Below are 114,003 nucleotides of genomic sequence, written 5' to 3' on the forward strand. Positions count from 1 at the left end.
TCGGCGGAGCCGGACGCGCATCGTGCGGGCTATGTCGGCATCCTCGACTGGGACGCCTTCGACGCGTTGCTGGTCAGGCTGAATGGGGCTGAGCTGACGGCCTTCGACACCGAAACCACCAGCCTCGATCCGATGGCGGCGCGCCTGGTCGGGATGTCGTTCTCCACCGAGAAGGGCGAGGGCGCCTACCTGCCGCTTGCCCATCGCGGTGCGGATGCGCCCGATCAGCTGGCAATGGACGAGGTGCTGAAGAAGCTCAAGGCCTGGCTGGAATCGAACGCGCACGCCAAGGTGGGGCAGAACCTGAAGTACGACGCGCATGTGCTGCTCAACCACGACATTCGCCTTGGCGGCATTACCCACGACACCCTGCTCGAATCCTATGTGCTCGAGAGCGACCGCACGCACGACATGGATTCGCTGGCCAAGCGTCATCTCGGCCTGACCACGATTCCGTACACCGACGTATGCGGCAAGGGGGCGAAGCAGATCGGATTCGACGAGGTCGCGGTCGATCGTGCCATCGAATACGCTGCCGAGGATGCCGACATCACCATGCGCCTGCACCGCAAGCTGTGGCCGCAGGTCGAGGCTGCGCCATCACTGGCTGCACTGTATCGGGAGATCGAGCTGCCTACGCTTGAGGTGCTGCTCGACATGGAGCGTACGGGCGTTCTCATCGACCCCTTCCTGCTCGCTCAGCATGGCGAGGAGCTCGGCCGCAGGCTGATGGTGCTCGAAGGCGAAGCGCACGCGCTCGCCGGTCAGCCCTTCAATCTGGGCTCGCCAAAGCAACTGGGTGAAATCCTGTTCGGCAAGCTCGGTCTGCCTGTGGTCAAGAAGACTGCCACCGGCCAGCCCTCGACCGACGAGGATGTGCTCACCCAGCTCGCTGAAGACTACCCGCTGCCCAAGCTGCTGCTCGAGCATCGCAGTCTGGCCAAGCTCAAGAGCACCTACGCCGACAAGCTGCCGCGGATGGTCAATCCGAAAACCGGCCGCGTGCATACCAGCTTCTCGCAGGCGACTGCCGTCACCGGCCGCCTTGCCAGCTCGGAACCGAACCTGCAGAACATTCCGATCCGCAGCGCCGAGGGGCGCCGCATCCGCGCGGCTTTCATCGCGCCGCGTGATCACCTGATTGTCTCGGCCGACTACTCGCAGATCGAGCTGCGCATCATGGCCCACCTGTCGTCGGATGCCCGTCTGCTCGAAGCCTTCGCCCAGGGCGAAGACGTCCACCGCGCGACGGCTGCCGAGGTCTTCGGCGTGACGCCCGACGAGGTCAGCAGCGAGCAGCGCCGCTACGCGAAGGTGATCAACTTCGGCCTCATCTACGGCATGAGCGCCCACGGACTGGCAAAGAACCTCGGTATCGAACGCGCCGCCGCGCAAACCTGGATCGACCGCTACTTTGCCCGCTACCCGGGCGTTGCGGATTACATGGAGCGCATCAAGGCCGAGGCCAAGGACAAAGGCTACGTCGAGACCGTCTTCGGCCGACGGCTCTATCTTCCTGATATCCGCGCCAGTCAGGCCGGGCGCCGGCAGGCTGCCGAGCGCGCTGCGATCAACGCGCCGATGCAGGGCACAGCGGCAGACCTGATCAAGAAGTCGATGATCGCGGTGCACGCCTGGCTGGCTGGCTCGACCCTCAAGTCACGCCTGGTGCTGCAAGTGCATGACGAACTGGTGCTGGAGGTTCCCGCAGATGAACTCGATGTCATCCGTGCCGAGCTGCCGAAGCTGATGGGCGGCGTGGCCGATCTCGCCGTGCCGCTGCTGGTGGAGGTGGGCGCGGGGGATAACTGGGATGAGGCGCATTGATTTGCTCCGGCTTTCGGTGTGCGTCCGGTAGCCGCTCCTGTCGAGATGCTGGCAGTGGACGGCTGATACAATTCGCCGCAACTCGTGATCGCGCCTGAATTTCTTGCTACTTGACGACCTGGGCGATGTGTGTGGCGGGCTTTGCGGAATGCTGAGGGGCTCGCGTCGCGTCCCTATGAACAGGTGAACTGATTTGAAGACAATACTTGTTACCGGTGCCGATGGCTTTATCGGTTCGCACCTCACTGAGACCCTTGTGCGTCGGGGGTTCAATGTGCGGCCATTCGTGCTTTATAACTCGTTCAACTCGTGGGGCTGGCTCGACCATGCAGCGCCCGAGATTCGGGACGAGCTTGACGTTTTTGCTGGCGACATTCGCGATCCAAACGGTGTTCGCACTGCCATGAAAGGATGTGATGCGGTCCTGCATCTTGCTGCGCTCATCGCCATTCCGTACTCGTATCACTCCCCTGACACCTATGTCGATACCAATATCAAGGGCACCTTGAACGTACTCCAGGCTGCCCGCGAACTGGAGCTTTCACGTGTGGTGCACACCTCGACAAGCGAGGTCTATGGGACTGCGCGTTTTGTTCCGATTACTGAAGAGCATCCGCTACAAGGGCAGTCGCCATACTCCGCGTCCAAGATTGGTGCGGATCAGCTGGCCTATTCTTTCCATGCGTCGTTTGGCTTGCCCGTGGTGATCGCGAGACCCTTCAATACCTATGGTCCAAGACAGTCTGCGCGGGCTGTCATCCCAACAGTGATCGCCCAGATTGCAAGCGGTATGCGACGTTTGAAGCTGGGTGCTGTGCACCCCACTCGCGATTTCAACTATGTGGCAGACACAGTCAATGCGTTCATTGCAGCGCTTCAGAGTGATAAGGGTGTAGGCGAGGTTGTGAATTTCGGTTCGAACTATGAGATATCCATAGGTGATACGGTCAAGCTGATTGCCGATGTGATGGGTGTCGAGGTTGAAATCGAGACTGATGATGTCCGTCTGCGTCCGGCAAAGAGCGAAGTGGAGCGACTTTGGGCGGATAACGCCAAGGCGCAGAGTCTCTTCGGTTGGTCTCCGGCGTACGGCGGCATTGAGGGTTTGCGTCGCGGTCTTGCGGAAACTGCCGAGTGGTTCTCTGATCCATCCAATCTTTCCGGCTATAAGCCCGGCACTTACAACATCTGACGCGCAGGGTGATGATGAGCGTGACATCTCCCGTGAAAGATTTCGTCGAACGTGTGACCGCAGTGCTCGGGGTCACGGAGACGCCGCTGGCGCTGCATGAACCCGCTTTTTCCGGGAATGAACTGGCCTACGTCAGGGAATGTCTGGACACAGGTTGGGTGTCGACCGCCGGGAAGTTCGTCGATGAGTTCGAATCAAGGCTTGCAGAGCTGAGCGGCGCGAGACATGCGATTGCCGTGGTGAATGGCACCGCTGGATTGCATGCTGCATTACACGTTTCGGGCGTGCTCGCCGGCGATGAGGTGCTGGTGCCGACGGTGAGTTTCGTTGCGACGGCAAATGCCGTTTCTCAATGTGGAGCAGTTCCGCATTTCGTGGATTGTGCTCCCGACACCTATGGAATGAGTCCTGCGGCCCTGGCGGAGCATCTGCGACAGGTTGCAGAACCAGCTGGCGGCGGTTTCCGCAACAGGCATACCGGGCGCAGGCTCGCAGCAATCGTACCGATGCACGTTTTCGGTCATCCGGTGGACATCGAGCCTCTTCTCGACCTCGCTGCCCGCTACCGGATGCCCGTTGTGGAAGACGCGGCCGAAGCGCTTGGCGCCAGGATCGGCGATCGAAGTGCGGGGACGTTTGGTGTAGCCGGGGTGCTCAGCTTCAATGGCAACAAGATCATCACGACCGGCGGTGGAGGTGCGGTGTTGACGAACGATGCCGGTGTCGCGCGTCGTCTCAAGCATCTGACGACCACTGCAAAGGCGTCGCATCGATGGGATTTCGTACACGATGAGGTTGCTTTCAACTACCGGATGCCGAATCTCAACGCGGCCTTGGGCTGCGCGCAGCTTGAGCGTCTGCCCGAGATTCTGCGCAGAAAGAAGGGACTGGCAGATGCTTATGCCCATGCGTTTGCGGACGCACCGGATTTCCGGTTCGTCGACGAAGTGCGAGGCCGCTCGAGCAACAACTGGCTCAATGCGATTGAGCTGTCGGCCTCGATGAGCGGTCGGCGTGACGAGTTTCTGGAGGCTGCTCGCGAAGCCGGCTATCAGTGTCGTCCGGTCTGGAGGTTGCTGCACCGGCTGAAGCCCTACGCAGCTTGTCCACGAATGGATCTGTCGGTAGCCGAGTCCCTTGAGCAACGCATCATCAATCTGCCGAGCAGTCCGCAACTGTTTCGCGAGGTGGCGTAGAGATGTCCTCGCAGGAAACGATTCTGCTCCTGGGGGCGGGCGGCCACGCAAGGGCATGTATTGACGTGATCGAACAAGAGGGCCGTTTCCAGGTTGCTGGCCTCGTTGGTTTGCCCGAGGAGGTTGGCAGGGAGGTCCTTGGCTATCCCGTGCTTGGTTCGGATGATGATTTGCCGGCGTTGCTCGGTCAGTATTCAGCTGGCATCGTGGTGATCGGTCAGATCAAGACGCCAGTGCCGAGAATGACTCAATTCGCGCATCTCAGGGCATATGGGCTATGCGTGCCTGTCATGGTCTCGCCGCGTGCATACGTTTCCCGTCACGCGAGCGTGGGAGATGGCTCTTTCGTTTTGCACGGTGCGGTGATTAACGCGTCGGCGTCAGTGGGCGAGAACTGCATTGTGAACAGCCTCTCGCTGATCGAACACGACGTCGTGGTCGAGGACCACTGCCACATCGCAACCGGAGCCAGAATAAACAGCGGTGTCCGGATTGGCGAAGGAAGCTTCATTGGCAGCGGAAGCCTGATCAGGCAGGGTGTAGTCATCGGGCGCAATTGCATCATTGGCATGGGACAGGTCGTGTTGAAAGACTGCCCCGACGGCACTCAGTTGCCTCAGAGGAGGATAAGTTGAAAACCCTGATCATTGCCGAGGCCGGCGTGAACCATAACGGTGATCTGAACATGGCACGGGCGCTTGTCGATGCAGCCGCCGAAGCGGGTGCAGACTTGGTGAAGTTCCAGACCTTCAGCGCAGATCGTCTTGTGACGACTTCGGCGCGTAAGGCCGACTACCAGATCAAGGCGACGGAGGCCGATGAGTCGCAGTACGAAATGATCCGTCGGCTCGAACTGTCACCGGCAATGCATGCGGATCTGATCGGACACTGCCAGCAGCGAGGGATCGAGTTCTTCTCCACCGCCTTTGATCTTGACAGTCTCGATTACCTGAACGGCCTTGGCATGCCCCGCATCAAGGTGCCGTCCGGCGAAATTACCAATCTGCCCTACCTGCGAAAGGTCGGCGCTTTTGGCAAGCACGTCATTCTGTCGACCGGAATGTCGACGCTGGGTGAGATCGAGTCTGCGGTCGATGTGCTTGAGCGGGCTGGAACATCCCGCGACCGTATTACGGTACTCCATTGCAACACCGAGTATCCGGTACCGATGGCAGAAGTGAACCTCCGAGCGATGATCTCGATTCGCGAGGCGTTTGGCGTTGAGGTTGGCTTCTCTGACCATACCGAAGGTATCGAGGTCGCGGTCGCTGCCGTTGCGCTCGGTGCGTGCGTCATCGAAAAACACTTCACGCTCGATCGAAGCCTGCCAGGTCCTGATCACCGGGCAAGCATCGAGCCGCAGGAGCTTGCGCACCTGATTCGTTCGATTCGGAACATCGAACTCGCAATGGGCGACGGGGTGAAACGCCCCGGTTTGAGGGAGAGTCAGAATATCCCGGTAGTCCGGAAGTCGCTGGTGGCAGTCAAGCAAATTCACGCGGGCGAGCTATTCTCGGCTGAGAATGTCGGCGTCAAACGGCCCGGCACGGGCCTTAATCCCATGCGATGGGATGAGGTCATCGGTCGCCGCTCCGCACGAGACTTTTCCGTCAATGAGTTGATTGAGTTATGAGGCGGAAGGTTTGCGTCGTCACCGGTACGCGCGCGGAATATGGACTGCTTCACTGGTTGATGAGGGCCATCAAGGCGGAGCCGTCTCTTCAGTTACAGATCATCGCCACAGGCATGCATTTGTCACCGGAGTTCGGGCTGACGTTTCGTGAGATTGAGCAGGATGGCTTTGAAATAGATCGAAAAGTCGAGATGCTGACAAGCTCGGACTCCTCCGTCGGCATCGCCAAGTCGATGGGTTTGGGGATGATCGGGTTTGCGGATGCCTTGAGCGAGTTGCGTCCGGATCTGATGGTCGTTCTGGGTGATCGATACGAGATTTTCTCAGCCGTTGCGGCTGCAATGGTTGCACGAATACCCGTGGCGCACCTCCATGGGGGTGAGGCGACGGAGGGGCTTGTCGACGAGGCGATCAGGCACTCGATTACAAAGATGTCTCACTTGCACTTTGTTGCCGCGCAAGAGTACCGGGATCGAGTGATTCAACTCGGTGAGCAACCGGACTCCGTCCATCTTGTCGGCGGACTGGGCGTGGAGAACATTCGGCGGCTGGAATTGATGTCGCGTGACGAACTGGAGTCGTCCCTGGGCTTGAGATTCGGGCAGCGCAACCTGCTTGTCACTTTTCACCCCGTTACCCTGGAGGAATCGACGGCCGAGGCTCAAATGACGGCACTTCTTCAGGCTTTGGAGACGCTCGACGACACCCGGCTCATTTTTACGCTGCCGAATGCCGATTCGGGCGGGAGAGTCTTGATCGAGATGATCAATGACTATGTGGAGCATCACCCCGAGGCGTATGCCTTCACCTCACTCGGTTATCGCAGATATTTGTCATGTCTGGCCTATGTGGATGGTGTCATCGGTAATTCGTCGAGTGGACTGACGGAGGTTCCCAGCTTCCGAAAAGCAACAATCAATATCGGTGATCGACAACGGGGGCGTTTGCAGTCTGCGAGTGTGATTAATTGTGTCCCCGTGAGGATCGAGATCGAACAGGCCATCCGGAGGCTCTATTCCGACGAGTTCGCACAGGTCTTGAAGGGGGCCGTCAACCCCTATGGCGATGGCTGGGTAAGCGACAAGGTAGTCGAGGTTCTGAAGTCGGTCCCTCTCGACGGGCTCTTGAAGAAAAAATTTTTCGATGTGTGCGTCCCATGAGAATCGTATTCATCGGAACCGTCAGCTTTTCGCTGCGCGCACTTGAGCGGCTTTTCGCCATCGGCGCAGATGTGGTCGGTGTCTGCACGTCCGTCGATACCGGCGAGAATTCGGATTATGCGGATCTGGGCGAAATCAGCCGTGTCAATCAGGTTCCTTGTCTCCATGTCAGCAATGTGAACTCAGCCGAGACGCTGGAGTGGATTCGTGCGAAGCGGCCGGACGTAATCTTCTGCCTCGGATGGTCCCGGTTGCTGAAACGCGAGTTGCTTGAGTTGGCGCCAATGGGAGTTGTCGGATTTCATCCGGCCTTGCTGCCGGCAAACCGCGGCCGTCACCCGATTATCTGGGCGCTGGTCCTGGGGCTTGAGGAGACTGGATCGTCTTTCTTCTTCATGAATGAAGGCGCTGACAGCGGACCACTGATATCCCGTCGAAGTGTCCCGATTCATTATGAGGATGATGCGGGAAGTCTGTACGAACGGATCACGACATGCGCATTGAATCAACTGGAAGAATTCGTGCCGCGTCTGGCAGACCCCGACTTCCCCTTGATGTCTCAAGATGATGCTCTGTCGAACACCTGGCGGAAGCGTGGCGCTGCGGACGGCAGGATCGATTGGCGCATGCCTGCCGAGGGCATCTACAATCTGATAAGGGGGCTGAGCAGGCCGTATGTCGGCGCCCATTTCGATGTTGATGGCCGGCAGGTGAAAGTCTGGAAGTCAGAGGTTGTGCGTGGCATGCCGAAGAATATTGAGCCTGGAAAAATTGTAGTCAATCCAGCAGCGCCGGGCGTGGTCGTTAAATGCGGCGTAGATGCGATTAGAATAATCGAGATGGAGAACGGTGTGGACCTTGCCGCGGGGCGCTACCTATGAGGACGCTCGTGGTCGCTCCTCATCCTGACGACGAGATCCTGGGGTGTGGTGGAACCTTGCTGCGGAGAAAGGCCGAGGGCGGCACGCTGGGCTGGCTGATCGTGACGGGAATGACTGCCGAGGCCGGTTGGCCCATCGACCGCATTCAGCAGCGCAACGACGAGATCAAGACCGTCGCTGGGATGATCGGGTTCGACGAGGTGTTCAATCTCGGCCTTCCTCCCGCCGGTCTGGACGCGCTCCCGCTTGGCGATCTTGTGTCTTCCTTCTCGGAGGTATTCAAGTCGTTTGCGCCGGAGGAGGTCTTCGTTCCGCATCATGGCGATGTTCATTCTGACCATCGGGTTACGTTTGATGCCGTGGCTGCATGCGCGAAATGGTTTCGCTACCCTTCGGTGCGGCGAGTCCTTGCTTATGAAACGGTATCGGAGACTGAGTTCGGGCTGTGCAGAGAAGACGCTTTTCATCCCAATTACTTCGTGGATATTGAGCCCTATCACGAACGCAAGCTGGAGATCATGGGTGTTTACCGCTCGGAGCTTGGCGTATTTCCCTTTCCACGTAGTGTCCGGGCGATGCGGGCCCTGGCGGAATGGCGCGGAGCCTCCGCGGGGTACATGGCTGCTGAGGCCTTTCAACTCCTGAGAGAGCGCCAGTGATGCGCGCCAACAGGGTATCTGAAGACTGACAACCATGACCAGATCAAATCCTTCTGAACAACAATGGCGCAAGGCCTTGCTGGCGAGCGATGCGAGCTTGCAGCAGGCGATTACTTGCTTGAACGAGTCGACGTCGCAGATCGTACTGGTGGTGTCACCCAATGAGCGCTTGATTGGTACCCTCACCGATGGTGACATCCGTCGCGGGTTGCTTCGTGGTCTGGGCCTGGACAGCCCGGTTGATTCGCTGATCAATCAGGACCCACTGGTCGTGCCACCGCAGTTGGGGCGTGACGCCGTGCTGCAATTGATGCGGGCAAATCGCGTTCATCAGTTGCCGGTAGTCGATACAGACAGGCGTGTCGTGGGGCTGCACCTGCTCGATGAACTGATGGCCCCAAGAAGGCGGCACAATCTGATGGTGATCATGGCGGGAGGGCAGGGCACTCGGTTGCGTCCGCACACCGAGAATTGCCCGAAGCCGCTCTTGCCCGTGGGCGGCAAGCCCATGCTGGAGCACATCATAGAGCGGGCCAAGAGCGACGGGTTCGGCCATTTTGTGCTGTCGATTCACTACCTTGGCCACATGATCGAAGAGTACTTCGGGGATGGGAGTCGCTGGGGCGTCAGTATCGAGTATCTCCGCGAGGACTCGCCTCTGGGAACGGCTGGTGCGATCAGTTTGCTGAACCCCCGTCCTGAGTTGCCGTTCGTTGTATCCAATGGCGATGTTCTGACCGATATCCACTATGGCGAATTGCTCGATTTCCATTGCCGCCACGCTGCGAGTGCGACAATGGCCGTTCGGCTTCATGAATGGCAACACCCGTTCGGCGTCGTGCGCACGGAAGGGGTGGATATCGTCGGTTTCGAAGAGAAGCCTGTTTCCCGAAGTCATATCAATGCTGGTGTCTATGTCCTTGAGCCTGCAGCGCTTGGATTGCTGAAGCGGGCGGAGCACTGTGACATGCCAACGCTTTTTGCTCGACTCAAGGAAGAGGCTGCGCGAACGATCGTTTATCCAATGCATGAGCCTTGGCTTGACGTCGGGCGCGACGATGACCTGAAGCGCGCCCGTGCCGCGCATCCAAGAGCGGAGGGTAAGTGAGAGCGCTCGTCATCGGCTATGGCTCCATCGGGCAGCGACATACCAGGCTGCTCCGCGGACTCTGCTGCGACGTAGCCGTCCTCAGCCGGCGGGAGCTGGGTTTTCCGTCCTGCTATACAGACCTGCTGCAGGCGTTGGCAGAGCATCGCCCCGAGTATGTTGTGGTGGCGAATCCGACCAGTCTGCATCACGAAACCATCGAGGCAATGGCCGCTGCGGGATTCGCGGGAAAGGTGCTGGTCGAGAAACCCCTGTTCGATCACTGTCGTGCATTGATCGACGCCCCTTTCAGTCATCTCGCCGTCGCCTACAATTTAAGATTCCATCCGGTCATTCAGCGTCTTCGCGAATTGGTCCTCGGGGAAACAGTCATCTCCGTGCAGGCCTACATGGGGCAGTACCTGCCGGATTGGCGGCCAGCATCCGACTATCGACAGTCATATTCGGCGAGTGCCGCGCAGGGTGGCGGCGCACTTCGAGACCTGAGCCATGAACTTGACTATCTGGCCTGGATCTTCGGTGGCTGGCGGTCAGTGACGGCGCTCGGCGGTCATCTTAGCGCGCTGGAAATTGACAGCGATGACCTGTTTGTACTCCTGATGCAGATGAGCAGGTGTCCGGTCGTTTCCGTTCAGGTGAGTTACCTCGATAGAGTTGCCCGCAGACGTATTGTGGTCAATACGGAACGTCTGACGATAGAGGCGGACTTGATCGACGGAACGATTTCCTGGGGCGATCAGTTTGAAACTTTATCGGTAGGGCGCGACTTCACCTACGAGGCGATGCATCGGGCCATGCTTGGCGATGAGCGCGCAACACTATGCTCGCTCGACGAAGGTCTGGCGACGCTGCAACTGATTGATGCTGCCGAGCAGGCCAACAGAAACAGGGAGTGGGTCATTCGATGAAGCGACTGTGTACGATTTGTGCCCGGGGAGGCTCAAAGGGAGTCAAGGGGAAGAACCTCAAGGTTCTTCTTGGCAAACCTCTTATTGCCCATAGCATTAATCAGGCACGAGTGTCGGGTCTGTTTGACCTGATTGCGGTAAGCAGCGATTCGGACGAGATTCTCGCAGTTGCTCAGGATTGTGGCGCAGACCTTCTTGTCAAGCGCCCGGACGAACTCGCGACAGACCAGGCCGCGAAGTTGCCGGTCATCCGTCATTGCGTCGCTGAGGTTGAACGGCTTACCGGCGACTCGTTCGAAACCCTGGTCGATCTGGACGCAACCTCACCATTGCGAATACCTGAAGATATTCGCGATGCGGTCGAATTGCTTGAGCGAAGTGGTGCGGGAAATGTCATCACAGCGATGCCGGCGCGTCGATCCCCATACTTCAACCTCGTCGAACTCGATCAGGACGGGATTGTTCATCTGTCAAAGCCACCCCATAACGCAATCGTCAGGCGTCAGGATGCGCCCAAGTGTTATGACATGAACGCCTCGATCTACGTTTGGCGGAAGCCGGCGTTGTTCGCCAATGAATCCCTGTTCAATCCAGATACCCGACTGCATGTAATGCCTGAAGAGCGGTCGATCGATATCGATTCGGAGCTTGATTTTCGTTTCGTCGAGTTCCTGATGGCTGAGCGTGAAGAGGGTCTCGGAAAACCCTAAATGGATGAAATATTTTGCAGGATACTGGATCAAGCATGAGTAACGAACTAATACTGGCAGTGCATTCCGGACACAATGCGTCCGCAGCGCTGATGCGAGATGGTGAGATCGTAACCGCGGCGCTTGAAGAGCGGTTCGCTCGCAAGAAGAACTATGTCGGCTATCCGTGGCAGGCGATTGAGTACTGCCTTAAAAAGGAAGGAGTTGCCGGTCAGGATCTTTCCCGTATCGCATATACGACAATTGCGTTCGGCGGTTCAGTATTCCTGAAAGCGAAAACGTCAACGCAGTTCAGCTTGCGTGATTATTTCGATTATTACGGCGATCGTTACTACCGTCGGAGACTGAAGGGAGAGAAATGTATTGACTATCTCCAGTGGCTGAAAACGGCTGACAAGTTCAATGAGGACAAGCAGTACTACGACTTTTCTTACCTTGCCGACGACGTCATGCTCAATTCAGAGGAGGACGCTGAACTCTTTCGCAATGAACAGCGTCGGCTTCTGAGTAGTCACCTTGGAGTTTCCCCCGAAAAAATCGAGTTCATCGATCATCATACGTGCCACGCGTACTACGCCTATTACGGATCGCCATTTCGTAACGAGGACTGTGTCGTTATTACGCTCGATGGCTTTGGTGATGGGAGAAATCAGACCGTCTGGAAGGTCAGCGGTGGAGAGTTCTCGTTGATCGCTGAGTCAGATCAGAACGATATCGGCCGGATTTACAAGATGGCGACACTGCTTCTTGCCATGCGGCCCGATGAGCACGAATTCAAAGTGATGGGACTGGCTCCCTACGCGAAGATGTCACATGTGAAACGTGCGATGCAGGCCCTTGATGGGCTCTGCAAAGTAGATGGCATGCGTATCGTCTCCGGAGAAAGGCCAAAAGACCTCCTCGCCTACCTGGACGAGGCTTGGAAGGACCATCGTTTTGACAACATTGCGGGCGCAGTGCAGACGTACACTGAAAACCTTGCGTGTGAGCTCGTACGCAGCATTGCCCAACTGACCGGGATTCGCCGCTTCGTCATCGGGGGTGGCATTGCCATGAACATCAAGATGAACAAGGCGATCTCGGAGTTGGAGGAGGTTGATTCCCTGTTCGTCTGCGGGTCGTCCGGTGATGAAAGTCTCAGTATCGGGGGATGCTATTACTTGAATTCAGATCACCAGCGAAATCAGCCTGTACGGCATCTCTATCTCGGTCACGATATAGGTGACGAGCTGCCGACCTTTGATTTTGGCCAATTCAGGGATCGGTTCGTACTAAACGAATCCGCTAGTAGCGACCTGATTGCTGAGCTTCTCGCCGATGGCGATATCGTTGCAGTTGCAAGGGGGCGGGCCGAGTTTGGAGCCCGAGCCCTCGGAAATCGCAGCATTCTTGCTGATCCTCGTCGTCGGGAAACTGTCCAGAAGATCAACGAGGCCATCAAGAATCGCGATTTCTGGATGCCTTTCGCATTGTCGATTCTTGAGGACAGGCACGATGAGTATATTTTGAATCCGAAGCGCCTTCAGTCACCGTTTATGGCTGTCAGCCTTGATGTGCGTCCCGAAAAGCACGCCGAGATTGAAGCGGGAACACACCCCTACGACCGGACTGTCCGCCCTCAGTTCGTCTCATCGAATGAAGCGCCAGCTTACTATGAGCTAATCAGCGCTTTTGATCGCGTTGCCGGTGTGCCTGCCTTGCTGAACACCAGCTTCAACCTGCACGGTGAACCCATCGTCGACACCATTGACGATGCGGTCCGCACGTTCGAGCGCTCGGGGATCGATCATCTTCTCATCGGCGATCGCATTCTACTGTCCAAACGTAAAGGCTGAGTCATGACCGGCGAAGAAGTACTCGGCGAGCGGCATGAACGCAAGGTCGTAGTCGTTACGGGTGGTGCGGGGGTAATAGGGTCGCGATTCGTGCGCGCGATTGCTGATAGCGGGGACATTCCCGTTGTGGCTGATATCGATATGAAAGCCGCAGCGCATGTTGTGTCCTCATTGGCGCCGGCGCACGCTGGCCGCGCTTTCGCCGCACATCTCGATATCACGAGCAAGGATTCGGTTGCCGCACTGATCTTGGAAGTGACTAATCGCTACGGGCGTATCGATGCAGTCGTCAACAATGCGTACCCGAGGAACCGGAACTACGGGCGGAAGCTCGAGGATGTGACCTATACTGATTTCTGTGAGAACGTCGACTCGCATCTTGGGGGCTACTTTCTTGTTGCCCAGCAATTCTGTCTGGCATTCCGGGCACAAGGTGGTGGGAATGTGGTCAATATGTCGTCGATCTATGGGGTGATGGCGCCACGGTTCGAGGTCTATGCCGGGACAGAGATGACCATGCCCGTAGAGTATGCAGCGATAAAGTCTGGTGTGATTCATTTAACCCGCTATTTTGCTCAATATTTCAAGGGCGCGGGCATTCGAGTAAATTGCCTGAGTCCCGGGGGGATTCTCGCAGGACAGCCTTCAGGCTTTCTCGATGCTTACAAAGGGAAATGTGCGTCGAAAGGAATGCTCGACCCGGGTGACGTCGTCGGCGCGTTACTCTTTCTTTTGTCTGATGCCTCACGCTACATCACCGGACAGAATCTCATAGTTGACGACGGTTTTTCACTTTGAGCGTGGTTGAGCGGGGGGGGGGCGTCCTGTCGGTCAAGCACCGGCTTCTGTTCTCGGTCGGCGCCAATATGGCGCGCGCTGCAATAAGTCTAATCGCGGGACTGCTGGTTGCGCGCGGGCTTGGGCCATCGGATTACGGTAACCTGGCGTATCTCCTCGGGAGTTTCTGGGCTATTCGTGCCTTGCTCGACATGGGGTCCGGTAGCGCCTTCTATACCTTTATCGCGCAGCGCCATCGGGGGCGTCTCTACTACCTCGTGTACTTTGGATGGCTTGGATTTCAGTTCGTTTTTTCAACTGCGCTCGTTATCCAATTGCTCCCGCAGTCGCTCGTCGACCGGTTCTGGCTTGGGCAGTCACGTGACCTTGTGGTGCTCGCCCTGTTGGCCACTTTTCTTCAGAATCAGGTCTGGCAAACCGTTGTGCAGATTCACGAAGCGGCCCGAATGACTGTCCGGATTCAGGTGTCGGGGCTCTTGATCATTTCAACGCATGTCATTTTGGTTTCGGCCATGCTGCTGGGCGACTGGTTGTCAGTCCGCTCGGTCTTGTCGGCCATCATCGTCGAGTACCTGGTTGCTGCCGCGTGGCTTTCCGGCGCACTACGTAAGGGGGTGGTTCGCAATGCTGACGACGGTGGTGCTGCGTCACTGGGTGGAGTCGTTTCGGAGTATCTCGCGTACTGCAGGCCGATGATGATCATCGCAGTGTTTACGTTCTGCTATGAGATCACAGACCGGTGGTTGTTGCAGCGTTTCGGCGGATCCAGTCAGCAAGGTTTCTATCAGGTCGCGGCTCAACTTTCCACCATAAGCCTGCTGGCGACCAGTTCGGTGCTCAATATTCTTTGGAAGGAGGTTGCCGAGGCGTGTGCGCGCGGTGACAACTCGCGTGTGATTGTTCTGCATCAGAAGGCGACCCGGTTTCTGATGCTTTTGGCGTCAGGCGTATCCTGCTTCCTTGCTCCTTGGGCTGAAAACCTTGTCGTTGCCCTGCTTGGTGAGGCCTATCATGCCGGATGGCCGGTGTTGTTTCTGATGCTCTTTTACCCTGTTCATCAGACAATGGGACAGATTAACGGGACATTGTTCATGGCAACCGGAAGGACCCATAGCTACATGAAGGTGGCCGTTTCCGGTTTGGTTGTGAGCGTTCCTGTTTCGTACCTGCTGATTGGACCGACCGATGGTGTGTGGGTTTCGGGTATGGGTTTAGGGGCTTTGGGGCTTGCGATCAAGATGGTCTGTCTGAATATTCTGTTCGTCAATGTTCAGTCGTGGATGATTTGCAGACAGTATCTGGCTGCTTTCCGTTGGTACTATCAGTTGCTACCCATCGCGACCCTTCTGTGTGTGGGTTACGGTTCGATGTTCGCCGTTCGGGTTCTTGCTCCAGGTCTGGCTGCTGCTGGTACGGACAAGTCGGAGTTGTTTTTCGGAATGCTGGGAAGTGGATTTTTGTACGCTTTCATATTTGTTACGTTATTGATTTACGTGCCCTCCGTCGTTGGCTTGCGCAAGGATGAAATGGCGCCAGTCATAGAGAAAGTGAAGCATGGTGTGCGTGATATCTTGAGAAAGTTGAAATGAACGACAACTGGATTGTTAAGCAAGCTCTGTCTGGTGTATCGCAATTTGATCAGTCAATGGTTAATTCGTACCCTGACTCGAACGAATATTTGCAGAACGCCAGGGCGTATCTGAATACAGTCGGTGAGGTCTGCAACTATGTCGACGCGTCGAAAAAGCTAGATTGGGCGGCCCTGCTGCCGCAGGGCGCTGACGTGCTCGATCTTGGCTGCGGTGGTGGGTGGTTGACCGCCATGCTGTCGCGCGTTGACTCAGTGAAGACCGTCTATGCCCTCGATTCGAGTCAGCATTTCCTCCATAAGTTGCTGCCTGAAGTCATGACTTTAATGGAGGGTAATGCTGAGAAGGTCGTTACGCTTGAGGCCTTGTTTCAACCTCTTCTTTTTGATGGGGCGTGTCTGGATGCGATTGTGGCGTCTTCTGCGCTGCATCACGCCGATAACCTTGAGTCCGTGCTCAAGGAGACCCGCCGCGCACTGAAGCCTGGTGGTCTGCTTGTCATCCTTAACGAAACGCCACGTACGGGTTTGAGATTTCTCGTGTCTGTGTTTGTGGCAAGTCTTCGAATCCTTCGTAATCTGGCCACTCGACGCTATATGCCGGTTTCTCCCTCGATTTCATCTTCGGGCTATCTTTACGACCCAGATCTCGGTGACCGGGATTATCCGAATTGGTATTGGCTTGAGGCTGTGAAGCGTGCAGGGTTTGCAGTTGAGACGGTGATGGACACCGGTATGCCAACTGTGAAGGGGAGCAAGGGGCGGCCATTGATTCATTTTGTGTGCAGAGCTGTCTGAGGTGTCATTCTTGGACAGAAGGCAGGAGTTCGAATTGGGCTGTGATGAAAACGTAATCGTTCCTGGATCATCATTCCGGAACGTGTTCATCGTAGATTCCAGAGCCGATTGGTCGTCGGTAGTGCCCAACTTCGAGCCAGCGCTTGACTTGATTCTGACCTATGACTTTGGCCTGCGGCGGGATGTTCTGGCGCTTGGTGGTGTCGCGTACTACGTGGATCACCTGTGCTCCCAGTCCGTCATGCAGGAAAACAATTTCCTCATGTACAGGTTTTTCCAGGACTGGCACCTGGATGAGGAGGGTAATGACATATTTCGGCACAATGGGGTTGATTTCGGGTTCAGTTTTCGAATTCTGATCTGGAATGACTTTACATTTTACGTGCGCAGTCGCCTGTGTCTTGAGCAGTTGAGATGCATTTCCTATCAGAAGCTTCTTGTATGCACGAATAACAACGTTATTGAGTCTGTCTTGCAGGACATGGCGCTGACTTGGTCGCGTCTTGCAACTGGTGGGCGGTCGTCGCTGGATGGGTATTTCTTTCCAGTTCACCGATGGATGAACGAGCGTGTGCATGTCAGGCGTATCCGGCACCGCGTCCGGGATGCCGTGATTACCGTGCAGGGCATTTTGATGAGTGCCTGGGATAGCGTCGGGGGACGTTTCAGGCAGAGGGTCAGGGTATTCGTTCAGGAGTACCATCCGACGCGCAAGTTGATGCAATGCCTTAGCAAGACGCCGGGCGTCCAGGTCCTCCAGGGACATTTTTCTGCCTCGCGAGGGGCGATGAAGTTTCTGCGGGAGCGACCCATCCCTGTGTACGGGGATGTGGAGCGGTATCGTGGGACAGCTTCGGCGCTGATGGGCGTCTACCGTGCGAAACGTGCGGCCCGTCTTGTACTCACGACTGGTGTGGATGTGACTGATGCGGTCAGCCGCGCGATTGAAACCCGGATTTCGTCGAGCTTGCCCGAAACATTGCGTGCGCTTGACTGCGTGATTCGCTATCTCGATCGCCACCCCATCCGACTTGTGGTATTGATCGCAAACCTTGGGCAGGTTGCAATGCTGGTTGACTGCGTGGCCAAGGCTCGAGGAGTCCCCAGCTATCTGATCATTAATGGGCTTCTGTGCAGCGCGTTTCTCGATGAAGGAAAGTATGCGGATGTGATCAATTCGTATTCGGAGAGTGTTCGGGATCACTATTTCCGTGGAATGAAGAACGTGATTTGTCTGGGTGATCCCCGAATGGACGATTACGCCATGGTGCCGCGGCGGAGTATCAACCGCGAGAATCCTGTCATCACGATTGGCGCATCCGGCTTCAGTAATACAGACCTTAATTCATACCTCGCGGTAGAGTTTGAATTCCTCAACGACGTGCTTGAGGCGATCCTCAGGCTCAGGTCACGGGGAGCGTGTGTCCGTGTGGTGTTGAAGGTGCGCGCCAATGGGTACAAGGAACTGTATCGCCGGTTCTGCGATGAGTATTTCGGAGGGGTGGTTGATACCATCCTTGATCAGGTCCCGATGCGGGCTGTGTTGGATGAGACCGATTTCTATGTTTCGATCTACTCGCAGACCTTGTTCGAGGCGTCCTGTCTGGGTATCCCCTGCGTCTACCACAAGAACGACAGGCAGGTTCTGGACGCGCCGTTCGATGGCAAGTCCGAGTTGATCACGACCCATTCCGCAGACGACCTTGAGGTGGCGATTTCGGACTTCATGCGGGGCGATGACCGGTATGACGCGTTTCTTGATAGAGGAACGATGGAAAGGTACATCGGACCGCTGGATGGTGAGAACCTGAAGCGCAATCTGAAGTTTATCGAAGGTCTGTTGAACGGAGATCGTAAGGAGCAATCCGCATGAACCGCATCTCGACGTCGCTTCGTCGCACCCTTTACGAATTTCGGCTTCGCCGCAGATTTTCGCGAAGTGTCATCCACGGCGGTGCGACGGTGGATGGGGACAGTAGCCTGGGTGATTACGCGGTCCTTTTCCGGAACGCGAGATTGATTTGTTCCACGCTTGGCTCCTACAGCTATGTGCAGGAGAACACACTGCTGCTTGGGGCTGAAGTGGGGCCTTTCTGTTCGATTGCTGCGAATGTGACGATTGGGCTTGTTAATCATCCAACCTCGCTCGTGAGTACAAGTCCCGTGTTCTATGACCGGTCGCAGCCGCTCCCCAGATTTTTCGCGAGCCAGAATGCTGCTCAGGAGTCGATCCCGAGGACGGTCGTGGGAGCGGATGTCTGGATAGGAGAGCGGGCGATGATTCGGGCGGGGGTCAGTATTGGCGTGGGCGCGGTAATCGGTGCAGGGGCGATGGTGACCCGGGATGTGCCACCCTATACAATCGCGGCCGGTGTTCCCTGCCGCCCGTTGCGGCAACGTTTTGACGCAACGCTGTGCGGGGGGCTGGCAGACTCTGAGTGGTGGACATTGAGCGAACAGAGGCTCTCAGAGCTTGCACCGTATTTTGCGAGTCCTGAGGTGTTCTTGACGATGCTTCGGAAGCAAGAGTGATGATTGGTCTTGTGCAGCGAATCCTGGCGAAACTGCGTAGTCTCTGGTTCGCATGTGTTCATGCTCCCCGCTTCGGCCGTTGTGGAAGGAATGTGTTGTTGTACGCGCCATTTCGTGTCGATGGTGGAGAACACATTGGCCTTGGTGATCGCACGGTCATGCAGCGTGGCGCCTGGTTGTACTGTGAGCCTCCAGAAGGTCAGTCGGGGCGTCTGCTCGTCGGCTCAGGGTGCGTCCTCGGTTACAACAACCACATTACTGCCGTGCGTGACGTCGTCATCGAGGACCATGTGCTTACGGCGAACAACGTTTACATCTCCGATAACCTTCATTCCTATGAGGACGTTGGCGTACCGATAATGCATCAACCCGTTCGTTTCAAGAACGCCGTGGTGATCGGAGAAGGAAGCTGGATCGGCGAAAATGTGTGCATCATTGGTGCGAGCGTCGGCAAGAACTGCGTTGTCGGCGCGAATTCGGTAGTGACGCATGACATTCCGGACTTTTCTGTAGCGGTCGGAAGCCCTGCGGTGGTCATTCGGTACTACGATCGATCTGCGGGACGTTGGGAGAGCAAGGGCGTTTTGAGACAGGGCAAGGGATGAGCGGAAGAAAGATACTTGTAACGGGCGGGGCCGGGTTTATCGGATCGGCACTCGTACTTGCGCTGAGCGAACGTGGGCACGAGGTGACGGTTCTCGACAATCTCGCACCTCAGATCCACGGCGCGGATCCCGAGCAGTCACCGCTTTTCAAGCGACTTGAAGGCAAGGCTCGCTTTGTTCGTGGTGATGTAACTGTCCGGGCTGACTTGATGAAAGTTCTTCCGGGCGTGGATACGGTTGTACACCTGGCAGCTGAGACTGGCACAGGGCAGTCCATGTATGCAATCCAGCATTATTCCGAAGTGAATGTTGGGGGTACGGCACTGCTGCTGGACGTGATTGCGAATGATGGCTTCCCGGTAAAGCGACTGGTTGTGGCCTCTTCACGGGCAGTCTACGGTGAAGGTTGTTATCGCTGCCCGGTGCATGGCACCCTCCATCCCGAGGCTCGAAGCGCCGAGGAGATGGTCAAGGGGCAGTTCGAGCATCTCTGTCCCGTTTGTTCCTTGCCGTTGGAGGTGGTGCCGACAGATGAAGGGGCTGCTTTGCATCCCTCTTCCGTCTATGGGGTAACGAAGCTTACACAGGAACAGTTGGTGCTGACGGTGGGGAGGGCTCTGGGGATTTCGGCCCTGGCGTTCCGCTATCAGAATGTCTATGGCCCTGGGCAGTCGCTGTCGAATCCCTATACGGGCATCCTCTCGATCTTCTCCACCCGCATTCGGAACGGTAGCCCGATCAATATATTCGAAGATGGTCGCGAGAGCCGCGATTTTGTCTTCATCGGCGATGTGGTTGATGCGACCGTCAAGGGGATCGAGCACCCGGAGCCTCTGGTCGACGTCTTCAACGTCGGCTCTGGTGCAGCTACGGATGTGATGACGATTGCGCAAACCCTGCTCCGGCATCTGGGTGGGTGTTCTTCAATCAGCGTATCCGGCCAGTTCAGGATTGGCGACATTCGGCACAACGTTGCGAATCTTGAGAAAGTGAAACGTACCCTGGGATTTGAGCCAAAAGTTGGAATCGACGACGGCTTGAGTGCATTTGTTAACTGGGTGAAGGGCGAACAGATCAGTGGTGACCGCTATGAGGAGAGCCTGAACGAACTGCGTGCAAAAGGCCTGTTCAAATGAAGCAGGAATCGGGCGTCGGGGTGGTTAGTGTCGTCGTTGCCAGCTATAACCATGCGGGATTCCTCCCCCGCAGAATGGATAGTCTTCTCGGGCAGACCTACCCGAACACAGAGATTCTGGTGATCGACGACTGTTCTCCGGACAATAGCGTCGACGTTCTCCGCTCGTATGAAGGGCAACCGAGCGTCCGCCTTCTCGTTCGCGAAAAAAATGGCGGGTGGGTGGCCGTAAGCAACCAAGGCGTCGAGTTGACGTCGGGCGAGTTTGTGCTGTTCGCAAACTGCGACGATGATTGTGATGCGCGCATGATTGAGCGCCTTGTCGATGCGATGAGGCAGCATCCATCTGCTGGCATTGCATTCTGTCGCAGCCTGATGGTTGATGAGGACGGAACTGTGCTGGGTGACGACTTTTCGATTCGTGAAGATGCGTTCAGGGCCCGGTGTTCCGGCGACGTGTTGCTCCCCGGTTCCGAGGCGTCTCGCTTTCTGATGCACTCATGCGTTATTCCAAACCTTAGCGCAGCGCTTATTCGAAGAGATTGCTTTGACACCGTTGGCTATTTGTCTTCGGAGTACAAGGTTTGTTGCGACTGGGATCTCTTCTTCAGGATTGCCGCTCGCTACGATGTTGCATACGTTGCAGAGCCCCTGAACTATTTTCGTCAGCATCGCAGCACAATTCGAAGCGTCACTAAGGACAGGGTCGTCTTCGAAGAGTATTTCAGGTTGTTGCTGGGGCAGGTACGGACGCTTGAGCTGACTTCCTTTGAGAGAATGCGGTATCGAACCCATGTGATGTACCTGTGGGCTGTGCACGTGCTTTCTCCCTCAGCGAACGGCGTGTCCAATATCCCATACCACCTGAAGCGGATCGTCCAGCTGGATCCTCTGGCCCTGTTTTTTGCGATCCCTGGAGGTGTCCTCAGGCTCGCTGAGTTGATGTTCAAGGCCCCCCGAAAACTGATTGGCTTACTTGGGACACGATAAAGACGATGACTAAAAAGATATTGGTGACTGGCGGGGCCGGCTTTCTCGGCTCTCACTTGTGTGAACGCCTTCTCGAAGCGGGGCACGATGTACTATGCGTGGATAATTTCTTCACGGGTAGCAAGGATAATATTGCCCATCTGATGGGCAATCCCTACTTCGAGGTCATGCGGCATGACGTGACTTTTCCGCTCTACGTCGAAGTAGACCAGATCTACAATCTGGCTTGCCCAGCGTCTCCCGTTCACTATCAGCACGATCCGGTTCAGACGACGAAGACGAGTGTTCATGGTGCGATCAACATGCTTGGACTGGCAAAGCGAGTAAAGGCGCGAATCCTGCAGGCGTCGACAAGCGAGGTTTACGGAGACCCCGAGGTGCACCCGCAGGTCGAGTCGTACTGGGGCAAGGTCAATCCTATTGGTATCCGGAGTTGTTACGACGAAGGAAAGCGTTGCGCTGAAACGCTCTTTTTCGATTACTGGCGCCAGCATCAACTGCAGATCAAGGTCGTACGGATTTTCAATACCTATGGTCCGCGCATGCACCCCAACGACGGTAGAGTGGTCAGTAATTTCATCGTTCAGGCGCTGAAGGGTGAGGACATCACGATCTACGGGGATGGCCAGCAGACCAGAAGCTTCTGTTATGTCGACGACCTGGTAGAAGTCATGATTCGCATGATGGACTCGGCTCAGGATTTTGTCGGACCGGTGAATATTGGGAATCCCTGTGAGTTCACGATGCTGGAGCTGGCGGAGCAGGTTGTTCGGCTGACGGGCTCGAAGAGCCGGCTGATCTTCAAACCGCTGCCAGCCGATGATCCAAAGCAACGGCAGCCGGATATTTCCTTGGCTAAGCAGGTGCTTGACTGGGAGCCGAAAGTCGATCTGGCAGATGGGCTGAAGGAAACGATCGCCTATTTTTCGACGCGTCTGAAGGTCGCCTGAGTGGTGAGTAAGGTATGCGCCAATCCGCGGGTGACCGTCGTCATTCCCACATACAACCGCGCGGATGACCTCAGGCGGTGCCTCGACTCGCTGGCGCTGCAGACTCTGGACAACTTCGAGGTACTGGTCTGTGATGACGGGTCAACGGATCATAGCGCAAGCGTTGCGGATGAGTTTTCGGGGCGACTGAGTCTCCGCTTCGATACCGCGGACAACTTTGGCGGGCCGGCGCGGCCGCGCAATCGTGGTGTGTCCGGGGCCAGGGCTCCATATATTGCCTTTCTTGACTCTGACGACTGGTGGACGCCTGCCAAGCTGGAGAAGAGTGTGGCCGCGCTCGACGCAGGTGCAGATCTTGTTTACCACGATCTGTTTATCGTTCGCGATACCGCTCAAACGGTTTTCAGCGAACGGATCGTATCGACGGAGCCCAAGCACCCCATGTTCAAGGCCTTGCTATGCACCGGCATGTCTGTGCCCAATTCCAGTGTTGTCGTGCGCAGAGCGCTTATCGAACAGTTGGGCGGAATCACGGAAAACCGGGAACTCATTTCCGTGGAAGATTACGATACGTGGGTTCGGATTTCGAGACTGACTGAGCGCTTTGTCCGACTGCCCGAATGCCTCGGTTATTACTGGCTTGGTGGTGGGAACATATCGGCTGCTTCACCAAAGCAGATATCGCGCATTCGCACCTTGTATGCGCAGTATATTGATGAATTGCCGTTGGCTGACCGCCGCCGCGCAGAGGGATTTCTGGCCTACCGGAGCGGGCGGATTGCTCAGATGCATGGTGATGTCACGGGAGCACGTCGCAGTCTTCTGCGCGCACTTGTCCAACCACTCGACCTGAGCTATCGACTCAAGGCCGCCTATTTTCTGGCGCGCAGCATCTTGCCATGAGTGCAGTTCCACACCGAGTCAGCGTAGTCATCCCCTGTTACCGGGATGCTGCAACCTTGGGCCTCGCGATTGCTTCGCTTCATGGGCAGACACGCCAGGTCGAAGAGATCATCGTGGTCAATGACTGCTCGCCCGAGACAGACCGTATTGAAGCCGTTCTGCAACGCTATCCTCAGGTTATTTACATCAGGAATGAGCGCAATCTGGGTCTGGCCGCGTCGCGAAATGTTGGCCTGAACGCTGCCACGGGAGATGTGATTTCGTTTCTTGACGCCGATGACGAACTGCATCCGCAGAAAATCGAGTTTCAGCTTCGGGTTTTTCGACCGGAAATTGCCGTGACATGTCAGGTCAGGCGCATAGGTGACAGCTGTGAGCTTGCCGAGACCGCGCACTGTGAAAACGAATTCAAGGTGCGTGAGGTAGCGGAAAGCGGCTCAATAGTCATGCGCAACAGTCTCACTGGCGCAGCGCTCATGATCTCCAGAGAGCTGTTGGCAGGGGTTGGCGGCTATGACGAAAGTCTGCGTTCTTGCGAAGACTTTGATCTGTGGCTTCGACTCCTCGATGGAGGGGTTACTGTTGTCGATATCCAATTACCACTATATCTCTACCGTTACAACGAGTCCGGTTTGTCGCGCAACAACCTCAATGTGTCGCGCTGGGAGCTCCAGGTGCTCAGAAAGTACTTCGAGCGGCATGGGCAGCCTTTTCTTGGTACGCGTGCGGATGCACATATTTGGGCATTCTGGCTGCTCAAGCATCTCTTACGATTTGAGCGCTGCAGGGAAAGCGCCTTAAGGATGGAGGTGAGGAGCAATATCCGGTTGCTGTCGAAATACCCCTTTCTCGCGGCGCTGCTTGCATGCACTGAGCGCTTTCGCCTGCTACGGCCTGTTGTCGCAGTTGCTGATTTGCGCAGAGTGCTCTCGCGCGGACTTGCCTTCAATCGCCACCCGGTTTGAGATCATGAGCTCTAGATCGGATATGAAGTCTGAACTCGTTGAGTCACGCCTTCGCCGCGGATTGTCATCAACGCGAATCCTCTTTGGGCTTCCGCATGAGCGCTGCTGATAACCGAAAGAAGGTGGCGCTGGTCGCGGCGTCGGATATGACGGTGATCGCTTTTCTCCGTGCGCACATCGTGGCGCTTGCCGCAGACAACGACGTGACCGTGATTACCAATACGGCTGACCCTGAACGTATTTCTGCGGATGTTCGCGGCGTGCGGGTGATCTCAATCCCGTTTGCACGTCCAATCGCGCCGATGTTGGATCTTCAATGCCTGGCCCGCCTGACGCGTGTTTTCCATCGTGAGCGATTTGATCTTGTCTTTTCCGTGACCCCCAAAGGGGGGCTAATGGCGATGGTGTCGGGTTGCCTCGCGCGCGTGCCGTCTCGGATACATATGTTCACCGGGCAGGTATGGGCCACCCGGACCGGACTTGGGCGCACGTTGCTGAAAATGGCTGACCGGCTTATTGCAAGGTGTGCAACGCATGTTCTCGCTGACAGTGCGTCCCAGCGACAATTTCTGATTGATCAGGGCATTACAAACGATAGGCACTCGGCGGTTTTGGCGAGTGGGTCGATCTCGGGAGTTGATGCCGTCCGTTTCAGGCCTTCGGTGGAAGCAAGGCAGGCGGTGCGCCGCTCTTTGGGCGTTGCAGAGGATGCGGTGGTTCTGCTGTTTGTTGGCCGTTTGAACCGCGACAAGGGCGTGCTCGATCTGGCCGCTGCGTTTTCTGCGCTGTCTGCGTCAATACCGGATTGTGTGTTGCTTGTCGTGGGGCCCGACGAGGCCGGATTGCGGCACGAGGTCGAAGTGCTTGTTGGCGCCGCGGCTCAGCTCCATTTTGTGGATTTTACCGATCATCCCGAGCACTTCATGGCGGCTGCAGATGTGTTTTGCCTGCCCAGCTATCGCGAGGGGTTTGGCACCGTCATCATTGAAGCTGGCGCCTGTGGTCTGCCGGTTGTGGCGTCCCGGATCTACGGATTGACGGACGCCGTCGTGGAGGGGGAGACCGGCTTGATGCATGAGGCAGGAGATGTAGGCGGGCTGGTTGATGTGCTTGCACAATTGGTTCGTGACGCAGACCTTCGAGCACGTATGGGCAGTGCAGGGAGGGGTCGTGCGACAAACGAGTTCTCGGCAATGGTTGTAACGGGGGCGCTAACAGCTTTTATTGGAAGCCTGTTGCGCTCGGGTGCGGAGGGTCAGCATGAAACGCGCGTTTGATCTGACCATGGCCCTTCTCGCTATCATGCTGCTTTGGCCAGTGATGCTGCTGCTTGCGCTGATTATCTGGCGCTGTCTCGGAGCGCCGGTTCTTTTTCGACAGCTCAGACCAGGCTTGCATGGGCGGCCTTTCACTTTGTACAAGTTCCGGTCGATGTCGGATAAACGTGATGCCTCCGGCCGCTTGCTGCCCGACGAGGCGCGGCTGGGGGCCGTTGGACGGACGATTCGCAAGCTCAGCCTGGATGAGCTTCCTCAGTTGTTCAATGTCCTGAAGGGCGACATGAGTCTGGTCGGACCGCGCCCGCTATTGATGGAGTACATGGCACTGTATTCCCCGGAGCAGGGGAGGCGGCATGACGTTCGGCCCGGGATTACCGGTTGGGCCCAGGTCAACGGGCGAAATGCGCTATCGTGGGACGAGCGCTTTCGCCTCGATGTCTGGTACGTAGATCACCGTTCATTTGCGCTTGACTTGAGAATTCTGTTGATGACGATTGGGAAGGTGCTTGGCCGTCATGGCGTCAGCGAGCCCGGGCGGGAAACGATGACTCCGTTTACCGGTAGCCAGCAGAAGGGGCGCAACGGTGAGTAGAAGGCTTGTCATTTTCGGGGCAGGAGGTCACGCAAAAGTCGTGGTGGACGCGATCGTGCAGCAGGGCGATTCGGTCGCGGGTGTTTTTGATGGTGATGCTGGGCGCCGCGGTCAGGAATGGTGTGGATATACCGTACTCGGCGGTCTGGATGCGATGATTGATTTTGCTGCAAGTGAAGGCGTTGATGCGGTTGTCGTCGCGATTGGCGACAATCGAATCCGGTCAATGATGGGCGCTCGTATTGCCGAACGTGGTCTCCGCTTCGATTCTGTCGTGCACCCACGCGCCGTCGTATCTCCTTCGGCCCGGATCGGTGCAGGCTGCGTGGTGATGGCGGGGGCTGTTATCAACGCTGATGCGGTGATCGGAGAGCACGCGATCATCAATACCTGCGCCTCGGTTGACCATGACTGCTGGGTCGCAGAGGGTGCCCATATCGGACCAGGAGCAAGGCTATGCGGCGGCGTCAAGGTCGGACGGCGAGTGTTGTTCGGTGCTGGCGCGGTCGCGATTCCAGGGTTTTCAGTCGGCGATGATGCGATTGTTCCGGCCGGGGGCGTCGTGAGGGGAGATGTCCCCGCGCGACCCCGTCACCCCGACAAGATCAGGTCGTCGCAAAGCAATGAAGGTGAGTGAGTCAATGAGACGGTGTTCCGAGAAGGCCGGAGAGGGTGATGGTGTCATCGAGTTCGCCCCGTGGCCGCATTTTTCCGAGGACGAGATCGCTGCGGTCGGCAAGGTTTTGCGCTCCGGGCAGGTGAACTACTGGACTGGAAACGAGGGGCGCCAGTTCGAGGACGAGTTCGCCCGATGGGCTGAGTGTCAGTATGCGGTTGCGCTGGCTAACGGTACTGTCGCTCTTGATCTTGCGCTCAAGGCGCTGGGTGTCGGGCCGGGTGATGAGGTCGTCGTGACCGCTCGTACTTTTCTGGCTTCGGTTTCCTGCATCATCACAGCAGGTGCGACGCCGGTTTTTGCCGATGTTGACCGTGACAGCCAGAACCTTACCGCCGATACGGTGCGAAGGGTGCTCACCGCTCGCACTCGAGCAGTCATCTGCGTGCATCTTGCAGGTTGGCCGTGTGACATGGACCCGATCATGGCCCTGGCTCGTGAGCATGACCTTGCCGTGATCGAAGACTGTGCCCAGGCTCACGGTGCCCGCTACAAGGGGCGCCCCGTTGGGAGCATCGGCCACATCGGTGCGTGGTCTTTCTGCCAGGACAAGATCATGACGACGGGTGGAGAAGGTGGCATGGTTACGACCAACGACCATGATCTGTGGTTGCGGATGTGGTCTTACAAGGACCATGGAAAGTCCTGGGCCGCAGTCTACGAACGCGAACACGAACCCGGGTTTCGTTGGCTTCACGAGCAGTTCGGTACCAATTGGCGTATGACTGAAATGCAGGCGACACTCGGGCGGATTCAGTTGCGCAGGATGGCAGAGTGGTCGAGGCTGCGAAATTCTCATGCGCAAACGATCTGGAATTGTGCGAAGACAATTGACGGCCTCAGAGTGCCGGTGGCCCCGGAAGACTGTCGCCATGCGGCATACAAGTGCTATGTCTTTGTTGAGCCGGCTCGTCTTGGTGCTGGATGGGATCGTGACAGGGTGATCGCTGAGATCAATGCGCTTGGAGTGCCCTGTCTGGTCGGGTCCTGTCCCGAGGTCTATCTTGAGCGTGCCTTTGATGCTACCGGATGGCGGCCATCCCACCGTTTGCCTGTTGCAAAGGAGTTGGGTGAAACGAGTTTGATGTTCCTTGTACATCCGACGCTTGATGAGGCCTCGGTCGAACATACCTGCAATGCGCTCCGATCTGTAATGCTGGCGGCTACCCACGAGGTCTGAATCGGCTGACGCCGAAAAGAGGCGTAATCCTTTCCTGCCCTGAATAGAAAGTGTTAAAGCCGTTGCCGGAGGGTGCTTGTCAATCTCAGGCCGGTTCGCTCATAAAAATATGATTCGATTCTTGCGCTCTGCGCTCGTGTTTCTCTTCGACCTGTTTGCCGTCGCCATTGCGTGGTGCGGCGGCCTGCTGCTGCGGTTCAATTTCGATCTCCCTTCCGAGTATGTCAGATTGGCCTTCCTCGGTTTGGGCGGCTTGCTTGTCGTACACGCCGTGGCTTGCCGCTGGGCCGGACTTTATCGCGGCATGTGGGTATTTGCCAGCCTTCCCGACTTGAAGCGTGTTCTGAAGGCGGTCGCGGTCTCTGGCGTGGCACTGGTAATGTGGATTGCGCTGGACAGGGGGACTACCGCGATTCCCCGATCAATGATCGTTCTTTATCCGGTGTTGCTGCTCCTTGTGATGGGTGGGGGGCGTGCGGCATGGCGGATGTGGAAGGAGCATCGGCTGTATGGTGGATTGATAGCGCAAGGTAAGCCCGTAGTCATCGTCGGTGCAGGGCGCGGTGGCGCCATGTTGATGCGTGAACTCGAACGCAGTCCGGACTGGCGTGTGGTGGCTCTGGTCGACGACGATTCGGGTAAATGGGGTATGGAGTTGTTCGGTATACCCATCGTGGGCGGATTGGGTGCGCTGCCCGAGGTGTTGCGCGAATTCAAGGCCAGTCATGTGATTCTTGCAATGCCCTCAGCTGCGACTGAAACGCTGCGGCGGGCAACGGATATCGGCGTGCGTGCCGGCGCGCATGTATTCACCGTTCCGGGACTCGAAGAGCTCATGAATGGCCGCGTCTCGATCAGCGCTATGCGGCCGGTCGAAATCGAGGATCTGCTCGGACGTGAGCCGGTCAATATCGATACCGAGAATGTTCAGGCAATGCTTGCGGGCCGGACCGTCCTTGTCACAGGGGCCGGGGGTTCCATCGGGAGCGAACTGTGCAGGCAACTCTCCCGGTTCGAGCCAGGCACGCTGGTCCTTCTGGAGTCGAGTGAATTTGCCCTTTATTCGGTGGAACAGTGGTTTGCCAGGAACCGTCCCGATGTGCGGGTTGTGTCCCTGGCTGGAGACGTAAAGGATAGCGTTCGTCTGGATGAGGTGTTTGCGGTTTGGGCTCCACAGATTGTGTTCCATGCGGCGGCCTATAAACATGTTCCGTTGATGGAGGTGGGTAACGCATGGCAGGCGGTGCGCAATAATGTCCTGGGGACCCTGCAGGTCGCTGTACATGCCGAGCGCTATAAAGCCGAGCGTTTCGTCTTTATCTCCACGGATAAGGCCGTAAATCCGACCAACGTCATGGGGGCAACGAAGCGATTGGCTGAGATGGTGTGCGAGGCATTGCACAGTTTTGGCACGAAAGCGACGCAATTCGAGATTGTCCGGTTTGGAAATGTCCTCGGCAGCACAGGGAGCGTCATTCCGAAGTTTGCCGAACAGATCGCTCATGGAGGGCCTGTGACGGTGACTCACCCGGAGATCAACCGCTACTTCATGTCTATTCCGGAGGCGGCGCAGTTGGTGTTGCAGGCTTCGGCAATGGGGCATGGAGGCGAGGTATTCGTGCTCGATATGGGTGAGCCAGTCAAGATTGTCGACCTCGCGCGCAATATGATTCGATTGTCTGGCTACTCGGATGAAGAGATTCGGATCGAATTTACCGGTCTCCGGCCTGGTGAGAAGCTGTATGAAGAGTTGCTTGCCGATGCTGAGGCAACGAGGGAAACGCCTCACCCGAAACTGAGAATTGCGCGATCCAGATCGGTTCCGGAAGGGTTCCTGAACGAACTTCAGGGCTGGCTGGGGCAGCCTGGTCCCGTCTCTGACGACGCTGTTCGGGCAGGGCTGAAGCGCTGGGTGCCGGAATATGTGCCGGCAAGCCATGGCGTGACGAGTGCCGCGTCGGAAGAGACGCAGGTGCGTGAGCAGGTATAATCCGGCGCTTCTGATCGGCCCTTGCTTCGAGGCCTTTCTCCGTATTCGAGGTTCTATACGTGGCGCTTACCATTCTCGGCCTTTCCGGCTCCCTGACGCACGACCCTTCCGCGGCGCTCTACATCGACGGCAAGCTTATCGCTGCCGCAGAGGAAGAGCGCTTTGTCCGCGACAAGCATGCCAAGAACCGCATGCCCTACGAGGCTGCGAAGTTCTGTCTCGAATTTGCCGGGCTCAAGCCTGCGGACGTGCAGGTGGTGGCGATTCCGTTTGCGCCGATCAGCATCACCGAGAAGGCGCGGTGGCATTATGCCAAGCGTTACTGGTATGCGCCGGATCGCGGTCTTGATGCGATCCTGATGGGCAACCGCCGCTACTACCGTTACAAGCGGCGCATCGAATGGACCTTGCTGCAGCTTGGCTTCGATCTGAAAAAGGTCGAGATCGTGCCGGTGGAGCACCACCTTTCGCATGCGTCGAGTGCCTATCACTGCTCGGGCTTCAGCGAAAAGACGGCGATCATGGGGATCGACGGCAAGGGCGAGTACGCCACGACCTTCTTCGGTTACGGCGAGAACGGCAAGATCCACAAGATCAAGGAATTCTACGATCCCGATTCGCTCGGCGGTCTGTACGGTGCGATCACCGAATACCTCGGTTTCGAGATGCTCGATGGTGAATACAAGGTCATGGGCATGGCGCCCTATGGCGATCCGGACAAGTACGATTTTTCGCGCTTGGCGAAGTTCGAGAACGGCGAGCTGGTCATCAATACCGACTACGCCAATGTGATCGGTTTCCGGCGCTACAAGGAAAAGGGCAAGGGCTACTACTTCTCGCCCAAACTGATCGACTGGCTTGGCCCGATGCGCGCGGGCGATGTGGCGGACGAGCCCTACATCCATTACGCGGCGAGCATGCAGAAGCTGTTCGAGGATCTGTCGCTGCAGATGATGGACTACTACCTGGGCGACATCCTGCGCGAAACCGGAAAGCTGGCATTTGCCGGCGGCGGCGCGCTCAACGTCAAGCTCAACCAGAAGATCATCGCGCGCCCCGAGGTGAAGGAACTCTTCGTGCAGCCGGCGTCAGGCGACTCGGGAACGGCTGTGGGTGCGGCGTCCTATGTGTCCGCTGCGCGCGGCGTGCCGGTCGAGAAGATGGAGCATGTCTATCTCGGACCGTCTTACACCAATGAGGATGTGATCGCGGCCTGCGCCCGCCACCCGTCCAGGCCGGAGTGGGTGCAGATCGATGACGTGCCGCAGCGTATCGCGCAGATTCTTGTCGACGGCAATCCGGTGGCCTGGTTTCAGGGGCGCATGGAGTTCGGACCGCGGGCGCTTGGCGGGCGTTCCATTCTGGGGTGCCCGAGTGCCGAGGGCGTGGCGGATCGAATCAACGAGCAGATCAAGTTCCGCGAGCGCTGGCGCCCGTTCTGCCCGAGCATGATCGACACGGTCGGGCCGCAGATGCTGCAGACGGATCACCCCGCGCCCTTCATGACCTTCACCTTCGAAGTGTCCGAGGAATGGAAGTCGCGCGTGCCCGAGGTCGTGCACGAAGACGGCACCTCGCGGGCGCAGGTGCTCAGGCGCGAGTTCAATCCGCGTTATTACGATCTGATGCTCGAGCTTGAGAAGCTCACCGGGAACGGCGTGGCACTGAACACTTCACTCAACCGTCGCGGCGAGCCAATGATCTGCTCGCCGACCGATGCGCTGAACATGTTCTTCGGTTCGGATCTCGAGTACCTGATCATGGAAGACGTGCTGGTGGTGAAGAAGGGCGTCTGAACCGGCTTTGCCCGTTACCCCGGCGGGGAGGCTGCGCCGTGATGGCGCAGTCTTCTGCCGGGCAGATGCTCTTCAGACGCCCCAGACGACCGGCACTTTTTCCTTCTGTGCCTGCTGCAGCATGTCGAGCAGCGGCCATGCGCGCTGGGCGAGGCTGACGGGTGCGGCCATGCCGGTGCGGCCTTCCTCGCGGTCGGCGGCTTCCTCCGCTTCGGTGCGTTCGGTCTGACGGGCGCGATCCTCTTCGATTGCAGCCTGCAGGCTCGCGATGGCTGCGGGCAACTGCTCCACGGTGACGATGCCCTTGGCGTCCGCGGGGTCCTTGCCCATCGCCGCGATGACTTGCTTGCCTGCGTCGCCAAGCATGATGACATCGGCGCTGGCGTCGGATTTGAAGATGATCAGCATGGTGTCGCTCCTCAGAGTCCCTTCACGGCGTAGATGCCCGGGGCATTGCGCCAGTATCCCTTGTAATCCATTCCGCATCCGAACAGGAAGCGGTCGGCGATGTCGAGGCCGCTGAAGTCGGCGCGCATGCCGGGATAGGCCTTGCGGTCATGTTCCTTGTGCACCAGCACGGCCGACAGCACCTCGCTTGCGCCTTCGGCCTTGAGGTATTCGATGATGGCGTTGAGCGTATGGCCTTCGTCGAGGATGTCGTCGAGGACGAGTACCGTTCGGTTGCGCAGGTCCTGCGTCGGGCGCACGCGCCAGTCGAGCAGGGTGCCCTGCGTGGCATGGCCGTAGCGGGTCGCATGAAGGTATGCGACTTCGAGCGGGAAGGGCAGGCGCGTCAGGATGCGCCCGGCCAGGATCAGGCCGCCATTCATGACGGTGTAGACCAGCGGGTTGCGGTCGGCGAGCCTTGCCGTGATCTCGGATGCCATGCGATCGAGTGCGCCTTCGACCGCCTCCTCATTGGCCAGACAGTCGGCTTCCTCACGGGCGCGTCGGATTTCATCCATGTTCATGGCGGTCTGCTTCTCTCTTGTTTGTGATGGCCGCGGGCGGCAATAGCAGGGGATTTTATCGCACTGGGGCCGCATCGCCCGACTGATGGACAAACTTGAAGGTAAACTGTCGCCTACTCCCTTCGTCTCAGGATTCTTCATGCCCGTCCACCAGATCAATCACCCCCTGGTCCGCCACAAGATCGGACTGATGCGGGAAGGTGACATCAGCACCAAGAAGTTTCGCGAACTCACGGCCGAACTGGCCCGATTGCTTGCCTACGAGGCGTGCAAGGACTTTCCGCTCGAATCGGTGACCATCGATGGCTGGGCCGGACCAGTGGAAGTCGAGCAGATCAAGGGCAAGAAAGTGACGGTCGTGCCCATCCTGCGTGCAGGGCTGGGGATGCTCGATGGGGTGCTGGACATGATCCCCAGCGCAAAGGTCAGCGTCGTAGGGATCGCACGTAATGAGGAAACCCTGCAGCCGGCGCCGTACTTCGAGAAATTCGTCGGACATCTCGGCGAACGCATGTCCCTGATCATCGATCCGATGCTCGCCACCGGTGGGTCGCTTGCAGCGACCGTGGACATGCTCAAGCGCAACGGTTGTGGCCAGGTACGTGCTTTGGTGCTGGTGGCCGCGCCCGAGGGTATTGCGCTGATGCAGGAGCGTCATCCAGACGTCGAGATCTATACCGCGAGCATCGACAGTCACCTAAACGAGCACGGATACATCATTCCGGGGCTTGGTGACGCGGGCGACAAGATCTTCGGTACCAAGCACAACTGATCAGGCGCGCATTGTCCGCAGCCATGCCGGCGTCAGACCGGCGCTGTGTGACGATGTCGCGGCAAATACTAGGGTAGTGACCGCAGCCGGTCTGCATGGCTGGCGCGCAAGGAGAATGGTAATGCGTGAAGTTCCCATCGAGTCTGCCGACCCATTGTGGCGGCAGGCGGTTTCTGGTGCCCAGATTCTTTTCGTGGCGTTTGGCGCGCTGGTGCTGGTGCCGCTGCTGACCGGCCTCAACCCCAGCATGGCGCTGCTTGGTGCGGGTGTCGGGACGCTCCTGTTTCAGTTCGTCACCGGGCGGCAGGTGCCGATTTTCCTTGGCTCCAGTTTCGCCTTCATCGCGCCGATCATCTACAGCATGCAGACCTGGGGCCTGCCCGCCACCATGGGTGCGCTGGCCTGTGTGTCGCTGGTGTATTTCGTTTTCTCCGGGCTGGTGTGGCGGCACGGGGCAGAGATCGTGCATCGATTCATGCCGCCGGTGGTGATCGGTCCGATCATCATGATCATCGGCCTGTCGCTTGCTGCTGTCGCGGTGAACATGGCGATGGGGCGGACGGGAGACGGCAAGGTCGAACTCGTGCCGTATGGCACGGCGATGATCGTGGCGACGGTCTCCTTCGGGGCGACCGTGGTCGCGGCCGTTTTCGGGCGGGGCCTCCTGCGCCTGGTACCGATTCTGGTCGGTGTTGGCACGGGCTATGTGCTCGCTGCAGTGCTGGGGCTGGTTGATTTCGGCAAGATCGCCGCTGCGCCATGGGTGGCGATGCCCGATTTCGTTGCGCCGACCTTCGAATGGGCTGCAATCCTGTTCATGATCCCGGTTGCGCTGGCGCCGGCCATCGAGCACGTCGGTGACGTGGTTGCAATCGGCGGGGTGACGGGCAAGGACTACACCGACAAGCCGGGCCTGCATCGCACCCTCGCCGGCGACGGACTGGGCGTGCTGTTTGCCGGTCTGATCGGCGGGCCGCCGGTGACGACCTATTCTGAGGTGACGGGCGCTGTCACGCTGACCAGAAGCTTCAACCCCAAGGTGATGACCTGGGCTGCGGTGTTCGCGATCGTGATGGCCTTTTTCGGGAAGTTCAACGCCTTGCTGCAGTCGATCCCGGTCCCGGTGATGGGCGGCATCATGATGCTGCTCTTCGGCTCGGTTGCAAGTATCGGCCTCAAGACCCTGATCGCCGACCGCACCAACCTCGACGAGCCGCGCAATCTCGTGATCGTTTCTGCGGTGCTGGTGTTCGGTATCGGCGGACTGGCGCTCAATCTCGACGGATTCAGCCTGCAAGGTGTGAGTCTGTGCGGCGTCGCTGCGATTCTGCTCAACCTGCTGCTGCCCAAGACCCGCGCGCAGTCCTGATATTCCAGCTTCGTCGGTGGCCGTGTCAGGCGCGGCTGCCGGCGAAGCGGCGCAACATGCGTTCGAGCAGGCGGCGAGCCAGCGGAAGTGCAAGCAGGCTGGCCCGTGCGCCGGGCCCGCCCTGCACGCGCCGGTACATCAGCCAGGCGATTCCGACCCGCTTGGCCAGTCGCCAGGCCTGGCGTGGTCTGGTCGCGATCAGCAGCAGCGCTGCGCCAGACAGGATCGGTGCCTGCTTGCGCGCCCAGCCTACGCCGTCGCGAACTTCGTCGATGGTATCGAGAATGGATTCGACGCCTTCGAGATGTCGCACCATATCGTCGCGCTGGCGCTCCGCATTGATCTGCAGCCGTTGCTTGCGTAGCGCAAATTCGATCAGCCGCGGGTTCATTCGTCGTCGCGGCGCAAGGCCGCTCGGTCGCGGGCCAGTTCGGCCAGGCTCGATGCAAAAAGCCGCGAGCCGCGCCTGATCTCGCGGGCGGCATTGCTCGCCGTCAGCAGCGCAGCACCGATGCAGACGGCGGTGGCAATGCCCAGTGCGAGCAAGCGGTGCTCCTCCCAGAACAGCACGGTGAGAAACACCAGCAGGAAAACGATTCCAAAGGCCAGCAGCAGCGCAGAAACCACGATATTGAGCAAAAGACCGCTGAGGCGAAGCTTTTCCTCCTGCACCTCAAGCGCGAGCAGCTCAAGTCGCGTCTGCGCCGTCTCCAGCCCGTGATCCAGAAAGCCGCGCAGGCTGTCTGCCAGGCGCGGTCTTCGTTTCTCGCTCACTGCGCCGGCTTACCTGCGGCCAGCCAGCAGGCCGAGCAGGAAGGCGACGCCCGCAGCGACACCAACGGATTCCCAAGGGTGGGCATGCACGTAGTCGTCGGTCGCGTGTGCAGCCTTCTTCGTCTTGTCGAGAATGGCTGCTTCTGCATCGGCGATTCTGCCCTTGGCGTCGGACAGACGGTCAGTGAGGCGACTGCGCACATCGCCAATCTTGTCACCCGCCTGGCCCGCCGTTAGCTTCAGCAACTCCTCGGCGTCGGATACCACCAGCTTCAGGTCGGAAACGAGTTTGTCCCGTGAGGGATGCGTCGTGTCGGTCATTCTTGGCCTCCTTGCGAACTATGACGAATGCGCGGTTGCGCGGTGATGAGTCCACGCTATTCCGTTTCCGGCGAGATGGCAAATCGATTGGAAACGGAGAGTGTGCGGGGCGTCACACGACATGCCGTCCGGCGCCCGCCGAAGCCTGATCGCCGTTTGTCGGCGCTTCGCGGCGACGGGCGAGGCGTGTCCCGAAATCGAATTCCGGGGCCGTGCGGAGTCGCCAGGCGGGGGCTCTTCGCTGAGCCGCCCGGCATGACCGGCGTCAGAGTATCCAGTCGTAGTCGACGGTGAGTGGTGCGTGATCGCTGAAGCGTGCCTCCTTGTATACCGCGGCGGATCTGGCCTTTTCCGCAATGCCGGTGGTAGCGATCTGATAGTCGAGTCGCCAGCCCACGTTCTTGGTCCAGGCCTGTCCGCGGTTCGACCACCACGTGTAGCAGGTCTCTCCGGCGTCCGGATACAGCGCGCGATAGACATCGACCCAGCCCTGTTCGTCGAACAGCCGGCTCAGCCAGGCGCGTTCTTCCGGGAGAAAGCCGGAATTCTTCTGGTTACTCTTCCAGTTCTTCAGATCGATCTCCCTGTGGGCGATGTTCCAGTCACCGCAGATCACGACTTCGCGACCGCTTGCGCGCAGGGCGGCGAGGTGGGGCAGGAAGCGCTCCATGAACGAGAACTTGATCTGGAGGCGATCTTCCGAACTGGAACCCGATGGGAGGTACAGGGAGATGACCGAAAGGGCGCCGAAGTCGAGTTGCAGGTAGCGGCCTTCGGCATCAATGTCGGCAATGCCGAGGCCCTCCACGACGCGGTCCGGTGTGTGGCGGCTGTAGATGCCGACCCCGCTGTAGCCTTTCTTTTCAGCGTAGTGAAACCATCCACTGAGTGGGGCTGGATTCCGCATCTGATCGCTCAGGTCTGGCCCCTGGGCCTTCAGTTCCTGCAGACAGACGATGTCAGCGTCCTGATTTGCGAGCCAGTCGAGAAAACCTTTGCTGGTTGCAGAGCGGATGCCGTTGAGGTTGGCAGAGATGATGCGTAACATGGGCAGACTTCCAGTCATGTTGCAATGCAGGATTCGAATCGTGGATTTTAGCCGGGAATTCATTGCCCTCGCCTGTGAAAAGGGCGTGCTGCGTTTTGGGTCATTCGTGACCAAGGCGGGGCGTAACTCGCCCTATTTTTTCAATGCCGGCCTGTTTGACGATGGCGTGTCGTTTCGTGCCCTGTGCGGATACTACGCACATGCGATTCGTAACGCCGGCGTCGCGTGCGACATGTTGTTCGGTCCCGCGTACAAGGGTATCCCGCTGGTGGCGGGTACGGCGATCCGGCTCGCGGAAGAAGGCGTCGGCCTGCCGTTCGCATTCAATCGCAAGGAAGCCAAGGATCACGGCGAGGGGGGCACGCTCATCGGCGCGCCGCTGGTCGGCCGCGTGCTGATCCTCGACGATGTGATCTCGGCGGGTACGTCGGTGCGTGAATCGGTCGAGATCATTCGTGCGGCCGGCGCCACGCCGGCCGGGGTCGTGATCGCGCTTGACCGCATGGAACGCGGCAAGGGCGCGCTGTCTGCAGTGCAGGAAGTGCAGGAGACATTCGGCATCCCCGTGATTGCGGTAGCGACGCTCGATGACCTCATCGGCTATCTGGCCGACAGCCCCGACCTCGCTGCCAATCTTGATGCGGTCAAGGCCTACCGGGAAGCGTATGGCGTCGGCTCGACTCGTTGAACTCGTGCTTCTGACCGCGCTTGCCGTGCCTTTGGCTGCGGCGGCGCAGGGACGGAGCATCTACTGCTGTGACGTGGGCGGTAGCCCCGTGTGCGGGGATATCCTCCCGGCTGCATGTTACGGACGAGGCTATCGTGAGCTCAGCACGAGCGGCACGCTGCGGCGTTACGTACCTCCGCCGCTGACGGCAGAGGAGATCGCCGAGCGTGACGAGGACGCGCGTCGTCGCAAGGAGGCCGAGGCCGTTGCGCTCAAGCAGCGACGGCTGGATCAGGCATTGCTGGAGACCTACCCCAGCGTCAAGGCGATCGCCGATCGTCGAGATCGCGCGCTGGCCGACATGGATCGCACGATTGCAGACTTGCGCGTGCGGGAGAAGGCGCTGATCGCGCGCAAGGCGCGCTTTGCGCAGGAGGCCGAGTCCTATCGCGGCCAGAACGTGCCGCAAAACCTCGCGGAAGATCAGCACAACGTCGATGGAGAGATCGCCGCCCAGCGCTCGATCATCGACGCCAAACTGCGCGAACGAGAGTCTCTCCGCCTGCGCTTCGAGGAAGATCGCCGTCGCTATCTTGAACTGACGGCCCCTGCATCCCGCCCGCGCTGACATAGCGCGGATTGCGCCCACGGAGATCCACATGAGCGCCATCGATTCCAGGGTGGTGAAAGCCGCCTGTCCACATGATTGCCCGGATACCTGTGCGATGGAGATCACCGTCGAACAGGGCAGGGCTGTGCGCGTTCGTGGTGCTGAGAGGATGCCGTTCACCAATGGCTCGCTGTGCACCAAGGTGTCGCACTATCTGGAACGGGTGTATTCCGACCAGCGCCTGCTGTATCCGATGAAACGCATCGGGCGCAAGGGTGAGGGGCGTTTTGAGCGCATCACCTGGGATGAAGCCCTGGACACCATTGCGGCGAAGTTCCGCGAGATCGCCGCCGACGATCCGCGCGCGATCCTGCCCTACAGTTACGCCGGCACCATGGGGCTGGTGCAGGGCGAGAGCATGGACCGTCGCTTCTTCCACCGTCTTGGCGCCTCGCTGCTCGATCGCACCATCTGCGCCTCGGCCGGCGCGGCCGGCTGGAAGGCGACGGTCGGTGCGGCCGTAGGGGCCGATCCCGAAGCACTGGTCGATGCCAGGCTGATCCTGATCTGGGGTGGCAACCCGGTGGTGTCGAACCTCCATGGCTGGCGTTACATGCAGGAGGCCAAGCGGCGTGGTGCGCGTTTGATCTGCATCGACCCCCGGCGCACCGATACCGCGAAAAAGTGTCATCAGCATATCGCGCCCCTGCCCGGGACGGACGGCGCACTGGCACTGGCAATGATGCAGGTCCTGATCGCCGAGGACCTGCTCGACCACGACTACATTGCGCAGCACACGATCGGCTTTGATGCGCTGGCCGAGCGTGTTCGTGAACATACGCCCGAATGGGCGGCGTCCGTCACCGGTCTGGATGCCGAGGTGATCCGCAGCCTTGCGCGCGAGTATGGGCGCGCGCAACCGTCCATGATTCGTCTCAACTATGGCCTGAACCGCTGTGCGGGGGCTGGCATGGCGGTGCGCAACATCGCCTGTCTTCCCGCCCTGACCGGCGCCTGGCGACATGCTGCGGGCGGGGCGCTGCTCTCCGTTTCCGGAAATTTTCCCAAGGATGTGCGCGCCCTGGCGCGGCCTGACCTGTATCCGGATGCAGAGCGCTTTCCGCCGCGCACGATCAATATGTCGAATATTGGCGAGGCCTTGCTCAAGGCCGGCGAGCCGCCGCTGCGGGCCATCTACGTCTACAACTCGAACCCGGTGGCGGTTGCGCCCAACAGCAATGAAGTACGGGCGGGTTTCGCGCGTGAGGATTTGTTCTGTGTGGTGCACGAGCTGTTCCAGACCGACACCGCCGACTACGCCGATATCCTGCTGCCCGCCACCAGCCAGCTCGAACACCGTGATGTGCATGGCAGCTACGGACACGCTTACGCAGTGTCCAACGAGCCTGCGATCGCGCCGCTGGGTGAGGCGAAGCCGAACACCGAGGTGTTTCGCCTGCTGGCGGCGCGGATGGGGTTCTCCGAAGCGCTGTTTTCCGAAACCGACGACGAGCTTGCGTCCCTGGCCTTTAATCGCGACGATCCGCGCGCATTCGGGGTGACGCCGGAAGCCCTGAAAGCACAAGGCTGGGTCAGGCTGAACCTGCCGCGCCCCAGTGTGCCGTATGCCCAGGGCGCCTTCAGGACGCCATCGGGCAAGTGCGAGTTTTACGCCGAGGCGCTCGCTGTGCAGGGGCATGACCCGCTGCCGGCCTGGACGCCGCCGGCCGAGTCCGTGTCGAGCAATCCTGCGCTCGCCCAACGCTACCCGCTGGCATTGATTACGCCGCCGGCCCGCAATTTCCTGAATACCAGTTTTGCCAATCTGCCCCGCTTCGTGCAGCAGGAAGGCTCGCCGAAGCTCGAGATTCATCCGCAGGATGCCGCGAAGCGCGCTATCAGCGATGGGGACCGGGTGCGCATCAGCAATGATCGTGGTGCCTTTCACGCCCGCGCAGTGGTCACCGAGGACATCCGTGCCGGTGTCGTCGTGAGTCCGTCAGTGTGGTGGCAGAAGCTCTCTGGCGATGGAGAGAACGCAAATGCGGTGACCTCGTCGGCACTGACCGACATGGGGGGCGGGCCGATTTTTTACGATTGTCTGGTTGAGGTCTTGCCTGTATGACGGTTTCGTCAAGCACGAATGCTGATATTGATGCGGTTGCAGCGCTGCTGAAGCGCGCCGAGCGCGTGTTGTTCATTACCGGGGCGGGCATTTCCGCCGATTCCGGACTCCCTACTTATCGTGGCATCGGCGGCTTGTATCATGAGCGCCTGACGGCCGAAGGGCTGACGATCGAAGAGGCGCTTTCGGGCGAGATGATGGCGCAACGGCCTGACATCTCGTGGCGTTACATCGGGGAGATCGAATCCAATTGCAGGGGCGCGAAGCCGAGTGCGGCGCACTTGCGTATCGCCGACCTGGAGGCGGAAAAGCCGGGGGTCTGGGTGCTGACGCAGAACGTCGACGGCTTGCACCGCATGGCCGGATCGGAGAAGGTGATCCAGATCCACGGCACGGTGCATCACCTGCGCTGCACCGAGTGTCCGCATCAGCGCAGCGTGCACGATTTTGCCGGGCTTGATCTGCCGCCCGCGTGTCCGGTGTGCGGCGGCGTGCTGCGTCCGGATATCGTGCTGTTCGGCGAGATGTTGCCGCAAAAGGGGCTGGATCAGCTTACCCATGTGCTCGAGTCGGGGGTCGATCTGATCGTATCCATCGGCACCACAAGCGTCTTTCCGTACATTTCCGGGCCGGTGTGGTGGGCACAGCAGAACGGGATTCCATCGGTTGAAATCAATCCGGGTGACACCGAGGTCAGCGATATTGTCGACTATCGCCTGCGCATGGGCGCAGCGGACGCTATGACGCAGTTGTGGGCGCGCATGCACGAACTGCCCTGATCGCGACGCGACAGGCCACAGAGAAAAGGGCGCCAGTGGCGCCCTTTTCCGTTGCTGATGCCGCTGCTTACAGCAGCACGCGTTCAATGCCGCCGTTGTTGGCCTTGGCGACGTAATCGGGCAGCCAGTTCTCTCCCAGCAGGTGCTTTGCGAGTTCGACCACGATGTAGTCGGGCTCAATGCCGCCGGCGTCGTCTGCGTAACGGCTCAGCCCCTGCAGGCAGCTGGGGCAGGAGGTGAGGATCTTGGTCTGGGCGTTGGGGCTGGCTTCCTGCATCACCGCCACACCCTTTTCGATCTCCTCCTGCTTGCGGAAGCGCACCTGGGTGGAAATGTCCGGACGTGCAACCGCCAGGGTGCCCGACTCGCCGCAGCAGCGGTCCGAAAGGTCCACTCGTGTCCCCATCAGCTCGTTGGCCACCTTGATGCCGGAATGCACCTTCATCGGGGTGTGGCAGGGCTCGTGATACATGTAGTTCACGCCCTGCACGCCTTCGAGCTTCACGCCCTTTTCCATCAGGTACTCATGGATGTCGAGCAGGCGGCAGCCGGGGAAGATCTTCTCGAACTCGTACTTCTGCAGCTGATCCATGCAGGTGCCGCAGGACACGATCACCGTCTTGATGTCGAGATAGTTCAGGGTGTTGGCAACGCGGTGGAAGAGCACCCGGTTGTCAGTGGTGATCTTCTGTCCCTTGTCTTCCTCGCCGGCGGCCGTCTGCGGATAGCCGCAGCACAGGTAGCCCGGCGGCAGCACTGTCTGTGTGCCGACGTGGTAGAGCATGGCCTGGGTGGCCAGGCCGACCTGGCTGAACAGGCGCTCCGAACCACAGCCCGGGAAGTAGAATACGGCGTCGGTGTCGTGGCTGCCCTTCTGCGGGTCGCGAATGACCGGGATGACCTTGTCGTCCTCGATGTCGAGCAGGGCGCGGGAGGTCTTCTTTGGCAGATTGCCCGGCATCGGCTTGTTGATGAAGTGAATCACCTGAGCCTTGATCGGTGCCTTGTGCAGCGTGGCTGGCGGCGCCTTCACCTGGGACTGGATGAGGCCGAAGCGCTTGCCCATGGTGTAGGCGAAACGCTGCGCCTTGTAGCCCCACTCGATCATGCCGGTGCGGATCACCTTGATCGTGGCCGGGTCCTTGACGGTAAGGAAAGCCATCGCCGCGGCCTTGCCCGGATTGAAGGATTTCTTGCCCTGCTTGCGCAGCAGGTTGCGCATCTTGATCGAGACGTCGCCGAAGTCGATGTCGACCGGGCACGGCTTCTCGCACTTGTGGCATACGGTGCAATGGTCGGCCACATCCTCGAACTCGGCCCAGTGTGCCAGCGATACGCCGCGCCGTGTCTGCTCTTCATAGAGCATGGCCTCGATCAGCAGCGAGGTGCTGAGCACCTTATTGCGCGGGCTGTAGAGCAGGTTGGCGCGCGGGACATGGGTCGAGCACACCGGTTTGCACTTGCCGCAACGCAGGCAGTCCTTGATATCGTGCGCAATCTCGCCGATCTCGGTCTGCTCCATGATCAGCGACTCATGGCCCATCAGGTTGAAACTGGGCGTGTAGGCGTTGTCGAGATTGCCGCCACGCATCAGCTTGCCGCGGTTGAAGCGGCCCTCGGGGTCGACTCTGGACTTGTAGTCCCAGAAGGAGGTCATCTCGGCGTCGGTCAGATAGTCGAGCTTGGTGATGCCGATACCGTGCTCGCCGGAAATCACGCCATCAAGCGAGCGCGCCAGCGCCATGATGCGGTCGACCGCGCGATTGGCGGTCTGCAGCATGTCGTAGTTGTCGGAGTTCACCGGAAGGTTGGTGTGGACGTTGCCGTCGCCGGCGTGCATGTGCAGCGCCACAAAGACACGCCCGCGCAGCACCTGCGCATGCAGCGCCTCGATCCGCTCGAGAACCGGGGCGAAGATCGTGCCGTCGAAGATCTTGTTCAGACGCGGCTTGATCTCGGTCTTCCACGACACCCGGATGGAGTAATCCTGCAAGCGATGAAACAGCTTGGGGTCGGCTGCACGATTGCTCAGCTCGCCGGCCTGCACGCCATAGGTGGCGAACTCGCGCTCGGCTTCGGCCAGCGGCATGTCGAGGTTTTCCAGCAGCCATTCCCAGCGCTTGCGTACTGCCTCGATGTAGTTCAGTGCGGCTTCGCGGCGGTCACCAATCAGTTCATCGGCGGCAAGGTTTGCATCGCCCTGATCCAGCGGCAGGTCGCCCCGCAGAAACTCGGCGAGGGTATCGCACAATTCAAGCTTGTTGCGGGTGGACAGCTCGATGTTGATGCGCTCGATGCCGTCACAGTAGTCGCCCATGCGTGGCAGCGGGATGACCACGTCTTCGTTGATCTTGAAGGCGTTCGTATGGCGGGAGATGGCTGCTGTGCGTGAGCGCTCCAGCCAGAAGCGCTTGCGCTGCTCGGGCGATACCGCAATGAAACCTTCAGCACCGCGGGTGTTGGTCATGCGCACCACATCGGATGCTGCAGCCATCACCGCGCTTTCATCGAAGCCGACGATGTCGCCGATCAGAACCATCTTCGGGCGGCCGTGGCGCTTGGCCTTGGTGGTGTAGCCCACCGCCTTCACATAGCGCTCGTCAAGGTGCTCGAGCCCCGCCAGCAGCACACCGGCGGCATTGCCGGCGCCACCCGGCTTGAAGTAGTCGGTGATCTCGACGATGGCTGGCACGGCTTCGCGAACCTGGCCAAAAAACTCGAGACAGACTGTGCGGGTGACCGGCGGCATCTTGTGCAGCACCCAGCGCGAGGCCACGATCAGGCCGTCGGTGCCTTCCTTCTGCACGCCCGGAATGCCGCCGAGGAATTTGTCGGTGACGTCCTTGCCCAGACCGTCCTTGCGGCAGTGCGCGCCGGGCATGGAGAGCACCTCTTCTCCGAGTGGGGCGTAGGTGAAGCCATCGAAGCGACGCAGACGGAACCGTGCGATGTGCTGCTCGTGGATCTTGCCGAAGTTGTGGTCGAGGCGCTCGACCTCAAGCCAGTTGCCGTCCGGCGTGACCATCTTCCACCACGCCAGGTTGTCGAGCGCAGTGCCCCACAGCACGGCCTTCTTGCCACCGGCGTTCATGGCGATGTTGCCGCCGACACAGGATGCGCTGGCCGAGGTGGGGTCGACCGCGAACACGCGGCCGGCCAGGCTTGCCGCCTCCGACACACGATCAGTGACAACGCCGGCGCCGGTGCGGATGGTGGCGTAGGGGGAGTCCATCGGCTTGCCGTCTGCGCCGGGCAGGACCATCTCTTCCACAGGGCCGATGGTGATCAGCTTCTCGGTATTGATCACCACCGAATTCGCGTCGAGGGGTACGGCTCCGCCGGTATAGCCGGTGCCGCCGCCGCGCGGGATGATGGTCATGCCGAGTTCGATACAGGCGCGCACCAGCGGTGCCATTTCCTCTTCGGTGTCGGGGTAGAGGACGACGAAGGGGTACTCGACGCGCCAGTCAGTTGCGTCGGTGACGTGCGATACGCGGGCGTGCCCGTCGAAACAGACGTTGTCGCGCGCAGTGTGACGCGTGAGCGTCTTCAGCGCAGCCTTGCGCTTGCGCGCAGTGACATCGAACCAGCGCTCGAAATCGGCAACGGCCTGACGCGCACGGGCAATCAGCAGTTCGACGCGGTCGTTACCCTGCCGGCGCTTCTCCACCTCATTGACCCGGTGGTCGAGGGCGTTGATCAGCGCCTCGCGCCGTTCGCGGCTGGCGAGCAGGTCGTCTTCAAGGTAAGGGTTGCGGCGAACCACCCAGATGTCGCCGAGGACTTCGTACAGCATTCGCGCCGAACGGCCGGTAACCCGCTCTGCACGCAATTCGTCGAGAACGGACCACGCGTCTGCACCGAGCAGGCGGGTCACGATCTCGCGGTCGGAGAACGAAGTGTAGTTGTACGGAATTTCTCGCAGGCGTTGGGTCATTAGTGCACCGAGGTGGCTGCTGCAGGGGAACCTGCGATTTTAACGAACCGCAGTGCAACATGCATCAAAAAACAAGACCTTATGCGAAGTGTGGAATCAGACACTGCGCTACAGGAGTGGACGCCACGGGTAACGAAGGGTTCCGGCAAGGCCGGAGTTCCAAGCCCTTCAGGCGACGGCGGCGGTGATCGCGATTTCGACCCGCCAGCCAGGTTGCGCCAGCGCAACGACCTGGAGGCAGGCGCGGGAAGGGGCGGTGCCCGCCGGCACCCAGGCATCCCACGCCGCATTCATGCCGGCATAGTCGGCCATGTCGGTGAGGTAGATGCTTGCGCTGAGGATGCGCGAGGTGCTGCTGCCGATGTCCTCGAGCTGGCGTGCCAGGCTGTCGAGGATCTCCTTGGTCTGGCTGCCGATGTCGCCATCGACCGAGGTCGGGACTTCGACAATGTAGGCGACACCGTTGTGGACCACGGAGTCGGAGTAACGGGCAGTTGTGCCCTTGCGCTGTATCGATTGCATGAGAAGGCCGGATGAGATCGCAAGGCGCACGATTATACCGCCCGTACTCAGTACATGGCGGATGCGATTGCGAGGTATCGCAGCCCTTTGCCCAGCGCCATCCAGCACAGGCACGCAAACCAGTTCAGGCGAAGTACGCCGGCAGCCGCGCACAGGGCGTCTCCAATGACCGGGACCCAGGACAGCACGAGGCTTGCGCTGCCGTAGCGTTGCACCTGGCGCAGGCGCTGTGGCAGCTCCTTGCGCGGCAGGAGGCGTGCGATTGCATACGTGCTCATGCCACCTAGCGTGTTGCCGACGGTTGCAAGGATCAGGGCGGAGACGAGTTGCTCGGGGTACTGGTGAAGGACGCCCGCAAGTACGAGCTCGGAGCCGCCAGGCAGTACGGTCGCTGACAGGAAGGCCGAAACGAACAGCCCGCCAAGCGCGGCGCTGACCGCGTCAAGCACGGGCGGATACCCCCCAGCCTGCATGCCGGCGCATGTGCCGGGCGGCGCCCTTCATCTGCTCGAGGTTGACGATGGCATATGACAAGTGGGAGTATGGCGGCGCTTTTTTCATGTTGATGACCAAGGAGTTGTGTGATGAAAGGATTGATTCTGGCGACTGTTGCCGCCACCTTGCTTGCCACATTATCCCCTGCCGAAGCCTGGGCGAATCCGCAGCACGAACGGATGAAGAACTGCAACCAGGAGGCACGGACAAAGGCACTGAAGGGAGATGAGCGCAAGCAGTTCATGAGTGCGTGCCTGAAAGGCAAGCATGCGGCGACGGCTGCGACGGCCGTGCCACCCGCGTCCAGGGCTGCTGAGCCAGGCAAGGCCAAGGCGCAGGACGCGTCAGCTACGACTGCGAGTGCCGGGGCGCTTCAGGCAGCCCAGAAGGAAAAGATGAAAGGGTGTAACCGGAATGCGACCGAGAAGGCGCTCAAGGGCAATGAGCGCAAGGTCTTCATGAGCGAGTGCCTCAAGGGGTGAGTGCGCTCAGCCCCGGAGAGTGCGGGGCGAGAGGGGGGTTCGGCGTCGGCCGAACGCCCCTTCAATGATTCAGTATGCGTCCGCCGCGATGTGCTTCCATGAGCGCCTGGGTCTGGGCTTTGCGGACGGGCTTAAACGATGTCGAAAAAAACCAGGTCGCGCTCGATTTCCTTGGATGAAAACCCGCAGCCAATGCGTCCCGAGCCAGTGAGGGAGAGCTCTGCGCCCTTGATGCAGCGCTCATCGTCACCGTCGATGGAGACGTGGCAGCCGTTGGAGCTCTGGTCGATCAGGACGAAGCCGTCCCTTCTGCGCTCGATGCGTGCGTGCTGACGCGATGCCCTGGCGTCGATGATCACGACATCGTTGCCCAGTTCGCGCCCGAGCAGCACGATGGGGCGATGCTCCTCGACGAACATCACCTCTTCCTGGTGGCGCAGTCGCAGGCGCTGGGAGAGTTTCGCATTCGGCGGCAATGACGTCACCACACCGACACGGTGGCCGATGGTGAATACCTGCCATTCCAGCCCGCTCTGTGCTTCCGACTGAAACGCCTCTGCGCCGGCAAAGTGCCGGGCCGAGGGGGTGAGCAGCATGACCGCAGTGCTGCTTGCCAGCGCTTGTCCGGGGCGGCAGGTCTGTGCCAGCCGCCGTGCGCCGTCGACCCCGTCTCCGCCCGAACCGGCATCGGCGAGTCCATAGTGGATCCCGATGCGGATCTTCAGCTGCGTGCCGCTGACGGGCGGCAGGCTCAGCACGCGCTCAAGCATTTCACAGGCTGCGACAACGCCCGAATCGCAGCGCTCGAAGCTCGCTGTCATGGTGCTTTGCGTGCGTTCAAGGACACTGCCGCTATTGCCACCCACCGCACGGTCAATACGGTTCAGGCAGCGGTCGACGGCGTGGTTTGCCTCATCCTTGCCGAGGCGTGTAATGAGGTGGTCCCCCCCGATGACTTCGGCCACGAGCACACACAGGTTTTTTCGATCGGACATATTATTGATCTACCGCGGTGATTGTCCGGCGGCAGGCATTCGCCGCGCTCGGGTCAATAATGATCAAAGGCCGAAAGCGATGCAAGCCTTCCTGTGATGCCTGCCGGATATTTTAATGCCCGGAAAAAAGCCGGATCACTCCTCCGTTCCCCTCAGGAATGGGCTGGGGATCGAACGCTATATCACCTTCGTCCAGTGTTGTATTTCGGTCGATACCGACGAAATCAAACAGCTTCTGGTCGGCCAGATGCGACGGAACGACATTCTTGAGCGAGGTTGCGAGCGACTCGATGCGTCCGGGATGTTCCCGTGCCCACGACTGGAGCATGGCCTTGATGTGTTTGCGCTGCGCGTTCTCCTGCGAGCCGCAGAGGTTGCACGGAATGATAGGAAAATCCATGCTGCGGGCAAAGCGGGCGATATCGCTTTCGGTACAGTACGCCAGCGGACGGATCACCATGTGCTTGCCGTCGTCGCTCACCAGTTTGGGCGGCATGGCCTTGATCTTCCCGCCGAAGAACATGTTCAGGAACAGCGTTTCCAGCATGTCGTCACGATGGTGTCCAAGCGCGATGCGGGTGGCGCCGATCTCGGCGGCGGTGCGGTAAATGATGCCGCGGCGAAGGCGGGAGCACAGGGAACAGGTGGTCTTGCCCTCAGGGATCTTGTCCTTGACGATCGAGTAGGTGTCCTCGGTGACGATCCGGTACTCGACGCCGATGGACTCGAAGTAGGCGGGCAGGATGTGGTCGGGGAAGCCGGGCTGTTTCTGATCGAGGTTCATTGCCACGATGCGGAAATCGACCGGAGCACGTTCGCGCAGCGCCAGCAGGCAGGAGAGCAGGGTGTATGAATCCTTGCCGCCAGACACACAGACCATCACCGTATCGCCATCGCCGATCATGTTGTAGTCACCGATCGCTTCGCCGACGCTACGCTCAAGCTTCTTCTTCAGGCGCAGAAAGGTGTTGGAGTGGCGGTTTTCGGCTTGTTCGACGGCAGGTTGGGTCGTAACGCTATTCACGATGGGGCTCAGTAAAAAAGTCTTTCCGGATTATACACTTGCATTGCAGCGGGCGATCAGAGGTGCGCGCTGCGGCCGCCGTCCACGGCCAGGATCTGACCGGTGATGTAGGGGGCGTCGACCAGCAGGAAGCGCACTGTGCGGGCGATGTCGGTCGGGCTGCCTTCGCGCTGCAGCAAGGTGTGGCGGACGATCTCTTCGCGCTCGTCGCTTGCGATCTGCCCATCTTCAGGCCACTCGATCGGTCCCGGAGAAACGCCGTTTACCCGCACTTCGGGCGCCATCTCGAGCGCAAGCGCGCGCGTCAGTCCTGCCAGCCCGGCCTTTGCCGCGCAGTACAGCGCGTAATGTCGCAGGGGGCGCTCAGCGTGGATGTCGACAATGTTGACCACGGCGCCACGTGACGCCTTGAGTGCCGGCGCGAGTGCCTGGGTGAGGAACAGCGGACCCTTGAGGTTGGAGCCGACGAGATCGGTCCATGCGCTTGAGTCGATCTGCCCCAGCGGCGTGGGGAAGAAGCTCGACGCGTTATTGACGAGTCCGTCGAGCCGGCCAAAGTGGGCCAGGACCCGGTCCGCGAGCGCTTCGGGCACGCCATCGGCACCAAGGTCTCCGCCAACCGTCATGGCCGATCCCGGGCGGATGGCGAGAAAGCTCGCCGCGAGCGCCTCGGCCTCTTCCCGGCTGCTGCGATAGTGCAGCGCGATGCGAGCGCCGCCGGCGTGAAGTTCGCGCGCAATCGCAGCGCCGACTCTGCGCGCGGCGCCGGTGACGAGAATGACAGGCTCGATGGTTTGTTCGTTCATGGTGCTGTTTTGGGTTGTCGAGAGTTGTTGATTGGCGCGGTTCCGGGTGTCCGCGGTGCAGTTCATCCTGCGCGCTCGGCTACAATGCCGCGTCCCCAACCTTTGCCGCCGCCATGTCTTCCTTGCCTCAGCCTTCCGCAGAAGCCCTTGACCAGAGCAATCGGCTGATCGCCCTGCTGCAATCCGAAATCCGTGCCGCGGGGGGCTGGATGCCGTTTTCCCGTTACATGGAACTGGCACTTTACGCGCCCGGGCTGGGGTATTACAGCGGCGGCGCGAGAAAGTTCGGGCCGGGGGGCGATTTCATCACGGCGCCTGAGCTCACGCCCCTGTTTGGCCAGGCGCTTGCAAGTCAGGTCGAGCAGGTGATGCAGCTCAGTGCGATGCAGGTGATCGAAGTCGGTGCCGGGACCGGACTGCTTGCAGCCGATCTCCTGCTTGAGCTTGAGCGCCGAGGTGCGCTCCCGCTCAGCTATGGCATCCTCGAACTTTCGGCAGAACTCAGGGAGCGCCAGTTCGACACCCTCGCGCAACGGACGCCGCATCTTGCCGCGCGCGTCCAGTGGCTGGATGCGCTGCCCGCGCAGTTCTCCGGTGTGGTGGTCGCGAATGAAGTGCTCGATGTGATGCCGGTGCATCTGGTCGTGTCGCGCGCTGACGGCGTGTTCGAGCGCGGTGTCGTGCTGACCGAGAGCGAAGATGGGGCGGTGTTTTGCTGGGGTGACAGCCCGGCCGAGGGGGCGGTGCTCGAAGCGGCCCGCGCGCTCGAACTGCCGGCGCCTGCAGAGGGCGAATACCTGACTGAGATCAACCTGGCCGGGCAGGCCTGGATGGCCTCATGGGCAGACCGCTTGCTGCAGGGGGCGATGCTGCTGATCGATTATGGCTATCCGCGCGCCGAGTACTATCTGCCGTCGCGCTCGAACGGCACCTTGCTGTGCTACTACCGCCATCATGCGCACGCCGACCCCTTCCTGTGGCCGGGGCTGAACGACATTACCGAATTCGTGGATTTCACCGCGATGGCCGAGTCGGCGTACGACGCCGGGCTGGAAGTGCTGGGCTACACCAGCCAGGCACAGTTTCTGTTCAATTGCGGGGTGCTGGACTGCCTGGCACGACGCGGCCCAGAAGGGTCGGCCGACTATGTTCGCGCGGCGCGCGCCGCGCAACGGCTGACCACGCCGCAGGAGATGGGCGAGTTGTTCAAGGTGCTTGCCGTCGGCCGGGGCATCGACGTAGCGCTGCTCGGTTTCGCTCGCGGCGACCGTCTGCATACTCTCTGATACGCTGCGAGCGGGTACTGCCTGTCGGATGCCCGGCGTTTCGGCTGATTAAGCGCCCTGGTGACTCATTGCGTTCAGGAGCGCTTCGATGTCGCGCGGCGGCGGCATGTTGCGCGCTGGCTGACTGAAGTCGATTTCCTGCAGCTGAAGGGCTGCGTCGGGGAGAGGATGCCTGGTGGTGCCAAGGACTTCCTCGTCAATCCTGCCGGCTTCCCGAATTCCCTTGCCGGTTTGCATGTCCATGTAGATCACCATGATGGCCTCCGCAAAGTGACCGGATATCCCGGTCTCCTGATTTCATTAACGGCCGCTTTATGGCGGGCTTGAATCAAAGATTGGGCCGATGGTGCAATGTTCAAGACGTGGTGTTCGCGTCTTTGAGCAAATCATGACAATTTGGCGACCGGCTGGCGAGGAAAAAAAGCACGGGGTGTGGCTTTTTTGCCGCAGCAGGTCGCCGTCAGCCAAGGGATTTAAAGCGATTGTGACTCGAGCCACTCGGCGATGCGCTTCGCGACGCCTTCCCAGCCGTGTTCCAGCATCATCCCGTGGCCGATATCGTCAAAGATCTCGGCAGTTAGTCCGTAGGTGGTGGCGGTCATATGCACCTGGTCGGGTGGGATGAGCTGATCGTGGCTCGCACCGAGGATCAGCATTGGCACATCGTGCATCTGCGCAGGCTGGGGCAGGTTGAACAGCGTCATGTCCCAGATCGCGCGGTGCGACTCTGCCTGGCTCAGCGCGTAGTAGCGGCGCAGCGTTGCTTCTTCGATCGGTTGATGGAAAAGGGCTTCGCGCAGGCTCTCCAGCTGGGCCTCACCTGCGTTCATCAGGCGATTGAGATCGGCCAGCAGGTGCGGTTTCTTGAACATCAGCCCGAAAGCCGACCCCATCAGGCCCTGTGGCGGTACCGAAGCCATCAGCACTGCTGCCGGCGCTTTGGCCCGTTCGAGGTATTTCTGCACCACCATGCCACCCATCGAATGACCGATCAGCACTGGCGCACTCGGCAGGCGCTCAATCACCTGGGTCAGATCGCGGACATAGTCATCGATCGACAGTGAGTCGAGGTGGTCGTGGTGCAGGCTCTTTCCATGTCCTGACAGGGACACTGCGTAGGCTGTCCACCCCTTGGCTGCGAACCAGGGCAGGAAATGCTCTTCCCAGCACCAGGCGCCGGTATAGGCGCCGTGGACGAAAAGCAGCGGGGTGGGGTGGGGCGTGCCCTTCTCGGGGCTGTGACAAAGGACTTCAAGGTCGCCGAAGCGTGATGCTGCATTCATTGGGGAATCTCCATGCCGCGCTGCACTGCCGGGCGTGCAGCCATGGCTTGTGACCAGCGCTGCACCTCGGGGAATCGGGCAAGGTCGATACCTTGCCACTCGTGGCGGGCAATCCAGGGGTAAGTCGCAATATCTGCGATCGAGTAGGTGCTGCCGGCCAGCCAGTCGCGGCCCTTGAGGCGGGTGTTGAGCACGCCGTAGATACGCGCGCCTTCTCGCGAATAGCGGTCGATTGCGTAAGGAATGACATCCGGCGCAAAGCGCAGGAAGTGATGGACCTGACCAAGCATGGGACCGACGCTGCCCATCTGGAACATCAGCCACTGCAAGGCCTCGCTGCGCTCGCGCGCATCAGTGGGTAGCAGTCGGCCACATTTTTCGGCCAGGTAGATCAGGATTGCCCCGGACTCGATCACCGTGAACGGCTGACCGTCTGGACCTTCGCTGTCGACGAGCACCGGAATCTTGTTGTTGGGGTTGAGCGCGGCGAATTCAGGTGCAAACTGGGCTTTCCGGGTGATGTCGATTGCCCGGGTTTCGAAATCCAGTCCGAGTTCTTCCAGCGCGATCGATACTTTTCGACCGTTTGGCGTGGCCCAGGTATGGAGGGTGATCATTTCTTGTCGACTCTGTTGGTTGCGGTGTTCGCCCCTGAAGGGGTCTAATCCGGCATCTTTGCGTGGAGTGGTTGATGCTCAAGTGGATTGTGGTGGTCATGCTGATCGTGGTGCTCACCGGCCTGATTCAGCCCGGCACGGCTCAGCGCCTGCGTCTTGGCCACCTGCCCGGAGATCTTGCATTCCGTTTCAGGGGCAAAGCTTATCACTTCCCCTTCACCACGACGGTGTTGCTGTCCCTGCTTGCCTGGTTCATCTTGCGCGCGATCTGAACTCGTGACCGTGTGATGATGCTCAGTCAGCGGCGGAAGTCTCTGCGCGAACTGCCTTGACCGCGGCCAGGCGTGCGCAATGGATGCGCTCAGGAATCTGTGCTTTGTCGGTGCACTCGCGGGCGATCCTGCCGGCGTCGATGGCGCGCATGCGGTCGAGCATCTGCTGCCAGCGTATGCCTGGCTGCCACGGTGCTGCGCGCTCGCCACCCCGGCCCCGATAGTCGCAGGCTGCGGCATCGAGCATCAGCCTGAAGCGCTCTGGGCGTCGCAGCGCATCGCAGCGTTCGATGACCTTGACGACGGTTTCGGTGCGCAGGATGTCGATCTGTCCAAGAATGCCGTGCTCGCGCGCCACCATCACCGCGAGGTCGCGGCATTCGGTCGGTGCCTTCAGGCGTTCCGATACCGCGCGTGCCATGTGCTCGCCACGTGCTTCATGACCGTAGTGATGGGGCAGGATGGCTTCCGGAGTGGTGCCTTTGCCAAGATCGTGCAGCAGACAGGCCCAGCGCACCGCAAGGGGGTGGCCGCCGCGGGCCGATGCGTCGATGACCATCAGCACGTGCTCGCCGGTGTCGATCTCCGGGTGATGCTGCTCTGGTTGCGGCACGCCGAACAGGGCGTCCACCTCGGGCAGGATGCGCGCCAGTGCGCCGCACTCACGCAGGATGCGGATCATCCGCGACGGCGTGTCCTCCATCAGGCCGCGGGACAGTTCCTGCCAGACGCGTTCAGGCACGAGGTGATCGACTTCGCCCGCGCTGACCATGTTCTGCATCAGCGTGAGCGTCTCGGGTGCGAGACTGAACTCACTGAACCGCGCTGCAAAGCGGGCAACGCGCAGGATGCGCACAGGATCTTCGGCAAACGCCGGGCTGACGTGACGGAAGATCCTCGCATTCAGATCGGCAACGCCGCCATAGGGGTCGGTCAGCTTGCCTTCTGCATCACGCGCAATCGCGTTGATGGTCAGGTCGCGACGCAGCAGGTCCTGTTCGAGGGTGACGTCAGGCGAGGCGTGGCACACGAATCCGGTATAGCCTCGCCCGCTCTTGCGTTCGGTGCGGGCGAGGGCGTATTCCTCGTTGCTGGCCGGGTGCAGAAAGACCGGGAAGTCCTTGCCCACCGGACGGAAACCACGCGCGAGCATGGCTTCCGGCGTTTCACCCACCACGACCCAGTCGCGATCCTTTACCGGGAGTCCGAGCAGGGCGTCGCGCACTGCGCCGCCAACAACGAATGCACGCATCAGCCGTAGAGATCCTCTGACGCAATGGACTCGGTTTCGGCCAGTGCCGCAGTCTCCCATTCACGCATGTGCGGATTGGCGAGCATGGTGGCCAGGTACTCCGCGGCAGCACCTTCCGGCTTCACGCCGTAGGTCTTGAAGCGGTAGCAGACCGGGGCGAAGGCCGCATCGGCAATGCTGAAGCGGCCGAAAAGGTAGGGGCCGTCCTTGCCGAAGCGTGCGCGGCAGTCGTTCCAGATTGCCACTACGCGGGCGATCTCGGCGTCAACCTCCGGGGTGTGCCCCTTGCCGGTGTAGTCCTTGCGGATGTTCATCGGCATGTGTTCGCGCAGGTGCGCAAATCCGGAATGCATCTCGGCGCTAGCCGCCCTCGCAACGGCACGCGCCGTGACCTCGGCCGGCCACAGCTGGGGGTTCTTCTCCGCCAGGTATTCGCCGATCGCGAGCGAATCCCAGACCACGAAACCATGGTCGATGAGGCAGGGAACCTTGCCCGACGGCGAATGCGAGAGGATGTGCTCACGGCTGCCCGGAATGAACAGCGGGATGCGGATCTCCTCGAAGGTGAATCCTCCGGCACGGGCTGCCAGCCAGGCGCGCAGGGACCAGGACGAGTAGTTCTTGTTGCCGATGATCAGTTTCATCAGTGACTCCGTCAAAGGGAGGGATTAGCGACGCGCGTGGCGGCGCAGGGGGTTATACAAGGCGCGTTGCGTTGCCTTGCCCAGCCATCCCGGCACCACCGACTCGATCGCGGTCGGGACCAGGCCAAAGGGCAGGGGTGCGCCGCTGGCAATGTTGTCAGCACGCATCGAGCGCACGTTGTCACGGCTCATCAGGGGCTGCGGCGCGAGCTCCATCAGCCTGGCCTGAAACATCGCGAGGCCCTCGGGAAGCGGAATGACCGGGCGCGGGTGGCCGACCAGCCCGGAGACGTACTCGACCAGCTGGCGCAGCGTGTAGACGCTTGGCCCGGCAAGCTCAAGCGTCTGGCCGTTGGCCGCAGTGTCGGTGAGGCAGCGCCACACCACCTCGGCAACGTCTTCCACATAGACCGGCTGAAAGCGGGCGCTTGCGCCACCAAGCGGCAGGACCGGGAAGACCGAGGCCAGCTTCGCGAACAGGTTCAGGAAGCTGTCGTCGCGGCCGAAAATGACCGACGGCCGCAGGATGGTCCATTCGACCTCGGGCGCGGCGGCGCGGATGGCGAGTTCGCCTGCGGCCTTGGAGCGCTGGTACTCGGAGGGGGCATCGGCATCGGCGCCGAGCGCGCTGACGTGAATGAGCCGTCGCACCCCGCCTGCCTTGCAGGCGGCTACGATCTTTTCCGGGAGTTCGACATGGGCGCGGGCAAAGTCGGGGCCGTAGGGCGACGCACTGCGCGAGTGCAGGATGCCGACGAGGTTCACCACGGCATCGGCGTCGGCAAACAGGCGGGAAAGGGTTGCCTCGTCATGGCAGTCGGCCTCGATCACCTCGACGTTGGGCAGGAGCAATACACGCCCCGCGCGACTGCGCCGGCGCGTCGGAATCAGCACGCTGACGCCGGCTTCAGCCAGCCTGTTGGCGATGGCGGTGCCGAGAAAACCGGTACCGCCGATCAGAACGACACGTTGTGGAATCATCGTGATTGTTGCTCCGGCGCGTAGTGCATGAGTTTAGCGGCTAATGTGAATGGGGTCATTGTGCGTCCGGCCGCGGTGCAATGGTGCCAAGCCGCGCCTTGAGCGACTGTGGCTGGCCGTCGAGCATGGCTGCATAGATCACGGTATTCGCCATGACCTTCTTTACATAGTCGCGGGTTTCGTCGAAGGGAATGGTTTCGACATAGATTGCACCTTCCAGCGGACGCGCGTCGCGCCAGCGCTTGGCGCGTCCCGGCCCGGCGTTGTAGCCCGCACTGGCCAGCACCGGATGATTGTCGAGATCTTCAAGGATGAGGCGCATGTAGCTGGTGCCGAGCTGCACGTTGGTGTTGGGCTCGGACAGGAGGCCCTGATGGTAGCCGCTCATGCCGATCTTGCCTGCGACCCACTTGCCCGTGGCCGGCATCACCTGCATCAGGCCTTGTGCACCGGAACTCGAGCGCGCGGGGACGACAAAGCGGCTCTCCTGGCGCATCAGGCCGTAGACCCAGTTCATGTCCAGCCCCTGGCTGCGGACCTGCGGTTCGATGAGATCCCGATACGGGGTAAGAAAGCGCAGATCAAAGGCCCCTTTCGGATTGGCAAGCTCTGCGGTATTGATGGCGCGGTCGAAAATATCGTACTTGAGGGCGAGGCGGGAGGCTGCGAGCCGGAATACCTCGTCCTGTCCGCGCAAGGACCAGTTCCACTCGCGCACGGCCTCGGTCCGCATGTCGAGCTGGAACAGGGCAATGGCGCGGCGCAGACCGGGATCGTCCTCGGCGAGGCGAAGCTGTTCCGCGCTCAATGCCGTGGCATGGGGCGAAACAACAAAGGGGCGGCCGAGTTCATCGCCCGCGAGCATGCCGTAGAAGTGCGGTTCGCCTGCGATGCGGGCATAGAGCGCTTCGGCTTCGGCACGACGGTTGAGGCCGGCAAGGCTGCGGGCGCGCCAGTAGATCCACTCGGGTTCCTGCTGTTCGTCGGTGTTCAGCCGCCCGATTGCCCCGAGCACTGCGTTCCAGTCGTTGTCGCGCAGTGCGGAACGAACGCGCCACGCGCGCTGTTCGGCCGTCATCGGGATGTCGCCGGCGGCGCCGAACCAGTCTCTGGCCATTCTGTCCTGCGCCCACGATGCGCGCAGCGCGAGGGCCGAATAGACATAGGCGCGGTCATCGGCGCCGAGCCGGTCCTGCAGGCGGATCAGGCGCACGTGCGCAGCGGGCATGTCTTCGCGGACGAGGCGAACCAGCGCGGCCAGCGCCAGCTCACGACTGGCGCGATTGGTGGCGAAATTGCCGGGCAGGCGGTCGAGGTATTGCGCAGGGCTCTTCATCGCCTGTTCGAGTGCGCTGCTGTCGCCATCGTCGAGCCACGCAAGCGTGCTGCGTGCATTGCCGGTATTGCGGTTTTCGACCTGTCGCCTGAAGCGCCACCATGCGTCGTCGGCGCTCACGTCCCCGCTGCTGATCGCAGCCCGCAACACGGTGTCGCAGGCGCTGTGTGCGTCGGTGAGGTCGTGCCATTGTGCAGCGACGTCGGCGAGCACGCCGCGATCTCCGTTCATCAGCCTGGCGGTCCAGTGGTGGCAGCGCATCTCGCGGTCGGGGCTTTGCAGATCGGGATAGAGCCGCAGAAAACCGGCCCAGTCGCTGTCCTTGGCGAGTCTTCGCAGCCAGTCGGCGCGCAGACGTTCGGCAAGCACAGAGCCGGCCTCCTGCATCAGGAAATCTGCCAGTTCGGTTGCGGGAGGGGCGTCGGGGCGGGCAAGCTTGTTGAGCAGCAGCCAGTACCGGACATAGGGGTCGAGCAGATGGGTGTCGGGTTGCTGCGCCAGTCGTTCCAGCGTGTTGCGATCACCGGTGCGGATGGCCTCCCGGGCGGCGAGAATTCGCGCCTCTCCCTGTTGTCCGAAAGCGCTCGTTGCAAATACCAGGCATGCTGTGAACAGCATTCCCCATGAAGCCTTGTGCATCCCGTAACATCCCCGTTTAAGATCGAATCACCATATCACAGTGACTGCCAGTTTCCCCGCCCTTTCCGACGATATCCAGACCCGGCGACGTGCGCTGCGCGATCATGCGCTGGCGGCGCGCGAAGCGCTTTCGCCGGCGTTCCGTGCCGGGCTCGTCCGCCAGCTCGAAACCCACCTCGACCAGCTCGCCGCCGTTCTGCAGCCCCGCGTACTGGCCTTTTGCTGGCCGTATCGCGCAGAGCCCGACTTGCGCGAATGGGTGGCGCGGTGGCTGGCAGGCGACGCAGACCGTCGCGCCGCCCTGCCGGTCGTGCTGGAGAAGGACGCACCCCTGATATTTCGCTGCTGGCAACCGGGCATGCCGCTTCAGACTGATCGTCATGGCATTCCGTTTCCTGCCGAGGGGGCGGCCGTCGTGCCCGACGTGGTGCTGGTGCCGCTCAACGCTTTTGATGCGCAGGGTTTTCGCCTTGGCTATGGCGGCGGGTATTTCGACCGCACGCTGGCGGTCATGCGAACCGTCACTGTCGGGGTCGGTTTCGAGCTGGGGCGGGTTGATTCCGTGCTGCCCCAGGCCCACGACCAGGCGATGGACTGGCTGCTGACCGAGGCAGGGGCGTTTCGGGCCGGCGAAGCCTGAGCAGGGAGTGCCCGCGGGGCATGGGCTTCAGGCCTGCTCCACCCGGTTGCGGCCGTTGTGCTTGGCGGCGTAGAGCGCGCTATCGGCGCGGGCAAGAATCATCTCCGCACTGCTGTCGCCAGGCAGCAGCAGGCTGACGCCGATGCTGGTCGTCGCGCCGATGTCGCGGTTCTGGTAGACCAGCGGGGTGTTCTCAAGCGTGCTGCGCAGGCGTTCGGCCAGTTCGAGCGCTCCCTGCAGACCGGTGGCCGGCAACAGGATCGCGAACTCCTCGCCGCCGAGGCGGCCGATGAGGTCGGATGCGCGCAGCAGCGAGTGTGCAAGCCCTACAACGTGGCACAGCATGGCATCGCCCGCCGCATGGCCGTGCAGGTCATTGACGCGCTTGAAGTGATCGAGGTCCAGCATCATCAGCGCCGCGTCGTTGCGGTAGCGGCGCACCCGAACCAGTTCCGCATCCACCTTGTCCAGAAACGCGCGTCGGTTGCGAACACCCGTCAGCGGGTCGGTGGTGGCAAGCAGCCACAGGGCTTTCTCCTGCTGCTTGCGCGCGCTCACATCGCGATAGACGCGCAGGAAGCCCAGCAGCGCGTCAGTGCTTCCTGTGCTCCGGATCGGAATGAAGTCACGCTCAATCCAGCGCCCGTCGCGGTGTGCCAGCTCTTCGCCATAGACGGTCTGTGCGCGCTCGCGCAGCATGTCGAGCCGTTGTGCAAACGTCGTCGGATCCAGGCTGAGCTTGCTGGCGGCGAGGGTGAGGTCATTGATCGAGGTGCCCGCAAGGTCACCTGGCGGGCGCGGAATATTCATGAGCTCGAAGACCTTGTCGTTGAGCAGCGTGATCTGTCCCTGCATGTCTTCCATGATCACCGCGCCGGGGAAGTGGTCGACCACGGTCTGCAGCCGGGCGTAGGCGGCCTGCAGATCCTTGCGCGCGGCGCGGGCGGCGGTGACGTCTTCCTTGATGGCAATGAAATGCGACAGATCGCCAAGTTCATTGCGCACGGGGGTGATCGTGAGCGCCTCGTCATACAGGCTGCCGTCCTTGCGCCGGTTAACGAGTTCCCCGCGCCAGACCGCACCCGAGAGAATGGTGTTCCACATGCTTTCGTAGAACTCGCGGCTTTGCTGGCCGGAGCGCACCAGCTCCTTGGGCATGCGCCCGATCGCCTCGCTCAGTTCAAAGCCGGTGAGGGCGGTGAAGGCCGGATTGGCCCACTCGATGCGCGCGTCGGTGCCAGTGATGACAACGGCGGTGGCGCTCGCGTTGAGCGCACTTTCGAGAAGGTGGCGGCGCGCTTCCGCGCGGCGGCGCAGGCTTCGTTCATGCTGCCCCGCGCGGCGGAAATACAGATAGGCGGCCAGCGCACCGCCGAGTCCGAGCAAGCTCAGCGGCAGGAAAACGAGCGCGCTGCTGCGGCTTTCGGCATACGCGTCTGCGAGCGCCTCGTCGAGCGCGCTGCTGCTGATCACCGCGATGGGAAGACGTTCATTGAGCTGGTAGCTTACAACCTGGCGCCCCTGTTCGCCGTCAAGTGTCTGCGTTCCGGCGGTTTCCCCACCCTGCCAGCGCAGGGCGAGCGCTTGTTCGACCTGCTGCAGCGCTGCGTCCGCGACTGAGGTATCGAGCAGCCGCATTCCGCCGAGCCGGAAGAGGCTGATGCGATCGCCAGGCGTGGTTCTGAAATCGGCGAGAATGCGTCGGAGGTAGTCGAGCTCCAGGGTGGCGAGCAGCGTAAGCGGGCGCGCGTCTCCCGATCCGAACGAACGTGCGATCGGGATAAAGCCCTGGTCGGGTGTCGGCGTCTGCGGGTCGCCTGTCGGTCGAGCGTCGGCAAGATCGCGTCCGGCGTGTGGCGGGCCGATCTGGAGGACGTCTCCGGGTGCACGATTGCTGGGGTGGTAGCTGTCGAGACTGAGTACGGCTCCCAGATTCTCGGGGGTGGTGCTCGCAATGACCTTGCCGTCTGCGTCGACCACCGAGAGCGAGCGCAGGTAGGGGATGTGCCGGATCACGGAGTCGAGCTGCCTGGTCCATTCAGGTGATTGCTCAGCGGTGGTGATGGCGCTTCCCAGCGAGCTCAGGTTGAGATCGACGTTCCGTAGCAGATGTCCGATGTGCGTGTTCAGGTGGCGGGTGTCGCGCTGCGAAATCTGTTCGTGCGCAGTGCGTACGTCTTCCAGAACACGCGAAAAGTGGTACTCGAAACCGGCCCAGGCCAAAAGCGCGCAGACGCTCAGCAGGCCAAAGAAACCGAAGTCAGCGAGGCGCCTGCGGCGTCGTGCGTTCATCTGGCGGCTGCGCTCAGCGGGTGATGACGATGGGCTCGAGCCCGTGACGCCGCGCGGCGCGTACCAGGCGGCCATCGTGCTTTATCGCACGGAGGTAGGTTTCGAGCCGCTTGAACCACGGGGCGTCACCCGGTGCGACAGCCCATGCGTAGGGGGTGATGTGGTAAGGCGTGCCGGGCGAAATCAGGCGCGCCCAGTCTGACCTGTCGACCATGCGATGGCCGAACGGGTAGTCGGTGATGAACACGTCGGCACGCCCGGATTCGACGGCCTCCTCACGCGCGTGCGGCGATCCCAGTACCGCAAGCCTGGCGTGGCGAAGCTTGTCGATCATGACTTGTTCATGGATCGTGCCTTTGGCGACGGCCACGATAACCCCCGGCTGATCAATGTCGTCCCACTGATTGATTCGCCGGCTGCTGCGCGGGGCAACCGCATAGATGTCGCTCGCAAGGTAAGGGGAGGTGAACCGAAGCTCTTCCGCGCGCTCGGCCGTGATCCCGACACCAAACATCGCGACGTCGCAGTTATCGTTGAGCAAGTCCTTCGTCAGGCGCGGAAAGCTGCTGTCGACGAATTCGACGCCGACATTCAGTTCCCGGCCAAGCTCAAGCGCGAGATCGATGTCGATCCCGCGTAACTCGTGGGTCGCCGGATCCCGGTATGTCATCCCGAAATACTCTGGCCAGATGCAGACGCGGACGCGCTTCTCGTCGAGGATGCGATCAAGACGGCTTTGATGCGCGTGCGCGTCGAAGGCGATGCCCTGAGCGAGGGTGGTGCCGAGGAGCACGAGAAGCCAGCGAGCAAGTTGAAGACGGAACGGGGAGGTCACGGGTATCCTCAATGCAGCTGCGCGCCTCAGTGGCACAGCGCTGCAGGGGCGCGCGCCTTCGTCACGCCGACGGGGTGCGCATGTCGCCGGATCGGCTCCGGCAAGCTCATTTCTATTACAAAAGGACTAAGTTATCAAGCGCCGGAATGTGACAGCAGCCGGCCTGGTGCGAGGCGTGCGGGCAGGATGGCGTCTGCCATCCTGCCATGCTCATGACAGGAACATGCGGTAGGCCGGGTTCGCAGTCTCGTCGACATACTCGTAACCGAGGCGCTCGAGGAATGCATCGAAGGCGCCGTTGTCTTCCGGCGGAACCTGCATGCCGACCAGGACCCGGCCAAAGTCGGCGCCGTGGTTGCGATAGTGAAAGAGGCTGATGTTCCAGTCCGAACGCAGATTGGACAGGAAGTTGATCAGGGCGCCCGGGCGCTCGGGGAAGGTGAAGCGGTAGATCACTTCGTTCGTTGCCTGCGGCGCGCGCCCGCCGACCATGTAGCGAACGTGGGTCTTGGCCAGTTCGTCGTCGGTCAGGTCAACTGCCGGCAGATCGTGACGGGCCAGCATTTCCACCAGTCGCGTGGCTTCGTTGCGGTTATGTACGGTCACGCCGACAAAGATGTGAGCCTTCTCGGTGTCCGCATAACGGTAGTTGAACTCGGTGATGTTGCGGTTGCCGAGCAGGCTGCAGAACTTGCGGAAGGAGCCTGCGTGTTCCGGAATGGTGACCGCGAGCACGGCTTCGCGCTGCTCGCCAAGCTCTGCACGCTCGGCCACGAAGCGCAGACGGTCGAAGTTCATGTTGGCGCCGGAGGCGATCGCGACCAGGTGCTTGTCGCGCAGCTTGTTGCGGCGCGCGTACTCCTTGGCGCCTGCAACCGCGAGTGCGCCGGCGGGCTCGAGAATCGAGCGGGTGTCCTCGAACACGTCCTTGATCGCGGCGCAGATTGCGTCGTTATCGACCAGGATCATCTCATCGACGTACTGCTGACACAGGCGGAAGGTTTCGCGGCCCACTTCCTTGACGGCAGCGCCATCGGCAAAGATGCCCACCTGATCGAGCGCGACCCGCCTGCCTGCGGCCAGCGAGCGCGTCATTGCGTCGGCGTCGACCGCTTCGACACCAATGATCCGGGTCTCCGGGCGCAAACGCTTGATGTAGGCTGCGACACCGGAAATCAGGCCGCCGCCGCCCACGCAGCAGAACACTGCGTGGATAGGCTGCGGGTGGGCGCGCAGGATTTCCATGCCGATGGTGCCCTGGCCCGCAATCACATCCGGATCGTCGAAAGGATGGACGAAGGTAAGCTTCTCGGCCTTCTCCAGTTCGAGCGCGTGGGCGTAGGCGTCGGAGTAGGACTCGCCCACCAGTACGACTTCACCACCCCTGGCCTTGACCGCGTCGATCTTGATCTGCGGCGTGGTGCTGGGCATGACGATGACCGCACGGACCCCGAGCTTGTTCGCCGACAGCGCCACACCCTGGGCATGATTGCCCGCCGAAGCACAGATGACCCCGCGCTGCAGAGCCTGCGGCGACAGCTTGACCATCTTGTTGTACGCACCGCGCAGCTTGAAGCTGAACACCGGCTGCATGTCTTCGCGCTTGAAATACACTTGATTGTGAATTCGGGCGGAGAGATTGCTGGCGAAATCCAGTGGCGTCTCGATGGCGACGTCGTACACCTGGGCGTTGAGGATACGTTCCAGATAATCCGGGCTTGCGGCGGTCATGGCTTTGGCTTTGTGCGAGGGCACTGCGGTAAAGGGACTGAGGGTAGCAGTCGATGCGGCACTGCGGCAAGCGCAGTGCCCGAAAAAACATCGCGGCGCAAGAGGGATTGCCCTTAACCGGGGCGGTCGGAGGCGGTGCCGTCCGGCTGGTCGGCTTCGAGCAGTTTGATCTGGCGCTCGATGAACTCCTGGGTGGAGTCCACCCCTCGCAGCTGCAGAATGGTCGAGCGCACCGCGGCCTCGAGCAGGACCGCAAGGTTGCGACCGGCGGCAACCGGCAGGGTGACACGGGGAATCGCGTCGCCGAGGATGTTCTGTTGCTCGCGCTGCATGGGCAGCCGGCTTGGGTCGTCCTGGCCGGGCTGGCGACGTTCGAGGTGACAGATCAGCCGCAGGCGCATCTTGCGGCGGCAGGCGGTTTCGCCAAAGATGGTGCGGATGTTGAGAATGCCGAGTCCGCGCACCTCGATGAAGTCCTGCAGCAGTTCGGGGCAGCGGCCCTCGAGCACGCTGGGTGCGATCCGCGAGAATTCGACGATATCGTCGGCAACCAAGCCGTGACCGCGCGAGATCAGCTCCAGCGCAAGCTCGGATTTGCCTGCACCGGAGTTGCCGGTGATGAACACGCCAAGTCCGAGCACGTCCATGAACACGCCGTGCAGCGACACCTTTTCAGCGAGCTGTCGCGACAGGTAAAGGCGCAACTGGTCGATGACCCCGGCAGCCGGCTGCGGGGTTGTGAACAGCCCGACGTTGTGCGCCGCACAGACGCCATGGACGATGTTGGGCACTTCGCAGCCGTCGGCCAGGATGAAGGCCGGCGGGTGTGCTGACAGAATGTCGTTGAGGTGGTGCGCGACCTTGTCACGTGACTGCCGCTGCGCCCAGGCCAGCTCGGCTGCGCCGAGGATCTGCAGGCGGGTAGGGTGAATCAGGTTGAGGTGGCCAATCAGGTCGGCTGGCCAGATGCGCTCTTCGGCAACAGAGAGAACCGCGTCGATACTGCCGCTGACATGGGTCAGCTGCAGACGTTCGCGGTTGTCTTCATACAGCTGCGAGAGGCTCGTTTGTCGCATCGGTACCCCAGTCGTTGAACAGGGTGTGGAGCGCCTGTGCGTCGGGTGCGGCCTGCAGCTGTTCGCGGAAGCTGCGATCGCTGAACATCTGCGCCAGCTCCGACAAGAGCTGAAGGTGGGTTTCGTTGGCCTGTTCGGGTACCAGCAGGACAAACAGCATGTTCACCGGACGACCATCGGGCGCATCGAACTGCACCGGGGCTTCTAGACGGAGAAACGCGCCGGCTGCGTCCTTCAGGCCCTTGATGCGGCCGTGGGGAATGGCAATGCCCTGGCCGAGGCCGGTCGATCCAAGGCGTTCGCGCGCAAACAGGCTGTCAAACACCATGCTGCGGGCGATGCCCTGATTGTTTTCGAACAACAGGCCGGCCTGTTCGAAGACGCGCTTCTTGCTGCTGGCGTCGAGGTCGGCAACCACGTTCGAAAGTGGCAGGAGTTGGGAGATGAGGCTCATGCGCTTTGGGGCTCACGCAACGCCGCCGGAGCGGACGCAACGCTGAAAGGTCTCTCAGGCCCGGGCAAAGCCGGACCGCCAAATTGAGCGGCGGATTATAACTTCACCCGGGTCCGAAAGGCCTGGTGAAAAATCACGCCTCGGGAGTCTGGTGCTTGTGCGAGTCGTGGTGGTGATCGGTGCTCTTCTGCTTGTACTTGAGCACCTGGCGATCGAGCTTGTCGGTCATCGCATCGATGGCAGCGTAGAGGTCGGCGTCGGCGCTTTCGACGTGAATGTCCTTGCCGCGCACGTGCACGGTGACTTCAGCCTTCTGGTCGAGTTTCTCAACGGAAAGGATCACGTTCACGCTGGTAACGTTGTCGAAGTGACGGATCACGCGGTCAAGCTTGCCGGAGACGTACTCGCGGATGGCCGGTGTCACTTCAACGTGGTGTCCGGTGATGTTGAGATTCATGTTAACTCCTCTTGGTATCAAAGCGTTTTACGCAGACTGACCGGCGGGATATTGAGTGATTCGCGGTATTTGGCGATTGTGCGCCGCGCGACCACGATACCCTGCTGGCCCAACAGATCGGCAATCTTTGCGTCGGACAGGGGTTTCTTTCTGTCTTCGGCGTCCACCAGCTGGCGAATCAAGGCACGAATCGCTGTGGAAGAAGCCGCACCACCGGTGTCGGTGGCAACGTGACTGCCGAAAAAATACTTGAGTTCGAATACGCCGCGCGGCGTCGCCATGTACTTCTGGGTGGTGACGCGCGATACGGTTGATTCATGCAGCTCGAGCTGGTCCGCGATCTCCCTGAGGGTCAATGGACGCATTGCCACCTCGCCATGATCGAAGAACTGTCGCTGCTGGTCAACGATGGCCTGAGATACACGCAAAATGGTATCAAAGCGCTGTTGTACGTTCTTGATCAGCCAGCGTGCTTCCTGCAGCTGGCCGGTCAGACCGCCGCCCTGGCCGCGGTTCTGCTGCAGCAGGCTGGCGTAGAGCTGGTTGATGCGCAGGCGCGGCATGGCTTCGGCGTTGAGCGACACCGTCCACCGGTTGCGGATCTTGCGCACCACGACATCGGGCAGGACGTAGCGGGTTTCTTCGTTGGAATGCTGCGAGCCCGGATGCGGGTCGAGGCGGCACACCAGCGCCTGAGCATCGCGCAGGGCGTCGTCGTCGCACCCGGTGAGGCGCTTGAGCTTTGCAAAGTTGCGTTCGGCCAGCAGCTCGAGGTGCTGTTCGACGATGACCAGCGCCAGGTCGCGGCAGCTGCCTGCAGGCATGGCGCGCAGCTGCAGGCCGAGGCACTCCTGGGGGGTGCGTGCGCCAATGCCCGCCGGTTCGAGCTGCTGCACGTGCCGCAGGGCAATCGCGAGGTCGTCGAGGTCGTAGTCGAGTTCGGGCGGGAGCAGTTCGAGCAGGTCTTCGAGCTCCTGGTGCAGGTAGCCGTCGCTATCGAGCGCTTCGATGATGAAGCGCACCAGCATGCGGTCACGGTCCGTCAGCGGGGACAGGGCAACCTGCTGATCGAGATAGTCGCGCAGCGAGGTGCCTGCGGCCTGGAATTCCTGGAAGTCGCTGTCCTCGTCGTCGTCGCTCTTGCTGCTGGCGCCGCTGCCGGTGCCTGACCAGTCCATGCCTTCGTCAAAGTCGGCCGATTCGTTCTCGTTTCGGGGCTCGGCTTCCTGGGTGGTCTCGGTGCTGGTCTCGCGCGGGGTCTCGGTTGCGGGCTGCGCATCGTTGCCGACAGCGGACGGTGCGAAGTCGCTGCCGTCGCCGTCCTCACGCTCGAGCATCGGGTTCTCCAGCAGAAAGCGTTCGATTTCCTGGTTGAGCTCGAGCGTGGAGAGCTGCAGCAGTTTGATGGACTGCTGCAGCTGCGGGGTGAGCGTCAGGTGCTGCGAGAGCTTGAGCTGAAGGGTTGGTTTCATGATGCCAGTCGGGGGCGTGCCGGAATCAGAGGCGGAAGTGTTCGCCGAGGTAGACCTGGCGCACTTGTTCGTTGGCGATGATCTCGGGCGGCTTGCCGCTGGCAAGCACGCGGCCGTCGGTAATGATGGTTGCGCGGTCACAGATGCCGAGCGTCTCGCGCACGTTGTGGTCGGTGATCAGCACGCCGATGTTGCGCTCCTTCAGAAAGCGGATGATCTTCTGGATGTCGAGTACGGCGATCGGGTCGACCCCTGCGAAAGGCTCGTCCAGGAGGATGAGGCGCGGGTCGGTGGCAAGCGCACGTGCAATCTCGCACCGTCTGCGTTCTCCGCCTGACAGCGAGATGGCGGTGTTGTCGCGCAGGTGCGCAATGCCAAGTTCTTCGAGCAACTCTTCCAGGCGTTCGTCGATCTGCGCCACCGGCAGCCCGCGGAGCTCGAGCACTGCACGAATGTTCTCGGCGACCGTGAGCTTGCGGAACACGCTCATTTCCTGCGGCAGATAGGACAGCCCCAGGCGTGCGCGAGCGTGGATCGGCAGATCGGTCAGGCGTGCGTCGTCGAGCGTAATCTCGCCGCCGTCGGCGCGCACCAGACCTACGATCATGTAGAAGCAGGTTGTCTTGCCTGCGCCATTGGGGCCCAGCAAGCCGACCACTTCGCCCGAGCCAACCTCGAACGAAACATCATGGACGACTGTGCGCGCCTTGTAGCGCTTTTGCAGGCCGGTGACCTTAAGCAGACTCATCGGGGGCTTCTTTCAACAGTTTGCAGATCACGTCAGTGGAAAAACCACGGGTTTGCAGGAAACGCGCCTGGCGCGCCCATTCGCGGCGATCGTCAGGTGCGAGGCCAAATCTAGACTGCCACACTGCACGGGCGCGGTCGAGTTCGGATTCCACACATTCGCTCTCGATGGCCTCGTCGATCAAGTCCTTCGATACGCCACGCCTCGCGAGCTCGTGGCGCAGCCGCTGGCTGCCAAACCGGGCAGCCTTGCTGCGAACCCACGCTTCGGCAAAACGGGTGTCGGAGAGCAGTTCGAGTTCGCTCATGCGAACCAGTACGGCTTCGATCTCCTCGGCGCTGCCATATGGAGACAGCTTGCGCGCAAGCTCCGCCCGCGAGTGATCCCGACGGGCGAGATGGCGCAGCGCGCGTTCGCGCAGACTCGGCTCGCCCATCAGGGGTCAGCGTCCGGACGGGGCGGAGATCAGGCTTCGGAAGCGACGGGTGCCGCGCCACCGAGCGCGGCCATTTCGCCGAGTCCGACCGCTGCGCGAACCTTGTTCTCGATTTCGCGAGCCAGCGCCGGGTTTGCGCGCAGGAACTCGCGTGAGTTGTCCTTGCCCTGGCCTATCTTGTCGCCGTTGTACGAATACCAGGCGCCGGACTTGTCGACGATCTTGTAAGTCACGCCGAGGTCGATGATCTCGCCTTCGCGGGAGATGCCTTCTCCGTAGAGAATGTCGAAGTGCGCTTCCTTGAACGGCGGCGCGACCTTGTTCTTGACGACCTTGACGCGCGTTTCGGAGCCAACGACTTCGTCGCCCTTCTTGATGGCACCGGTACGCCGGATATCCATGCGGACCGAAGCGTAGAACTTGAGCGCGTTACCACCGGTGGTGGTTTCGGGGCTGCCGAACATGACGCCGATCTTCATCCGGATCTGGTTGATGAAGATCACGAGCGTGTTCGTGCGCTTGATGTTGGCGGTCAGTTTGCGCAGCGCCTGCGACATCAGTCGTGCCTGGAGGCCCGGCAGCTGGTCGCCCATCTCGCCTTCGATTTCGGCTTTCGGGGTCAGTGCGGCGACGGAGTCGATGACGACGATGTCCACGCCGCCCGAACGCACCAGCATGTCGGCGATTTCGAGCGCCTGCTCACCGGTGTCGGGCTGGGAAATCAGCAGGTCGTCGATGTTGACGCCGAGTTTCTCGGCGTAGCCCACGTCGAGCGCATGCTCGGCGTCGATAAAGGATGCGGTGCCGCCGAGCTTCTGCATTTCGGCGATGACCTGGAGGGTCAGCGTGGTCTTGCCGGACGATTCCGGACCGTAGATCTCGACTACACGGCCACGCGGCAGGCCGCCCAGGCCGAGGGCAATGTCCAGCCCGAGCGAGCCGGTGGAGACGGTCTGGATGTCGCGCTCGATACTGCCGTCGCCCATCCGCATGATCGAGCCCTTGCCGAATTGCTTCTCGATTTGAGAGAGCGCGGCGGCAAGCGCCTTGGCCTTGTTGTCGTCCATGAGTGGTCCTTCCTGAGTGAGACGCGAATTATGGCACAGAGCTTGCTGAGATGCTGCTGTCCGAATCGGTAAAGCGAAGGACCTCTTCAAGTGCGGCGATGACGGTCTGCCGCCGCACGGCTTCGCGGTCGCCGTCGAAGTGGCGGGTGGTGGGGAATACATCGCCCCGGCGCAGCGCAGTGGCGATGCAAACCGTGCCCACCGGCTTCGCCGCACTGCCGCCGCCGGGCCCGGCAATACCTGAAACCGCGACGGTAATACTGGCAAGGCTGTGCTTCAGGGCGCCGGCAGCCATCTCCGCAACCGTGGCTTCACTCACCGCGCCATGCGCAGCGAGCGTCCCGGTGCCGACGTCGAGCATGTCGATCTTCGCTGCGTTCGAGTAGGTGATGAAGCCGCGGTCGAACCAGGTCGAGCTGCCCGCCGTGGCGGTGACGACCTCGGCAATCCAGCCGCCAGTGCAGGATTCTGCGGTGCCCAGCATCCAGCCCTTGCGGGTCAGGGCCTCGCCGACGCGGGCCGAGAGTTGTTCTAGCGTGTTGTCCATGGGTTCAGGCGCCGAAAATCGCAACGAGTACGGCAAGCGAGAGCAGGGTGTAGCCCGCGGCAAGAAGGTCGTCGAGCATGACCCCGAAACCGCCCTTGACCCGGCTGTCGGCCCAGCGGATGGGCGGTGGCTTGGTGATGTCGAACAGGCGGAACAGCGCCACTGCAACGGCCTGCCAGATCAGGCTTGCGGGTGTGAAGGCGAGGACGAGCCACATCGCGACCATTTCGTCCCAGACGATGGCGCCGTGATCGGAGGCGCCGAGTGCGCGTCCGGTGCGCTCGGCCGCGAGAATGCCGGCAACGAAGAGCGCGCACACCAGCGCGAGGAAGGTCGCTTCCGACAGCGGCGTGCGCAGCAAGGGATAGAGCAGCCATGCCAGCAGTGTGCCGGCCGTGCCCGGGGCCTTGGGCGAGAGCCCCGAGCCGAATCCGAGTGAAATGAAATGGGCCGGGTGGCTCAGCAGCAAGCGCGTGGTGGGGCGTGTTTCAGGCAAAGTGGTCGTATCCGGAAAGCATGGGAGAAAGCAGGCGGCCATCGGTCTCGCGCAGCATCAACTGGCGGGGGCGGCTGGTGAGGCGGCCAATGCGGTGCAATGCAATGCCCTGCTCATGCGCGATCTTGTGCACGGTGTCACGGCGCTCGGCGGGGGTGCAGAACAGCAGTTCGTAATCGTCGCCACCGGCGAGCAGCGCACGCCGCGCCTGGGCCTCGTCGGCCCCCGTCGCACGCAGTTCGGCCAGAGGGAGCAGGGCAATGTCGATTTCGGCGCCACAGTCCGAACGCTCGAGGATATGGCCGAGATCGCCGAGCAGGCCATCCGAGACATCGAGCATGGCGCTGGCGACGCCGCGCAGCGCCAGGCCGAGTTCGACCCGGGGGGTGGGGTGCAGCAGGGCGCGAATGCAGTGCTCACGTCCGGTCGGGCCGAGGTCTATCCTGTGTTGCAGGGCTGCGAGCCCGAGTGCGGCCCGTCCGGGCTGCCCGGAGACCCAGATATCGTCACCGGTATGACCGCCAGCTCGCGTGATGCCCTTGCCGGCAGGGAGTTCGCCAAGGATGGTGATGCTCAGTGTGAGCGGGCCGCGTGTGGTATCGCCGCCGGCAAGATCAACGCCGTAGTGCGATGCGCAGGCGAACAGGCCCGCCGAAAACGCCGCGAGCCAGGTGTCGTCGGCGCCCGGCAGGGTCAGGCCAAGAAAGGCCCAGCGCGGCTCCGCACCCATGGCGGCTAGATCTGACAGGTTCACCGCAAGCGTCTTCCAGCCAAGATCGTGCGGATCGGTGTCGGGGAAGAAATGCGTGCCGGCCACCAGCATGTCGGTCGATACCGCCAGCTGCATGCCCGGGCGCGGGCGCATCAGTGCCGCATCATCGCCGACGGCAAGGTCGGTATGCGCCGTGGGGCGGGTGAAGTGGCGGTGGATCAGCTCGAACTCGGAAGACATGGATCTGAACGGGAAAATTCGGGTTGGCGCCCGAGCTTACCGCACTCGCTGGTCGTGTGGCGCTCCCGGCACTGTTGCGATCATGGTCTTTGAGGAGGAATAAGCCTTTCTTGCGTCGCTGCCGATGCCCCAAAATGGGTAAGATGCAGTGCAAAGCGGTAAATGAATGGATATTTGATGGTTCAGACCTCGCATAAAGGACTCCGTGGCAAGTTGCTGGCGATCGTCATCGTGATCGTCGCTATCGTCATGCTGCCGGTTCTCGTCATGGGAGACCGCTATCTGGTGCAGCAGTCCGGCGCCGAGGCCGAACGGCAGCTCAAGGCCCTGAGCCGCCTGGCGCACGATCTCATTGAGACGCAGTTCGCCACGCTCGGGAACGGCCTTACCCAGCTTGCCGATGCGATGGCCTTGCGCTTTGGGGGCGCCTACTCGGGGACGCCGCAGGCAGGCAGTGCGCCGGAGTTCTTCATCGACGGCGTGCCGGTGAGTGAGCGGTCTGCCGAGCTGGCGCGCTATGGCGGTGATCTGCGCGGCACGCTCGCGGCCGTGCTCTCTCGCGAACGCGACGGATTTCGCGTCATCGCCTCGACGCAGTGGGGGGATGACGTGGTGGCGCCGGTTCTCCAACTTGAGCCCGCATCCGTCAGTTTGCTCGAAGCCGGGCAGCGCTGGCGTGGCCGGGTCATGATCCGGGATCGGCACTATCTGCTTGAGGTGCTTCCTGCGCGTGATGGCGGGGGGCGGCTGGTTGGCGCGATGGCGGTCGGGGTGGATCTCATCCGCGCCCTGAAACCCTTGCGTGAGCGGCTGCGAACGTTTGTCATCGGAGAGAGTGGCTATCTCTACGTCGTCGATGCCAATCCCGGGTCCAGTTACGGCCACTTCATCTCCCACCCGCTTCAGAAGGGCGATGACCCCCGGTCTCCACTCAATGATGTCGGCGAGCAACTCGTCTCGAACATGCTTGCTAGTCAGCAGGGTGTGATCGCCTACGACTGGCAGAACCTGGAGCGTGGAGAAACCGAACCCCGCAGCAAGCTGGTGGCGTTCGAGCACAGCGAGTCGCTGGACTGGGTCGTGGGCGCCAGTGGCTACGTCGAGGAGTTTGGCCGCAGCGCGGTGCGGCTGCGCTACGCCGTTGGCGTGGCCATGGTGCTGATGGCTGTCTTTCTGATGGTCGGCCTGAAAGTCACCATAGAGCGCATGGTGATGCGGCCGATGCTGCGTTTGCAGCGCACGCTCCGTACCCTGAGCAGAGGGAACGAGGCGCTCGTTCATTCCGAGGACGAGTCGGCCCTGGTCTCAGCCATCTGTCGCATTCTGGTGCATACAGGTGGGTTCCGGCTGGCCATGATCGACTGTGTGGAGGCCGACGGCAGACTCAGGCGTGTTGCGTCGGAAGGCGAAGGGCGGCGGCTGTGCGCGGTGCTGGATGAGGGCGAGGGGCTGGAACGGGCACCAGCGTTGAGTGCGTTGCAGGCGGGCGAGCCGGTGCACCTGACATCAGGCGAGGACTTCGATCCGGTGTTGAGGGATGCCGCGGTGCAGGATGGGTGCGAGGCCATGATTGCCTTTCCGCTGCACGGAGGAGAGCGCCTGCTGGGCGTGCTGTCCATCGGCGCAAGCAGCGTTCGCGACCTCGATCGCGGTGGTGTCGCACTGCTCAAGGAGCTGGCGGAGGATCTTGGCTACGGTCTGATGAGCCTGCGCAGCGAGGTGGCGCGCAAGGCCGCAGAACGTGCGCTGATCCTGCGCGAGCGTGCGATCGAGACGACACGTGACGGCGTGCTCATCCTGCATGCCGAAGACGGTGCTTTCGTGATTCGCGATGTCAATCCGGCCGCCGAGAAAATCCTTGCGCTGTCGCGGGAGCAACTCATCGGGCGCACGTCGGACGTGCTTGGCGTTCTCGATCGGGGTGGCGTCGCGGCGCTGGAGGGCGCGCTCGGTTCCCTGCGCGAGTCGGTGCTCGAACTCGAAGGGGTCGGGGCCGACGGGGCGAGTTTCTGGTCCGAGTGCGCGATTGAACCGGTTCGGGGGAAGGATAGCGACTGCGTGGTACTGGTGATCAAGGATGTCACCGAGCGCATGCGCTATCTTCAGCAACTCGAGCATCAGGCGCATTTCGATCCACTGACCGGCCTCCCCAACCGTGCTTTGCTGGATGACCGGCTGGAGCAGGCGATCATCACCGCAAAGCGCCACCAGTGTGTGTTGGCGGTTGCCTATCTCGATCTGGATCACTTCAAACGCATCAATGACGACCTCGGTCATCGCATGGGTGACCGGCTGCTGTGCGAGGTTGCGCAACGTTTGCGGAGCGTGCTCCGGGACGGCGATACGGCAGCCCGTCAGGGGGGCGATGAGTTCGTCGTGCTGCTTCCCGATCTCGATGGTGAGGAGCAGGCCTATGCGGTGCTGTGCCGGCTGCAGCAGATTCTGACCGCCCCGGTCGAAATCGAAGGTCGGCAGTTCTTTGTCACGACCAGCATCGGGGTCAGCCTCTTTCCGCGCGATGGTGATGAGGACGAGACGCTCCTCAAGCGTGCTGACATCGCGATGTATCAGGCCAAGGCGGCTGGGCGCGATGCCATACGTTTCTTTACCTCGGAGATGAATGAGCAGGTGCAGGACCGGCTGATGCTCGAGCAGGCGCTGCGCCACGCGCTGGGGAACGGCGAGCTGTCAGTGGCCTACCAGCCGCAGGCAAGTGCTACCACGGGCCAGGTCATTGCCGCGGAGGCCTTGTTGCGCTGGACGCACCCCGAGCTTGGCGCGATCTCGCCCGCACGCTTCATTCCGCTGGCGGAGGACCTCGGCCTGATCGAGCGGATCGGCGAATGGGTGTTGCGGACAGCCTGCGAGCAGGCGCTGGCCTGGAAGGTTGAGGGCCGGCCATTGCGCGTGGCGGTCAACGTCTCGGCACGGCAGTTTCGTTCTGCAAACCTGCCCGAGAGGGTGGCGGCCATTCTCGAAGAGACGGGCCTCGATCCGGCGCTGCTGGAGTTGGAGCTCACTGAAAGCATGCTGATGGGCAAGGTGGATCAGGCCGAGGAAATGCTCAGGCGTCTGAAGGGGCTCGGGGTCACGATTGCGCTGGACGACTTCGGTACTGGCTATTCGAGTTTTGCGTACATACAGCACTTCCCTATCGACACACTGAAGGTCGATCAGACCTTCGTGCGCGCCATGCTGACAGGGAAGAGCGGGGTTGCGATTGTGTCCGCCATCATCGCGGTTGCCCACAGCCTGGGGATGCGGGTGATTGCCGAAGGCGTCGAAATGGAGGCGCAGCGCAATCAGCTCGTGGAGCTCGGGTGTGACGAGTTGCAAGGCTATCTGCTGGGTCGTCCGGTGCCGGGTGCCGACTTTCTCGCTGCCTGAGAAAGCGGGGCCGCGCCCTGAAAACCGGACATCCGTGTGCCCTTGAACGACAGCTGGCTGTGGCCTGATGCATGCGCTGGCGGTTGATGGCGGTTGTGCCACGCTCCGCCACTGGGGCGCTTCAGTCGTCATGGCTGCGGTGAGGCTGGCGTCACGCGCCCCAGCCGTGCTTCTTAATCGCGTCCTGGCACTTCGCGCACCCTTCCCATGGAAGGCAGTCGCACGCCAGCACGAAAAACCCAGCGCCGGTGTTGAGTACAGGGGACGGCTGCGTGTGGCCACGGGCATCCGGCTTCGCGCCAGAGGCAGGCTTCGGCTGTTGTGCGGAGGCCGTGAGCCATCGCGCAAAAGGCGTCAGGTCGGCTGCGTCCTTGACGTACCACACGCGACCTTTCGGATCCCAGCGCGCGCCGAGTTGTTTGGCCTCATCCTTTTCAGCAAAGGGCACTTGCAGGTTGGTCCTCATGCCGACATCTCCAGATCTCCTGTGCGAGTGAAAGTAAGTCAGAGCCAGTGAAGCGCGACTCAGCCGGCGTTGAAGGCCTGATTGCGATGACTCGTGCGGTCCGACCCGTGATCCTGCCATCTTCCGCCTTGTTCGTGCGAGGGCAGGTATCGCCAGCAACGGTTCTATTGCAGCAAGAATGCCGCAAAAAAGAAAAGGGGTTAGAGAAATGATCTCTAACCCCTTGATTCTTTGGTGGGCCCCCTGGGAGTCGAACCCAGCACCAACGGATTATGAGTCCGCTGCTCTAACCAGGCATGAGCTAGAGGCCCTTTTACCTGTCAGGGGTACCTGACAGGCGATAGCGTGTTACGCGTCGCTGTCGAGGAAGCTGCGCAGCTTCTCCGAACGGCTCGGGTGACGCAGCTTGCGAAGGGCCTTCGCTTCTATCTGACGGATCCGCTCGCGGGTGACGTCGAACTGCTTGCCGACTTCTTCCAGCGTGTGGTCGGTGTTCATCTCGATGCCGAAACGCATGCGCAGCACTTTGGCTTCGCGCTGGGTCAGGGAGTCGAGCACTTCACCGGTGGCATCACGCAGGCCCGAGTACATCGCAGCTTCGGCAGGCGCCAGGGTTGCGGTGTCCTCGATGAAGTCGCCAAGGTGCGAGTCGTCGTCGTCGCCGATCGGCGTCTCCATGGAGATCGGCTCCTTGGAGATCTTCATGATCTTGCGGATCTTGTCTTCCGGCATCTCCATCTTTTCGGCCAGCGTTGCCGGATCAGGCTCGGCGCCGGTTTCCTGAAGGATCTGACGGCTGATGCGGTTCATCTTGTTGATCGTTTCGATCATGTGCACCGGGATACGGATGGTGCGTGCCTGGTCGGCGATCGAACGCGTGATGGCCTGACGGATCCACCAGGTGGCGTAGGTCGAGAACTTGTAACCGCGACGGTATTCGAACTTGTCGACGGCCTTCATCAGGCCGATGTTGCCTTCCTGAATGAGGTCGAGGAACTGCAGGCCGCGGTTGGTGTACTTCTTGGCGATCGAGATCACGAGGCGCAGGTTGGCTTCGGTCATCTCGCGCTTGGCGCGGCGCATCTTCGCTTCGCCGGTGGACATCTGACGGTTGATGTCCTTCAGCTCCTTCAGCGGGATGCCGATCTTGTCCTGCAGGTCGAGCAGCTTCGCCTGTTCTTCGGTGATCGCCGGATGTACGCGCGACAGGGCGTCGACATAGTTCTTGTTCGAGGCGAGCTCGTTGTCGATCCAGTCGGAGTCGGTTTCGTGACCAGGGAAAATCTTGATGAAGTGCTGACGCGGCATGCCTGCGCGATTGACGCACAGCTGCAGAATGTGGCGCTCGTGGCCACGCACCTGCTCAACCATGCGGCGAACGGAGTCACACAGACGCTCGATCGACTTCGCGGTAAAGCGGATGTTGATCAGTTCCTCAGAGATCAGCTGCTGGTACTCAAGGTAAGCCTTGTCCTGCGAGCCCTTGTCCGCGAGCACCTTCATCATCTGCTCGTAGTGGCTGCGGATGGCTTCGAAACGGGCCAGCGCATCGGTCTTCAGCTGCAGCAGCGACGCTGCATTGGCTGCGCCTTCGCTGTCGCCGTCGCTGTCGTCGTCGCTGTCGTCGTCGTTGTCGTTGTCGTCCGAATCGTCGCTGTCGCTGTCGGCGCTTTCCTCAGCTGCCTCGGCTGCCGCGGCGGCGGTTTCTTCGGCGGTCGGCGCGTTCGGGTCGATCACGGCATCGACGATTTCGTCGATGCGCATCTCCTCGCGGATGACCTTGTCGGCAATGTCGATCATCTCGGCGATCGTGGTCGGGCACGCAGCAATGGCCAGAACCATGTGCTTGAGGCCGTCCTCGATACGCTTGGCGATCTCGATTTCGCCCTCACGCGTCAGCAGCTCGACGGTGCCCATTTCACGCATGTACATGCGCACAGGGTCGGTCGTGCGGCCGAATTCGGAGTCGACGGTCGACAGTGCCTGCTCGGCTTCTTCCTCGGCGACGTCCTCGTCCACCGTGGAGGCGACGTTGTCCGACATGAGCAGATCTTCGGCAGCGGGGGCTGCGTCGTAGACCTGAATGCCCATGTTGTTGAACGTTGCAATGATGCCTTCGATCTGCTCGGCATCGGCGACATCGTCAGGAAGGTGGTCGCTGATCTCGGCGTAGGTGAGATAGCCACGCTCTTTGCCGAGGGTAATCAGGGTCTTCAGTCGCGTGCGACGGACCTCGGCATCAAGCGGCGCAATTTCCGGGCTTTCGATGATCAGCGCGAGCTTGTCCTTGGCCTTGGCCTTGGCAGTGCGACCTTTCGGGCTGTCCTTGCGCGTATCCTTGGCTTTCTCGCGTGCCATGGCACTCCTCGAATCAGGGCGAAATAAATGGGTAAACCGAAAATTATACTATAGATCTGAGACTTTGCCTGCGCTGGCAAGGTTCCGTTTTTCCAGCAGAAGTTCAGACAGGCGGTGTCGGTCACCCGCTGAGAGCGCTCCCTGCTTCGACAGTTCCAGCAGTTCGGTGATCTCGCGGGCAATTGCGTCGCCTTGCAGCTTGCGCAAGGTGTCCTCGAACAGGGTTTCGACAACGGACTCTTCGAACTCCGATTCGTCCTGTTCCGTTCCCAGTCTGGCCAGCGTGTCGCCGTGCGGCGTGTCGCGAAAACGTTCGATCAGTGCGCCAAGTCCGCCGGCCGGGATCGGTTCGCCGAGGCTGACCAGGTCGATGATGGCGATCATCGCGCGGCCCTCTGCGGAGTCGTCCGGGATGAGGTCGATCGGCAGTCGTGCTGCGCGCTCGGGGTGTTGCAGAATGAGGCGCAGCAGGGTGCCGATGGTCGATGGCGGCTTGCGTCGGCCTTGTGGGCGAAGCGGCTCGGTCCGGCGCGGTCCGCGCTTGAAGTCCTGCTTCTGGAAGCTCTGTCGCGGTGGTGCAGCCGGCTTGAATCCGAACGCAAGCTCAACCTCGGTCTGCGTCATCTCGGCGGCTTCGGCAATCGACTTGATAACTTGCAGGCGGAGCATCGGTGCGGCAATGCGCGTGACCAGCGGGCGCGATTCATGGATCAGGCGCGCACGTCCCTCTGCGGTGTCCAGTTCGCAGCGCTCCTTGAGTTCCTGTAGCAATACACTGGCCAGCGGCGATGCGCTCGCGGCGGCCTTGCGGAAGGCGTCTGCGCCTTCCTTGCGCACGAAGGAGTCGGGGTCGTGTTCGGCAGGCAGAAACAGGAAAGCGAGCGTGGTGTCGTCGCGCAGCACTTCGAGTGCGTTCTCGAGTGCGCGCCATGCGGCCCGGCGGCCTGCGGCGTCGCCGTCGAAGCAGAATACGATGCGGTCGGTGTGGCGCAGCAGGGTGGTGATGTGGTGGGGGGTGGTCGCCGTGCCAAGGGTGGCGACCGCGTTGTCTACGCCGAACTGGGCAAGCGCAACAACGTCCATGTAGCCTTCGACGACAAGTGCGAAGCTGGCGTCCCGAATGGCCTTCTGCGCCAGGTACAGGCCGTAGAGTTCGCGTCCTTTCTCGAACAGCGGCGTTTCCGGCGAGTTGAGGTACTTGGGTTCGCCGCTGTCGAGCACGCGGCCGCCAAAGGCGATGATGCGGCCCCGCCGGTCGTGGATCGGAAACATGATCCGGTGGCGGAACCGGTCGTAGCGCCGGCCCTGGTCGTTGTCGATGACCAGTCCGGCTTCAGCCAGGTGCTTGCTCTGATAGTCGGGAAAGACGCGCTGGAGTGCCTGCCACTCATCGGGAGAGAAGCCGATGCCGAAGCGGGCGGCAACCTCGCCGGAGAGGCCGCGGCGCTTGAGGTAGTCGATTGCTTCGGGGGCGTGCTTGAGCTGATCCCGGTAGAAGCGCGCAGCTTCTGCCATGGCATCGACGAGCTTGGCATTGCCGTCGTCAAGTGCGTTCTGGCCCGGCTTGCCGTCGTCCGGCACCTGAACCCCGGCCTGGTTTGCAAGTTCCTTGACCGCGTCAACGAAGCCGAGGCCGCTGTACTCCATCAGGAAGCCAATTGCGCTCCCGTGCACGCCGCAACCGAAGCAGTGATAGAACTGCTTGCTTGGACTGACGGAGAAGGAGGCTGATTTTTCGCCGTGGAACGGACAGCAGGCGAAATAATTCGCGCCACTCTTTTTGAGAGGCAGGTAGCGCTCGATGACGTCGACAATGTCGACGCGGGCGAGCAGATCCTGAACGAAAGACTGAGGAATCATCGAACAGAAAAAATATCACGCCGGGCGAAGATCATGAAGATCTTCGCCCGGCGTGCAGGCAACCGGTAAAAAACCGGTGCGGGATCAGTAGAGCTTCGGCGGCAGCGTCTGGCTGCGAAGGCGCTTGTGATTGCGCTTCACCGCGGCGGCCAGCTTGCGCTTGCGCTCGGCGGTGGGCTTTTCGTAAAACTCACGCGAGCGCAGCTCAGTCAGCACACCGGTCTTCTCGATCGTGCGCTTGAAGCGACGAATAGCGACTTCAAACGGCTCGTTTTCCTTGACGCGGATACCCGGCATTGCTTACTTCCTTGAGTGTCTGGAGGGCAGAAAGATCGCAAATATAGCGGGTTAGTCAGACTCTGGCAAGCATCTTGGTGTGTTTCATTGCCGAAAAAGCCCTCGCCGGAAGGTAAAATGGCGCATTGACGACCGGGAATGCAGGGAATGAAGGTACTGGGTATCGAGACATCGTGCGACGAAACAGGCGTTGCTGTGTATGACACCGAGGCGGGTTTGCTTGGGCAGAGCCTGCATTCGCAGATCGATCTGCACGCGTTGTACGGCGGGGTCGTGCCCGAACTCGCCTCGCGCGATCACATCCGGCGTCTGCCCGTCCTGGTGCGGCAGGCCCTGGCCGAGGCCGGCCTCGATATCGGAGCAATAGACGCCATCGCTTACACGGCAGGGCCCGGTCTTGCAGGCGCCTTGCTGGTGGGTGCGAGCGTGGCCGAGTCGATGGCGATGGCGGCCGGCATTCCGGCGCTCCCCGTGCATCACCTTGAGGGGCACCTGCTGTCGCCACTGCTTGCTGCGGACCCACCGGATTTTCCCTTTGTCGCCTTGCTGGTGTCGGGCGGGCACACGCAGTTGATGGCGGTGACCGGCGTCGGTGCCTACACGCTGCTTGGCGAATCGCTCGACGATGCCGCAGGCGAGGCCTTCGACAAGACGGCGAAGTTGATCGGGCTCGGATATCCGGGCGGCCCCCAGCTGGCTGCGCTGGCGCTGCAGGGGACCCCCGGGCGCTTCAAGCTGCCGCGGCCGATGCTGCATTCGGGAGACCTGGACTTCAGCTTCAGCGGCCTGAAGACTGCCGTTCTTAATGTGGTCTCGGGGCCCGGATGGCAAGCCGAGTGGGCGGCGGATCTGGCCGCGGATTTTCAGCAGGCGGTAGTGGAAGTGCTGACCGCGAAGTCGCTGGCGGCATTGAAGCAGACGGGGCTGAAGTCGCTGGTCGTGGCAGGTGGCGTGGGTGCCAACGTGCAGTTGCGTGCGGGGCTCGATAGCGCGACGCGCCGCCGCGGGGCCCGGGTGTACTACCCCGAACCTGCGCTGTGCACCGACAACGGCGCGATGATTGCCTTTGCGGGCGCGTTGCGTCTCGCTGGCGGTGCTCGTCCGGAGCAGGCGCCTGGCGTGCGGATCAGGCCGCGCTGGCCGCTCGCAGAACTGCTGACGCCAGCCGGAGGGTAGTTCTTGAGGCTGGCAAGTGGGGGTAACTCAGCCTTTCTTGCTGCTGCCCAGCCGGCCTTCGGTGCCGGCCAGCAGACGCTGGATATTGGCGGCGTGACGCCAGATCAGCACCGCGCTCATGGCAAGCAGCACGGCGATGACCGGATTTGCGCCCAGCAGCAGGTAGCCGGCAATCGGCGAGACAATGGCTGCCCCAAGCGAGCCAGCCGACGAGTATCGACTCGCAGCGGCGATCAGCAGCCAGGCTGCAAGGCAGGCAAGCGCAATCCGCCAGTCGATCCCGGCCAGTACGCCAAGTGCGGTGGCGACCCCCTTGCCACCGTTGAAGCGCAGGAAAATCGTGAATACGTGGCCAAGGAAGGCGGCAAAGCCGGCAAGCGCCGCTTCAGGTGCAGTGAAGCCCAGCTTGAGTGCAATCGATACCGCAACCCAGCCCTTGACGCAGTCGCCAATCAGGGTGACGGCTGCCGCGGCCTTGTTGCCGCTGCGCAATACGTTGGTCGCGCCGGGGTTGCCCGAACCGTAGCTGCGCGGATCCTGCAGGCCGAACAGACGGCTGGAAACCAGCGCAAAAGGAATGGAGCCGAGCAGGTAGGCAGCAACAAGCAAAAGCAGGACAGACATCATTTCTCCGTGACCCCTGAGTTCAGGTGGTCTTGTGATTCGCGCCACACATCGTGCGCAAGCAGCCTGAGCATCCGGCTAGAATTGCGGCGATTCTAATCGGGAAACGACATGGATTTCATCTTCATCGAAGAGTTGCGGGTGCAGGCCTGGGTGGGCATCTATCCGCGAGAGAAGATCGCGCCGCAGACAGTCGAGCTGCATCTGACCTTCGGGGTGCCCGATGCCGCCGCGGAGCAGGACGACATTGCGGATACGATCAATTATGCGGAAGTGATCGAGCGTATCCGGGGGGAATTGGCCGAGCGCCACTTCAATCTGATCGAGACACTTGGCGAATTCGTCGTGAACCTGCTGTTCGAGGAGTTCGGTGCGCCGTGGGTAAAGATTCGCATCGCTAAGATCGGTGTGATGAAAGGTGTGCGTCGGGTTGGCGTATTCATTCAGCGCGGAAGGGAAGGCGTTACCCTGCCGCCTGGAATGAGCTGAAATAGAGGGACGTAAAAAAACCCGGCGTAGCCGGGTTTGAATTTGCGTGAATTCTCAGACCGCGAGTTCTTCGATCGACTTGCCTTGCGCGAGCCAGTCGAGTGCCCACTGCGGCTTGCGGCCGCGACCGCTCCAGCCCTGATCCGGGTTGGCCGGGTTGCGATACTTGATGACGCTGACCTTGGCGGGCTTTTTCGCCTTCGGTGCTTTGGCTGCCTTAGCCGGCTTTGCCGCACCCTTCTCCGGGCTCGACGTGCCGAGCACGTCATCGAGCGACAGACCTTGCTCGGCTGCCATCTTCTGCATGCGCTTGATCAGGTCGCGTCGCGCAGTGTCGCTGCGGCGCCGAATTTCGGTTTCAACTTTCGATTGCAGGCGGCGCAATTCGGTCAGCGACAGATTGCCAAGTTCCATGATTTCTCTCCGGCTTATGTCCACACCTTGAATGTGGGGATGTTGATCCTGCTGTTTAATGCAATTGCACGGGCGTATTCTGACAGCAAACCATGCTGAAAATAAAACGTTTTTTCTGAAATCCGGTTAATTTGCGTTTTGCAGGTATCAATTCGTCCGCGCCAGGACCGGTGCAAAGCGCTCAGTTTGCAACCTGAACAAGCTGGGCCTGCAATACGCGAATCAGATCGTGCGGGTGGATGCCGACCAGATAGCCGCGCTTGCCGCCATTGATATAGATCAGCGGCAGGTCGAGAATCGATTTTTCCATGTAAACGGGCATTTTCTTGCGGGTGCCAAAAGGCGAGGTTCCGCCGATCAGAAAACCCGAGTGGCGGTTGGCGACCTCCGGTTTGCACGGTTCGATGCGCTTGTGGCCGGTCTGTCGCGCCAGTTCCTTGGTTGAAACCTTGTTGTCCCCATGCATGAGCATGACAAGCGGCTGGCCGTTTTCGTCTTCCATGATCAGGGTCTTGATTACGGCGTGTTCGGACACATTTAATTCACGTGAAGAGACCTCCGTCCCGCCGTGCTCTTCATATTCGTAGAGGTGATCGGAGTGAGCGATCCCGTGCTGTCGCAAGAAGCGGGTTGCGGGCGTTTCCGGTGCGTGTCTTTCAATTTTGCTCATGATCGGATTTCCTGATGACGGCAATATCGCGTGACGGTCATTAATGGCTGCGAGTTGGCAAAAGATCGGCCAGTCTCATGGTTCAGGCACGCGGGTGATGAAGTTGATGAAGTTGTTTCAAGCGTTCGCGGGCGACATGCGTATAAACCTGTGTGGTCGAAATGTCCGCATGCCCGAGCAGCATTTGCACTACCCGCAGATCGGCGCCGTGATTGAGCAGGTGGGTGGCAAATGCATGTCGAACCGTGTGCGGTGATATACGCTGTGCCGGAATGCCGACCTGCACGGCGTATTGCTTGATGATCCGCCAGAACATCTGTCTTGTCATGCCGCTGCCGCGCCGGGTGACAAAAATGGCATCGCAATTGCGTCCGGCGAGCAAGGTGTTGCGGGCGCCGCCAACGTAGCGGGCGATCCATTCGGAAGCAATTTCACCGAGCGGAACGAGTCGTTCCTTGCTGCCTTTACCCATTATGCGGATAACCCCCTCGTTCAAACTGACTGCGAACAGCTTGAGCTCGGTCAATTCGGAAACGCGCAGGCCGCATGCATACAATACTTCCAGCATGCAGCGATCCCGGATGCCGAGTTCGGTGTCGGTGTCGGGGGCGGCAAGCAGGGCTTCGACCTGGGCTTCCGAAAGGGTCTTTGGAAAACGGTCGGAGGGCAGGGGTGAATCCAGTTGCAGGGTGGGGTCTTCGCTGATGCGGCCCTGCGTCAGCAGATGGCGGTAATAACGCCGCCAGGCCGATAGCAGCCGGCGCTGGCTGGTGGCCTTGGCGCGCAGACTGAATTCGGCCAGGTAGGCGCTCAGTTCGGCTGCCGGTGCCGATTGAAGGGGAATGCCGCGCGCAGCGAGCCACTTGCCGAACAAGGCGAGGTCGCTGCGGTAGCCGGAAAGGGTGTTGCGCGCCAGTCCGTGTTCCAGCCACAGGGTGTCGACGAAGGCGTCAAGCTCATCACGCAAGGTGTCGGGCAGGGGGGGCGCAGGTGTCCGGCTCATTGCATTTCGTTGTTCAGCAGCCAGCGCTTGGCCGCAATCAGATAGCCGTCGCGGGCGTTGGCAAAGCCGCCGATGCTGTTCGCTGCGACAACGCGGTGGCAGGGGACAGCCAGCGGAAACGGGTTGGCGCCACAGGCCTGTCCGACGGCGCGTGGGGCGCTGCCGAGCATGCGGGCAACGTCGCCGTAGGTGCGCACCTCGCCCGGCGGGATGGCCTGCAGTGCCGCTCGCACCCGGCACTGAAAGCTCGTGCCGCACGCAGCGAGGGGGAGCACCAGTGCCTGTTGTGGCGCAGCGATCCAGGCGCGGATGCGGTCTGCGACGGCTGCAGCAAGCGGCGAACACGGTGCTTGCACCGGTGTGTCTGGCGGCAGGAATACCATCTCGGTGACGCTATCGCCGGCAATGCGGATGCCGAACTTGCCGAAGGGCAGGTTCAGCACGGCGGCGAATGCGTGCTGTCGGGCTTGCCGTGTGGGCATCGTGTTACCTGGGTGCTGGCGCCGTCCCCGCAGCGAGTGCGGATGCGCCGTCGATCACGGGGCTGAAAGCGGAACGCCCGTGCAATGACGGGCGTTCCAATGCTATCCGTTCGATAAACGGTCCGATAGTGCTTCGAGCGCAATCAGCGGCGGATTTCTCCGTTGCCGAAAACGATCCACTTCTGGCTGGTCAGGCCTTCAAGTCCGACGGGGCCGCGGGCGTGAATCTTGTCGGTCGAAATTCCGATCTCCGCGCCGAGTCCGTATTCGAAACCATCTGCGAAACGCGTGGACGCATTCACCATGACGGAGGCCGAATCAACCTCGCGCAGAAAGCGCATGGCGTTCGTGTAGTTCTCGGTCAGGATCGACTCGGTGTGCCCCGAACTGTAGGTGTTGATGTGCTCGATGGCTTCATCCAGGCCGGCAACGATCTTCACCGCGATGATTGGTCCGAGGTACTCCTCGCTCCAGTCCTGCTCTGTCGCGGCCACGAGCTTGTCGGCGGCAATGCCGGCCTCTGTCAGCAGCGCTAGCGATTCCGGGCAGGCGCGCATCTCGACGCCCTTGCCGGCGAGCATGGTGCCGATGGCGGGCAGGCAGAGGTCGGCCACGGTGCGCGAAACGAGCAGCGACTCGGCGGTGTTGCAGGTGCCGTAGCGCTGGGTCTTTGAGTTCTCGACGATCGGTACGATACGCGCCGGATCGGCTTCGTCATCAACGTACACATGGCAGTTGCCATCGAGGTGCTTGATCACGGGAACCCTGGATTCGCGCGAGATGCGTTCGATCAGGCCCTTGCCACCACGCGGCACGATCACGTCCACGAACTCGGGCATGGTGATGAGGGCGCCGACGGCAGCGCGGTCGGTGGTGTCGACAACCTGTACCGCATGTTCGGGCAGGCCGGCTGCGGCGAGTCCGTTGCGCACGCATTCGGCAATCGCCTGGTTGCAGTGCAGGGCCTCGCTGCCGCCGCGCAGGATGGCAGCATTGCCAGACTTGAGGCACAGCGCGGCAGCGTCCGCCGTCACGTTTGGACGGGCTTCGTAGATGATGCCGATGACGCCGAGCGGTACCCGCATCTTGCCAACCTGGATACCAGAGGGGCGGCGCTTGACGTCGGTGATCTCGCCGACCGGGTCGGGCAGGGCCGCGACCTGTTCGAGGCCGATGGCGATGGCTTCGACCCCCTTCTCAGTGAGCGTCAGGCGGTCGATCATGGACGGCTCAAGACCGGCACGACGCGCAGCTTCAAGGTCCTGTGCGTTGGCCGCAAGCAGGGTGGCGGCGCGTGCGCGAATGTCGGCTGCCATGGCCAGCAGGGCAGTGTTCTTGGCCTCGGACGAAGCCGCAGCCAGCAGACGGGATGCCGCACGGGCCTGCCGTCCGAGAGTTTGCATGTAGTTCTGGATGTCCATCTGTATCTTCGCAGCGCTAGAGCCAAACAGGAATTAAAGCATTGAAAGCGCTTCGTGTGGTTCGCTTGTGCAATCCGCTCACTGAACTTATCGGCGGGCGAGCCGGAGCGCCAGTTGCAGAAACTCGTCCCAGACATCGCCAGCGACCAGCCCCTTGATCATGCGATCGATGCGCGCAGCGTGCATCAGCGCGGCGCGCAGCCCGGACTGGTTCAGGCGCTCCAGCGCCCGGCCGAGTGCCTGCTGACGCTTGTTGTCGAAGATGCGTTCGCTCTTGAACAGCGCGGCGAGCGGCTGCCCCGCATCGCGCCCGGCGCGCAGACTGGCGAGACTGCGGGTTTCGTTGGCGAGCGCCCACAGGATCAGCGGCGGTGCGGCGCCTTCTCCCTTCAGCCCTTCCAGAAGTCGCGCACAACGCGCGGGGTCGCCTTCGAGTACCGCCTGCCGCAGCTTGTCGATGTCGTAACGTGCAACATTGAGGACGGCGTCCTGAATCTGTTCGAGGCTGAGCTTGCCTTCCGGGTGGAGCAGGCCAAGCTTGCGGATCTCCTGGTGGGCCGCAAGCAGGTTGCCTTCGACGTGGTCCGCGATGAAGCTCAGTGCCTCGGGGTCGGCAGACTGCTGCTGGGCGGCAAGGCGATGCGCGATCCAGGCAGGGAGGCGTTCGCGCTCGGGCGCATTGAGCTCGATGATGATGCCGTGCTCGCCGAGTGCCTTGAACCAGGCTGTCTTGCGCGTCTGCCAGTCGAGTTCGGGGAGCGTGACCAGGGTGAGCACGCCCGCAGGCAAGTGGGCGAGGTAGCGTTGCAGTGCGTCCCCGCCTTCGCGGCCCGGCTTGCCTGTGGGAATGCGCAGGTCGACCAGCTTTTCGCCGCCGAACAGCGACATGTTGCCGGCTGCCATGGTCAGGCTTTCCCAGCGGAAACCCTGGCCGACGACCAGCGTTTCACGTTCGGAGAAGCCCTGGCGCCTGGCGCTTGCCCGGATTGCATCGCCGGCTTCGAGCACGAGCAGGGGCTCGTTGCCGAAAAGCACCCAGAGCGGCGCCAGCGGCTTGTCGAGCTGGCTTGCGAGCTGGTCTGGCCTGAGGTTCACTGGGGTCGGCGATAGGCCGCCAGGCGACGCATGATCTGCTGCACGAGATCGGCCTGCATGTCGCGATAGAGCAGCGTTTCTTCCTGCTCCTTGCCGAGCACCTCTTCATCGTCGAAGGTGTACTCGCGCTGCCCCGAGATGTTCGTGGGCGGGATCAGCTCGGTGTTCTTGCTGTCGATGAGGCGGAAACGGATACGCTGCGTAAGCTGGTACTCGCGTACCGTCCCGGAACTCGTCAGGCTGAGAATTTCGCGGCCACGCTCGTTTGCAAGAATCTGAAGCCTGGCTTCGGCCTTGCTCGCATCCTCGGTAATCGTCGTTGTACCGCTGTGTTCCACCTTGCGGCGGATCGCGGAGCCAAGGTCGGAGAACTGGCTGACACTGACATGCAGGGTGGAGAAGGCAAGGGGCTGAGGCCCGCGCAGGTGGAAGCCGCAGCCGGCAAGCATGGCTGAGGCTGCGAGTGCCGCGCCTGCTTTGAGCAGGCGGCGACGGGCAGAGTTGGAGTGCATGAGTGCGTCCTCAGACCACGATATTGATCAGGCGGCCGGGAACGACGACGACTTTCTTCGGCGGCTTCCCTTCCATGAACTTCTGTGCGGCTTCGGAGGCCAGTCCGAGCGCTTCGATCTCGGTCTTGCTGGCGGCTGCGGCAACCTTGATGCTGCCGCGCAGCTTGCCGTTGACCTGCACCATCAGTTCGAACTCGTCCTGCTTGAGTGCTGCTTCGAGTGGCTCGGGCCAGCTTGCGGCGAGGATGTCCTCACCGTAGCCACAGTCCTTCCACAGCGCATGCGCGATATGGGGCGTGATCGGTGACAGCAGGCGCAGCAGGATGGAGAGACCCTCTTCGGTCAGCTCGGCGTGCGCCGCAGCGTTGTCGCGCGGCGCTTTTTCGAGTGCGTTGAGGATCTTCATCGCCGCCGACACCACGGTGTTGAACTGGTGCTTGCCGAAGTCGTAGTTGGCCTGCTTCAGGTGGGTGTGGATCTCGTGGCGAACGTCGGCCAGTGCCGCCGGCAGCGTGCCCGCTGCCATCTGGCGCTGGGCCGGCAGTGCTGCACGCATTTCACTGCTGAAAACGTGGCCGAGGTTCCATACCCGGCGCAGGAAGCGCGACGCACCCTCGACACCGGAGTCGGACCATTCGAGCTGCTGGTCGGGCGGGGCGGCGAACATGGTGAACAGACGTGCGGTATCCGCACCGTACTGGTCCACCAGGGCCTGCGGGTCGACGCCGTTGTTCTTCGACTTCGCCATCTTCTCGACACCGCCGATCACGACCGGCAGGCCGTCGCTGGTGAGCTTGGCTGCAACGATGCGACCGCGCTCGTCACGTTCGACAGTGACGTCGGCCGGGTTGATCCACTGCTTCTTGCCACCGTCGAGGTCGCGGTAATAGGTTTCGGCAACCACCATGCCCTGGGTGAGCAGGTTGGCGAAGGGCTCGGACACGTTCACCAGGCCGCAATCGCGCATGGCGCGGGTGAAAAAGCGGGAGTAGAGCAGGTGCAGAATGGCGTGTTCGATGCCGCCGATGTACTGGTCTACCGGCGCCCAGTAATTGACGCGCTCATCGACCATTGCGGTGGTGCTGTCAGCACAGGCATAGCGCAGGAAGTACCAGGACGATTCGACGAAGGTGTCCATGGTGTCGGTCTCGCGCTTGGCCGGCTTGCCGCATTTGGGGCAGCTGCAGTCGTAGAACGAGGCCATCTTGGCCAGCGGCGAGCCGCGGCCGGTCACTTCGACGTTCTCGGGCAGAACTACCGGCAGCTGCTCGTCAGGTACGGGCACGTCACCGCAGTCGTCGCAGTGGACCATCGGGATGGGGCAGCCCCAGTAGCGCTGGCGCGAAATGCCCCAGTCGCGCAGGCGGTACTGCACGCGCTTGTTGCCCAGGCCCTTGGCTTCGAGGTCGGCAGCGAAGGCATCGACCGCATCCTGGAAATGCAGACCATCGTACTTGCCGGAATTGACCAGTCGGCCCGGTTCGGCATAGGCGTCGATCCACGGCGATACGGTCTGTTCGTAGGCGTCACGGGTGGAGCGCACGACCATCGTGATCGGCAGTTTGTAACGGGTGGCAAACGCAAAGTCACGCTCGTCGTGGGCTGGAACCGCCATCACCGCGCCTTCACCGTAGCCCATCAGCACGTAGTTGGCGACCCACACCGGCAGGTATTCGCCGGTAATCGGGTGCACCACACGCAGGCCGGTGGGCATGCCCTTCTTTTCCATGGTGGCGAGGTCGGCTTCGGCGACACCGCCACGCTTGCACTCTTCGATGAAGGCAGCCAGTTCAGCGTTGCCTGCAGCCGCCTGTGTGGCGAGCGGGTGTTCGGCTGCGACCGCGACGTAGGTTGCGCCCATCAGCGTGTCGGCGCGGGTGGTGAACACCTTCAGTACGCCGGATGCACCAATGGTCGACAGGTCGTAGGGGAAGTGCACCTCGACCCCTTCCGAGCGGCCGATCCAGTTTTTCTGCATCAGCTTGACCTGCTCCGGCCAGCCGGACAGGCCATCCAGCGCCTCAAGCAGTTCGTCGGCGTAAGCGGTGATCTTCATGTAGTACATGGGGATCTCGCGCTTTTCCACCAGCGCGCCGGAACGCCAGCCGCGGCCGTCGATGACCTGTTCGTTGGCGAGCACGGTGTCGTCGACCGGGTCCCAGTTCACCGTGCCGAGGCGCTTGTAGATCAGGCCCTTCTCGTACAGACGGGTGAACAGCCACTGCTCCCAGCGGTAGTACTCGGGCGTGCAGGTGGCGATTTCGCGCGACCAGTCGATGGCGAAGCCCAGGCGCTTGAGTTGGGTCTTCATGTAATCGATGTTGGCGTAGGTCCATTTGGCGGGCGGCACGTTGTTCTGGATGGCCGCGTTCTCGGCGGGCATGCCGAAAGCGTCCCAGCCCATGGGCTGCAGCACGTTGTAGCCGCGCATGCGGTGGAAGCGCGCCAGTACGTCGCCGATGGTGTAGTTGCGCACGTGTCCCATGTGCAGCTTGCCCGACGGGTAAGGGAACATCGACAGGCAGTAGTACTTGGGACGGCTGGCATCTTCGGATACACGGAAGGCCGAGGTGGCATCCCAGTGTTGCTGGGCGGCCGTTTCGACGGCGGCGGGCTGGTATTTGTCCTGCATGGGCGGGGTGCGTGCGCTCAAAGCGTTGAAAACGCGAAAGTATATCGCGAAGCCCGGTGCTGGCGCTCGGGCAGTCGGGTCTGAGTGCCAAATCCTTTGCCTGTCCGGCGCAGGAAAGCCGGCCTTCTACGCGCTTCGGCAAAAAAAATGGCACCCGGCGGAGGGGCCGGATGCCAAATCTCCGATGAAGGAGAGGGAGGGAGGGGGTGGGCGTCGCCGCTGGGGCGCTGCGCTCGAATTCGTACCGGTCAGGCCGCCTTCTGGGGTTTGATCTCGGTCTGGCGCTGCCAGTTGGCCGACATGGCCTTGAACATGTCTTCCATCGCTGTCAGCGGCATGTTCCACATGCGCTGCTGGCTGCGAAGAATGGGCGTAACACAGGGCGTGCACAGGGTTTCCTTCTCGGCGTCGAGGAGGTTGAGGAATATGTCGATGGCTGCACCCCAGTACTCTGCGTTGCCAACCCAGCCGGTCTCGGCGGTGGCTTCGCGGACTGCCTTGCGCCAAAGGGAATTGGCGCGCTCGATGGGGACGCCGGCCTTGCGGGCGTACCAGGGAAGTAGTTTGGGTGCTTTCATCTGTGTTCTCCGTATGGCCGGGGTAGGCCTGCGTGCGCTTTAGGGGCCTTGTGGGCCTGTGCTTTGCGCTCCGTATGCTGTGCTGCGTTAAGTAACGATGGCTTCTTATGAACCATTCTAGTGGGTGTCTGGCAAATAAACCGTGAAAAAGTTCATCAATTTGTTGCTGTGCACAATTCAAGCCTATCGTAGCAGTTACAGGGGATCAAGCGCCTGTCTCAAAATCGCAACACTATTCCGTTAGTTATAGAGGTGAGCGCTCGCACGCTCCTGCCCGGCGCTAGCGGGCTGTGCAAGGTCAGCGGTTAGAATGGCGGCAGTAAAGGAAAACTCATGTCCCAACTGCTTGCCAATCTGAACCCCGAACAACTTCAGGCCGTTACCCTGCCGCCTCAGCATGCCCTCATCCTCGCGGGCGCCGGCTCTGGAAAAACCCGCGTCCTGACCACGCGCATTGCCTGGCTGATCCAGTCCGGCCAGGTCGACCCGTCCGGCATTCTGGCGGTCACCTTCACCAACAAGGCGGCAAAGGAGATGCTCGCCCGCCTCGGTGCGATGCTGCCGGTCAGTCCGCGTGGCATGTGGGTCGGCACCTTCCATGGTCTGTGCAACCGGTTGTTGCGCGCCCATTACCGTGATGCCGGGCTGCCGCAACTGTTCCAGATCCTTGACTCTGCCGATCAGCTGGCCGCAATCAAGCGTTTGCTGAAGACGCTGAATGTCGACGACGAAAAATTTCCGCCACGTGAGCTCCAGCACTTCATCAACGGCCAGAAAGAGGCGGGAAACCGCCCCCATGCCGTCGAAGCCTGGGACGACTTTACAAAGCAGCGCGTTCAGCTCTATCAGGAGTATGAAGCACAGTGCCAGCGCGAGTCTGTTGTGGATTTTGCGGAGTTGCTGCTGCGCACTTACGAGTTGCTCGAACGCAATGAACCGATTCGTCGCCATTATCAGCGACGCTTCCGGCACATCCTGGTCGACGAGTTTCAGGACACCAACCGCTTGCAGTACCGGTGGTTGAAGCTGCTGGCAGCAGACGGTGCCGAGGGCGGCGCGGCCTTGCTGTGCGTGGGGGATGACGACCAGAGCATTTACCGGTTTCGTGGCGCTGAAGTGGGCAACATGCGCGACTTCGAGCGCGAGTTTCAGGTCAAGAACGTCATTCGGCTCGAGCAGAACTATCGCTCGCACAGCAATATCCTGGATGCGGCGAATGCGATCATCCGCTTCAATACGCACCGCCTGGGCAAGAATCTGTGGACCGACCAGGGGGCGGGCGAGCCGATCCGTGTGTTCGAGGCCTATGCCGACTCTGACGAGGCACGCTGGATCGTGGAGGAAATACAGGGCCTGGTGCGCGATGGACGTTCCCGCGCCGAGATTGCGCTGCTGTACCGTTCAAACGCGCAGTCGCGCGTGCTGGAACACCGCCTTTTCTCGGCCGGTATTCCGTACCGCGTCTATGGCGGCCTGCGCTTTTTCGAGCGCCAGGAGATCAAGCACGCGCTTGCCTATCTGCGCCTGATCGCCAATCCGGACGATGACACCGCGTTTGCGCGGGTGGTGAATTTTCCCACGCGTGGCATTGGAGCGCGCTCGATCGAGGTGCTGCAGGACGCCGCGCGCACCTATAACACCAGCCTGTATGCCACCGTGCCGCACCTGACGGGCAAGGCGGGAACCGCGCTGGGTCAGTTCCTGAGGATGATCGAGGATCTGCGGCGTGATACCGGGCCGCTGACCCTTCCCGAACTCATCGATCACGTGCTGGACCGCTCCGGTCTTCGAGATCACTACAAAAGCGAGAAAGAGGGCAGCGAGCGCCTGGAGAACCTGGACGAACTGCTGAATGCGGCCGCCAACTTCGTTGCGGAGCAGCAGGCGGGCGCGCCCGGAGCGGAGTCCGCCGATGCCGGCGAGCACCGTCAGCTTGCGGACTTCCTTGCCCATGCGTCGCTCGAGGCCGGCGATCATCAGGCGGACCAGGGCGCGGATGCGGTGCAGTTGATGACCGTGCATTCGTCCAAGGGTCTGGAATTTGATGTGGTCTTCCTGTCCGGGCTTGAAGAGGGGCTGTTTCCGCACGAGAACAGCATTCTCGAAGCCGAGGGGCTGGAGGAGGAGCGGCGGCTGATGTATGTGGCGGTGACTCGCGCCAGGGAGCGACTCTACCTGTCATTCGCGCAGAGCCGGATGCTTCATGGCCAGACCCGCTACAACCTGCGTTCACGGTTTCTTGAGGAGATTCCGGCCGGGCTCACCAAGTGGCTCAGTCCGCCGAGTCCGCGTGCGGCGCTTGGCGGTGCGACTGGTGGCGCAGGGGGAGCCTACTTCACGTCGTCCGCGAAACCGGCGGCAACGCAGCGCGAACCGCGGCCGGCGTTTGCCAGTTTGCCCGGCGGTCTGCGCATCGGCCAGAACGTGAGCCACGCCAAGTTCGGGCAGGGCGTGATCGTCGCCGCCGAGGGCGGTGGCAGTGACGCCCGTGTTCAGGTGAACTTCGGCTCGGCGGGGATGAAGTGGCTTCTGCTCGCAGTGGCCAAGCTCGATCCGGCCTGAGTGCGTTCCAGAGTGGCGGCGGGCCTGTGCAGGCCCACGCCGCTCAGGCGCCGTACTTGCGTGCCAGATTGTCGTGCAGGGAGACGAATTCCTGCGCGAGTTTGTGCTTGGGCTCGAGGTGGATCATCGGCTTGGCCTGTTCGTGTGATTCCTTGATCTTTACCGAGGCCGACAGGTAGGGCTCAAGTACGGGCAAACCCTCGTCGATCAGCTCCTGCACCACTTTCTGTGGCAGGCTGGCGCGGGCCTGGAACTGATTCACCACGATGCCTTCGACTTTCAGGTCGCGGTTGTGGTCGGCCTTGATTTCCTCCACGTTCTCGAGCAGGGAATACAGTGCGCGGCGCGAGAAGTCGTCGCAATCGAACGGGATCAGGCAGGCGTTGGCGGCAATCAGGGCCGAGCGGGTGTAGAAGTTGAGCGCCGGCGGCGTGTCGATATAGACGCAGTCGTATTCCTCGGCGAGTTCGTCGAGTGCGTCGCGCAATTTGTAGATCTTGTAGCGCGATTCCAGCTTGCTTTGCAGCTCTTCCAGCTGTGGGTGGGAGGGCATGACGTGCAGGCCGTCGAAAGGGCTGGCGACGATGAAGTCGCCGGTGGCTTTCGGATTGAGCTTGAAGTTGAGCGTCTGGTCGAAGAAGTCGGCGAGTGTGCTGTCGAGCGAGTCGCCCGATACGCCGAGAAGGTATTGCGTGGAGTTGCCCTGCGGATCGAGGTCGATGACCAGCGTACGCTTGCCCTGTTGGGCGCTGATTGCTGCCAGATTGCAGGTAATGGTGGATTTGCCGACCCCACCTTTCTGATTGAACACCACGCGTCGCATTGTCGATTCCCCTCCGGTTGTTGCGGCATTGTGCCAAAAATCGGCAAACCTATCCCGGATAGCTGTTTTGCGCAGGGCACACCTGCCCAAGCCGCGAGCGCTGCGCTAAACTTCCGACTCGTTATTCATGACCGTTGCAGCCTACTCCCCGGGGCGCTCGGCATGCGGGCCCGGTCGGGTCCGGTCCGTGGCAAGGCAGCTCGCGCCAGAGCAAAAAGAAAACGCTGCGGATGATCGCAATTGGCAGGACAAGGGCACGCGCCTATTGTCCTGTCCGGATGTTCACAAGAACACCATACTGTACCGAGAGGGAGAACTCATGGATCAGGATTTCATCGCAGCGGCCCTGGACTATCACCGTGCGCCGACACGCGGCAAGATTTCGGTCGTGCCCACCAAGGGCCTGACCAACCAGCGCGATCTCGCGCTTGCTTATTCGCCCGGTGTGGCAGCAGCCTGCGATGCCATCGTCGCAGACCCCGCACAGGCACGTGAACTCACCAGCCGTGGCAACCTGGTTGCCGTGGTCACCAACGGCACTGCAGTGCTCGGACTGGGCAATATCGGCCCGCTGGCGTCGAAGCCGGTCATGGAAGGCAAGGGCTGCCTGTTCAAGAAGTTTGCCAATATCGACGTGTTCGATATCGAGCTCAACGAGAATGACCCCGACAAGCTGATCGACATCATCGCCTCGCTTGAGCCGACGCTGGGTGGTATCAACCTCGAGGACATCAAGGCGCCCGAGTGCTTCTACATAGAGAAGAAGCTGCGCGAGCGCATGAAGATTCCGGTCTTCCATGACGATCAGCATGGCACGGCCATCATCTCGTCGGCGGGCCTGATCAACGGTCTCAAGGTCGTCGGCAAGGACATCTCCACCGTGAAGCTGGTGTGTTCCGGCGCCGGCGCGGCCGCCATTGCCTGCCTCGACCTCATGGTCAGCCTTGGTCTGAAGCGTGAGAACGTCTACGTTTGCGACTCCAAGGGCGTGATCTACCAGGGGCGTGACGAGAAGATGGAGCCGACGAAGGCCCGTTATGCTCAGGTCACCGATGCGCGCACACTGGGCGATGCCATCGTTGGTGCCGACGTCTTCCTCGGTCTGTCCACCGCGGGCGTGCTCAAGCCCGAGATGGTCGCCAATATGGCCGACCAGCCGCTGATCTTCGCGCTGGCAAACCCGAATCCTGAGATTCTGCCCGCTGATGCGAAGGCGGTGCGCCCGGACTGCATCGTGGCGACCGGGCGTTCGGACTTCCCGAACCAGGTCAACAACGTGCTGTGCTTCCCCTTCATCTTCCGTGGCGCGCTCGACGTGGGCGCCAGCACGATCAATGAGGAAATGAAGCTTGCCTGCGTGAAGGCGATCGCCGAGCTGGCTCAGGCCGAGCAGAGTGACATCGTGGCTTCGGCCTATGGCGGCGCGGAACTGACCTTCGGTCCCGACTACATCATCCCCAAGCCTTTCGATCCGCGCCTGATCGTGAAGATCGCGCCGGCAGTGGCCCAGGCTGCGATGGATTCCGGTGTTGCGAGCCATCCGATCGAGGACATGCAGGCGTACGCGGCAACGCTGAGCGATTTCGTGTACACGACCGGCATTGTCATGAAGCCGGTGTTCTCCGCAGCCAAGCGCGTGCCGATGGAGCAGAAACGCGTACTCTACGCCGAGGGCGAAGACGAGCGCGTTCTGCATGCCGCGCGCGTGGCCATCGACGAAGGCCTGGCACGTCCGATCCTGATCGGTCGCCCCAGCGTGATCGAGATGCGGATCAAGAAGATCGGCCTCAACCTTGTGCCCGAGCGCGACTTCGATATCGTCAATCCGGAATCCGATCCGCGCTATCGCGAGCTGTGCAACGACTACTACCGCATGATGGCCCGTGACGGCGTGACGCCGGATCTGGCCAAGGCCAAGATGCGTCGCGACACGACCCTGATCGGCGTGATGCTGCTGCGTCGTGGCGATGCGGATGCGCTGGTGTGCGGCACGTTCGGGACCTATGACTATCACCTGCGACAGGTGCAGGACGTCATCGGCCTCAAGCCGGGCGCCAAGCAGTTTGCGGCGATGAACCTGCTGCTGCTGCCCAAGCGCATGCTTGCGGTGACCGACACCTACGTCAACGAGAACCCGAATGCGGATGAAGTGGCCGAGATCGCGCTGATGGCGGCTGCCGAGTTGCGCAGTTTCGGTATCGAACCGCGCGTCGCCCTGTTGTCGCACTCCAATTTCGGCAGCTCGAATTCGACGTCGGCGCGCAAGATGCGTGCAGCCAGTGAGATACTGCGTACCACGGCACCCGAACTCGAATGCGATGGCGAGATGCACGGCGATGCAGCACTGTCGCCCGAGATCCGCGCCAAACTGCATCCGGATTCGGCGCTGACGGCAGATGCCAACCTGCTGGTGATGCCCAACCTCGACGCAGCCAACATCTCCTTCAACCTGATGAAGATGGCGAACGGCGACGGCGTGTCTGTTGGTCCGATTCTGCTGGGTGCTGCACAGCCTGTGCATATCCTGACGCCGTCGGCCACGGTTCGTCGCCTGGTCAACATCACCGCGCTGGCAGTGGTCGATGCCGCCGAACTGAGGCGCTCCAAGGGTGGCTGAGTCCGGTCTGGTGGCCCGCCTCGTGCGGGCCAGCCTGCTTCCCCTTGCGCTGGTCGCGGTTGCGCCTGCGCAGGCGGGGGGCTGGTTGCTTGCGTCGCCCGAGCCCCGAGTGGTGCCCGGGCAGTCGTTTGAACTGATTGTCATCGGTGCGCCGGTGGATGGCGTGTGGCCGGAGCGCCTGCCGGCTCAGGTTGAACTGCCGGACGGCGGGCCGCGCATTGCGGTCGAACTCGTGCGGGCGAGCTCTCTCGGGGAAACGCAGCGGCGCTACATCGGCCAATGGCCTGGCGAAGTGGTCGGCATGGCAACGCTTTCCCTGCTCGAGTCGCCTTCTGCACGGCTGATTTTCGATTCCGGGGCCGCGTTGCGGTCACCTGCCGCGTCCGCGCAGGCGGGCAACGTCGCCAAGGCCGGGGCGGTGACCCAGCAGAAGCGTTCGGATGAGCCCGTAGCCCCTGCCGCGCTGAGTTTTCACGAGCCGATGTATTTCGTCGTCGGCGGCACCGACCCGAAGTCGGCGCGCTACCAGATCAGCTTCCGCTACCGTCTGTTCGACGATCAGGGCGTCGTGGCCGAGAGCTTTCCGCTGGTGCGCGGTCTGTATTTCGGCTTTACGCAGACCTCGTTGTGGGACCTCTCATCGGAGTCCAAGCCGTTTCGCGATACCAGTTTCCGGCCTTCGCTGTTCTATCAGTGGAAGCTGTCCGATCCCAGCGAGGGGAATTCGGTCGCACTGGCTGCCGGTTACGAGCACGAATCCAACGGGCGCGATGAAGAGGATTCGCGCAGTATCGATACCCTGTTTGCGCGTATCGATGCCCGTTACTACTTCCCGAACGGTCGCACCTATCTGGGCGTTGAGCCCAAGGTCTGGGGTTATATCGACAAGGACGACAATCCCGATATCACCGATTACCGAGGCTACGCCCAGCTCGGTTTGCGCTTGGGAAGCGACGACGGTCTGATGCTTTCCGCATTGTTGCGCAAGGGCAAGGCAGGCGTGGGCAGCACGCAGCTCGATCTGTCCTATCCGCTGCGCCAGAGCGTGTTTTCGGGGGTCGGCGCGTTTGCGCATCTGCAGTATTTCAACGGGTACGGCGAGACGCTGCTCGATTACAACGTGGGCCGTGGTCCTCAGTTTAGAATCGGGGTTTCGATCGTAAGATAAGGCGTCATCCGGCGGTTTCCGCAGCGGGTGCGCCCGCCAGGAGACCGCCATGCCGCACGCCATCCGCTTTCATCAGACTGGTAAGCCCGAAGTCCTTCAATGGGAGTCGTTCGACCCCGCCGCGCCCGCTGCCGGTGAGGCACGCGTACGCCACCACGCCGTCGGCCTGAACTACATCGATACCTATCACCGCAGTGGCCTGTATCCGGTCCCCTTGCCTTCGGGCATCGGGCTTGAGGGGGCTGGCGTGGTCGAAGCGCTCGGTGACGAGGTCGATGGACTCAAGGTGGGTGACCGCGTCGCGTATGCGGGCGGCCCGCTCGGTGCCTATGCCGAAGTTCGCAACATTCCTGCACACCGTCTGGTTGCGCTTCCCGAGTCGATTTCGTTCGAGCAGGGCGCGGCAATGATGTTGCAGGGCCTGACCGCCCAGTATTTGCTGCGCCGCACGTATCGCGTGCAGCCGGGCGACACCATCCTCATCCACGCCGCTGCGGGCGGGGTGGGACTGATGGTGTGCCAGTGGGCGAAGGCGCTCGGGGCGACGGTGATCGGTACGGTCGGCTCGGACGAAAAGGCCGAGATCGCACGCGCCCACGGTTGCGATCATCCGATTGTCTATACCCGCGAACGCTTCGCCGAACAGGTCCGCTCCATCACCGGCGGACGCGGTGTGCCGGTGGTCTACGACTCGATCGGTGCGGATACCTTCATGGATTCACTGGCCTGCCTGCGGCCCATGGGCATGATGGTGCTGTTCGGCGCAGCATCCGGCCCGGCCCCTCCTTTCGATTGCGGTCTGCTGGCGAAGATGGGGTCGCTGTTCCTGACCCGTCCGACACTGTTTACCTACACCGCGGAGCGGGACGATCTGGTCGCAATGGCGGCTGATCTGTTCGATGTCGTGAGTACCGGAAAGCTGAAGATCGAGATCAACCAGCGTTATCCGCTGAGCGAAGCTGCCCGTGCGCATACCGAGCTTGAGGCGCGCCTGACGACGGGTTCCAGCATTCTGTTGCCCTGACCTGTCTGCGGCGGCCCGGGTCGTTTGGTGAGTTTGTGTTTGTTGCAAAGTTGTCGGGTCTGGCATATGTTCCCGGTATGATGCGGTGCAGCATTTGGCGCAACGGAATGGCGTCACGTGTGCTACCTCTCATCTCATGACGACCAGGGAGATCGACAACAATGGAACAGAACACGCTGATTTCGAGCTTGCAATCGACCTTGGGCGGCAGCCTGCCGGGCATACTCGGTGCGCTTGCCATCCTGGCGCTGGGCTGGTTTGCCGCAGTCCTTGTCCGTGCGGGCAGCCGCCGCGTATTGCGGGTCGCGGGCGTCAACCAGAAGCTTCAGAGCGGCACCGGGCAGGCATTCGATCTTGAGTCGATGCTCAGCCTTGGCTTGTTCGGGCTGGTATTGCTGATTACTGTCGTCGCGGTACTCAACATCCTCGATCTGGAGAGTCTGTCGTCTCCGTTCGCGGCCTTGCTGGCCCAGATCACCACCTACCTGCCGCATCTGCTGGCGGGCGCCATTCTTTCGGTGGTCGCCTGGGTGCTCGCGACCGTCCTTCGGGCGCTCACGAGCAAGATGCTGGCAACAACCACGCTGGATGAGCGCCTCGCAACCGAGGCCGGCATGGAGCCGATGAGCGCCAACATGGGCAATGTCGCGTTCTGGCTGGTGATCCTGCTGTTCCTGCCGGCCATTCTCGGTGCCTTTCAGCTCCAGGGCCTGCTTGAGCCGGTGCAGGGCATGGTCGATCGCGCCTTGTCGATGGTGCCCGACATCTTTGCCGCGCTGGTCATCGGATTCGTGGGCTGGCTGGTGGCCAGGGTCTTGCGCGGGCTGGTCAGCAATCTCCTTGCGGCTGCCGGCGCAGACAGGCTGGGCACATGCATTGGGCTGGATGAGACCGTGAAACTGTCGCGCCTTGCCGGCGTGCTGGTATTCATCCTGGTCTTCGTGCCAAGCCTGATCGCAGCACTCGACGCCTTGAAGATCGAGGCCGTGTCCGCCCCGGCGATCAGCATGCTCGATCAGTTTTTTGGTGCCGTGCCCAATATCCTGGCGGCGGCGGTGATTCTGGGCGTGACCTGGTTCGTTGCCCGCTTCGCGTCCGGTCTGGTTGCGCGACTGCTCGCAGGCGTCGGGTTCGACCTGCTGCCGGCGAAGCTGGGTCTTGGGCACGCGATTGGCGAAGGACACACCGCATCGGCGCTGGTGGGGCGCCTGGTGCTGTTCTTTGCGATGCTGTTTGCCGTGGTGGAAGCGGCAAATCGACTGGGGTTCGGTCAGATCAGCGAACTGGTGACGATGTTTGTTCAGTTCGGTGGCGACATCCTGCTCGGCGCGGTGATCCTCGTTGCCGGTTTCTGGCTCGCCAATCTCGCTGCCGAGGCCATCAACCGGGCCAGCGGCGAGCATACAAGCGGGCTGGCACGCATTGCCCGCGTCGCCATTCTCGGACTGGTGATTGCAATGGGCTTGCGTGCCATGGGCATTGCTGACGATATCGTCAATCTGGCTTTTGGCCTGGGCTTTGGTGCGGTTGCAGTGGCGGTGGCCCTGTCCTTCGGGCTGGGTGGTCGTGAAGCGGCGGGTCGCCAGATGGAGTACTGGCTGGCCAAGTTGCGCAAGGACGAGCCCGGCAAGGACTGAAGCTGGACTTGGGTCCGGTGGCGGCATGACGGCACCGGACTTTTTCTTCCCTAGTACGGGGGGGATGGCGTCGCTCGGGTAAAATTGCGCCCATGAGTTCCGCACATTCCCCCCGTTTCGTTCACCTCCGTCTTCACACCGAATACTCGATCACGGACGGTATCGTCCAGATCGATCAGGCCATTTCGTCTGCGGCTGCAGACGGCATGCCTGCGCTCGGCATTTCCGATCTCGCCAACCTGTTCGGGATGGTCAAGTTTTACAAGGGCTGCCGCGGCAAGGGCATCAAGCCGATCGTTGGAGCGGATGTCTGGATCGAGAACGAGGTCGAGCGCGACAAGCCTTATCGCGTGCTGCTGATCTGCAAGAACCGCAACGGTTATGGGCAGTTGTCCGAACTGCTGACGCGAGCCTATCTGGAGAACAAGCACCGCGGGCGGGCAGAACTGCGCCGCGCGTGGTTTGAAGACGGTGCCGCGAGCGATCTGCTCTGCCTTTCCGGCGCCATGATGGGCGATATCGGGCAAAACCTGGTCAACGGCAACCCCGAGATCGCCGAACTGCTGGCGGCCGACTGGAAGCGCATGTTTCCGGGCGGCTTCTATATCGAGCTGCAGCGCGCCGGACATCCCGGCACCGAGGCTTATATTCGCCAGGCGCTGGTGCTGGCGAACAAGCTCGGCCTGCCGGTGGTGGCGACGCATCCGGTGCAGTTCCTCACCCGCGAGGATTTCAAGGCGCATGAGGCCCGCGTGTGTATCGCACAGGGCTATGTGCTGGCCGACAAGCGTCGTCCGCGTGACTTTACCGAAGAGCAGTACCTCAAGAGCCAGGACGAGATGTGCGAGCTGTTCGCCGATCTCCCCGAGGCGCTCGAGAACGCAGTCGAGATTGCACGCCGCTGCTCGCTGACGGTGCAGCTGGGCAAGAATTTCCTGCCGCAGTTCCCGACGCCGGAAGGCATGACGCTGGACGACTTCCTGGTGCAGGAGGCCAAGGACGGCCTCGAGCGCCGGCTTGTCCAGCTCTATCCGAACCCGGAGGAGCGCGAGCGCCAGCGTCAGCGTTACGAGGACCGGCTGAAGTTCGAAACCGACACCATCATCCAGATGGGTTTTCCCGGTTACTTCCTGATCGTTGCCGACTTCATCCGCTGGGGCAAGGCGAATGGCGTGCCGGTGGGGCCGGGGCGAGGTTCCGGTGCCGGTTCGCTGGTGGCCTATTCGCTTGATATTACCGACATCGATCCGCTTGAGTACGCGCTACTGTTCGAGCGCTTCCTCAACCCGGAGCGGGTGTCGATGCCCGACTTCGATATCGACTTCTGCCAGGACAACCGCTATCGCGTGATCGAGTACGTGCGCGAGCGCTATGGCAAGGACGCGGTCAGCCAGATCGCCACCTTCGGCACGATGGCCTCGAAGGCTGTGGTGCGCGACGTGGGGCGTGTGCTGGATCTGCCCTATGGCCTGTGCGACAGGCTGTCCAAGCTGGTGCCGGTCGAAGGTGCGAAGCCGGTTTCACTGACCCGTGCCTACGAGATGGAGCCGCAGATCGGCGACATGATGAAGGACGGCAATGACGGCGAATCGGTGCAGGAGTTGTGGAGTCTGGCGCTGCCGCTCGAGGGCCTGTCGCGTAACGTCGGCATGCACGCCGGCGGCGTGCTGATCGCGCCGGGCAAGCTGACCGATTTCTGTCCGCTTTACATCGCCGATGGCGACGATGCGACCCCGGTGTCGCAGTTCGACAAGGACGACGTCGAAGCCGTGGGCCTGGTGAAGTTCGACTTTCTCGGCCTGCGCAACCTGACGATTATCGAGCTTGCGCTGCAGTACGTGGAGCGCGAGACCGGCAAGCGCCCCGACCTGATGAGCCTCGGCTTCAAGGACCCCGCGGCCTACCAGATCCTGAAGGATGCCAATACCACGGCGATCTTCCAGGTTGAATCGGACGGCATGAAGAAGCTGCTCAAGAAGCTTGCGCCCGACCGCTTCGAAGACATCATCGCCGTGCTCGCGCTCTATCGCCCCGGCCCGCTCGGTTCGGGCATGGTGGATGACTTCATCCTGCGAAAGAAAGGCCAGCAGGAGATCGACTACTTCCACCCTGACCTCAAGGCCTGCCTGGAGCCGACCTACGGCGTGATCGTGTACCAGGAACAGGTGATGCAGATCAGCCAGATCATCGGCGGCTACACCCTTGGCGGGGCGGACATGCTGCGCCGGGCGATGGGCAAGAAGAAAGCCGAGGAGATGGCCAAGCACCGCGCCACGATTGCCGACGGTGCGAAGCAGAAGGGCTACGATCCGGCACTGGCCGAGCAACTGTTCGACCTGATGACGAAGTTCGCCGAGTACGGCTTCAACAAGTCGCACACCGCGGCCTATGCGGTGGTCACCTACCACACGGCGTGGTTGAAGGCCCACTACTGCGCGGCCTTCATGGCCGCGACGATGTCGTCCGACCTCGACAACACCGACACGGTGAAGATCTTCTATGAAGATACCGTTGCCAACAAGATCGAGGTGCTGCCGCCCGACGTCAATGCATCCGATTACCGCTTCGTGCCCGTCGATCGCAAGGTGATCCGTTACGGTCTCGGTGCGGTCAAAGGGGTGGGCGAACCGGCGGTGCGCGCGATCATCGCGGCGCGCGAGAAAGGCGCACCCTTCCGCGACCTGTTCGACTTCTGCGAGCGTGTCGACCGTCGTCTGGCCAATCGCCGGGTCATCGAGGCCCTGATCCGCTCGGGCGCGATGGATACGCTGGAGGGGCACAAGGGGCTCGATCGCGCGCAACTGATGGCGACCGTGTCGCTGGCCATGGAGGCCGCCGAGCAGGTGGCTGCCAATGCGATGCAGGGGGGCCTGTTCGACATGATGCCCGAGGCGGCAGGGGCGGGGGTCGAGTTCGTCAAGGTGAGGCCGTGGACCGAGCGCGAGCGCCTCAAGGAAGAGAAGACCGCGATCGGCTTCTTCCTCTCCGGTCACCCCTTCAATGCCTTCAAGGGCGAGGTGCGCCGCTTCGTGCGCCGCACGCTGGCCCAGATCGAACCGTCGCGCGACCTGACCATGATGGCGGGTGTGGTGATGGAGGTGCGGACCAAGGTGGGCAACCGCGGCAAGATGGCCTTCGTGCTGCTCGACGACGGCACGCAGCCACGCGAGGTGGCGGTCTATTCCGAGGTGCTCGATGCCAACCGCGGCAAGATCGTCACCGACGAGGTGCTGGTGATCGAGGGCAAGGTCAGCAATGACGAGTTCTCGGGCGGTTTCCGCATCATTGCCGACAAGCTGCTGACACTGGGCGAGGCGCGCAGCCGTTTCGCGCGTGCGCTGCAACTGAAGCTCAACGGTGAAGTGGGCGAGAGTGGCGGCGCGGCGGCAACGGCCGACCGTCTGCAGACCTTGCTGACGCCGTTCCGCGATGGCGGCTGCCCGGTCAAGGTGCGTTATCGCAACGCCGTGGCCGAGGCGGAACTGCCTTTTGGCGACGGCTGGCGCGTGCGGCTGGAGGAAAGCCTGCTCGAGAGCCTGCGCGAGTGGCTGCCGCCCGAGGCGGTGGAAGTGGTGTATCCGAACTGACGAGGGCGAGCGCCCTGCGGGGTGCTTACACCCAGTCTTTGGGCTGCAGGAAGACGTCGTAGAGGCGGGCTTCCGGCGAACCGGCTTCGGGGTGCCAGTCGTAGCGCCATTTGACGATGGGCGGCATCGACATCAGGATGGATTCGGTGCGTCCGCCCGATTGCAGGCCGAACAGGGTGCCGCGGTCGAAAACCAGATTGAATTCGACGTAGCGACCGCGGCGATATGCCTGGAAGTCGCGTTCGCGCTCGCCATAGGGCGCGTCGCGATGACGTTCGATGATGGGCAGATAGGCGTCGACAAAGGCGTCGCCAACCGATCGCGTCAGGCCGAATGCGGTGTCGAAATCGGTCTTGCCGTCAGCGCCGAGATCGTCGAAGAAGAGTCCGCCGACGCCGCGCGGTTCGTTGCGATGCTTGAGGAAGAAATAGCGGTCGCACCATTCCTTCAGACGCGCATGCTCGGCCTCACCGCCAAACGGCAGGACCGCCGCTTTACAGGTCGCGTGAAAGTGGCGGACGTCATCCTCGTAGCCATAATAAGGCGTCAGGTCCATGCCGCCGCCAAACCACCACACGGGATCCTTGCCTTCGGCCAGGGCGATGAAGCAGCGCACGTTCATGTGCACCGTGGGGCAGTAGGGGTTGCGCGGATGCAGGACCAGCGACACGCCCATTGCCTCGAAGCGCCTGCCGGCCAGTTCTGGCCGGTGAGCGGTGGCCGAAGCCGGCATGCCGTCGCCCATGACATGCGAAAAATTGACCCCGCCGCGCTCGAAGAAGTTGCCTTCCTCGATGACACGGCTCAGACCGCCACCGCCGCCCGGTCGCTCCCATCCATCTGCCTTGAACGCCTGCCCGTCGAACTGTTCGAGGCGGGTGACGATCCGGGTTTGAAGATCGGTGAAGTAGGGCTTGACGGTGCTCGGGGTCATTGATTCTCAGCTTTGATCGTCTACGGCCGCAGCAGCAGCGCCGGTCTTCATTGCAGCGATGGCGGCCTCACAGGCGGCTGCGTCTGCAAACATCGGGCTGGTGCCGATGACCTGGCCGTTGGTGGCGGTCAGGTTGAAGTAGGGACGTCCGTCGGATGCGGTCTTCTGTGCATAGCGCTTGTCTTCGGTCGAATTCTTGCGGACCGATTCGACGCCATTGGTACAGCTTGCCTTGGCGTTGTAGCCCTCGCTGCGAACCAGGGTCTTGCCGTTTTCGCCAACGAGTTTGAAAAAGAACTCGCCGCCGGCGGACTTGGTGATCTCGAACTTAAGGGTCATCGGTTTCTCCTTCCTGCACTTGATGGGGATGTCGCGGTCAGCTGTATTCAGACCGCACCTTTACAAGCATAACCCGTGTAAAGATCATACCGCCGTGGCATATGTCCTTGTTTGACCCGATTCAACCTTTGCGCGCAACTGCGCGATAGCCGATGTCGCGGCGGTACTGGCAGCCATCGAACTGAATCGTTGCCGCGAGATCGTAAGCCGCCTTCTGCGCCGCCTTCACGTTGTCTCCGAGCGCGGTCACACACAGCACTCTGCCGCCGGAGGTGACGACTTCACCGTCGCGTTCGGCGGTACCGGCGTGAAAGACGTGTGTGCTGTCCTCGCCAGCGGGTGTCAAGCCGGTGATCGGGTCGCCCTTGCGCGGACTGTCAGGGTAGCCCGCAGCGGCAAGCACCACGCCGAGCGCGACCCGGCGGTCCCATTCGGCCTCGATCTGATCGAGTTTGCCGGCAATGGCTGCTTCGATGAGATCGGCAAGATCCGTCTTGAGGCGCATCATGATCGGCTGGGTTTCGGGGTCGCCCATGCGGCAGTTGAACTCGACCACCCGTGGCTTGCCTTCGCCATCGATCATCAGACCGGCATAGAGGAAGCCGGTGTAGGGCAGGCCGTCGGCGGTCATGCCGGCCAGCGTCGGCAGGATGACTTCGCGCATGACGCGGGCGTGGACGTCAGGCGTCACCACCGGGGCGGGCGAGTACGCGCCCATGCCGCCCGTGTTGGGGCCCTGGTCACCGTCGAGCAGACGCTTGTGGTCCTGGCTGGTGGCCAGAGGCAGTGCGTTCTTGCCGTCAGCCAGCACGATGAAGCTGGCTTCCTCGCCCTGCATGAACTCTTCGATGACGACACGTGCGCCGGCGTCGCCCATCTTGTTGTCGAGCAGCATCATGTCAATGGCAGCGTGGGCTTCCTCCGCTGTCATCGCCACCACCACGCCCTTGCCTGCGGCAAGGCCGTCGGCCTTGATCACGATCGGTGCGCCTTCGGCGTCGATGTAGGCATGGGCTTCGGCGGCGTCTGAGAAGGTCTGATACTTCGCGGTCGGTATGCCGTGGCGCAGCAGGAAGCGCTTGGCGAAGTCCTTCGAACTCTCGAGCTGGGCGGCATTCTTCGTCGGCCCGAAGATCGGCAAGCCGGCGGCGCGGAAGGCGTCGACCACGCCGGCGGCAAGCGGTGCCTCGGGGCCGACCACGGTGAAGCCGACCTGCTCGCTGCGGGCAAGCGCCACGAGGTCGGCGACTTCGGTTGCTGCCACGTTCTGCAGCTTGGGTTCGCGCGCGGTGCCCGGGTTGCCGGGGGCGACCAGAACGCGCGTGACCTTGGGCGACTGGGCAAGCTTCCAGGCCAGCGCGTGTTCGCGCCCGCCCGAGCCGATGACGAGGACTTTCATGTGCTGCTCCTGGGGCGATCAGTGACGGAAGTGGCGGAAGCCGGTGAGCACCATCGCGATGTTCTGCTCGTCGGCAGCGGCGATAACCTCGGCGTCACGCATCGAGCCACCGGGCTGGATCACCGCAGTGGCGCCAGCCTGTGCAAGGACGTCGAGACCGTCGCGGAAGGGGAAGAAGGCATCCGATGCCACCACGCAACCGGCGATCTGCAGGCCTGCGTTCTCCGCCTTGATCTTGGCAATACGGGCAGAATCCACGCGGCTCATCTGGCCGGCGCCGACGCCAATGGTCATGCCGTCACGGCAATAGACGATGGCGTTCGACTTGACGTACTTGGCGACGCGCCAGGCGAACAGCATGTCGCGCATCTCTGCTTCGGTCGGCGCACGCTTGGTCACCACCTTGAGGTCGGCGATCTGGATGCGGGCTTCGTCCGCACTCTGCACCAGCAGGCCACCGCCCACGCGCTTGTAGTCGAAGGCGCCGGCAGGCTTGCCCAGCGGGCAGGTGAGCACGCGCACGTTCTGCTTGGCACGCAGCAGTTCGAGTGCTTCAGCCGTGTAGGACGGCGCGATCAGCACTTCGAGGAACTGGGCGGAAACGGCTTCGGCTGCTGCACGATCGACTTCGCTGTTGAAGGCGATGATGCCGCCGAAGGCCGAGGTCGGGTCGGTGGAGAAGGCTTTCTTGTAGGCCTCGAGCGGCGTAGCGCCGATCGCCACGCCACAGGGGTTGGCGTGCTTGACGATGACGCAGGCGCCGGTGTCGAAAGCCTTGACGCATTCCCACGCTGCATCGGCGTCGGCAATGTTGTTGTAGGACAGTTCCTTGCCCTGCAGCTGTGCGTAGCTGGAGATCGAGCCCTCGGGCGCATTCGGCTCCTTGTAGAAGGCCGCGCTCTGGTGCGGGTTCTCGCCGTAGCGCAGGTTCTGGACCTTGTCGAAGGCGAGTTGGAAGCGCTCGGGGTAGGTCTGCTTCGACACGTCACCGACTTCGTTGGTGACCAGTGCGGTGAGGTGATTGGAGATCGCGGAGTCGTAACGTGCGGTGTGGGTGAAGGCTTTCACCGCGAGAGCGAAGCGGGTCTTGTAGCTCAGCTTGCCCGCGCCGGCCTTGAGCTCGGTCACGATGTCGGCGTAATCCGCAGGGTCGGTCACGATGCCGACGCCGCCGGCTTCATTGCCGTGGTTCTTTGCTGCAGCGCGGACCATGGTGGGGCCGCCGATGTCGATGTTCTCGATCGCATCCTCAAGCGTGCAGTCGGGGCGGGCAACGGTCTGCTGGAAGGGGTAGAGGTTCACCACAACCAGGTCGATGCGGCCGATGTCGTGCTCGGCGATGGTCGCCATGTGCTCGGGCAGGTCGCGGCGGGCGAGGATGCCGCCGTGCACCTTGGGGTGCAGGGTCTTGACCCGGCCGTCCAGCATTTCCGGAAAGCCGGTGTGATCGGCCACGTCGGTGACGTCGAGGCCGGCTTCACGCAGCAGGCTGGCGGTGCCGCCGGTGGACAGGAGCTTGACGCCGAGTCCGGCGAGTTCGCGGGCGAATTCGAGCACGCCGCTTTTGTCGGAAACGCTGATCAGGGCTTGGGTGACTTTCATCGTGGGGCCTGGCTTGGAGAGTTGAATCGGAAATCGGTGTTGCGGCGCGGCGCCATTACGGCGTGCTGCTTCGCAGCCGCAGGCGCGGCCTGTGCATCAGAGCAGGTCGTAGTCGGTCAGCTTGCGACGCAGCGTGTTGCGGTTGATGCCGAGCATGTCGGCGGCCACGGTCTGGTTGCCCTTGGCCTGCTGCAGCACGAATTCGAGCATCGGGCGCTCGACGTTGCGGATCACCATGTCGTAGATCGCAGCCGGACGTTCGCCGTCGAGGTCGCGGAAGTACTGATCGAGTGTACGGAAGACGGAATCGGCAATCTCGTTGCTGCGGCTCATGCGGCAAGTTCCTGAGGCAGTTCTTCTTCGTAGCGCAGGCGGGTGTCGGCTTCCGCGAGACGACCGAAGAACTCGTCTACTGCAGCAAGCTGTGCCGACACGTCCGGCAGTTGATTCATGGTGTGGCGGAAAGCCGCCGATCCGACCAGGCCCTTGGTGTACCAGGAGATGTGCTTGCGCGCGATGCGCACACCGGTCTCTTCGCCATAGAAGGCGTAGAGGTCGGCGAGGTGTTCGCGGCAGACCTGAAGAATCTCGGTGACCAGCGGGGGCGGAAGTTCTTCGCCGGTGCGCAGGAAGTGCTCGATCTCGCGGAAGATCCACGGCCGGCCCTGTGCGGCACGCCCGATCATGACGCCATCGGCGCCCGTGTAGTCGAGCACGAACTTGGCTTTCTGCGGGGTGGTGATGTCGCCGTTGGCGATCACCGGAATGTTCACCAGTGACTTGACCAGTGCAATGGTGTCGTACTCGGCCTGACCCATGTACTGGTCGGCGCGGGTGCGGCCATGGATGGCGATCGCACGGATGCCAGACTCCTGGGCAATGCGGGCGATGGTCGGTGCGTTCTTGTTCTCGCGGTTCCAGCCGGTACGGAACTTGAGCGTGACCGGGGTGTTTGGCACTGCATTCACGACCGCTTCGAGGATGCGGGCAACCAGGGGCTCGTCCTGCATCAGCGCGGAGCCGGCCATGACGTTGCACACCTTCTTTGCCGGGCAGCCCATGTTGATGTCAATGATCTGGGCGCCACGGTCGGCGTTGTGGCGTGCGGCCTCGGCCATCATCGCCGGATCGGCGCCCGCGATCTGCACCGAGATCGGGTCGACCTCGCCGTCGTGGTTGGCGCGACGCTGGGTTTTCGCGCTGCCGTACAGCAGCGAGTTCGAGGTCACCATCTCGGATACGGCAACGCCTGCCCCCAGTTTCTTGCACAACTGGCGGAACGGACGGTCGGTCACACCGGCCATCGGGGCGACAAAGAGGTTGTTGCGTAAGGTGAATCCGGCGAACTGCATGGGCTGAGGCGGGCGGGAAAAGAGCGGCATTTTACCCCATGCCGGGGGCGCTGGGGGGCAGCGTGGCGCGGGTGCAACCCTTCACGCCGGCTTTGGCTGCCTTGCCGCAGCCCGGTTTACGGCCAGGCGCGCGCGCCAAACATCATGCGCTTGGCCACGAAGTGCCGCAGTGGCGGGCACAGATCGAGGGCGAACAGGCCTGCGCCACGGGCGTGGCGCAAGGGGGCGATGTCGTTGCTGAACAGCCGCACCAGACTGTCGGTGAAGCGGATCGTGCCGAGACGGTCGAGGCCACGGGTGCTGCCGTATTCGCCCAGCAGCGCTGTGTTGCCGGGGTCGTCGCCACGTTCGATCAACAGGTCGGCAAATGCGCGCACGTCGCGCAGGGCAAGGTTGAAGCCCTGGCCAGCCACCGGATGCATGGTCTGTGCCGCGTTGCCGAGCCACACCGTGCGCTGCCCGACCGGGGTCTTGCGATAGCGCAGCAGCAGTGGGTAGCGCAGTCGATCGTTGACGGCGGTCAGGCTTACGCGATGACCGAAAATGGCCTGCAGGCGGGAAAGGTAGGTGTGGTCGTCGAGTTCGAGCAGGCTGTCGGCGGCGTCGGCGGCGACGACATGGACGACTGCGAAGCCCTGTGCGCAGGGCAGCAATGCCGCCGGTCCTGCGCTGGTGAAACGCTCGAAGGCGGTGTTGTGGTGGCCACCGGTGACGGCGACCTGGGAGATCAGCGCATGCTGGTGGTAGTCATGCTCGACCATGTCATCGTCGCCAGCGTTCATGCCGCCCTCGGCACAGGCGGCCAGCCGCACGGACAGCGTGCCGGCGTGCCGTCCCTTGAGGCTGGCGATGACGTCGTCCGCGCCTGGCGCGAGATGGCTGACCTCGGTGCCGTCGAGCACCGGAATGCCGGCTTCGTCCACCTTGCGCCGCAGCGCGCCAGCCAGCGCACCGGCCGGCATCACGTGCCCGAGCGCGGGAATATCGTAGTCCGCAGCATGCAGCATGGCGCGGCCGAAGCTGCCCTGTTGCGAGATGTGGATGGTCTTGATCGGGGTGGCCGGCAGGCCCTGCCACACGCCGAGCTGCTCCAGGCTGAGGCGGGTTCCATGTGCCAGCGCGAGGATGCGGGGGTCCTCGGCGGCCGCATTTGCGGCCCGCGCGTCGGCCAGGATGATGTCCAGTCCGGCGTCTTTCAGAAACAGTGCCAGTGCCAGGCCAACCGGGCCGGCGCCGACGATCAGGAGGTCATGCCGCTGCATCGGCCTGGTCCCGCATCAGGGCTTCGATCTGATCGATTTCACGCGGCACGCCATCGGTGATGTATTCGCAACCCTCTGCGGTGACGACTGCGTCGTCCTCGATGCGGATGCCGATGTTCCAGAATGCCTCGGGCACGTCGGCCGACGGGCGGATGTAGCAGCCGGGCTCGACCGTCAGCACCATGCCCGGCTCGAGTGGGCGCCACTCGCCGCCAAGCTTGTATTCGCCGGCGTCGTGCACGTCCATGCCCAGCCAGTGCCCGGTGCGGTGCATGTAGAAGCGGCGGTACTCGCCCTTTTCCATGACTTCGTCAAAACTGCCGCGGAGCAGGCCGAGGTCGATCATGCCGCGGGCGAGTACCTCGACAGCGGCTTCGTGGGGCTCGTTCCAGTGTGCGCCGGGCCGGATGGCTGCTCGTGCGGCATGCTGAGAGGCCAGCACCAGCTCGTAGACATCCCGTTGCGGGCCGCTGAAGCGACCGTTGACCGGGAAGGTCCGGCTGATGTCGGAAGCGTAGCCGTCCAGTTCGCAGCCGGCATCGATCAGCAGCAGTTCGCCGTCGCGCATGCGGCGCTCGTTCTCGACGTAATGCAGCACACAGGCGTTTGCGCCGCTGGCAACGATCGAGGTGTAGGCGGGCGCCTGGCTTCCGTTCGAGCGGAAGGTGTGCAGCAGCGCTGCTTCGATCTCGTATTCGAAGCGGCCTGGTCGGGTCTCCTGCATCGCACGGCAGTGGGCCGCGGCGGAAATGCTCGCGGCGCGGCGCATGGTGTTCAGTTCGCTGGCGTCCTTGATCAGGCGCATCTCGTCGAGGTCGGCGCGCAGGTCGCGCACCGAGTGTGGTGGCGTGACGCCGGTGCGGGCGTTGGCGCGCACGGCGTTGAGTGCGCTCATGATCCGCGCGTCCCACTCGTTGTCGTATCCGAGTCCGCACCACAGCACGGCCTGGTTGGCGAGCAGATCGGGCAGGCGCTTTTCGAGTTCGCCGATGGTCCACGCTTCGTCGAAGCCGAACAGCGCGCTGGCCGCTTCCGGCCCGTGGCGGTAACCATCCCAGATTTCGCGCTCTTCGTTCTTCTCTCGGCAGAAAAGAATCTGCTTCGGCGCATCGCCCGCAATCAGTACCAGTACCGCTTCCGGCTCACGGAAGCCGCTAAGGTAGTAGAAGTAGCTGTCGTGGCGATAGGGGTAGTGCGCATCGCGGTTGCGCGTGCGTTCCGGTGCGGTGGGCAGGATGGCAATGCCGCCGCCGGCCGCATCCATTCGCGCCAGCAGGCGCTCGCGACGGGCACGGAAGGGAAGGGTGTCCAGGTGCAGGGGATCTGTCAGAGCATTCATGGCGAAATTATGGCACGGGTCGGCGACACAGGCTCCGACCGCCGATTCGGAAAAAGGTGCGGCATGCCTCAGGGGGCACCGCGGGAGAGTGCAGCGTCGAGCGCCTGCAGGCGTTCAGGGGTGCCGACATCGATCCACTGGCCCGGGTGCAGGCTGCCACTAACCCGATCTGCATCCATTGCCGATCGCAGCAGCGGGGCGAGTTTCGCTGGAACGCCTGATGTGAGCCCATCGAAAAGTTGCGGGTGATAGGCGCCGATACCGGAAAAGGTGAGACGCGGCGTGCCGTGGGTCCGCACGCGTCCCGCATCGAGCGCGAAATCGCCATCGACGTTGTGCTCGGGGTTGGCGACCAGGACAAGGTGGGCGAGGTCGGTGCTGGCGTTCAGTCTGGCTGCGGTCGTCTGCAGGGCAGTGAAGTCGACGTCGCAGAATACATCGCCATTGACCACGATGAAGGCGCCGTCACCGAGCCAGGGCAGGGCCTGGCGGATGCCGCCGGCGGTTTCGAGTGCGCGGGTTTCCGGTGACCACGAAATGCGAACGCCGAGTGCCTGTCCGTCACCAAGTGTGTCTTCAAGCTGCTGCCCGAGGTGGGCATGGTTGATCACGAGTTCGGTGATGCCGGCGTCGCGCAGGCGTTCGATATGCCAGACGATCAGCGGCTTTCCGCCCACCGTCAGCAGCGGTTTCGGGCAGGTGTCGGTAAGCGGTCGCATGCGCTCGCCGCGACCGGCGGCGAGGATCATGGCTTTCATCAGAAGGTGTAGCCGAACTGGACCGGAACCGGGTCGAGCTTGTCGATGACCTTGAGCAGCGGGCCCAGCGCGCGATAGCGGTCGCAGGCCTTGCGCAGGTATTCCATTACCAGCGGCATGTCCTGGAGATAGGCCTCCTTGCCGTCGCGATGGCACAGACGGGCGAAGATGCCGAGCACCTTCAGGTGGCGCTGCACGCCCATCCATTCGTAATCGCGATGGAAGTCGCCGAAATCCTCGCGCACAGGGAGGCCGAGCTGGCGCGCCATTTCCCAGTAACGCGCCAGAATATCGAGTGCAAAGTCCTCGTCCCAACGAATATAGGCGTCCTTGAGCAGGGACACGAGGTCGTAGGTGATCGGTCCGTACACTGCGTCCTGAAAGTCGATGATGCCCGGGTTGATGCCGTCTTCGATCTTCATCAGGTTGCGCGAATGGTAGTCCCGGTGGACGAATACCCGGGGCTGCGAAAGGTTGGCCGCGATGATCTGGTCAAAGGCAGACATCAGCGTGGCCTCGTCCCGGGCATCCAGCGTCATCTTCTTGTGATGGCCGATATACCACTCTGGAAACAGCATCAACTCGCGCCGGAGGAGCGCCTCGGAGTACTCTGGAAGTACGTCGGGGCGGCTGGCGGCCTGAATTGCAATCAGCGAGCCGATTGCATCTGCATACAGGTGGGCGGCCTGCATCTGGTCGCACCCGGGCGCCTGCAATGCAGACAGATAGGTCGTATTGCCGAGGTCCGAGAGCAGCAGGAAGCCCTGTTGCAGGTCCTCTGCGAGCACGTCGGGAACGTGCACGCCGGCAGTACGGAACAGCCCGGCGATGGTCAGCCACGGGCGGCAGTCTTCCTGCGCCGGCGGGGCATCCATCACGATCAGACTGGGGCTGCCGTCAGCGAAACGAATGCGAAAATAGCGCCTGAAGCTGGCATCGGCCGAGGCCGGGCTGAGCTCGTAGCTGCGGCCGGAAAGCTGGCCGTCGAGCCAGTGCTGGAGTTGGGCGAGTCTGGGCAAGCAGGTTCTCCGCGATCGTT

General features: G+C 61.6%; 105 protein-coding genes and 1 tRNA gene. 48 read left to right on the forward strand and 58 right to left on the reverse strand.

Annotation, left to right across the window (positions count from 1 at the left end; all coding sequences use genetic code 11):
- The 29 genes from polA to AC22G6_RS10070 form a co-directional block, all read left to right on the forward strand.
- Positions 1-1,827: DNA polymerase I (gene polA, locus AC22G6_RS09930; protein WP_487366656.1), on the forward strand; the 1,827-nt coding region annotated here is incomplete at its 5' end.
- Positions 1,828-2,020: 193 nt separating this feature from the next.
- The gene (locus AC22G6_RS09935; RefSeq protein WP_108950904.1) at positions 2,021-3,019 is read left to right on the forward strand and encodes an NAD-dependent 4,6-dehydratase LegB; all 999 of its coding nucleotides are present in this window, start codon (positions 2,021-2,023) and stop codon (positions 3,017-3,019) included.
- A gap of 32 nt (positions 3,020-3,051) precedes the next feature.
- Positions 3,052-4,215 carry a LegC family aminotransferase gene (locus AC22G6_RS09940; protein ID WP_487366657.1) on the forward strand — a complete coding sequence of 388 codons (1,164 nt, stop codon included), beginning with the start codon at positions 3,052-3,054 and terminating at the stop codon, positions 4,213-4,215.
- Positions 4,216-4,217: 2 nt separating this feature from the next.
- Positions 4,218-4,850, forward strand: coding sequence for an acetyltransferase (locus tag AC22G6_RS09945; RefSeq protein ID WP_487366658.1), 633 nt, complete (start codon positions 4,218-4,220; stop codon positions 4,848-4,850).
- The gene (gene neuB, locus AC22G6_RS09950; protein WP_487366659.1) at positions 4,847-5,848 is read left to right on the forward strand and encodes an N-acetylneuraminate synthase; all 1,002 of its coding nucleotides are present in this window, start codon (positions 4,847-4,849) and stop codon (positions 5,846-5,848) included. Before AC22G6_RS09945 ends, neuB begins: the two co-directional genes overlap by 4 nt.
- Positions 5,845-7,008, forward strand: coding sequence for a UDP-N-acetylglucosamine 2-epimerase (gene neuC / locus AC22G6_RS09955; protein WP_487366660.1), 1,164 nt, complete (start codon positions 5,845-5,847; stop codon positions 7,006-7,008). The genes neuB and neuC overlap by 4 nt, the downstream gene beginning before the upstream one ends.
- Positions 7,005-7,889, forward strand: coding sequence for a methionyl-tRNA formyltransferase (locus AC22G6_RS09960; RefSeq protein ID WP_487366661.1), 885 nt, complete (start codon positions 7,005-7,007; stop codon positions 7,887-7,889). The genes neuC and AC22G6_RS09960 overlap by 4 nt, the downstream gene beginning before the upstream one ends.
- Positions 7,886-8,548, forward strand: coding sequence for a PIG-L deacetylase family protein (locus tag AC22G6_RS09965; protein WP_487366662.1), 663 nt, complete (start codon positions 7,886-7,888; stop codon positions 8,546-8,548). Before AC22G6_RS09960 ends, AC22G6_RS09965 begins: the two co-directional genes overlap by 4 nt.
- A 34-nt stretch (positions 8,549-8,582) precedes the next feature.
- Positions 8,583-9,656 carry a nucleotidyltransferase family protein gene (locus AC22G6_RS09970; RefSeq protein ID WP_487366663.1) on the forward strand — a complete coding sequence of 358 codons (1,074 nt, stop codon included), beginning with the start codon at positions 8,583-8,585 and terminating at the stop codon, positions 9,654-9,656.
- Positions 9,653-10,564: a Gfo/Idh/MocA family protein gene (locus AC22G6_RS09975; RefSeq protein WP_487366664.1), complete on the forward strand. Its 912-nt coding sequence runs from the start codon at positions 9,653-9,655 to the stop codon at positions 10,562-10,564. Before AC22G6_RS09970 ends, AC22G6_RS09975 begins: the two co-directional genes overlap by 4 nt.
- Positions 10,561-11,274, forward strand: a complete 714-nt coding sequence (locus tag AC22G6_RS09980) for an acylneuraminate cytidylyltransferase family protein (protein WP_487366665.1) — start codon at positions 10,561-10,563, stop codon at positions 11,272-11,274. The genes AC22G6_RS09975 and AC22G6_RS09980 overlap by 4 nt, the downstream gene beginning before the upstream one ends.
- A 35-nt stretch (positions 11,275-11,309) precedes the next feature.
- Positions 11,310-13,109 (forward strand): carbamoyltransferase C-terminal domain-containing protein, encoded by a 1,800-nt coding sequence (locus AC22G6_RS09985; protein WP_487366666.1) that lies wholly within the window; start codon positions 11,310-11,312, stop codon positions 13,107-13,109.
- A 3-nt stretch (positions 13,110-13,112) separates the two neighbouring features.
- The gene (locus AC22G6_RS09990; protein ID WP_487366667.1) at positions 13,113-13,907 is read left to right on the forward strand and encodes an oxidoreductase; all 795 of its coding nucleotides are present in this window, start codon (positions 13,113-13,115) and stop codon (positions 13,905-13,907) included.
- 2 nt (positions 13,908-13,909) lie between these two features.
- Entirely contained in the window at positions 13,910-15,496 is a 1,587-nt protein-coding gene (locus AC22G6_RS09995; protein ID WP_487366783.1) for a lipopolysaccharide biosynthesis protein, read from the forward strand.
- Positions 15,493-16,293 (forward strand): class I SAM-dependent methyltransferase, encoded by an 801-nt coding sequence (locus AC22G6_RS10000; protein WP_487366668.1) that lies wholly within the window; start codon positions 15,493-15,495, stop codon positions 16,291-16,293. Before AC22G6_RS09995 ends, AC22G6_RS10000 begins: the two co-directional genes overlap by 4 nt.
- Before the next feature lie 10 nt (positions 16,294-16,303).
- Positions 16,304-18,166: a hypothetical protein gene (locus tag AC22G6_RS10005; protein ID WP_487366669.1), complete on the forward strand. Its 1,863-nt coding sequence runs from the start codon at positions 16,304-16,306 to the stop codon at positions 18,164-18,166.
- Positions 18,163-18,825, forward strand: coding sequence for a CatB-related O-acetyltransferase (locus AC22G6_RS10010; protein ID WP_487366670.1), 663 nt, complete (start codon positions 18,163-18,165; stop codon positions 18,823-18,825). Before AC22G6_RS10005 ends, AC22G6_RS10010 begins: the two co-directional genes overlap by 4 nt.
- Positions 18,825-19,430, forward strand: a complete 606-nt coding sequence (locus AC22G6_RS10015) for an acyltransferase (RefSeq protein ID WP_487366784.1) — start codon at positions 18,825-18,827, stop codon at positions 19,428-19,430. The genes AC22G6_RS10010 and AC22G6_RS10015 overlap by 1 nt, the downstream gene beginning before the upstream one ends.
- A complete protein-coding gene (locus AC22G6_RS10020; protein ID WP_487366671.1) occupies positions 19,427-20,566 on the forward strand; it encodes an NAD-dependent epimerase/dehydratase family protein in 1,140 nt (379 codons plus the stop codon). The genes AC22G6_RS10015 and AC22G6_RS10020 overlap by 4 nt, the downstream gene beginning before the upstream one ends.
- Positions 20,563-21,555 (forward strand): glycosyltransferase, encoded by a 993-nt coding sequence (locus tag AC22G6_RS10025; RefSeq protein ID WP_487366672.1) that lies wholly within the window; start codon positions 20,563-20,565, stop codon positions 21,553-21,555. Before AC22G6_RS10020 ends, AC22G6_RS10025 begins: the two co-directional genes overlap by 4 nt.
- Positions 21,556-21,560: 5 nt before the next feature.
- Positions 21,561-22,505: a UDP-glucuronic acid decarboxylase family protein gene (locus tag AC22G6_RS10030; RefSeq protein WP_108973208.1), complete on the forward strand. Its 945-nt coding sequence runs from the start codon at positions 21,561-21,563 to the stop codon at positions 22,503-22,505.
- Positions 22,506-23,408 (forward strand): glycosyltransferase family 2 protein, encoded by a 903-nt coding sequence (locus tag AC22G6_RS10035; RefSeq protein ID WP_487366673.1) that lies wholly within the window; start codon positions 22,506-22,508, stop codon positions 23,406-23,408. It begins immediately after the preceding gene.
- On the forward strand, positions 23,405-24,373 hold the full coding sequence (locus AC22G6_RS10040) for a glycosyltransferase family 2 protein (RefSeq protein WP_487366674.1): 969 nt from the start codon (positions 23,405-23,407) through the stop codon (positions 24,371-24,373). Before AC22G6_RS10035 ends, AC22G6_RS10040 begins: the two co-directional genes overlap by 4 nt.
- A gap of 95 nt (positions 24,374-24,468) precedes the next feature.
- Positions 24,469-25,650, forward strand: a complete 1,182-nt coding sequence (locus tag AC22G6_RS10045) for a glycosyltransferase family 4 protein (protein ID WP_487366675.1) — start codon at positions 24,469-24,471, stop codon at positions 25,648-25,650.
- Positions 25,634-26,245: a sugar transferase gene (locus tag AC22G6_RS10050; RefSeq protein ID WP_108973215.1), complete on the forward strand. Its 612-nt coding sequence runs from the start codon at positions 25,634-25,636 to the stop codon at positions 26,243-26,245. Before AC22G6_RS10045 ends, AC22G6_RS10050 begins: the two co-directional genes overlap by 17 nt.
- Positions 26,238-26,882: an acetyltransferase gene (locus AC22G6_RS10055; RefSeq protein ID WP_487366676.1), complete on the forward strand. Its 645-nt coding sequence runs from the start codon at positions 26,238-26,240 to the stop codon at positions 26,880-26,882. Before AC22G6_RS10050 ends, AC22G6_RS10055 begins: the two co-directional genes overlap by 8 nt.
- A 4-nt stretch (positions 26,883-26,886) precedes the next feature.
- On the forward strand, positions 26,887-28,101 hold the full coding sequence (locus AC22G6_RS10060; protein WP_487366677.1) for a DegT/DnrJ/EryC1/StrS family aminotransferase: 1,215 nt from the start codon (positions 26,887-26,889) through the stop codon (positions 28,099-28,101).
- Positions 28,102-28,210: 109 nt separating this feature from the next.
- The gene (locus AC22G6_RS10065) at positions 28,211-30,091 is read left to right on the forward strand and encodes a polysaccharide biosynthesis protein (RefSeq protein ID WP_487366678.1); all 1,881 of its coding nucleotides are present in this window, start codon (positions 28,211-28,213) and stop codon (positions 30,089-30,091) included.
- A 59-nt stretch (positions 30,092-30,150) separates the two neighbouring features.
- Positions 30,151-31,887 carry a carbamoyltransferase family protein gene (locus AC22G6_RS10070; protein WP_487366679.1) on the forward strand — a complete coding sequence of 579 codons (1,737 nt, stop codon included), beginning with the start codon at positions 30,151-30,153 and terminating at the stop codon, positions 31,885-31,887.
- Between the two features lie 72 nt (positions 31,888-31,959).
- Here AC22G6_RS10070 and AC22G6_RS10075 read toward each other — a convergent pair whose 3' ends face one another.
- Together AC22G6_RS10075 and AC22G6_RS10080 are read right to left on the reverse strand one after the other, a co-directional pair.
- Complete coding sequence (locus AC22G6_RS10075) at positions 31,960-32,295, reverse strand: DUF1840 domain-containing protein (RefSeq protein ID WP_487366680.1); 336 nt, start codon at positions 32,293-32,295, stop codon at positions 31,960-31,962.
- Positions 32,296-32,306: 11 nt separating this feature from the next.
- Positions 32,307-32,858, reverse strand: coding sequence for a hypoxanthine-guanine phosphoribosyltransferase (locus tag AC22G6_RS10080; protein ID WP_108950932.1), 552 nt, complete (start codon positions 32,856-32,858; stop codon positions 32,307-32,309).
- 139 nt (positions 32,859-32,997) lie between these two features.
- On the opposite strand from AC22G6_RS10080, the gene upp reads away from it, so the two are divergent.
- Positions 32,998-33,630 carry a uracil phosphoribosyltransferase gene (gene upp, locus AC22G6_RS10085; RefSeq protein ID WP_108973227.1) on the forward strand — a complete coding sequence of 211 codons (633 nt, stop codon included), beginning with the start codon at positions 32,998-33,000 and terminating at the stop codon, positions 33,628-33,630.
- 121 nt (positions 33,631-33,751) lie between these two features.
- The gene (locus AC22G6_RS10090; RefSeq protein ID WP_487366681.1) at positions 33,752-34,999 is read left to right on the forward strand and encodes a uracil-xanthine permease family protein; all 1,248 of its coding nucleotides are present in this window, start codon (positions 33,752-33,754) and stop codon (positions 34,997-34,999) included.
- Between the two features lie 25 nt (positions 35,000-35,024).
- Here the strand turns inward: AC22G6_RS10090 and AC22G6_RS10095 are convergent, their stop codons facing one another.
- The 4 genes from AC22G6_RS10095 to AC22G6_RS10110 form a co-directional block, all read right to left on the reverse strand.
- Positions 35,025-35,390: a YqjK-like family protein gene (locus AC22G6_RS10095; RefSeq protein ID WP_487366682.1), complete on the reverse strand. Its 366-nt coding sequence runs from the start codon at positions 35,388-35,390 to the stop codon at positions 35,025-35,027.
- Positions 35,387-35,773 (reverse strand): phage holin family protein, encoded by a 387-nt coding sequence (locus tag AC22G6_RS10100; RefSeq protein WP_108950936.1) that lies wholly within the window; start codon positions 35,771-35,773, stop codon positions 35,387-35,389. Before AC22G6_RS10100 ends, AC22G6_RS10095 begins: the two co-directional genes overlap by 4 nt.
- Positions 35,774-35,782: 9 nt before the next feature.
- Entirely contained in the window at positions 35,783-36,094 is a 312-nt protein-coding gene (locus tag AC22G6_RS10105) for an ElaB/YgaM/YqjD family protein (protein WP_108950937.1), read from the reverse strand.
- Positions 36,095-36,359: 265 nt separating this feature from the next.
- Positions 36,360-37,142, reverse strand: a complete 783-nt coding sequence (locus tag AC22G6_RS10110) for an exodeoxyribonuclease III (protein WP_487366683.1) — start codon at positions 37,140-37,142, stop codon at positions 36,360-36,362.
- A 40-nt stretch (positions 37,143-37,182) separates the two neighbouring features.
- On the opposite strand from AC22G6_RS10110, the gene pyrE reads away from it, so the two are divergent.
- From pyrE to AC22G6_RS10130, 4 genes are read left to right on the forward strand one after another with little or no spacing between them, the layout of a single operon-like run.
- The gene (pyrE, locus tag AC22G6_RS10115) at positions 37,183-37,830 is read left to right on the forward strand and encodes an orotate phosphoribosyltransferase (RefSeq protein WP_487366684.1); all 648 of its coding nucleotides are present in this window, start codon (positions 37,183-37,185) and stop codon (positions 37,828-37,830) included.
- Complete coding sequence (locus tag AC22G6_RS10120; RefSeq protein WP_487366685.1) at positions 37,808-38,437, forward strand: hypothetical protein; 630 nt, start codon at positions 37,808-37,810, stop codon at positions 38,435-38,437. Before pyrE ends, AC22G6_RS10120 begins: the two co-directional genes overlap by 23 nt.
- Positions 38,438-38,468: 31 nt before the next feature.
- A complete protein-coding gene (locus AC22G6_RS10125) occupies positions 38,469-40,544 on the forward strand; it encodes a molybdopterin-containing oxidoreductase family protein (RefSeq protein WP_487366686.1) in 2,076 nt (691 codons plus the stop codon).
- On the forward strand, positions 40,541-41,323 hold the full coding sequence (locus tag AC22G6_RS10130) for an NAD-dependent deacylase (RefSeq protein WP_487366687.1): 783 nt from the start codon (positions 40,541-40,543) through the stop codon (positions 41,321-41,323). The genes AC22G6_RS10125 and AC22G6_RS10130 overlap by 4 nt, the downstream gene beginning before the upstream one ends.
- A 67-nt stretch (positions 41,324-41,390) precedes the next feature.
- On the opposite strand, the gene AC22G6_RS10135 is transcribed toward AC22G6_RS10130, so the two are convergent.
- The 3 genes from AC22G6_RS10135 to AC22G6_RS10145 form a co-directional block, all read right to left on the reverse strand.
- Positions 41,391-45,260, reverse strand: coding sequence for a DUF3683 domain-containing protein (locus tag AC22G6_RS10135; protein ID WP_487366688.1), 3,870 nt, complete (start codon positions 45,258-45,260; stop codon positions 41,391-41,393).
- Between the two features lie 168 nt (positions 45,261-45,428).
- On the reverse strand, positions 45,429-45,782 hold the full coding sequence (locus AC22G6_RS10140; protein WP_487366689.1) for a RidA family protein: 354 nt from the start codon (positions 45,780-45,782) through the stop codon (positions 45,429-45,431).
- 47 nt (positions 45,783-45,829) lie between these two features.
- Entirely contained in the window at positions 45,830-46,231 is a 402-nt protein-coding gene (locus tag AC22G6_RS10145) for a YqaA family protein (RefSeq protein ID WP_487366690.1), read from the reverse strand.
- Between the two features lie 135 nt (positions 46,232-46,366).
- On the opposite strand from AC22G6_RS10145, the gene AC22G6_RS10150 reads away from it, so the two are divergent.
- Positions 46,367-46,759 carry a PsiF family protein gene (locus tag AC22G6_RS10150; protein ID WP_487366691.1) on the forward strand — a complete coding sequence of 131 codons (393 nt, stop codon included), beginning with the start codon at positions 46,367-46,369 and terminating at the stop codon, positions 46,757-46,759.
- Positions 46,760-46,890: 131 nt separating this feature from the next.
- Here the strand turns inward: AC22G6_RS10150 and AC22G6_RS10155 are convergent, their stop codons facing one another.
- The 3 genes from AC22G6_RS10155 to AC22G6_RS10165 all read right to left on the reverse strand — a co-directional run bounded on the left by AC22G6_RS10155 (position 46,891) and on the right by AC22G6_RS10165 (position 49,584).
- Positions 46,891-47,754 (reverse strand): FHA domain-containing protein, encoded by an 864-nt coding sequence (locus tag AC22G6_RS10155; protein WP_487366692.1) that lies wholly within the window; start codon positions 47,752-47,754, stop codon positions 46,891-46,893.
- A 112-nt stretch (positions 47,755-47,866) separates the two neighbouring features.
- Positions 47,867-48,778: a tRNA 2-thiocytidine(32) synthetase TtcA gene (gene ttcA / locus AC22G6_RS10160; protein ID WP_487366693.1), complete on the reverse strand. Its 912-nt coding sequence runs from the start codon at positions 48,776-48,778 to the stop codon at positions 47,867-47,869.
- A 56-nt stretch (positions 48,779-48,834) separates the two neighbouring features.
- Positions 48,835-49,584, reverse strand: coding sequence for a pteridine reductase (locus AC22G6_RS10165; RefSeq protein ID WP_487366694.1), 750 nt, complete (start codon positions 49,582-49,584; stop codon positions 48,835-48,837).
- A gap of 113 nt (positions 49,585-49,697) precedes the next feature.
- Between AC22G6_RS10165 and AC22G6_RS10170 the strand changes: the two genes are divergently transcribed.
- On the forward strand, positions 49,698-50,870 hold the full coding sequence (locus AC22G6_RS10170; protein ID WP_487366695.1) for a class I SAM-dependent methyltransferase: 1,173 nt from the start codon (positions 49,698-49,700) through the stop codon (positions 50,868-50,870).
- 48 nt (positions 50,871-50,918) lie between these two features.
- Here AC22G6_RS10170 and AC22G6_RS10175 read toward each other — a convergent pair whose 3' ends face one another.
- The 3 genes from AC22G6_RS10175 to AC22G6_RS10185 all read right to left on the reverse strand — a co-directional run bounded on the left by AC22G6_RS10175 (position 50,919) and on the right by AC22G6_RS10185 (position 52,770).
- The gene (locus tag AC22G6_RS10175) at positions 50,919-51,125 is read right to left on the reverse strand and encodes a hypothetical protein (RefSeq protein ID WP_487366696.1); all 207 of its coding nucleotides are present in this window, start codon (positions 51,123-51,125) and stop codon (positions 50,919-50,921) included.
- A gap of 218 nt (positions 51,126-51,343) precedes the next feature.
- The gene (locus AC22G6_RS10180) at positions 51,344-52,153 is read right to left on the reverse strand and encodes an alpha/beta hydrolase (protein ID WP_487366697.1); all 810 of its coding nucleotides are present in this window, start codon (positions 52,151-52,153) and stop codon (positions 51,344-51,346) included.
- Complete coding sequence (locus AC22G6_RS10185) at positions 52,150-52,770, reverse strand: glutathione S-transferase family protein (RefSeq protein ID WP_487366698.1); 621 nt, start codon at positions 52,768-52,770, stop codon at positions 52,150-52,152. Before AC22G6_RS10185 ends, AC22G6_RS10180 begins: the two co-directional genes overlap by 4 nt.
- A gap of 74 nt (positions 52,771-52,844) precedes the next feature.
- Here AC22G6_RS10185 and AC22G6_RS10190 point away from each other — a divergent pair, with 74 nt between their 5' ends.
- On the forward strand, positions 52,845-53,042 hold the full coding sequence (locus tag AC22G6_RS10190; RefSeq protein ID WP_487366699.1) for a DUF2905 domain-containing protein: 198 nt from the start codon (positions 52,845-52,847) through the stop codon (positions 53,040-53,042).
- A 22-nt stretch (positions 53,043-53,064) separates the two neighbouring features.
- On the opposite strand, the gene AC22G6_RS10195 is transcribed toward AC22G6_RS10190, so the two are convergent.
- The 4 genes from AC22G6_RS10195 to AC22G6_RS10210 are packed head-to-tail and all read right to left on the reverse strand — an operon-like array spanning position 53,065 to position 57,894.
- A complete protein-coding gene (locus AC22G6_RS10195; RefSeq protein ID WP_487366700.1) occupies positions 53,065-54,294 on the reverse strand; it encodes a multifunctional CCA addition/repair protein in 1,230 nt (409 codons plus the stop codon).
- On the reverse strand, positions 54,294-54,938 hold the full coding sequence (locus tag AC22G6_RS10200; RefSeq protein ID WP_487366701.1) for a glutathione S-transferase family protein: 645 nt from the start codon (positions 54,936-54,938) through the stop codon (positions 54,294-54,296). Before AC22G6_RS10200 ends, AC22G6_RS10195 begins: the two co-directional genes overlap by 1 nt.
- 24 nt (positions 54,939-54,962) lie before the next feature.
- Positions 54,963-55,919 carry a complex I NDUFA9 subunit family protein gene (locus AC22G6_RS10205; protein ID WP_487366702.1) on the reverse strand — a complete coding sequence of 319 codons (957 nt, stop codon included), beginning with the start codon at positions 55,917-55,919 and terminating at the stop codon, positions 54,963-54,965.
- Positions 55,920-55,974: 55 nt separating this feature from the next.
- On the reverse strand, positions 55,975-57,894 hold the full coding sequence (locus AC22G6_RS10210; RefSeq protein WP_487366703.1) for a lytic transglycosylase domain-containing protein: 1,920 nt from the start codon (positions 57,892-57,894) through the stop codon (positions 55,975-55,977).
- Positions 57,895-57,934: 40 nt separating this feature from the next.
- On the opposite strand from AC22G6_RS10210, the gene AC22G6_RS10215 reads away from it, so the two are divergent.
- Positions 57,935-58,534, forward strand: coding sequence for a 5-formyltetrahydrofolate cyclo-ligase (locus AC22G6_RS10215; RefSeq protein WP_487366704.1), 600 nt, complete (start codon positions 57,935-57,937; stop codon positions 58,532-58,534).
- Positions 58,535-58,561: 27 nt separating this feature from the next.
- On the opposite strand, the gene AC22G6_RS10220 is transcribed toward AC22G6_RS10215, so the two are convergent.
- From AC22G6_RS10220 to thiL, 13 genes are all read right to left on the reverse strand, one after another.
- On the reverse strand, positions 58,562-60,826 hold the full coding sequence (locus tag AC22G6_RS10220) for a diguanylate cyclase (protein WP_487366705.1): 2,265 nt from the start codon (positions 60,824-60,826) through the stop codon (positions 58,562-58,564).
- Between the two features lie 13 nt (positions 60,827-60,839).
- A complete protein-coding gene (locus AC22G6_RS10225) occupies positions 60,840-61,619 on the reverse strand; it encodes a substrate-binding periplasmic protein (RefSeq protein WP_487366706.1) in 780 nt (259 codons plus the stop codon).
- Positions 61,620-61,871: 252 nt separating this feature from the next.
- Positions 61,872-63,416, reverse strand: coding sequence for a threonine ammonia-lyase, biosynthetic (gene ilvA / locus AC22G6_RS10230; RefSeq protein WP_487366707.1), 1,545 nt, complete (start codon positions 63,414-63,416; stop codon positions 61,872-61,874).
- A gap of 89 nt (positions 63,417-63,505) precedes the next feature.
- Entirely contained in the window at positions 63,506-64,468 is a 963-nt protein-coding gene (gene hprK, locus AC22G6_RS10235; RefSeq protein ID WP_487366708.1) for an HPr(Ser) kinase/phosphatase, read from the reverse strand.
- Positions 64,437-64,922, reverse strand: coding sequence for a PTS IIA-like nitrogen regulatory protein PtsN (gene ptsN / locus AC22G6_RS10240; protein WP_108950963.1), 486 nt, complete (start codon positions 64,920-64,922; stop codon positions 64,437-64,439). The genes hprK and ptsN overlap by 32 nt, the downstream gene beginning before the upstream one ends.
- A gap of 133 nt (positions 64,923-65,055) precedes the next feature.
- Positions 65,056-65,379: a ribosome hibernation-promoting factor, HPF/YfiA family gene (gene hpf / locus AC22G6_RS10245; RefSeq protein WP_108950964.1), complete on the reverse strand. Its 324-nt coding sequence runs from the start codon at positions 65,377-65,379 to the stop codon at positions 65,056-65,058.
- Positions 65,380-65,396: 17 nt separating this feature from the next.
- Complete coding sequence (locus AC22G6_RS10250) at positions 65,397-66,851, reverse strand: RNA polymerase factor sigma-54 (protein WP_487366709.1); 1,455 nt, start codon at positions 66,849-66,851, stop codon at positions 65,397-65,399.
- Between the two features lie 25 nt (positions 66,852-66,876).
- Positions 66,877-67,599, reverse strand: coding sequence for an LPS export ABC transporter ATP-binding protein (gene lptB, locus AC22G6_RS10255; protein WP_108950966.1), 723 nt, complete (start codon positions 67,597-67,599; stop codon positions 66,877-66,879).
- Positions 67,586-68,035, reverse strand: coding sequence for a recombination regulator RecX (gene recX / locus AC22G6_RS10260; RefSeq protein WP_487366710.1), 450 nt, complete (start codon positions 68,033-68,035; stop codon positions 67,586-67,588). Before recX ends, lptB begins: the two co-directional genes overlap by 14 nt.
- Before the next feature lie 29 nt (positions 68,036-68,064).
- Entirely contained in the window at positions 68,065-69,102 is a 1,038-nt protein-coding gene (recA, locus tag AC22G6_RS10265) for a recombinase RecA (RefSeq protein WP_108950968.1), read from the reverse strand.
- Between the two features lie 28 nt (positions 69,103-69,130).
- On the reverse strand, positions 69,131-69,649 hold the full coding sequence (locus tag AC22G6_RS10270) for a CinA family protein (RefSeq protein ID WP_487366711.1): 519 nt from the start codon (positions 69,647-69,649) through the stop codon (positions 69,131-69,133).
- 4 nt (positions 69,650-69,653) lie between these two features.
- Entirely contained in the window at positions 69,654-70,145 is a 492-nt protein-coding gene (locus AC22G6_RS10275) for a phosphatidylglycerophosphatase A family protein (protein WP_234418930.1), read from the reverse strand.
- A complete protein-coding gene (gene thiL, locus AC22G6_RS10280; protein WP_487366712.1) occupies positions 70,138-71,097 on the reverse strand; it encodes a thiamine-phosphate kinase in 960 nt (319 codons plus the stop codon). Before thiL ends, AC22G6_RS10275 begins: the two co-directional genes overlap by 8 nt.
- A 162-nt stretch (positions 71,098-71,259) precedes the next feature.
- Between thiL and AC22G6_RS10285 the strand changes: the two genes are divergently transcribed.
- Positions 71,260-74,484: a bifunctional diguanylate cyclase/phosphodiesterase gene (locus AC22G6_RS10285; protein WP_487366713.1), complete on the forward strand. Its 3,225-nt coding sequence runs from the start codon at positions 71,260-71,262 to the stop codon at positions 74,482-74,484.
- Positions 74,485-74,635: 151 nt separating this feature from the next.
- On the opposite strand, the gene AC22G6_RS10290 is transcribed toward AC22G6_RS10285, so the two are convergent.
- From AC22G6_RS10290 to rpsU, 5 genes are all read right to left on the reverse strand, one after another.
- Positions 74,636-74,950 carry a DUF5710 domain-containing protein gene (locus tag AC22G6_RS10290; protein WP_487366714.1) on the reverse strand — a complete coding sequence of 105 codons (315 nt, stop codon included), beginning with the start codon at positions 74,948-74,950 and terminating at the stop codon, positions 74,636-74,638.
- A gap of 232 nt (positions 74,951-75,182) precedes the next feature.
- A tRNA-Ile gene (locus AC22G6_RS10295) sits at positions 75,183-75,261 on the reverse strand.
- Between the two features lie 37 nt (positions 75,262-75,298).
- Positions 75,299-77,308: an RNA polymerase sigma factor RpoD gene (rpoD, locus tag AC22G6_RS10300; protein ID WP_487366715.1), complete on the reverse strand. Its 2,010-nt coding sequence runs from the start codon at positions 77,306-77,308 to the stop codon at positions 75,299-75,301.
- A 48-nt stretch (positions 77,309-77,356) separates the two neighbouring features.
- The gene (gene dnaG, locus AC22G6_RS10305) at positions 77,357-79,168 is read right to left on the reverse strand and encodes a DNA primase (RefSeq protein WP_487366716.1); all 1,812 of its coding nucleotides are present in this window, start codon (positions 79,166-79,168) and stop codon (positions 77,357-77,359) included.
- Positions 79,169-79,252: 84 nt separating this feature from the next.
- The gene (rpsU, locus tag AC22G6_RS10310; RefSeq protein WP_002924646.1) at positions 79,253-79,465 is read right to left on the reverse strand and encodes a 30S ribosomal protein S21; all 213 of its coding nucleotides are present in this window, start codon (positions 79,463-79,465) and stop codon (positions 79,253-79,255) included.
- Positions 79,466-79,612: 147 nt separating this feature from the next.
- Here rpsU and tsaD point away from each other — a divergent pair, with 147 nt between their 5' ends.
- Positions 79,613-80,641 carry a tRNA (adenosine(37)-N6)-threonylcarbamoyltransferase complex transferase subunit TsaD gene (gene tsaD / locus AC22G6_RS10315; RefSeq protein ID WP_487366717.1) on the forward strand — a complete coding sequence of 343 codons (1,029 nt, stop codon included), beginning with the start codon at positions 79,613-79,615 and terminating at the stop codon, positions 80,639-80,641.
- A gap of 27 nt (positions 80,642-80,668) precedes the next feature.
- Here tsaD and plsY read toward each other — a convergent pair whose 3' ends face one another.
- Positions 80,669-81,265: a glycerol-3-phosphate 1-O-acyltransferase PlsY gene (plsY, locus tag AC22G6_RS10320; protein WP_487366718.1), complete on the reverse strand. Its 597-nt coding sequence runs from the start codon at positions 81,263-81,265 to the stop codon at positions 80,669-80,671.
- Between the two features lie 111 nt (positions 81,266-81,376).
- Here plsY and AC22G6_RS10325 point away from each other — a divergent pair, with 111 nt between their 5' ends.
- Positions 81,377-81,754 carry a dihydroneopterin aldolase gene (locus AC22G6_RS10325; RefSeq protein WP_108950977.1) on the forward strand — a complete coding sequence of 126 codons (378 nt, stop codon included), beginning with the start codon at positions 81,377-81,379 and terminating at the stop codon, positions 81,752-81,754.
- Between the two features lie 54 nt (positions 81,755-81,808).
- On the opposite strand, the gene AC22G6_RS10330 is transcribed toward AC22G6_RS10325, so the two are convergent.
- From AC22G6_RS10330 to AC22G6_RS10370, 9 genes are all read right to left on the reverse strand, one after another.
- Positions 81,809-82,168 (reverse strand): H-NS histone family protein, encoded by a 360-nt coding sequence (locus tag AC22G6_RS10330; RefSeq protein ID WP_108950978.1) that lies wholly within the window; start codon positions 82,166-82,168, stop codon positions 81,809-81,811.
- 181 nt (positions 82,169-82,349) lie between these two features.
- Entirely contained in the window at positions 82,350-82,838 is a 489-nt protein-coding gene (ybaK, locus tag AC22G6_RS10335; protein WP_487366719.1) for a Cys-tRNA(Pro) deacylase, read from the reverse strand.
- Between the two features lie 82 nt (positions 82,839-82,920).
- Positions 82,921-83,841: a site-specific tyrosine recombinase XerD gene (gene xerD / locus AC22G6_RS10340; RefSeq protein WP_487366720.1), complete on the reverse strand. Its 921-nt coding sequence runs from the start codon at positions 83,839-83,841 to the stop codon at positions 82,921-82,923.
- Positions 83,838-84,323, reverse strand: a complete 486-nt coding sequence (locus AC22G6_RS10345) for a methylated-DNA--[protein]-cysteine S-methyltransferase (RefSeq protein WP_487366721.1) — start codon at positions 84,321-84,323, stop codon at positions 83,838-83,840. The genes xerD and AC22G6_RS10345 overlap by 4 nt, the downstream gene beginning before the upstream one ends.
- Before the next feature lie 143 nt (positions 84,324-84,466).
- Positions 84,467-85,744, reverse strand: a complete 1,278-nt coding sequence (locus tag AC22G6_RS10350; RefSeq protein WP_487366722.1) for a glutamate-5-semialdehyde dehydrogenase — start codon at positions 85,742-85,744, stop codon at positions 84,467-84,469.
- Between the two features lie 87 nt (positions 85,745-85,831).
- Complete coding sequence (gene holA / locus AC22G6_RS10355; protein ID WP_487366723.1) at positions 85,832-86,839, reverse strand: DNA polymerase III subunit delta; 1,008 nt, start codon at positions 86,837-86,839, stop codon at positions 85,832-85,834.
- Positions 86,836-87,351, reverse strand: a complete 516-nt coding sequence (locus tag AC22G6_RS10360) for an LPS-assembly lipoprotein LptE (protein ID WP_487366724.1) — start codon at positions 87,349-87,351, stop codon at positions 86,836-86,838. The genes holA and AC22G6_RS10360 overlap by 4 nt, the downstream gene beginning before the upstream one ends.
- 10 nt (positions 87,352-87,361) lie before the next feature.
- Positions 87,362-89,983 (reverse strand): leucine--tRNA ligase, encoded by a 2,622-nt coding sequence (leuS, locus tag AC22G6_RS10365; protein ID WP_487366725.1) that lies wholly within the window; start codon positions 89,981-89,983, stop codon positions 87,362-87,364.
- A gap of 248 nt (positions 89,984-90,231) precedes the next feature.
- Positions 90,232-90,561 (reverse strand): hypothetical protein, encoded by a 330-nt coding sequence (locus AC22G6_RS10370; protein ID WP_487366726.1) that lies wholly within the window; start codon positions 90,559-90,561, stop codon positions 90,232-90,234.
- Positions 90,562-90,894: 333 nt separating this feature from the next.
- Between AC22G6_RS10370 and AC22G6_RS10375 the strand changes: the two genes are divergently transcribed.
- On the forward strand, positions 90,895-93,123 hold the full coding sequence (locus AC22G6_RS10375; protein ID WP_487366727.1) for a UvrD-helicase domain-containing protein: 2,229 nt from the start codon (positions 90,895-90,897) through the stop codon (positions 93,121-93,123).
- Between the two features lie 43 nt (positions 93,124-93,166).
- Here the strand turns inward: AC22G6_RS10375 and AC22G6_RS10380 are convergent, their stop codons facing one another.
- Positions 93,167-93,946: a ParA family protein gene (locus tag AC22G6_RS10380; protein WP_487366728.1), complete on the reverse strand. Its 780-nt coding sequence runs from the start codon at positions 93,944-93,946 to the stop codon at positions 93,167-93,169.
- Between the two features lie 319 nt (positions 93,947-94,265).
- Here AC22G6_RS10380 and AC22G6_RS10385 point away from each other — a divergent pair, with 319 nt between their 5' ends.
- The 5 genes from AC22G6_RS10385 (at position 94,266) to dnaE (ending at position 103,979) form a co-directional block, all read left to right on the forward strand.
- A complete protein-coding gene (locus tag AC22G6_RS10385; RefSeq protein ID WP_487366729.1) occupies positions 94,266-96,563 on the forward strand; it encodes an NADP-dependent malic enzyme in 2,298 nt (765 codons plus the stop codon).
- Positions 96,556-97,731, forward strand: coding sequence for a phospholipase A (locus AC22G6_RS10390; RefSeq protein ID WP_487366730.1), 1,176 nt, complete (start codon positions 96,556-96,558; stop codon positions 97,729-97,731). Before AC22G6_RS10385 ends, AC22G6_RS10390 begins: the two co-directional genes overlap by 8 nt.
- A gap of 49 nt (positions 97,732-97,780) precedes the next feature.
- Positions 97,781-98,755, forward strand: a complete 975-nt coding sequence (locus AC22G6_RS10395; protein WP_487366731.1) for a quinone oxidoreductase family protein — start codon at positions 97,781-97,783, stop codon at positions 98,753-98,755.
- A gap of 161 nt (positions 98,756-98,916) precedes the next feature.
- Complete coding sequence (locus AC22G6_RS10400; RefSeq protein ID WP_487366732.1) at positions 98,917-100,392, forward strand: mechanosensitive ion channel; 1,476 nt, start codon at positions 98,917-98,919, stop codon at positions 100,390-100,392.
- A 92-nt stretch (positions 100,393-100,484) separates the two neighbouring features.
- Positions 100,485-103,979, forward strand: a complete 3,495-nt coding sequence (gene dnaE / locus AC22G6_RS10405; RefSeq protein WP_108950992.1) for a DNA polymerase III subunit alpha — start codon at positions 100,485-100,487, stop codon at positions 103,977-103,979.
- Between the two features lie 25 nt (positions 103,980-104,004).
- Here the strand turns inward: dnaE and hemF are convergent, their stop codons facing one another.
- From hemF to AC22G6_RS10455, 10 genes are all read right to left on the reverse strand, one after another.
- Entirely contained in the window at positions 104,005-104,913 is a 909-nt protein-coding gene (gene hemF / locus AC22G6_RS10410) for an oxygen-dependent coproporphyrinogen oxidase (RefSeq protein WP_487366733.1), read from the reverse strand.
- A 6-nt stretch (positions 104,914-104,919) separates the two neighbouring features.
- The gene (locus AC22G6_RS10415; RefSeq protein WP_108973336.1) at positions 104,920-105,252 is read right to left on the reverse strand and encodes a YegP family protein; all 333 of its coding nucleotides are present in this window, start codon (positions 105,250-105,252) and stop codon (positions 104,920-104,922) included.
- A gap of 121 nt (positions 105,253-105,373) precedes the next feature.
- Positions 105,374-106,651: a phosphoribosylamine--glycine ligase gene (gene purD, locus AC22G6_RS10420; protein WP_108973338.1), complete on the reverse strand. Its 1,278-nt coding sequence runs from the start codon at positions 106,649-106,651 to the stop codon at positions 105,374-105,376.
- A gap of 18 nt (positions 106,652-106,669) precedes the next feature.
- On the reverse strand, positions 106,670-108,253 hold the full coding sequence (gene purH / locus AC22G6_RS10425) for a bifunctional phosphoribosylaminoimidazolecarboxamide formyltransferase/IMP cyclohydrolase (RefSeq protein WP_487366734.1): 1,584 nt from the start codon (positions 108,251-108,253) through the stop codon (positions 106,670-106,672).
- A gap of 96 nt (positions 108,254-108,349) precedes the next feature.
- Positions 108,350-108,586: a helix-turn-helix domain-containing protein gene (locus tag AC22G6_RS10430; protein WP_108950997.1), complete on the reverse strand. Its 237-nt coding sequence runs from the start codon at positions 108,584-108,586 to the stop codon at positions 108,350-108,352.
- Positions 108,583-109,605, reverse strand: a complete 1,023-nt coding sequence (gene dusB, locus AC22G6_RS10435) for a tRNA dihydrouridine synthase DusB (protein ID WP_108973341.1) — start codon at positions 109,603-109,605, stop codon at positions 108,583-108,585. Before dusB ends, AC22G6_RS10430 begins: the two co-directional genes overlap by 4 nt.
- Positions 109,606-109,721: 116 nt before the next feature.
- A complete protein-coding gene (locus tag AC22G6_RS10440; RefSeq protein WP_487366735.1) occupies positions 109,722-110,867 on the reverse strand; it encodes an FAD-dependent monooxygenase in 1,146 nt (381 codons plus the stop codon).
- Entirely contained in the window at positions 110,854-112,206 is a 1,353-nt protein-coding gene (gene pepP / locus AC22G6_RS10445; protein ID WP_487366736.1) for a Xaa-Pro aminopeptidase, read from the reverse strand. The genes AC22G6_RS10440 and pepP overlap by 14 nt, the downstream gene beginning before the upstream one ends.
- A 68-nt stretch (positions 112,207-112,274) precedes the next feature.
- Positions 112,275-112,955, reverse strand: coding sequence for an N-acetylmuramate alpha-1-phosphate uridylyltransferase MurU (murU, locus tag AC22G6_RS10450; protein ID WP_487366785.1), 681 nt, complete (start codon positions 112,953-112,955; stop codon positions 112,275-112,277).
- 8 nt (positions 112,956-112,963) lie between these two features.
- Complete coding sequence (locus AC22G6_RS10455) at positions 112,964-113,983, reverse strand: aminoglycoside phosphotransferase family protein (protein WP_487366737.1); 1,020 nt, start codon at positions 113,981-113,983, stop codon at positions 112,964-112,966.
- Positions 113,984-114,003: the final 20 nt, after the last annotated feature.

The organism is Parazoarcus sp. PS-13 R2A (assembly GCF_057621855.1).

What these genes read in the sequence shown, in the direction of transcription:
- AC22G6_RS10190 (WP_487366699.1), top strand. Translation starts at nt 52,845, where the DNA reads ATGCTCAAGTGGATTGTGGTGGTCATGCTGATCGTGGTGCTCACCGGC.
- murU (WP_487366785.1), bottom strand. Translation starts at nt 112,955, where the DNA reads ATGATCCTCGCCGCCGGTCGCGGCGAGCGCATGCGACCGCTTACCGAC.
- AC22G6_RS10015 (WP_487366784.1), top strand. Translation starts at nt 18,825, where the DNA reads ATGATTGGTCTTGTGCAGCGAATCCTGGCGAAACTGCGTAGTCTCTGG.
- AC22G6_RS09990 (WP_487366667.1), top strand. Translation starts at nt 13,113, where the DNA reads ATGACCGGCGAAGAAGTACTCGGCGAGCGGCATGAACGCAAGGTCGTA.
- AC22G6_RS10385 (WP_487366729.1), top strand. Translation starts at nt 94,266, where the DNA reads ATGGATCAGGATTTCATCGCAGCGGCCCTGGACTATCACCGTGCGCCG.
- AC22G6_RS10020 (WP_487366671.1), top strand. Translation starts at nt 19,427, where the DNA reads ATGAGCGGAAGAAAGATACTTGTAACGGGCGGGGCCGGGTTTATCGGA.
- AC22G6_RS10415 (WP_108973336.1), bottom strand. Translation starts at nt 105,252, where the DNA reads ATGACCCTTAAGTTCGAGATCACCAAGTCCGCCGGCGGCGAGTTCTTT.
- xerD (WP_487366720.1), bottom strand. Translation starts at nt 83,841, where the DNA reads ATGAGCCGGACACCTGCGCCCCCCCTGCCCGACACCTTGCGTGATGAG.
- dnaG (WP_487366716.1), bottom strand. Translation starts at nt 79,168, where the DNA reads ATGATTCCTCAGTCTTTCGTTCAGGATCTGCTCGCCCGCGTCGACATT.
- AC22G6_RS10165 (WP_487366694.1), bottom strand. Translation starts at nt 49,584, where the DNA reads ATGAACGAACAAACCATCGAGCCTGTCATTCTCGTCACCGGCGCCGCG.
- dnaE (WP_108950992.1), top strand. Translation starts at nt 100,485, where the DNA reads ATGAGTTCCGCACATTCCCCCCGTTTCGTTCACCTCCGTCTTCACACC.
- AC22G6_RS10025 (WP_487366672.1), top strand. Translation starts at nt 20,563, where the DNA reads ATGAAGCAGGAATCGGGCGTCGGGGTGGTTAGTGTCGTCGTTGCCAGC.
- AC22G6_RS10080 (WP_108950932.1), bottom strand. Translation starts at nt 32,858, where the DNA reads ATGAACATGGATGAAATCCGACGCGCCCGTGAGGAAGCCGACTGTCTG.
- AC22G6_RS10065 (WP_487366678.1), top strand. Translation starts at nt 28,211, where the DNA reads ATGATTCGATTCTTGCGCTCTGCGCTCGTGTTTCTCTTCGACCTGTTT.
- AC22G6_RS09945 (WP_487366658.1), top strand. Translation starts at nt 4,218, where the DNA reads ATGTCCTCGCAGGAAACGATTCTGCTCCTGGGGGCGGGCGGCCACGCA.
- AC22G6_RS10045 (WP_487366675.1), top strand. Translation starts at nt 24,469, where the DNA reads ATGAGCGCTGCTGATAACCGAAAGAAGGTGGCGCTGGTCGCGGCGTCG.
- hemF (WP_487366733.1), bottom strand. Translation starts at nt 104,913, where the DNA reads ATGACCCCGAGCACCGTCAAGCCCTACTTCACCGATCTTCAAACCCGG.
- AC22G6_RS10060 (WP_487366677.1), top strand. Translation starts at nt 26,887, where the DNA reads ATGAGACGGTGTTCCGAGAAGGCCGGAGAGGGTGATGGTGTCATCGAG.
- AC22G6_RS10185 (WP_487366698.1), bottom strand. Translation starts at nt 52,770, where the DNA reads ATGATCACCCTCCATACCTGGGCCACGCCAAACGGTCGAAAAGTATCG.
- AC22G6_RS10400 (WP_487366732.1), top strand. Translation starts at nt 98,917, where the DNA reads ATGGAACAGAACACGCTGATTTCGAGCTTGCAATCGACCTTGGGCGGC.
- AC22G6_RS10285 (WP_487366713.1), top strand. Translation starts at nt 71,260, where the DNA reads ATGAATGGATATTTGATGGTTCAGACCTCGCATAAAGGACTCCGTGGC.
- AC22G6_RS10120 (WP_487366685.1), top strand. Translation starts at nt 37,808, where the DNA reads ATGGCGTCGGCTCGACTCGTTGAACTCGTGCTTCTGACCGCGCTTGCC.
- AC22G6_RS09985 (WP_487366666.1), top strand. Translation starts at nt 11,310, where the DNA reads ATGAGTAACGAACTAATACTGGCAGTGCATTCCGGACACAATGCGTCC.
- AC22G6_RS10170 (WP_487366695.1), top strand. Translation starts at nt 49,698, where the DNA reads ATGTCTTCCTTGCCTCAGCCTTCCGCAGAAGCCCTTGACCAGAGCAAT.
- AC22G6_RS09960 (WP_487366661.1), top strand. Translation starts at nt 7,005, where the DNA reads ATGAGAATCGTATTCATCGGAACCGTCAGCTTTTCGCTGCGCGCACTT.
- dusB (WP_108973341.1), bottom strand. Translation starts at nt 109,605, where the DNA reads ATGCAGTTCGCCGGATTCACCTTACGCAACAACCTCTTTGTCGCCCCG.
- AC22G6_RS10195 (WP_487366700.1), bottom strand. Translation starts at nt 54,294, where the DNA reads ATGCGTGCATTCGTTGTTGGCGGCGCAGTGCGCGACGCCCTGCTCGGA.
- recA (WP_108950968.1), bottom strand. Translation starts at nt 69,102, where the DNA reads ATGGACGACAACAAGGCCAAGGCGCTTGCCGCCGCGCTCTCTCAAATC.
- pepP (WP_487366736.1), bottom strand. Translation starts at nt 112,206, where the DNA reads ATGAATGCTCTGACAGATCCCCTGCACCTGGACACCCTTCCCTTCCGT.
- AC22G6_RS10205 (WP_487366702.1), bottom strand. Translation starts at nt 55,919, where the DNA reads ATGATTCCACAACGTGTCGTTCTGATCGGCGGTACCGGTTTTCTCGGC.
- AC22G6_RS09980 (WP_487366665.1), top strand. Translation starts at nt 10,561, where the DNA reads ATGAAGCGACTGTGTACGATTTGTGCCCGGGGAGGCTCAAAGGGAGTC.
- AC22G6_RS10040 (WP_487366674.1), top strand. Translation starts at nt 23,405, where the DNA reads ATGAGTGCAGTTCCACACCGAGTCAGCGTAGTCATCCCCTGTTACCGG.
- AC22G6_RS10360 (WP_487366724.1), bottom strand. Translation starts at nt 87,351, where the DNA reads ATGCACTCCAACTCTGCCCGTCGCCGCCTGCTCAAAGCAGGCGCGGCA.
- AC22G6_RS10150 (WP_487366691.1), top strand. Translation starts at nt 46,367, where the DNA reads ATGAAAGGATTGATTCTGGCGACTGTTGCCGCCACCTTGCTTGCCACA.
- neuC (WP_487366660.1), top strand. Translation starts at nt 5,845, where the DNA reads ATGAGGCGGAAGGTTTGCGTCGTCACCGGTACGCGCGCGGAATATGGA.
- AC22G6_RS10135 (WP_487366688.1), bottom strand. Translation starts at nt 45,260, where the DNA reads ATGACCCAACGCCTGCGAGAAATTCCGTACAACTACACTTCGTTCTCC.
- AC22G6_RS10155 (WP_487366692.1), bottom strand. Translation starts at nt 47,754, where the DNA reads ATGTCCGATCGAAAAAACCTGTGTGTGCTCGTGGCCGAAGTCATCGGG.
- purH (WP_487366734.1), bottom strand. Translation starts at nt 108,253, where the DNA reads ATGAAAGTCACCCAAGCCCTGATCAGCGTTTCCGACAAAAGCGGCGTG.
- AC22G6_RS10395 (WP_487366731.1), top strand. Translation starts at nt 97,781, where the DNA reads ATGCCGCACGCCATCCGCTTTCATCAGACTGGTAAGCCCGAAGTCCTT.
- AC22G6_RS10430 (WP_108950997.1), bottom strand. Translation starts at nt 108,586, where the DNA reads ATGAGCCGCAGCAACGAGATTGCCGATTCCGTCTTCCGTACACTCGAT.
- rpoD (WP_487366715.1), bottom strand. Translation starts at nt 77,308, where the DNA reads ATGGCACGCGAGAAAGCCAAGGATACGCGCAAGGACAGCCCGAAAGGT.
- ptsN (WP_108950963.1), bottom strand. Translation starts at nt 64,922, where the DNA reads ATGAGCCTCATCTCCCAACTCCTGCCACTTTCGAACGTGGTTGCCGAC.
- hprK (WP_487366708.1), bottom strand. Translation starts at nt 64,468, where the DNA reads ATGCGACAAACGAGCCTCTCGCAGCTGTATGAAGACAACCGCGAACGT.
- AC22G6_RS10140 (WP_487366689.1), bottom strand. Translation starts at nt 45,782, where the DNA reads ATGCAATCGATACAGCGCAAGGGCACAACTGCCCGTTACTCCGACTCC.
- AC22G6_RS10030 (WP_108973208.1), top strand. Translation starts at nt 21,561, where the DNA reads ATGACTAAAAAGATATTGGTGACTGGCGGGGCCGGCTTTCTCGGCTCT.
- AC22G6_RS10130 (WP_487366687.1), top strand. Translation starts at nt 40,541, where the DNA reads ATGACGGTTTCGTCAAGCACGAATGCTGATATTGATGCGGTTGCAGCG.
- AC22G6_RS10125 (WP_487366686.1), top strand. Translation starts at nt 38,469, where the DNA reads ATGAGCGCCATCGATTCCAGGGTGGTGAAAGCCGCCTGTCCACATGAT.
- AC22G6_RS09965 (WP_487366662.1), top strand. Translation starts at nt 7,886, where the DNA reads ATGAGGACGCTCGTGGTCGCTCCTCATCCTGACGACGAGATCCTGGGG.
- AC22G6_RS10380 (WP_487366728.1), bottom strand. Translation starts at nt 93,946, where the DNA reads ATGCGACGCGTGGTGTTCAATCAGAAAGGTGGGGTCGGCAAATCCACC.
- AC22G6_RS10000 (WP_487366668.1), top strand. Translation starts at nt 15,493, where the DNA reads ATGAACGACAACTGGATTGTTAAGCAAGCTCTGTCTGGTGTATCGCAA.
- AC22G6_RS10350 (WP_487366722.1), bottom strand. Translation starts at nt 85,744, where the DNA reads ATGGACATCCAGAACTACATGCAAACTCTCGGACGGCAGGCCCGTGCG.
- AC22G6_RS10370 (WP_487366726.1), bottom strand. Translation starts at nt 90,561, where the DNA reads ATGAAAGCACCCAAACTACTTCCCTGGTACGCCCGCAAGGCCGGCGTC.
- plsY (WP_487366718.1), bottom strand. Translation starts at nt 81,265, where the DNA reads ATGTCTGTCCTGCTTTTGCTTGTTGCTGCCTACCTGCTCGGCTCCATT.
- AC22G6_RS10110 (WP_487366683.1), bottom strand. Translation starts at nt 37,142, where the DNA reads ATGTTACGCATCATCTCTGCCAACCTCAACGGCATCCGCTCTGCAACC.
- thiL (WP_487366712.1), bottom strand. Translation starts at nt 71,097, where the DNA reads ATGTCTTCCGAGTTCGAGCTGATCCACCGCCACTTCACCCGCCCCACG.
- lptB (WP_108950966.1), bottom strand. Translation starts at nt 67,599, where the DNA reads ATGAGTCTGCTTAAGGTCACCGGCCTGCAAAAGCGCTACAAGGCGCGC.
- AC22G6_RS10050 (WP_108973215.1), top strand. Translation starts at nt 25,634, where the DNA reads ATGAAACGCGCGTTTGATCTGACCATGGCCCTTCTCGCTATCATGCTG.
- AC22G6_RS10210 (WP_487366703.1), bottom strand. Translation starts at nt 57,894, where the DNA reads ATGCACAAGGCTTCATGGGGAATGCTGTTCACAGCATGCCTGGTATTT.
- AC22G6_RS10250 (WP_487366709.1), bottom strand. Translation starts at nt 66,851, where the DNA reads ATGAAACCAACCCTTCAGCTCAAGCTCTCGCAGCACCTGACGCTCACC.
- recX (WP_487366710.1), bottom strand. Translation starts at nt 68,035, where the DNA reads ATGGGCGAGCCGAGTCTGCGCGAACGCGCGCTGCGCCATCTCGCCCGT.
- AC22G6_RS10330 (WP_108950978.1), bottom strand. Translation starts at nt 82,168, where the DNA reads ATGGAACTTGGCAATCTGTCGCTGACCGAATTGCGCCGCCTGCAATCG.
- AC22G6_RS10090 (WP_487366681.1), top strand. Translation starts at nt 33,752, where the DNA reads ATGCGTGAAGTTCCCATCGAGTCTGCCGACCCATTGTGGCGGCAGGCG.
- AC22G6_RS10325 (WP_108950977.1), top strand. Translation starts at nt 81,377, where the DNA reads ATGGATTTCATCTTCATCGAAGAGTTGCGGGTGCAGGCCTGGGTGGGC.
- AC22G6_RS10095 (WP_487366682.1), bottom strand. Translation starts at nt 35,390, where the DNA reads ATGAACCCGCGGCTGATCGAATTTGCGCTACGCAAGCAACGGCTGCAG.
- AC22G6_RS10010 (WP_487366670.1), top strand. Translation starts at nt 18,163, where the DNA reads ATGAACCGCATCTCGACGTCGCTTCGTCGCACCCTTTACGAATTTCGG.
- AC22G6_RS10105 (WP_108950937.1), bottom strand. Translation starts at nt 36,094, where the DNA reads ATGACCGACACGACGCATCCCTCACGGGACAAACTCGTTTCCGACCTG.
- upp (WP_108973227.1), top strand. Translation starts at nt 32,998, where the DNA reads ATGCCCGTCCACCAGATCAATCACCCCCTGGTCCGCCACAAGATCGGA.
- AC22G6_RS10270 (WP_487366711.1), bottom strand. Translation starts at nt 69,649, where the DNA reads ATGGACAACACGCTAGAACAACTCTCGGCCCGCGTCGGCGAGGCCCTG.
- AC22G6_RS10075 (WP_487366680.1), bottom strand. Translation starts at nt 32,295, where the DNA reads ATGCTGATCATCTTCAAATCCGACGCCAGCGCCGATGTCATCATGCTT.
- AC22G6_RS10440 (WP_487366735.1), bottom strand. Translation starts at nt 110,867, where the DNA reads ATGCAGCGGCATGACCTCCTGATCGTCGGCGCCGGCCCGGTTGGCCTG.
- AC22G6_RS10200 (WP_487366701.1), bottom strand. Translation starts at nt 54,938, where the DNA reads ATGAAACTGATCATCGGCAACAAGAACTACTCGTCCTGGTCCCTGCGC.
- hpf (WP_108950964.1), bottom strand. Translation starts at nt 65,379, where the DNA reads ATGAATCTCAACATCACCGGACACCACGTTGAAGTGACACCGGCCATC.
- AC22G6_RS09970 (WP_487366663.1), top strand. Translation starts at nt 8,583, where the DNA reads ATGACCAGATCAAATCCTTCTGAACAACAATGGCGCAAGGCCTTGCTG.
- leuS (WP_487366725.1), bottom strand. Translation starts at nt 89,983, where the DNA reads ATGCAGGACAAATACCAGCCCGCCGCCGTCGAAACGGCCGCCCAGCAA.
- AC22G6_RS10290 (WP_487366714.1), bottom strand. Translation starts at nt 74,950, where the DNA reads ATGAGGACCAACCTGCAAGTGCCCTTTGCTGAAAAGGATGAGGCCAAA.
- AC22G6_RS10375 (WP_487366727.1), top strand. Translation starts at nt 90,895, where the DNA reads ATGTCCCAACTGCTTGCCAATCTGAACCCCGAACAACTTCAGGCCGTT.
- purD (WP_108973338.1), bottom strand. Translation starts at nt 106,651, where the DNA reads ATGAAAGTCCTCGTCATCGGCTCGGGCGGGCGCGAACACGCGCTGGCC.
- ybaK (WP_487366719.1), bottom strand. Translation starts at nt 82,838, where the DNA reads ATGAGCAAAATTGAAAGACACGCACCGGAAACGCCCGCAACCCGCTTC.
- tsaD (WP_487366717.1), top strand. Translation starts at nt 79,613, where the DNA reads ATGAAGGTACTGGGTATCGAGACATCGTGCGACGAAACAGGCGTTGCT.
- AC22G6_RS10220 (WP_487366705.1), bottom strand. Translation starts at nt 60,826, where the DNA reads ATGAACGCACGACGCCGCAGGCGCCTCGCTGACTTCGGTTTCTTTGGC.
- rpsU (WP_002924646.1), bottom strand. Translation starts at nt 79,465, where the DNA reads ATGCCGGGTATCCGCGTCAAGGAAAACGAGCCGTTTGAAGTCGCTATT.
- AC22G6_RS10180 (WP_487366697.1), bottom strand. Translation starts at nt 52,153, where the DNA reads ATGAATGCAGCATCACGCTTCGGCGACCTTGAAGTCCTTTGTCACAGC.
- AC22G6_RS10345 (WP_487366721.1), bottom strand. Translation starts at nt 84,323, where the DNA reads ATGCCCACACGGCAAGCCCGACAGCACGCATTCGCCGCCGTGCTGAAC.
- AC22G6_RS10175 (WP_487366696.1), bottom strand. Translation starts at nt 51,125, where the DNA reads ATGGTGATCTACATGGACATGCAAACCGGCAAGGGAATTCGGGAAGCC.